The organism is Tepidiphilus thermophilus, assembly GCF_001418245.1.
Lineage (GTDB): Bacteria > Pseudomonadota > Gammaproteobacteria > Burkholderiales > Rhodocyclaceae > Tepidiphilus > Tepidiphilus succinatimandens.
Genome location: NZ_LIPU01000005.1, coordinates 53,031 through 141,198 on the forward strand (window position 1 = coordinate 53,031; position 88,168 = coordinate 141,198).

Annotated in this window: 88 protein-coding genes, 1 tRNA gene and 1 pseudogene (1 of these 90 running past the window's edge); 62 read left to right on the plus strand and 28 right to left on the minus strand. The window is 65.2% G+C overall.

Annotated elements, in window-relative coordinates; all coding sequences use genetic code 11:
• From ccoN to ASC37_RS05815, 7 genes are all read left to right on the plus strand, one after another.
• A protein-coding gene (ccoN, locus tag ASC37_RS05785; protein WP_055423467.1) for a cytochrome-c oxidase, cbb3-type subunit I crosses the window boundary here: on the plus strand, positions 1–921 show its 3' portion. 522 nt of this gene lie to the left of the window's left edge; the window shows 921 of its 1,443 coding nt (coding positions 523–1,443); its start codon lies beyond the left edge, outside the window; it ends in the stop codon at positions 919–921.
• Positions 922–934: 13 nt separating this feature from the next.
• Positions 935–1,576: a cytochrome-c oxidase, cbb3-type subunit II gene (ccoO, locus tag ASC37_RS05790; protein ID WP_055423468.1), complete on the plus strand. Its 642-nt coding sequence runs from the start codon at positions 935–937 to the stop codon at positions 1,574–1,576.
• Positions 1,577–1,592: 16 nt separating this feature from the next.
• Entirely contained in the window at positions 1,593–1,769 is a 177-nt protein-coding gene (locus ASC37_RS05795; RefSeq protein WP_055423469.1) for a cbb3-type cytochrome oxidase subunit 3, read from the plus strand.
• A 1-nt stretch (position 1,770) separates the two neighbouring features.
• Positions 1,771–2,670, plus strand: coding sequence for a cytochrome-c oxidase, cbb3-type subunit III (gene ccoP / locus ASC37_RS05800; RefSeq protein ID WP_055423470.1), 900 nt, complete (start codon positions 1,771–1,773; stop codon positions 2,668–2,670).
• A gap of 120 nt (positions 2,671–2,790) precedes the next feature.
• On the plus strand, positions 2,791–4,230 hold the full coding sequence (ccoG, locus tag ASC37_RS05805; protein ID WP_082438388.1) for a cytochrome c oxidase accessory protein CcoG: 1,440 nt from the start codon (positions 2,791–2,793) through the stop codon (positions 4,228–4,230).
• 16 nt (positions 4,231–4,246) lie between these two features.
• Complete coding sequence (locus tag ASC37_RS05810) at positions 4,247–4,765, plus strand: FixH family protein (RefSeq protein WP_055423471.1); 519 nt, start codon at positions 4,247–4,249, stop codon at positions 4,763–4,765.
• A gap of 15 nt (positions 4,766–4,780) precedes the next feature.
• Positions 4,781–4,963 (plus strand): DUF3149 domain-containing protein, encoded by a 183-nt coding sequence (locus ASC37_RS05815; RefSeq protein WP_055423472.1) that lies wholly within the window; start codon positions 4,781–4,783, stop codon positions 4,961–4,963.
• A gap of 59 nt (positions 4,964–5,022) precedes the next feature.
• On the opposite strand, the gene ASC37_RS05820 is transcribed toward ASC37_RS05815, so the two are convergent.
• Positions 5,023–5,466 carry a universal stress protein gene (locus ASC37_RS05820; protein ID WP_055423473.1) on the minus strand — a complete coding sequence of 148 codons (444 nt, stop codon included), beginning with the start codon at positions 5,464–5,466 and terminating at the stop codon, positions 5,023–5,025.
• A gap of 63 nt (positions 5,467–5,529) precedes the next feature.
• Between ASC37_RS05820 and ASC37_RS05825 the strand changes: the two genes are divergently transcribed.
• Both ASC37_RS05825 and ASC37_RS05830 read left to right on the plus strand, forming a co-directional pair.
• Positions 5,530–7,083, plus strand: a complete 1,554-nt coding sequence (locus ASC37_RS05825) for an MBL fold metallo-hydrolase RNA specificity domain-containing protein (protein ID WP_082438389.1) — start codon at positions 5,530–5,532, stop codon at positions 7,081–7,083.
• Complete coding sequence (locus ASC37_RS05830) at positions 7,070–8,836, plus strand: PHA/PHB synthase family protein (protein WP_198289022.1); 1,767 nt, start codon at positions 7,070–7,072, stop codon at positions 8,834–8,836. The genes ASC37_RS05825 and ASC37_RS05830 overlap by 14 nt, the downstream gene beginning before the upstream one ends.
• A gap of 18 nt (positions 8,837–8,854) precedes the next feature.
• Here ASC37_RS05830 and fnr read toward each other — a convergent pair whose 3' ends face one another.
• On the minus strand, positions 8,855–9,592 hold the full coding sequence (gene fnr / locus ASC37_RS05835) for a fumarate/nitrate reduction transcriptional regulator Fnr (RefSeq protein WP_055423474.1): 738 nt from the start codon (positions 9,590–9,592) through the stop codon (positions 8,855–8,857).
• 97 nt (positions 9,593–9,689) lie between these two features.
• On the opposite strand from fnr, the gene hemN reads away from it, so the two are divergent.
• From hemN to ASC37_RS05860, 5 genes are all read left to right on the plus strand, one after another.
• Positions 9,690–11,093, plus strand: a complete 1,404-nt coding sequence (gene hemN / locus ASC37_RS05840; protein ID WP_198289023.1) for an oxygen-independent coproporphyrinogen III oxidase — start codon at positions 9,690–9,692, stop codon at positions 11,091–11,093.
• 9 nt (positions 11,094–11,102) lie between these two features.
• Positions 11,103–11,804 carry a sulfite exporter TauE/SafE family protein gene (locus tag ASC37_RS05845; RefSeq protein ID WP_055423476.1) on the plus strand — a complete coding sequence of 234 codons (702 nt, stop codon included), beginning with the start codon at positions 11,103–11,105 and terminating at the stop codon, positions 11,802–11,804.
• 87 nt (positions 11,805–11,891) lie between these two features.
• The gene (gene ppa / locus ASC37_RS05850) at positions 11,892–12,425 is read left to right on the plus strand and encodes an inorganic diphosphatase (RefSeq protein WP_055423477.1); all 534 of its coding nucleotides are present in this window, start codon (positions 11,892–11,894) and stop codon (positions 12,423–12,425) included.
• 15 nt (positions 12,426–12,440) lie between these two features.
• Positions 12,441–14,081, plus strand: a complete 1,641-nt coding sequence (locus ASC37_RS05855; RefSeq protein ID WP_055423478.1) for an NAD+ synthase — start codon at positions 12,441–12,443, stop codon at positions 14,079–14,081.
• Positions 14,078–14,416 (plus strand): P-II family nitrogen regulator, encoded by a 339-nt coding sequence (locus tag ASC37_RS05860; protein ID WP_028874947.1) that lies wholly within the window; start codon positions 14,078–14,080, stop codon positions 14,414–14,416. The genes ASC37_RS05855 and ASC37_RS05860 overlap by 4 nt, the downstream gene beginning before the upstream one ends.
• A gap of 6 nt (positions 14,417–14,422) precedes the next feature.
• Here ASC37_RS05860 and ASC37_RS05865 read toward each other — a convergent pair whose 3' ends face one another.
• The gene (locus tag ASC37_RS05865; RefSeq protein WP_055423479.1) at positions 14,423–15,037 is read right to left on the minus strand and encodes a Smr/MutS family protein; all 615 of its coding nucleotides are present in this window, start codon (positions 15,035–15,037) and stop codon (positions 14,423–14,425) included.
• 5 nt (positions 15,038–15,042) lie between these two features.
• Positions 15,043–15,996, minus strand: a complete 954-nt coding sequence (gene trxB / locus ASC37_RS05870; RefSeq protein WP_055423480.1) for a thioredoxin-disulfide reductase — start codon at positions 15,994–15,996, stop codon at positions 15,043–15,045.
• A gap of 154 nt (positions 15,997–16,150) precedes the next feature.
• On the opposite strand from trxB, the gene ASC37_RS05875 reads away from it, so the two are divergent.
• From ASC37_RS05875 to ASC37_RS05885, 3 genes are read left to right on the plus strand one after another with little or no spacing between them, the layout of a single operon-like run.
• Positions 16,151–18,622 carry a DNA translocase FtsK gene (locus ASC37_RS05875; RefSeq protein ID WP_055423481.1) on the plus strand — a complete coding sequence of 824 codons (2,472 nt, stop codon included), beginning with the start codon at positions 16,151–16,153 and terminating at the stop codon, positions 18,620–18,622.
• On the plus strand, positions 18,619–19,275 hold the full coding sequence (gene lolA, locus ASC37_RS05880; protein ID WP_055423482.1) for an outer membrane lipoprotein chaperone LolA: 657 nt from the start codon (positions 18,619–18,621) through the stop codon (positions 19,273–19,275). Before ASC37_RS05875 ends, lolA begins: the two co-directional genes overlap by 4 nt.
• Positions 19,272–20,573, plus strand: a complete 1,302-nt coding sequence (locus tag ASC37_RS05885; protein WP_055423483.1) for a replication-associated recombination protein A — start codon at positions 19,272–19,274, stop codon at positions 20,571–20,573. The genes lolA and ASC37_RS05885 overlap by 4 nt, the downstream gene beginning before the upstream one ends.
• Here the strand turns inward: ASC37_RS05885 and ASC37_RS05890 are convergent.
• Complete coding sequence (locus ASC37_RS05890) at positions 20,568–20,849, minus strand: hypothetical protein (RefSeq protein WP_055423484.1); 282 nt, start codon at positions 20,847–20,849, stop codon at positions 20,568–20,570. The two genes, ASC37_RS05885 and ASC37_RS05890, sit on opposite strands and share 6 nt — an antisense overlap.
• A gap of 266 nt (positions 20,850–21,115) precedes the next feature.
• Here ASC37_RS05890 and ASC37_RS05895 point away from each other — a divergent pair, with 266 nt between their 5' ends.
• The 9 genes from ASC37_RS05895 (at position 21,116) to ASC37_RS05935 (ending at position 29,882) form a co-directional block, all read left to right on the plus strand.
• Positions 21,116–22,270 (plus strand): polyamine ABC transporter substrate-binding protein, encoded by a 1,155-nt coding sequence (locus tag ASC37_RS05895; RefSeq protein ID WP_055423485.1) that lies wholly within the window; start codon positions 21,116–21,118, stop codon positions 22,268–22,270.
• A 93-nt stretch (positions 22,271–22,363) separates the two neighbouring features.
• Complete coding sequence (locus ASC37_RS05900) at positions 22,364–23,485, plus strand: ABC transporter ATP-binding protein (protein ID WP_055423486.1); 1,122 nt, start codon at positions 22,364–22,366, stop codon at positions 23,483–23,485.
• A gap of 23 nt (positions 23,486–23,508) precedes the next feature.
• Positions 23,509–24,411 (plus strand): ABC transporter permease, encoded by a 903-nt coding sequence (locus ASC37_RS05905; protein WP_055423548.1) that lies wholly within the window; start codon positions 23,509–23,511, stop codon positions 24,409–24,411.
• Positions 24,408–25,274, plus strand: coding sequence for an ABC transporter permease (locus ASC37_RS05910; RefSeq protein ID WP_055423487.1), 867 nt, complete (start codon positions 24,408–24,410; stop codon positions 25,272–25,274). Before ASC37_RS05905 ends, ASC37_RS05910 begins: the two co-directional genes overlap by 4 nt.
• Positions 25,275–25,352: 78 nt before the next feature.
• Complete coding sequence (serS, locus tag ASC37_RS05915) at positions 25,353–26,639, plus strand: serine--tRNA ligase (protein WP_055423488.1); 1,287 nt, start codon at positions 25,353–25,355, stop codon at positions 26,637–26,639.
• Between the two features lie 22 nt (positions 26,640–26,661).
• Positions 26,662–27,786 (plus strand): NAD(P) transhydrogenase subunit alpha, encoded by a 1,125-nt coding sequence (locus tag ASC37_RS05920; protein ID WP_055423489.1) that lies wholly within the window; start codon positions 26,662–26,664, stop codon positions 27,784–27,786.
• A 13-nt stretch (positions 27,787–27,799) separates the two neighbouring features.
• Positions 27,800–28,105 (plus strand): NAD(P) transhydrogenase subunit alpha, encoded by a 306-nt coding sequence (locus ASC37_RS05925; protein WP_055423490.1) that lies wholly within the window; start codon positions 27,800–27,802, stop codon positions 28,103–28,105.
• A complete protein-coding gene (locus ASC37_RS05930; RefSeq protein ID WP_055423491.1) occupies positions 28,102–29,478 on the plus strand; it encodes an NAD(P)(+) transhydrogenase (Re/Si-specific) subunit beta in 1,377 nt (458 codons plus the stop codon). The genes ASC37_RS05925 and ASC37_RS05930 overlap by 4 nt, the downstream gene beginning before the upstream one ends.
• A gap of 77 nt (positions 29,479–29,555) precedes the next feature.
• On the plus strand, positions 29,556–29,882 hold the full coding sequence (locus ASC37_RS05935; protein ID WP_055423492.1) for a hypothetical protein: 327 nt from the start codon (positions 29,556–29,558) through the stop codon (positions 29,880–29,882).
• Between the two features lie 7 nt (positions 29,883–29,889).
• Here ASC37_RS05935 and ASC37_RS05940 read toward each other — a convergent pair whose 3' ends face one another.
• A complete protein-coding gene (locus tag ASC37_RS05940) occupies positions 29,890–31,368 on the minus strand; it encodes an EAL domain-containing protein (protein WP_055423493.1) in 1,479 nt (492 codons plus the stop codon).
• Between the two features lie 240 nt (positions 31,369–31,608).
• On the opposite strand from ASC37_RS05940, the gene ASC37_RS05945 reads away from it, so the two are divergent.
• On the plus strand, positions 31,609–32,046 hold the full coding sequence (locus tag ASC37_RS05945) for a MaoC family dehydratase (protein WP_055423494.1): 438 nt from the start codon (positions 31,609–31,611) through the stop codon (positions 32,044–32,046).
• Between the two features lie 61 nt (positions 32,047–32,107).
• Here the strand turns inward: ASC37_RS05945 and folE2 are convergent, their stop codons facing one another.
• From folE2 to tsaE, 11 genes are all read right to left on the minus strand, one after another.
• On the minus strand, positions 32,108–32,914 hold the full coding sequence (folE2, locus tag ASC37_RS05950) for a GTP cyclohydrolase FolE2 (protein ID WP_055423495.1): 807 nt from the start codon (positions 32,912–32,914) through the stop codon (positions 32,108–32,110).
• Positions 32,915–32,975: 61 nt separating this feature from the next.
• Positions 32,976–34,841: a 1-deoxy-D-xylulose-5-phosphate synthase gene (dxs, locus tag ASC37_RS05955; protein WP_055423496.1), complete on the minus strand. Its 1,866-nt coding sequence runs from the start codon at positions 34,839–34,841 to the stop codon at positions 32,976–32,978.
• 5 nt (positions 34,842–34,846) lie between these two features.
• Complete coding sequence (locus tag ASC37_RS05960) at positions 34,847–35,749, minus strand: polyprenyl synthetase family protein (RefSeq protein ID WP_055423497.1); 903 nt, start codon at positions 35,747–35,749, stop codon at positions 34,847–34,849.
• Positions 35,746–35,985 carry an exodeoxyribonuclease VII small subunit gene (gene xseB / locus ASC37_RS05965; RefSeq protein WP_055423498.1) on the minus strand — a complete coding sequence of 80 codons (240 nt, stop codon included), beginning with the start codon at positions 35,983–35,985 and terminating at the stop codon, positions 35,746–35,748. Before xseB ends, ASC37_RS05960 begins: the two co-directional genes overlap by 4 nt.
• Positions 35,982–36,920: a 4-hydroxy-3-methylbut-2-enyl diphosphate reductase gene (ispH, locus tag ASC37_RS05970; protein WP_055423499.1), complete on the minus strand. Its 939-nt coding sequence runs from the start codon at positions 36,918–36,920 to the stop codon at positions 35,982–35,984. Before ispH ends, xseB begins: the two co-directional genes overlap by 4 nt.
• A gap of 5 nt (positions 36,921–36,925) precedes the next feature.
• Positions 36,926–37,354, minus strand: a complete 429-nt coding sequence (locus ASC37_RS05975) for an FKBP-type peptidyl-prolyl cis-trans isomerase (protein WP_055423500.1) — start codon at positions 37,352–37,354, stop codon at positions 36,926–36,928.
• A 5-nt stretch (positions 37,355–37,359) separates the two neighbouring features.
• Entirely contained in the window at positions 37,360–37,857 is a 498-nt protein-coding gene (gene lspA, locus ASC37_RS05980) for a signal peptidase II (protein WP_055423501.1), read from the minus strand.
• Positions 37,854–40,667 (minus strand): isoleucine--tRNA ligase, encoded by a 2,814-nt coding sequence (gene ileS / locus ASC37_RS05985; protein ID WP_055423502.1) that lies wholly within the window; start codon positions 40,665–40,667, stop codon positions 37,854–37,856. The genes lspA and ileS overlap by 4 nt, the downstream gene beginning before the upstream one ends.
• A complete protein-coding gene (locus tag ASC37_RS05990; RefSeq protein WP_055423503.1) occupies positions 40,664–41,617 on the minus strand; it encodes a bifunctional riboflavin kinase/FAD synthetase in 954 nt (317 codons plus the stop codon). The genes ileS and ASC37_RS05990 overlap by 4 nt, the downstream gene beginning before the upstream one ends.
• A gap of 58 nt (positions 41,618–41,675) precedes the next feature.
• Positions 41,676–43,019 (minus strand): N-acetylmuramoyl-L-alanine amidase, encoded by a 1,344-nt coding sequence (locus tag ASC37_RS05995; protein WP_055423504.1) that lies wholly within the window; start codon positions 43,017–43,019, stop codon positions 41,676–41,678.
• Positions 42,989–43,468 (minus strand): tRNA (adenosine(37)-N6)-threonylcarbamoyltransferase complex ATPase subunit type 1 TsaE, encoded by a 480-nt coding sequence (gene tsaE / locus ASC37_RS06000; RefSeq protein ID WP_055423505.1) that lies wholly within the window; start codon positions 43,466–43,468, stop codon positions 42,989–42,991. Before tsaE ends, ASC37_RS05995 begins: the two co-directional genes overlap by 31 nt.
• On the opposite strand from tsaE, the gene queG reads away from it, so the two are divergent.
• Together queG and murI are read left to right on the plus strand one after the other, a co-directional pair.
• Positions 43,457–44,539 carry a tRNA epoxyqueuosine(34) reductase QueG gene (gene queG / locus ASC37_RS06005; RefSeq protein ID WP_082438391.1) on the plus strand — a complete coding sequence of 361 codons (1,083 nt, stop codon included), beginning with the start codon at positions 43,457–43,459 and terminating at the stop codon, positions 44,537–44,539. The genes tsaE and queG overlap by 12 nt on opposite strands.
• A gap of 41 nt (positions 44,540–44,580) precedes the next feature.
• Positions 44,581–45,399, plus strand: coding sequence for a glutamate racemase (gene murI, locus ASC37_RS06010; RefSeq protein ID WP_055423507.1), 819 nt, complete (start codon positions 44,581–44,583; stop codon positions 45,397–45,399).
• 3 nt (positions 45,400–45,402) lie between these two features.
• On the opposite strand, the gene ASC37_RS06015 is transcribed toward murI, so the two are convergent.
• The 4 genes from ASC37_RS06015 to ASC37_RS06030 are packed head-to-tail and all read right to left on the minus strand — an operon-like array spanning position 45,403 to position 48,770.
• Positions 45,403–46,278 carry a sulfurtransferase gene (locus tag ASC37_RS06015; RefSeq protein WP_055423508.1) on the minus strand — a complete coding sequence of 292 codons (876 nt, stop codon included), beginning with the start codon at positions 46,276–46,278 and terminating at the stop codon, positions 45,403–45,405.
• The gene (locus ASC37_RS06020) at positions 46,259–46,627 is read right to left on the minus strand and encodes a SpoIIAA family protein (RefSeq protein WP_055423509.1); all 369 of its coding nucleotides are present in this window, start codon (positions 46,625–46,627) and stop codon (positions 46,259–46,261) included. The genes ASC37_RS06015 and ASC37_RS06020 overlap by 20 nt, the downstream gene beginning before the upstream one ends.
• A gap of 38 nt (positions 46,628–46,665) precedes the next feature.
• Entirely contained in the window at positions 46,666–48,024 is a 1,359-nt protein-coding gene (locus ASC37_RS06025) for a sensor histidine kinase (RefSeq protein WP_176697461.1), read from the minus strand.
• A 17-nt stretch (positions 48,025–48,041) separates the two neighbouring features.
• Positions 48,042–48,770, minus strand: a complete 729-nt coding sequence (locus tag ASC37_RS06030; RefSeq protein ID WP_055423511.1) for a response regulator — start codon at positions 48,768–48,770, stop codon at positions 48,042–48,044.
• 183 nt (positions 48,771–48,953) lie between these two features.
• Between ASC37_RS06030 and ASC37_RS06035 the strand changes: the two genes are divergently transcribed.
• The 24 genes from ASC37_RS06035 (at position 48,954) to ASC37_RS06150 (ending at position 72,047) form a co-directional block, all read left to right on the plus strand.
• On the plus strand, positions 48,954–49,505 hold the full coding sequence (locus tag ASC37_RS06035) for a Spy/CpxP family protein refolding chaperone (RefSeq protein WP_157287450.1): 552 nt from the start codon (positions 48,954–48,956) through the stop codon (positions 49,503–49,505).
• A 150-nt stretch (positions 49,506–49,655) separates the two neighbouring features.
• Positions 49,656–51,578, plus strand: coding sequence for an ATP-dependent zinc metalloprotease FtsH (gene ftsH, locus ASC37_RS06040; RefSeq protein WP_055423513.1), 1,923 nt, complete (start codon positions 49,656–49,658; stop codon positions 51,576–51,578).
• Entirely contained in the window at positions 51,578–52,423 is an 846-nt protein-coding gene (gene folP, locus ASC37_RS06045) for a dihydropteroate synthase (protein WP_055423514.1), read from the plus strand. The genes ftsH and folP overlap by 1 nt, the downstream gene beginning before the upstream one ends.
• Before the next feature lie 56 nt (positions 52,424–52,479).
• Positions 52,480–53,865 carry a phosphoglucosamine mutase gene (gene glmM / locus ASC37_RS06050; protein WP_055423515.1) on the plus strand — a complete coding sequence of 462 codons (1,386 nt, stop codon included), beginning with the start codon at positions 52,480–52,482 and terminating at the stop codon, positions 53,863–53,865.
• On the plus strand, positions 53,862–54,623 hold the full coding sequence (tpiA, locus tag ASC37_RS06055; protein WP_055423516.1) for a triose-phosphate isomerase: 762 nt from the start codon (positions 53,862–53,864) through the stop codon (positions 54,621–54,623). Before glmM ends, tpiA begins: the two co-directional genes overlap by 4 nt.
• A gap of 11 nt (positions 54,624–54,634) precedes the next feature.
• The gene (secG, locus tag ASC37_RS06060) at positions 54,635–54,979 is read left to right on the plus strand and encodes a preprotein translocase subunit SecG (protein WP_055423517.1); all 345 of its coding nucleotides are present in this window, start codon (positions 54,635–54,637) and stop codon (positions 54,977–54,979) included.
• Positions 54,980–55,030: 51 nt separating this feature from the next.
• Positions 55,031–55,115 (plus strand) — tRNA-Leu (locus ASC37_RS06065).
• Between the two features lie 159 nt (positions 55,116–55,274).
• Positions 55,275–55,649, plus strand: coding sequence for an NADH-quinone oxidoreductase subunit A (locus ASC37_RS06070; protein WP_055423518.1), 375 nt, complete (start codon positions 55,275–55,277; stop codon positions 55,647–55,649).
• A 4-nt stretch (positions 55,650–55,653) separates the two neighbouring features.
• Positions 55,654–56,130 (plus strand): NuoB/complex I 20 kDa subunit family protein, encoded by a 477-nt coding sequence (locus ASC37_RS06075; protein ID WP_055423519.1) that lies wholly within the window; start codon positions 55,654–55,656, stop codon positions 56,128–56,130.
• Positions 56,131–56,149: 19 nt separating this feature from the next.
• The gene (locus ASC37_RS06080; protein WP_055423520.1) at positions 56,150–56,752 is read left to right on the plus strand and encodes an NADH-quinone oxidoreductase subunit C; all 603 of its coding nucleotides are present in this window, start codon (positions 56,150–56,152) and stop codon (positions 56,750–56,752) included.
• The gene (locus ASC37_RS06085; RefSeq protein WP_055423521.1) at positions 56,745–57,998 is read left to right on the plus strand and encodes an NADH-quinone oxidoreductase subunit D; all 1,254 of its coding nucleotides are present in this window, start codon (positions 56,745–56,747) and stop codon (positions 57,996–57,998) included. Before ASC37_RS06080 ends, ASC37_RS06085 begins: the two co-directional genes overlap by 8 nt.
• Positions 57,999–58,018: 20 nt before the next feature.
• Positions 58,019–58,498, plus strand: coding sequence for an NADH-quinone oxidoreductase subunit NuoE (gene nuoE / locus ASC37_RS06090; RefSeq protein ID WP_055423522.1), 480 nt, complete (start codon positions 58,019–58,021; stop codon positions 58,496–58,498).
• Positions 58,495–59,814, plus strand: a complete 1,320-nt coding sequence (gene nuoF / locus ASC37_RS06095; protein WP_176697462.1) for an NADH-quinone oxidoreductase subunit NuoF — start codon at positions 58,495–58,497, stop codon at positions 59,812–59,814. Before nuoE ends, nuoF begins: the two co-directional genes overlap by 4 nt.
• Positions 59,808–62,120, plus strand: coding sequence for an NADH-quinone oxidoreductase subunit NuoG (nuoG, locus tag ASC37_RS06100; protein WP_055423523.1), 2,313 nt, complete (start codon positions 59,808–59,810; stop codon positions 62,118–62,120). The genes nuoF and nuoG overlap by 7 nt, the downstream gene beginning before the upstream one ends.
• Positions 62,117–63,169 carry an NADH-quinone oxidoreductase subunit NuoH gene (gene nuoH / locus ASC37_RS06105; protein ID WP_198289026.1) on the plus strand — a complete coding sequence of 351 codons (1,053 nt, stop codon included), beginning with the start codon at positions 62,117–62,119 and terminating at the stop codon, positions 63,167–63,169. The genes nuoG and nuoH overlap by 4 nt, the downstream gene beginning before the upstream one ends.
• A 13-nt stretch (positions 63,170–63,182) precedes the next feature.
• Positions 63,183–63,668 (plus strand): NADH-quinone oxidoreductase subunit NuoI, encoded by a 486-nt coding sequence (gene nuoI, locus ASC37_RS06110; protein WP_028874905.1) that lies wholly within the window; start codon positions 63,183–63,185, stop codon positions 63,666–63,668.
• A 19-nt stretch (positions 63,669–63,687) separates the two neighbouring features.
• Positions 63,688–64,284: an NADH-quinone oxidoreductase subunit J gene (locus ASC37_RS06115; RefSeq protein WP_055423525.1), complete on the plus strand. Its 597-nt coding sequence runs from the start codon at positions 63,688–63,690 to the stop codon at positions 64,282–64,284.
• A 13-nt stretch (positions 64,285–64,297) separates the two neighbouring features.
• On the plus strand, positions 64,298–64,603 hold the full coding sequence (nuoK, locus tag ASC37_RS06120; RefSeq protein ID WP_055423550.1) for an NADH-quinone oxidoreductase subunit NuoK: 306 nt from the start codon (positions 64,298–64,300) through the stop codon (positions 64,601–64,603).
• 13 nt (positions 64,604–64,616) lie between these two features.
• The gene (nuoL, locus tag ASC37_RS06125; RefSeq protein ID WP_055423526.1) at positions 64,617–66,617 is read left to right on the plus strand and encodes an NADH-quinone oxidoreductase subunit L; all 2,001 of its coding nucleotides are present in this window, start codon (positions 64,617–64,619) and stop codon (positions 66,615–66,617) included.
• Positions 66,618–66,675: 58 nt separating this feature from the next.
• Positions 66,676–68,163 carry an NADH-quinone oxidoreductase subunit M gene (locus ASC37_RS06130; protein WP_055423527.1) on the plus strand — a complete coding sequence of 496 codons (1,488 nt, stop codon included), beginning with the start codon at positions 66,676–66,678 and terminating at the stop codon, positions 68,161–68,163.
• Between the two features lie 32 nt (positions 68,164–68,195).
• A complete protein-coding gene (nuoN, locus tag ASC37_RS06135; protein ID WP_055423528.1) occupies positions 68,196–69,668 on the plus strand; it encodes an NADH-quinone oxidoreductase subunit NuoN in 1,473 nt (490 codons plus the stop codon).
• Between the two features lie 15 nt (positions 69,669–69,683).
• Positions 69,684–70,253: an NUDIX domain-containing protein gene (locus ASC37_RS06140; protein ID WP_198289028.1), complete on the plus strand. Its 570-nt coding sequence runs from the start codon at positions 69,684–69,686 to the stop codon at positions 70,251–70,253.
• Positions 70,250–71,497, plus strand: a complete 1,248-nt coding sequence (locus tag ASC37_RS06145; RefSeq protein WP_055423530.1) for a 6-phosphofructokinase — start codon at positions 70,250–70,252, stop codon at positions 71,495–71,497. The genes ASC37_RS06140 and ASC37_RS06145 overlap by 4 nt, the downstream gene beginning before the upstream one ends.
• 52 nt (positions 71,498–71,549) lie before the next feature.
• Positions 71,550–72,047 carry a hypothetical protein gene (locus ASC37_RS06150; RefSeq protein ID WP_055423531.1) on the plus strand — a complete coding sequence of 166 codons (498 nt, stop codon included), beginning with the start codon at positions 71,550–71,552 and terminating at the stop codon, positions 72,045–72,047.
• A 7-nt stretch (positions 72,048–72,054) separates the two neighbouring features.
• On the opposite strand, the gene murJ is transcribed toward ASC37_RS06150, so the two are convergent.
• Positions 72,055–73,605: a murein biosynthesis integral membrane protein MurJ gene (murJ, locus tag ASC37_RS06155; protein ID WP_055423532.1), complete on the minus strand. Its 1,551-nt coding sequence runs from the start codon at positions 73,603–73,605 to the stop codon at positions 72,055–72,057.
• Positions 73,606–73,677: 72 nt separating this feature from the next.
• Between murJ and rpsT the strand changes: the two genes are divergently transcribed.
• Entirely contained in the window at positions 73,678–73,941 is a 264-nt protein-coding gene (gene rpsT / locus ASC37_RS06160) for a 30S ribosomal protein S20 (protein WP_055423533.1), read from the plus strand.
• 44 nt (positions 73,942–73,985) lie between these two features.
• Here the strand turns inward: rpsT and ASC37_RS06165 are convergent, their stop codons facing one another.
• Positions 73,986–74,330, minus strand: coding sequence for a DUF3579 domain-containing protein (locus tag ASC37_RS06165; RefSeq protein WP_055423534.1), 345 nt, complete (start codon positions 74,328–74,330; stop codon positions 73,986–73,988).
• Positions 74,331–74,510: 180 nt separating this feature from the next.
• On the opposite strand from ASC37_RS06165, the gene ASC37_RS06170 reads away from it, so the two are divergent.
• The gene (locus tag ASC37_RS06170; RefSeq protein ID WP_055423535.1) at positions 74,511–76,100 is read left to right on the plus strand and encodes a peptidylprolyl isomerase; all 1,590 of its coding nucleotides are present in this window, start codon (positions 74,511–74,513) and stop codon (positions 76,098–76,100) included.
• 39 nt (positions 76,101–76,139) lie between these two features.
• Here ASC37_RS06170 and ASC37_RS06175 read toward each other — a convergent pair whose 3' ends face one another.
• Together ASC37_RS06175 and smpB are read right to left on the minus strand one after the other, a co-directional pair.
• Positions 76,140–76,931 (minus strand): enoyl-ACP reductase FabI, encoded by a 792-nt coding sequence (locus ASC37_RS06175; protein ID WP_055423536.1) that lies wholly within the window; start codon positions 76,929–76,931, stop codon positions 76,140–76,142.
• A gap of 68 nt (positions 76,932–76,999) precedes the next feature.
• Positions 77,000–77,446 carry an SsrA-binding protein SmpB gene (gene smpB, locus ASC37_RS06180; protein WP_028874893.1) on the minus strand — a complete coding sequence of 149 codons (447 nt, stop codon included), beginning with the start codon at positions 77,444–77,446 and terminating at the stop codon, positions 77,000–77,002.
• 69 nt (positions 77,447–77,515) lie between these two features.
• Between smpB and ASC37_RS06185 the strand changes: the two genes are divergently transcribed.
• The 5 genes from ASC37_RS06185 to ASC37_RS06205 all read left to right on the plus strand — a co-directional run bounded on the left by ASC37_RS06185 (position 77,516) and on the right by ASC37_RS06205 (position 82,915).
• The gene (locus ASC37_RS06185) at positions 77,516–77,959 is read left to right on the plus strand and encodes a type II toxin-antitoxin system RatA family toxin (RefSeq protein WP_055423537.1); all 444 of its coding nucleotides are present in this window, start codon (positions 77,516–77,518) and stop codon (positions 77,957–77,959) included.
• Between the two features lies 1 nt (position 77,960).
• Positions 77,961–78,269 (plus strand): RnfH family protein, encoded by a 309-nt coding sequence (locus ASC37_RS06190; protein ID WP_408646103.1) that lies wholly within the window; start codon positions 77,961–77,963, stop codon positions 78,267–78,269.
• 45 nt (positions 78,270–78,314) lie between these two features.
• Positions 78,315–79,775, plus strand: a complete 1,461-nt coding sequence (gene guaB / locus ASC37_RS06195) for an IMP dehydrogenase (RefSeq protein WP_055423539.1) — start codon at positions 78,315–78,317, stop codon at positions 79,773–79,775.
• Positions 79,776–79,779: 4 nt separating this feature from the next.
• Positions 79,780–81,348 (plus strand): glutamine-hydrolyzing GMP synthase, encoded by a 1,569-nt coding sequence (gene guaA / locus ASC37_RS06200; RefSeq protein WP_055423540.1) that lies wholly within the window; start codon positions 79,780–79,782, stop codon positions 81,346–81,348.
• A 286-nt stretch (positions 81,349–81,634) separates the two neighbouring features.
• Entirely contained in the window at positions 81,635–82,915 is a 1,281-nt protein-coding gene (locus tag ASC37_RS06205) for a tyrosine-type recombinase/integrase (protein ID WP_082438393.1), read from the plus strand.
• Between the two features lie 10 nt (positions 82,916–82,925).
• Here the strand turns inward: ASC37_RS06205 and ASC37_RS11910 are convergent.
• The 3 genes and pseudogenes from ASC37_RS11910 to ASC37_RS06215 form a co-directional block, all read right to left on the minus strand.
• Positions 82,926–83,057: pseudogene (locus tag ASC37_RS11910) on the minus strand (helix-turn-helix transcriptional regulator); the annotation flags it as partial.
• A 217-nt stretch (positions 83,058–83,274) separates the two neighbouring features.
• Positions 83,275–84,981 (minus strand): ATP-dependent helicase, encoded by a 1,707-nt coding sequence (locus tag ASC37_RS06210; protein ID WP_072247939.1) that lies wholly within the window; start codon positions 84,979–84,981, stop codon positions 83,275–83,277.
• A gap of 3 nt (positions 84,982–84,984) precedes the next feature.
• Positions 84,985–85,596: an AcaB family transcriptional regulator gene (locus ASC37_RS06215; RefSeq protein WP_055423542.1), complete on the minus strand. Its 612-nt coding sequence runs from the start codon at positions 85,594–85,596 to the stop codon at positions 84,985–84,987.
• A 345-nt stretch (positions 85,597–85,941) separates the two neighbouring features.
• Here ASC37_RS06215 and ASC37_RS06220 point away from each other — a divergent pair, with 345 nt between their 5' ends.
• The gene (locus ASC37_RS06220) at positions 85,942–86,289 is read left to right on the plus strand and encodes a hypothetical protein (RefSeq protein ID WP_055423543.1); all 348 of its coding nucleotides are present in this window, start codon (positions 85,942–85,944) and stop codon (positions 86,287–86,289) included.
• Positions 86,290–87,952: 1,663 nt separating this feature from the next.
• Positions 87,953–88,168, plus strand: a 216-nt coding sequence (locus ASC37_RS11255; RefSeq protein WP_176697463.1) for a reverse transcriptase N-terminal domain-containing protein, incomplete at its 3' end; no start/stop codon positions are given.

The window sequence follows — 88,168 nt, forward strand, 5'->3', positions numbered from 1 at the left end:
CACGTGGTCAATAGCGCCGAAGTTCCGGTGCTTGCCGCCGGTCTTCTCACGCCGAAGTCCTATTCGGCCTACGCCGGGGCGCAGGATGCCATGGTGCAGTGGTGGTACGGCCACAACGCCGTGGGCTTCTTCCTCACCGCCGGGTTCCTGGGCATGATGTACTACTTCGTGCCCAAGCAGGCCGGTCGTCCGGTGTATTCTTACCGGCTCTCCGTGGTGCACTTCTGGGCCCTCATCTTCACCTACATGTGGGCCGGTCCGCACCACCTGCACTACACTGCGCTGCCCGACTGGACCCAGTCGCTGGGGATGATCTTCTCGCTCATCCTGCTCGCGCCTTCCTGGGGTGGGATGATCAACGGCATCATGACGCTCTCCGGTGCCTGGCACAAGCTGCGTGACGACCCGATCCTCAAGTTCCTCATCGTGTCGCTCTCCTTCTACGGCATGTCGACCTTCGAAGGCCCGATGATGTCGGTGAAGACGGTCAACGCCCTGTCGCACTACACTGACTGGACCGTGGGTCACGTGCACTCCGGGGCGCTCGGCTGGGTGGCGATGGTGACCATCGGTTCGCTCTACTACCTGATCCCGCGGCTCTACGGCAAGGTCGAGATGTACTCGAAGGATCTGGTCACGGCGCACTTCTGGATCGCTACCATCGGCATCGTGCTCTACATCGCCTCGATGTGGATCTCGGGCGTGATGCAGGGTCTGATGTGGCGCGCCACCAACCCCGACGGCACGCTCACCTATGCCTTCGTCGAGGCGGTGAAGGCCTCCTACCCCTTCTGGACCATCCGGGTGCTCGGCGGGCTGTTGTTCCTGACCGGGATGCTGGTGATGGCCTACAACGTGTTCAAGACCGTCGCGGGCGCCAAGCCCGTCGATGCGCCGGTGCTGGCTCCGGCCCATGCGTGAGGGAGAGTGAATCATGGCCAATTCCAAACACGAAATCCTCGAGCGTAGCGTCACGCTGCTCATCATCGCCACCTTGCTGGTGGTGAGCATTGGTGGCCTGGTCGAGATCGTGCCGCTGTTCTTCCAGCATTCGACCACCAAGCCGATCGACCGGCAGGGTAATCCGCTCGATGTCAAACCCTACGACGCGCTGCGCCTCACCGGTCGCGACATCTACATCCGCGAAGGCTGCTACAACTGTCATTCGCAAATGGTGCGTCCCTTCCGGGCCGAGACCGAGCGTTATGGCCACTACTCGGTGGCGGGCGAGTACATCTACGACCGCCCCTTCCAGTGGGGGTCCAAACGTACCGGTCCCGATCTGCACCGTGTGGGCGGCCGCTATTCGGACAACTGGCACATCGCGCACCTGCGCAACCCGCGCGACGTCGTGCCAGAGTCCAACATGCCGGCCTTCCCCTGGCTCGACCGGCCGATCAGCCAGCGCGATATCAACGCCATCCAAGGCAAGATGAAGGCGCTTCGTGCCTTGGGCCACCCCTACACCGACGAGGAGATCGCGCAGGCGCCGTCCATGCTCGAGGGCAAGACGGAGATGGAGGCCCTGGTGGCCTACCTGCAGGGCCTCGGCCGGGCGTTGTCCAATTTCCAGTGAGTGAGAGGAGGGCGTGATGGACATCAACGACCTGCGTTCCTTGGTGACGGTGCTGTCGTTCCTTTGCTTCATCGGTATCTGCGTTTGGGCGTACAGCCGCGCCGCCAAGCCGGCGTTCGAAGAAGCCGCACGCCTGCCGTTCCTCGAGGACGACGACCCGGTGCTCGCCAACGATCACAAGGAAGGGAACTAAAATGGCAGACTTCATCAATGGGTTCTGGAACGCGTACGTGATGGTGCTCGTGGCGCTGAGTATCGCGTTCTGCATCTTCATCATCGCCTCCAACATGCGGGCGAGCGGCAAGGTGGGTGAGCTGCAGCCGCACAAGTGGGACGAGACGCTGCAGGAGTGGAACAACCCGCTGCCGCGCTGGTGGATGTATCTGTACTGGCTCACCATTTTCTTCGGCATCGCTTACCTCATCATCTACCCCGGCTTCGGCTCTTTCCCTGGCATCGCCAAGTGGACCTCGGTGGGGCAGTGGGAGCAGGAGATGAAGAAGGCCGACGAGCAGTATGGTCCGAAGTTCGCCAAATACCGCAACATGGACGTGAAAGCGGTGGCGGCCGATCCCGAGGCGATGGGCATGGGCAAGCGGCTCTTCCAGGCCTACTGCATGCAGTGCCACGGGGCCGACGCGCGCGGGGCCAAGGGCTTCCCCAACCTGACTGACCATGACTGGCTGGGCGGGGACGGCTCGCCCGAGTACATCAAGACCACCATCACCGCGGGGCGCATGGGCGTGATGCCACCCTTCAAGGACATCCTCTCCGAGGATCAGATGAAGGACGTGGCCAATTACGTGCGCTCGCTCTCGGGCCTGTCGCACGACGCGCAGCGCGCGCAGCGGGGCGCCCAGGTCTTTGCCGAGAACTGCGCCGTCTGTCACGGGCCGGACGCCAAGGGGAATCCGCTGCTGGGTGCGCCCAATCTCACCGACGACATCTGGCTGTGGGGCTCGTCGGAGGCCCAGATCATCTCCAACGTGACCAACGGCATCCAGAACCGTATGCCGGCGTTCGGGGAATTCCTGGGCGAGGACAAGGTCCACATTCTCACTGCCTACGTGTGGGGCCTGAGCAACAAGCAGTAAGGTCTGAGGCAGCAAAACCCGCGGCGGGGCGTCTGGGGACGTCTCGCCGCATCTTCCCTTCCCGCCGGAGTGCTTCTGTTCTATAAAGAACGCGGGTTCTGACGAAGAGTCTTCCTCATCATGAACGAACCGCTGAAAACCGCCGAGACGCGCCCTGCCGCGAAGGCCGCTGCTTCCGAAGAGGCGCCTTCCACGCTCTACGCCAAGCGCAAGAAACTCTATGTCCGTTCCACCACGGGGCCTTTCCAGCGGCTGCGGTGGTTCTTCGTCTTTCTCACCCAGGCGATTTTCTACGGTTTTCCGTGGCTCACCTGGAACGACCGTCAGGCGGTGCTCTTCCATCTCGTCGAGCGCAAGTTCTACCTCTTCGGCTGGGTGTTCTGGCCGCAGGACGTCTTCTACCTCTCGCTCATCCTGATCCTGTCGGCCTACGCGCTCTTTTTCTTCAGTGCCGTGGCCGGGCGTGTGTGGTGCGGCTATACCTGTCCGCAGACGGTCTATACCGAGATCTTCCTATGGTTCGAGGAAAAGATCGAGGGCGATCACATCAAGCGGCGCAAGCTCGACGCTTCGCCCTGGACCATGGAGAAAATCCTCAAGCGCGGCGCCAAATACGCCGTATGGATCATCTTTTCCCTCGTCACGGGCTTCACGCTGGTCAGTTATTTCACGCCGCAAAGAGAGCTGTGGCATGAGCTGCTTTCCTGGAGCTTCGGCCCGTGGGAGACTTTCTGGATTTTCTTCTACGCCGGGTTTACCTTCCTCCTCGCCGGGGTGCTGCGCGAGCAGGTATGCAAGTACATGTGCCCTTATGCGCGCTTCCAGGGCGTGATGTTCGACCCGGACACCCTCATCATCACCTACGACGCCGAGCGCGGCGAGCCGCGCGGGCCGCGCAAGAAGGGGGTCGATCCCCGGTCGCTGGGCCTGGGGGATTGCATCGACTGCGGCATCTGCGTGCAGGTCTGTCCCACGGGGATCGACATCCGCAACGGGCTGCAGTATGAATGCATTGCCTGCGCCGCCTGCATCGATGCCTGTAACCAGGTGATGGACAAGATGGGTTACCCTCGTGGGCTCATCCGCTACACCACCGAAAACGCGATGGCGAATCATTGGGACCGCGCCCAGACCATCCGGCGCGCGCTGCGTCCGCGGGTGCTCATCTATGGCCTCATCCTCATCGTGGTGGCTTCGGTGCTCTTCTGGAAGATCGCCACGCGGCCCGACGTGCGCGTCGACGTGATGCGCGACCGGGCCGCGCTCGCGCGCGAGATCCGCGGCGGCTGGATCGAGAACGTCTATACGCTCAACATCATGAACATGGTCGAACGGCCGCGGCGCTTCACGCTCACGGTGGGTGGTTTGCCCAACCTCAAGCTCGAGGGTCCGGCGGAGTTCGACGTGCCGCCCGCGACGACCTTGCCGCTGACGGTGCAGGTGCAGGCGCCGGCAGGAACGGCCCCCGCCGGGACGCACAAGATCTATTTCGAGGTCAAAGTGGTGGGCGAACCCGAAGATGTGACGCGAGAAGTGGCCACCTTCATCATTCCGGAGTAAGGCAATGGAAGCTCGGATGGATGCGCGCAATACGTCCCGGACGATACCCTGGTACCGCCAGAAATGGCCATGGCTGCTGATGCTGCCGCCGGCGGCAGCGGTGGTGGGCGGGTTCATCACCCTGTGGCTGGCGATCAAGACCTGGGATGGCTTGGTGGTCGACGATTATTACAAGGAAGGCTTGGCGATCCGCAAGACGATGGATCGATCGCTGAAGGCCGGCGAGCTCGGCCTGACCGCCTATGTGAGCATCGATGCCGAGCGTCTGCGCCTGCGCTTCGACGAGGAGCGCGCCAAGGCGAGACCGCCTTTTCTCGTCGTGACGCTCACCCATCCCACTCGGGCCGGCATGGATCAGGTGGTGCGCCTGGTGCGCGACGAGGGGCGCTACGTCGCGCCGATTGCGCCGCTCAACGCTGGGCGCTGGCTGGTGCAGATCGAAGATGAGTCCCGCGAGTGGCGACTGAACGGGACCGTGCATGTTCCCACAGAGAGCGAGGTGAAAATCGAACCGTTCGTACCTGCAGCAGACTGAAAGGAGGGACGTGCCATGTCGGATGCACTGCGTGAATTGTTTTCTTCGGGGATTGGCTTGCTGAGCCTCTTCACCATCGCCTTCATCATCGTGATGGCGTTTTACATCTACCGCTACGTCAAGCAGCAGATCCAGGAAGAGGAAAAAAGTGGCAGCACCGCCGCCTCTTCGGGGCAACAGAAGCACCGTTTGTCGTAACGCGAAACGAGAAAAGGCCGCATCGTGCGGCCTTTTTTGAGTACAGCGGGCAAAGGGGCTCAGCGGTAGACGAGCACCGGCAGCTTGCTGTGGGTAAGCACTTTTTGCGTCTCGCTGCCGAGCAGGAGACCCGCCAGACCGCGTCGGCCGTGTGAGGCCATGAAGATGAGGTCGCAGCCGTGGCGCTGGGCGCAGTCGATGATCGCCTCCCACGGCGTGTCGCTCACCACCGTGTCGGTGTCGCACGGCACGTTTTCCTTTTCCGCCATCGCCTTGGCTTCGGCGAGGATCCGGTCGGCTTCTTCCTTGGCCGCGCGGCGGAATTGATCCGGCGTGGTGGGGTCGATCAGGGCGCCTTCGCCGTAGACCGGCAGCGGAAAATCCGGTTGGGCGTAGAAAAAGGTGATTTTCGCGCCAATGCTTTTGGCAAAGGCGACGGCGCGCTCAGAGGCGCTGCGCGACAGATCCGAGCCGTCCGTCGGCACCAGAATGTGTTTGAACATCGTGCTCCCTCCTCGAGTAGGTTAACATCGACCCATTATAACCACGCTCGGCCGAGGTGCAAGATGACGAAGAAAGGGCGACGACCGGGAAATGATGCCGAAAACCATGAAGGACACGGTGCAGGAAAAGGGCGCCGTCGCGAGCCGCCCCATTTTTTGCGCCGGCACCTTCCTCTCTTTCCCGAGGTGCGTTTCCTCGGGGGAGTGCAAGAGGTCACGGGGTCGTGTTACCACGTGGCGGCGCCTGGCGGCGAGTTTCTCGTCGAGTGCGGCATGTTCCAGGGAGGGCGCGAGGCGACGCGCAAGAACCTGGAAGCCTTCGCGTTCGATCCTTGGGCGCTGCAGGCGGTGATCGTCACCCATGCGCATCTGGATCATTCCGGTTTGCTGCCGCGTCTGGTGGCCTTGGGCGCAAGGGCGCCGATCCATGTGACGGAGGCGACCGCCGATTTGTTGCGGGTGATGCTGCTCGACAGCGCCCACATCCAGGAAAAGGAATGGGAGTGGCTCTCGAAACAGTCGCATCGTACCCGCCGCCGTCTGATGGTCTCCGATGCGCCGCTCTACACGGTGGCGCAGGCACAGGAGAGCCTGCGCTGGCTGCAGCGACACGATTATGGGCGCTGGTTTCCCGTGGTGGCGGGTGTTCGGGCCAGGTTTCATGACGCCGGGCACATCCTGGGGTCGGCCATCCTCGAGCTGGAGCTCGAGCGCGGCGACGGGGCGCTGCGCCGCTGGGTGTTCAGCGGGGATCTGGGCATGCCGGGGCGGCCCCTGGTGCGCGATCCAGCGCTGATTCCTGAAGCCGACGTCGTCTGGGTCGAATCGACCTACGGCGATCGGGAACATCGCCCATGGGACGAGTCGGTCGCCGAGCTGGAGACGGTGCTGCGCCAGACGCTGCCGCGGGGCAACGTCGTGATCCCGGCCTTTGCCGTCGGTCGTACCCAAGAGATGATCCTGGTGCTCGCCGATCTGGTACGCCGCGGCCGCTTGAATTCTCTCAACGTGGTGGTCGACTCGCCCATGGCCACCGAGGCGAGCGAGATCTCGGCGCGCCACCTCGATCTGTGGGATGAACCCAGCCGTGAGCTTTTTTCCTGGATGCAGCGTAACCGCGACCGTTTCCGTCTGCGATTCACGTCAAGCGTGGAGGAGTCGATGGCGCTCAACGGCGTGCGCTCGGGGTTGGTGATTGTTTCAGCCAGTGGCATGTGCGAGGCCGGTCGCATCAAATATCACCTAAAATACAATTTGCCCCGACCGGAGTGCGCCATCGTCATCGCTGGTTTCCAGGCGGCGGGTACCTTGGGGCGACGGCTCGTCGATGGGGCGCAACAGGTGACGATCTTCGGGGAACGAATCGCGGTACGGGCCGGTCTCCATACGATAGGAAGCATGTCGGCGCATGCTGACCGGCAAGGTTTGCTCGGCTGGTTGCGCGGTTTTCGGCGCCCGCCGCAGCAGTGTTTCGTCACGCACGGTGAATCGGGGCAATCTCAGGCGTTCGCGGATACGATCCGCAGCGAGCTCGGTTGGTCCAGCGTCGAGATCCCGGCTCGCGGTCAGACGTGGCAGGATTCTTGGCAACGAGGAGGCCGTCATGGCGAGAAGTAGGGCACGCAATCCGCGGCAGGAGCCGCGCGAGGAAGTGGAACGGCGCATCGAAGAGATGCCCGAACAGGTGGCGGAGATCGTGCATCGCGCCATGGAGGGAAGTTTCGATCCCTTGGGCAACATCGCCCCCATTCTGCACGCGCAGGTGCTTTGGGCCTTGCATCCGGTGGCGCTGTGGTCGAAGGAGATCGAGCTCGGCAAGCGCAACGTCGCGCTGATGCGCTATGTCGCGCAGCGCCTCTCGGGTCAGCCGGCCGAGCCGCCTTTCGTTCCCGAGCCTTATGACATCCGTTGGGACCATCCCGTATGGACCGAATCGGTCTGGTGGTCGACCCTGCAGCAGGGCTATCTCGGTTGGGGGCAGTCCCTGGTCGAGATGGTGCGCCAAACCCCCGCGATCGACGAGCGCGAACGGCGCCGCGCCGTTTTCTGGACGGGGGAATTCGTCAATGCGCTTGCACCGACCAATTTCTTTTGGACCAACCCCAAGGCGCGCGAGCTTGCCGCCAAGACGTGGGGGTTGAGCCTCTTCGAAGGGTTCAAGAACTTTTTCGCCGATCTGGCGGCCGGGCAGGTGCGGATGACGCGGCCGGACGACTTCCACGTCGGGGTGAACCTCGCCACGACGCCGGGGGATGTGGTGCACCGCAATGGGCTGGTGGAGATCATCCGCTATGCGCCGACCCGGCCGCAGGTGCATCGCCGTCCGGTGGTGATCGTGCCGCCGTGGATCAACAAGTTCTATGTGCTCGATCTCACTCCCGACAAGAGCCTGGTGAAGTATCTGTGCGACCAAGGGTTCGAAGTCTTTATCATCAGCTGGAAGAACCCCACGCGCGAGATGGCCAACACGACCTTCGACGACTATCTCATGCAGGGGGTGGACGTGCTCGTCGAGACGGCGCGTTCCATTACCGGCGCCGACAAGGTCAATGCGGTGGGCTACTGCATCGGCGGTACGGCCCTGGCGAGCTACCTCGCGGTGATGAACCGTAAGCTGGGAGCGGACGCCTGCCCTGTGGCGGATGCGACCTTCTTCACGACCCTCGTCGATTTCTCCGCCCCGGGCGACATCGAGGTCTTCATCGATCCGGCCACGGTCGATTTTCTCTGCCGCAAGATGCAGCTCGACGGCTATCTGCGCGGCGAGGATATGGCCGAGGCGTTCCGCCTGTTGCGCTCCAACAGCCTCATCTGGCGCTACATCGTACACGGCTGGCTCTATGGCGAGGAGCCAGAGCCCTTCGACGTGCTCTATTGGAACATGGATCCGACGCGCATGCCGGCGAAGATGCACTGCTGGTATCTGCGCGAGTTCTATCTCAACAACCGCCTCATCCAGCCCGATGCGCTGACCTTGGCCGGGGTTCCCGTGGATCTACGCCAGATCGTGCAGCCGGTCTATGCCGTGGGCACCGAGGACGATCACATCGCCCCTTGGCAGCAGACCTTCAAGCTGATGCGGCACGTGCGCGGTCCGCGGCGCTATGTGCTGTCGAGCTCGGGGCATATTCTGGGCATCGTCAATCCGCCAAAGAACCCGCCCAAACGCAAGTATTGGGTGAGCGATCTCACCGATTCGGTGCCGCGGGCCGATTCCTGGCTCAAGTCGGCATCCGAGCATCCCAACAGCTGGTGGGAAGACTGGGTCGCCTGGCTCAGGCCGCAGGCGGGCGAACTGGTGGCACCGAAGGATCCGGCGAGCGTGCCTTCGCTCGGAAAGGCACCGGGAAGCTATGTGCTCGAACGCTGACGGCGAGCCGGTTCGTATTCAGTGCGACAGGGGTGCCTGGATGAGGGCGCGCAGGCGCTCCCGGTCGCGCAGGCGGATGTTTTTGTGCTGCACCTCGATGAGCCCTTCTTCCTGGAAGTGCGACAGGGTGCGGGAGACCGTCTCGAGCTTGAGCCCGAGGTAGGAGCCGATTTCTTCGCGCGTCATCCGCAGCCGGAATTCCGTGCCGGAGAATCCACGGGCGGCGAAGCGTTGGGCGAGGTTGAGCAGGAATGCGGCAAGCCGCTCTTCGGCGCGCATGGTGCCGAGCAGCATCATGACACTTTGTTCGCGCACGATCTCGCGCGAGAGCACCTTGTGAAATTGCGCTTGAAGTCCGTGGATTTCGCGTGCGAGCGCTTCGAGGCGGGCGTATTCGATCACGCACACCTCGCTGTCTTCGAGCGCGATGGCGCTGACGACGTGCAGCCCCGTGCTGATGCCGTCCAGCCCCAGGAGCTCGCCGGTCATCTGGAATCCGGTGACCTGTTCCCGCCCGTCCTCAAGCACGATGGTGGTCTTGAACGAGCCGGCGCGGATGGCGTAGAGTGCTTGGAAGGGGCTGCGCACCTCGTAGAGCGCTTGATGGCGTTTGAGCTTGCGCCGCGTTCCGATGAGTTCCTCGATGCGGGCGACGTCTTCTTCGCTCAGCCCGACTGGCAGGCACAGCTCCATGAGGTTGCACTGGGAGCAGGCCACTCGCAGCTGGCGCAGGGTGGGCGGAAGTTGGAGGTCCATGGCGCTTCTCTGGGGGTAAAGGAAACGTTTTCGTTGATGGCGGTCAACTCATCGTCGGCCGTTTCGTGCCATATTATGGAGGTTGCCGCAGGCGTTCATGAGCACCGCGATGCAGGAAACCCATCGTCTCGTCGTCGACCCGGAGCTGATCCGTCGTTTCGACATCAGCGGGCCGCGTTATACCTCTTACCCCACGGCCGATCGCTTCGTCGAAGCCTTCGGGCCGGCCCAGTATGCCCGCTGGCTTGGCAGCCGCGAGGTGGGGGGGCTCAACCGGCCGCTGTCATTATACGTGCACATCCCCTTCTGCAATACGATCTGTTACTATTGCGCCTGCAACAAGATCATCACCAAGGATCATTCCCGCAGCGCGCGCTACCTCGATTTCCTCGAGCGCGAGATCGAGCTCGTCGATGGGCATCTGGCTGGCGGCCGTGAGGTTACCCAGCTGCACCTGGGCGGCGGCACGCCCACTTTCCTGGCCGAAGACGAGATGCGCCGGTTGATGGCGGCGATCCGGGCGCATTTCCAGCTCGCCGAGCATGGGGAATTCTCCATCGAGGTCGACCCGCGCAAGGTGGATGCGGCGCAGGTGGCCTTGCTCGCCGAGCTCGGATTCAACCGCATGAGCATCGGGGTGCAGGACTTCGACCCGCTGGTGCAGGCCGCGGTCAATCGCATCCAGAGTTTCGACGAGACGGCGGCGGTGCTGGAAGCGGCGCGCGACAATGGCTTCAAGTCGGTGAGCATGGATCTCATCTATGGTTTGCCGCACCAGACGGTGGAGCGGTTCGCCGCTACCCTCGAACGGGTGATCGAACTCTCGCCCGATCGCCTCTCGCTCTACAGCTATGCCCACCTGCCGCGGCTCTTCAAGCCGCAGCGGCGCATCGAGGAGGCGGCCCTGCCCACGGCGGCCGACAAGCTCGGCATCATGAAGTACGCCATCGAGCGTCTGGTCGATGCCGGCTACGTCTATATCGGCATGGATCACTTCGCCAAGCCCGACGACGAGCTGACGATCGCCCAGCAGCAGGGGCGCCTGCACCGCAATTTCCAGGGCTATTCGACCCAGGCCGAGTGCGACATGATCGCTTTCGGCATCTCCTCCATCAGCAAGCTGGGGGCGATCTACGCGCAGAATCACAAGACCGAGGAAGACTACTACGACGCGCTCGAGCGCGGTGAGCTGCCGGTGCTGCGCGGGGTGGAACTGACCGCCGACGACGTGCTGCGCCGTTCCATCATCCAGGCGTTGATGTGCCATTTCGAGCTGTCGATCGAATCGATCGAGATCGCGCATCTCATCGACTTCCGCCGTTATTTCGCGCCGGAGCTGAACGACCTGGCGCGCATGGCCGAGGCGGGGTTGGTGGAGATCGGAGATCGCTGGATCACGGTACTGCCGCCGGGGCGGCTGCTGGTGCGGGCGATCGCCATGGTGTTCGACCGCTACCTGCGCCACGACCGCGAACGCGCCCGCTATTCGCGCGTGATCTGAGGCGGCGACGTGGCCTGGAGCGGTTTCCTCGCGGTCTTCCTCATCGGGCTCCTGGGCGGGGTGCATTGCCTCGGCATGTGCGGCGGCATCGTCGGCGCGCTGTCGCTGCAGACGGCGCAGGGGGCGAAGTGGCCGCTGCATCTGGCCTACAACCTCGGACGCATCACCACCTATACCCTGCTGGGGGCGCTGTTGGGCTGGCTGGGGGCGATCGGCGGGATGCTCGAAGGGGTGCTGCCGGTGCAGCTCACGCTCTACGTGCTCGCCAACCTCATGCTGGTGGCCATGGGGCTCTATTTCCTCGGCCAGACGCGCTGGCTCGCGCCATTCGAGCGCGCCGGCCACCGACTCTGGCAGCGGATCCAGCCGCTCACGCGCCGTTTCCTGCCGGTGCGCTCGGTGGCGCAGGCGTTTCCGCTCGGTCTACTGTGGGGGTTCCTGCCCTGTGGGCTCGTCTATAGCGTGCTTGCGACGGCGCTGCTGGCGGGCGACGGGGTGCGCGGTGCCGGGGTGATGTTCGCCTTCGGCCTTGGGACGCTGCCCAATCTGCTCGCCGCCGGGTTGCTGTTGCGGCGTTTTCGCAACGTGGCGGGACACCCTTGGGTGCGCCGCGCCGCGGGCTTCTTGGTGGTCGCCTTCGGGCTTCTCGGCCTGTGGCGCGCGCCGCAGCTGGGCGGCATGATCTGGCAGGGCGTGGTCTGCCACCCCTGAAGCCGCAGGCTGCCGTTATATAATCCTCCTCGACAGGGCCGGCGCACGCCGCCGGTTGGGGTTTTTTCGTACGAGGGAGGAGTTTTCATGGCTTTCGAACGCGTTTCCGCCGGCAAGGACGTGCCCAACGACATCAACGTCATCATCGAGATCCCGGCACAGTCCGATCCGATCAAGTTCGAGGTAGACAAGGATAGCGGCGCCATTTTCGTCGATCGCTTCATGGGTACGACGATGCGCTATCCGCTCAATTACGGCTATGTGCCGCACACGGTGGCCGGTGACGGCGATCCGGTCGACGTGCTCGTGGTCACGCCGTTTCCGCTGCAACCGGGGGTGGTGATCCGCTGCCGTCCGGTGGGCCTGCTGAAGATGGAAGACGAATCGGGAGTCGATGCCAAGGTGGTGGCGGTTCCGGTGTCCAAGCTCACGCCGCTCTACGACAAGGTGCACTCGCTCGAGGATCTTCCGGAGCTCCTGCTGAAACAGACCGTGCATTTCTTCGAACACTACAAAGATCTGGAGCCGGGCAAGTGGGTCAAGGTGCTCGGCTGGGCGGGCGTCGAGGAGGCCAAGCAGGAGATCCTCGCCGGCGTGAAGAATGCCTCGTCAGCCCAGTAAAACGGCGCAGAGAGGATGAACGCGCTGCGCCTGGGCCTGGCCCAGATCGATCCGGTGGTGGGGGATTTCGCCCACAACGCGGCGCTCATCGCTGGGGTGTTCGCGCGGCTTGCCGCACAGGGCGCGGAGCTCGTCCTCACGCCGGAGCTCGCCCTGAGCGGCTATCCGCCGGAAGACCTGCTCCTGCGCCCCGATTTTTATCGCGCGGCGCGGCGTCATCTGGAATCGCTGGCGGCGCTCACTACCGAGGAGGGTCCGGCGCTTCTCGTGGGCGTGCCTTGGGCCGACGAGGGCGGTCGCTTCAACGCAGCGGCGCTGCTGCGCGGCGGCCGTATCGACGGGATCTATCGCAAGCGTCTGCTGCCGAACTACGCCGTCTTCGACGAGAAACGTTACTTCTGCGCTGGCAATGAGCCCTTCGTCTTCACCCACCGCGGCGTTCGGGTGGGGGTGGTGATCTGCGAGGATGCCTGGTCGGCCGGGCCGGTGGAAGAGACGGCGGTGCAGGGGGCGGAGCTCGTCGTGGCGCTCAACGCGTCGCCCTATCACCAGCAGAAGTGGCGTGAGCGCCAGGCCGTAGTCGCCGAGCGGGTCCGGGCCTCTGGCCGGGCGATGCTCTATGCCAACCTGGTTGGAGGGCAGGACGAGCTCGTCTTCGACGGTGCTTCTTTCGCCGTCGATGCGCAAGGCGCCTTGGCCTGGCAGGGACCGTTCTTCGCCGAGGCAGAGGCGGTGCTCGAGTGGCGCGAGGGGAGTTGGCAGCCGCATGCCCCTTGCTTCGATCCCTTGCCGCCCGAGGAGGAGCTCTATCGGGCGCTGGTGCTGGGGGTGCGCGATTATCTCGGCAAGAACGGTTTCCCCGGCGCGATCATCGGGCTCTCGGGCGGCATCGACTCTGCGCTCACGCTGTGCCTTGCCGTCGACGCGCTTGGGCCCGAGCGCGTGCGCGCCGTGATGCTGCCTTCGCCCTATACGGCGACCATGAGCCTGGAAGATGCCGCGACGCTCGCCGCCCGGCTCGGGGTGCGTTACGACGTCATTCCCATCGAGCCGGCGATGAATACGTTCTCGGCGATGCTGGAGCCTTTCTTCGCCGGCTTGCCGCCGGATACCACCGAAGAGAATCTGCAGTCGCGCATCCGCGGGGTGCTGCTCATGGCGCTTTCCAACAAGACAGGGGCGCTGGTGCTCACCACCGGCAACAAGAGCGAGATGGCCACCGGCTACGCCACGCTCTACGGCGACATGGCAGGCGGCTTTGCCGTGCTCAAGGATGTGTATAAGACTCAAGTGTATCGGCTCGCGCGCTGGCGCAACCGCAATGGTGAGGTGATTCCCGAACGCATCATCACGCGTCCGCCTTCGGCCGAGCTCAAACCCAACCAGTGCGACCAGGATTCCTTGCCGCCCTACGACGTGCTCGATCAGATCATCGAGCGCTACATGGAATGGGAATGCTCGCCACGGGAGATCATCGCCGCTGGGTTCGACGCTGCGGCGGTGCGTCGTGCCGTCACCCTTTTGAAGCGCAGCGAGTACAAACGGCGCCAGGCGCCGATCGGCGTGCGGGTGAGTCGTCGTGCCTTCGGGCGCGATTGGCGCTATCCCATCACGGCGCGCTATGCCGACGAATACGACGAGGAGAGCGGGGCATGAAAAAGATCGAGGCGATCATCAAGCCGTTCAAGCTCGACGAGGTGCGCGAGGCGCTCTCCGAGATCGGCGTGAGCGGCCTGACCGTCACGGAGGTCAAGGGCTTCGGCCGGCAGAAAGGGCACACGGAGCTCTATCGCGGCGCCGAATACGTGGTCGATTTCCTGCCGAAGATCAAGGTGGAGGTGGTCGTCACCGACGATCGCGTCGCCCAGGTGGTCGACGTCATCATGGAGACGGCGCGCACCGGCAAGATCGGCGACGGCAAGATCTTCGTGCTGCCGGTCGAGCAGGTGATCCGCATCCGCACCGGCGAGACCGACGGCAACGCGATCTGAGCCGAGTCATTCGCGGGGCGCGCGCAGCAGCACGATGAGCGCGCCACTGCCGCCGCGCGTGGGCGGGGCTTCGCAGAAGGCGAGGATCTCGTCGCGCTGCGCAAGCCAGCGCCGCGACAGGTGGCGCAGCACGGAGAAACCGCCTGGCGAGCGCAGACCCTTGCCGTGGATGACGCGGATACAGCGCAGCCCCTGGCGCCGGGCGCGGGTGAGGTAGGCCGAGAGCGCCTCGCGCGCCTCGAGCCGCGTGAGGCCATGCAGGTCGACTTCGCCTTGCAGCGCCCAGCGGCTGCGCCGCAGGTCGGTGAGCACGCGCCGCGGCACGCCGGGGCGCAGGAAGTGGGTGCTCTCATCGGCTTCCAGCCAGTCTTCGAGTTCCAGCGGGGCGAGCAGCTCCTCGGCGAGGATGGTGCGTTCGTCGGCGAGCTTTTGTCGCGGCACCGGCGCCGGGCGCGGGCGCTCGGGCTCCACCCGCGGCGGGAATGTGAGAGGACGAACGCCCGCGCGCCAGTCTGCTTCTTCGGCGGGTGCCTGTCGGGGGGCGGCACCGGGCGGGGCGGCCTTCCCTTTTTTGAGCGCAGCCAAGGGGGCCGCCCAGGCCGGCGGGCGAGGGCGGGCCATGGGATTCAGCTTTCCATGCCGTCGAGATAGCGTTCGGCGTCGAGCGCGGCCATGCAGCCGCTGCCGGCGCTGGTGACGGCCTGACGATAGACGGGGTCTTGCACGTCGCCGGCGGCGAACACCCCTTCGATCGAGGTGGCCGTGGCGTTGCCGTGGCGACCGCCGCGCGTGACGAGGTAGCCGTTCTCCATGTCGAGCTGTCCGACGAAAAGCTCGGTATTGGGCTTGTGCCCGATGGCGACGAACACGCCTTTGACGGGGATCTCGCGCGTGCCGCCATCGACCACGTTCTTCACCCGCACCCCGGTCACGCCGGAGTCGTCGCCCAGGATCTCGTCGACCACGCTGTCGAGCACCAGCTCGATCTTGCCCGCGGCGACTTTCTCCATGAGCTTGTCGACCATGATCTTTTCGGCACGGAACTGCCGGCGGCGATGTACCAGGGTGACTTTGCGCGCGATGTTGGCGAGATAGAGCGCCTCTTCGACGGCGGTGTTGCCGCCGCCGATGACGGCGACGTCCTCGCCTTTGTAGAAGAATCCGTCGCAGGTGGCACAGGCCGACACGCCCCGGCCCATGAACTTTTCTTCCGAGGGCAGCCCGAGGTACTTGGCGGTGGCGCCAGTGGCGATGATGAGCGCGTCGCAGGTGTAGCTGCCGGCGTCGCCCGTGAGGCGGAAGGGGCGCTGCGAGAGATCGGCCGTGTGGATGTGGTCGAACACGATTTCGGTGCCGAAGCGCCGGGCGTGTTTCTCGAAACGCTCCATGAGCTCCGGTCCCTGGACGCCTTCGGGCTCGGCGGGCCAGTTGTCTACCTCGGTGGTGGTCATGAGCTGGCCGCCTTGTGCAAGCCCGGTGATGAGGACGGGCTCGAGGTTGGCGCGAGCGGCGTAGATGGCGGCGGTGTAACCGGCGGGACCGGAACCGAGGATGATGAGACGGCTGTGGCGGGGGTTCATGCGAGGACTCCGAAGAAGAAAGCAGGCAGGGCGCGAGGCTGGGCCCATGAATCCAATTATAGAATGCTTACGCTTGCTGCTGCCCTCGCTGTGCCGAGGGGGATGGGCGCTGGCGTATAATTTTCCTTCCTTTCCGTGCGGTACGGCCTTGCCGATGAACTGGATCGCCTCGTTGCGTGCTTCCCGCGGTGCGCGGGAACTCGTCTGGGTGCTGCTCGCCGCGCTCGGTGTGTATTTCGCCTTGATTTTCATTGGGTACTCCCCCTCCGATCCGGGTTGGTCCCGCGATGCGGCGGTGGAGTCCATCGCAAACCCCGGCGGGCGGGTCGGGGCCTGGCTGGCGGATCTCTTCCTGTCGCTGTTCGGGATTTCCGCCTGGTGGATGCTCGCGTTTGCGGTGCGGGGTCTGTGGTCCGCCTGGCGCCTGTGGCACGGCCTCGAAGGCCCGGAACGGGGCTGGAGGGCTTCCTTTGCGGTGGCGGCTGCGGGGCTCCTTCTCTTGCTTTTGTCGAGCAGCGCTCTGGAGGCCTTGCGCTTCCATGCCCACACTTTCTCGTTGCCTCAGGGCTCGGGCCCGGGAGGGGTGATCGGCGTGACCTTGGCCGAGACGGTCGCGCGCGAATTCGGTTTCACCGGAGGAACGCTCCTTCTGCTCGCGCTGTGGATGGCTGCCGTCAGCCTGACCTTCGGGATGTCCTGGCTCGACGTGTGTGAGTGCATCGGTGCCGGGGTCGAGACGGCCGTCGGTGCGCTGCAGCGGCATTGGGAGCGGCAGCGGGCCGCGGCGCCCGGCGGTGGGGGGAGATTCGTTTTTTCTCGCGGCGAAACGGAGGGTCTAGATCTCTCTTGGCGTCGGCGATGGGAACGCTTCCTTTCGGGGGTTGGCGCCCTGCGTGCCCGCTGGCAGGCACGGCGTACCGCCCCCGGGCGCAGTGCTGTGCCGCCGCGCGTCGAGCCGAGTCTGGGGACGGAAGAAAGTCCTGCGGTCGCGCCGCGCCCTTCCGTTCGGGCGGAAGATGCTCAGGCCGCCGCCAGCAGGCCGGAGACGTCTGACGAAGCGGTGCACAGACCGCCGTCGCCGAAGCAGCCGATCGAGCATGGGCGCAGTCGTGCGGGCGCCGCGCACGTTCCGGCAAACGAAGGAACGCTCGAACCGCTGCCGCCCCTGGCACTGCTCGATGCGCCTGCGCCCGCCACGGTGTCGGTGAGCGCCGAGACGATGGCGGCCACCGCCCGGCTCATCGAGAGCAAGCTCGCCGAGTTCGGCGTGCGCGTGCAGGTGGTCGGGACGATTCCCGGCCCGGTGGTGACGCGCTACGAAATCGAGCCGGCCACGGGCGTGAAGGGGGCGCAGATCGTCAACCTGGCCAAGGACCTGGCGCGGGCGCTGTCGCTCGTGTCGATTCGCGTGGTCGAGATCGTGCCGGGGAAATCGTGCATGGCGCTCGAAGTACCCAATCCGAAGCGCCAGATCGTGCGTTTGAGCGAAGTGCTCGACTCGCGTGCCTATCGCGAGATGGCTTCGCCCCTGACGCTGTGCCTGGGCAAGGACATCGCCGGGCAGCCGGTGGTGGCGGATCTGGCCAAGATGCCGCACCTGCTGGTGGCCGGCACCACCGGCTCGGGTAAATCGGTGGGCATCAACGCCATGATCCTGTCGCTCATCTACAAATCGACACCGGAACGGGTGCGCCTCATCATGGTCGACCCCAAGATGCTGGAGCTGTCGATCTACGAGGGGATCCCGCACCTGCTCGCGCCGGTGGTCACCGACATGCGGCTTGCGGCCCAGGCGCTCGACTGGTGCGTGGGCGAGATGGAGCGGCGCTACAAGCTGATGGCAGCGCTGGGGGTGCGCAACATCGCCGGCTACAACGCCTTGCTCGAGCGGGCGCAGCGCGAGGGCGAATATCTCGGCAACCCCTTTTCGCTCACGCCGGATTCGCCCGAGCCGCTGGAGAAGATGCCCTACATCGTCGTCGTGGTCGACGAGCTCGCCGACCTGATGATGGTGGTGGGCAAGCGCATCGAGGAGCTCATCGCGCGGCTCGCGCAGAAGGCGCGCGCGGCTGGCATCCACCTCATCTTGGCGACGCAGCGGCCTTCGGTGGACGTGATCACCGGGCTCATCAAGGCCAACGTCCCCACGCGCATCGCTTTCCAGGTTTCCTCGAAGATCGATTCGCGCACCATTCTCGATCAGATGGGGGCCGAGACCTTGCTCGGCATGGGGGACATGCTCTACCTCGCGCCCGGAACCGGCATGCCGCAGCGGGTGCACGGGGCCTTCGTCGCCGACGACGAAGTGCATCGGGTGGTCGAATACCTCAAGCGGCTGGGGCCGCCGCGCTACGTCGAGGAGGTGCTCGCCGAGCCCGAGGAGGAAGAGGAAGGGCTGGAAAGTCCGGACGGGGGCGAGGAGAACGACCCTTTGTACGATCAGGCGGTGGAAGTGGTGCTGCGCACGCGCCGGCCCTCGATTTCCTTGGTGCAGCGGCATCTGCGCATCGGGTACAACCGGGCGGCGCGGCTCATCGAGGCGATGGAACGCGCGGGACTGGTGTCGCCGCCGGAGCACAATGGCAACCGCCAGGTGCTGGTGCCGGCGCGGGGAGAAGAGGTGTGAAGAAAGGTTTTGCGGGATGGGTGTTGGCGCTGTGGGCAATGCTGTGGGCTGGAGCGGCCATCGCTCAGCAGAGCGTGGCCGAGGAGGCGGTGCGGCGGCTCGAATCCTTCGTGACGCAGACGGGCGCGGCCCAGGGGCGTTTCCGCCAGGAGGTGCTCGACCCGCAGGGGCGGGTGGTGCAACGCTCCGAGGGGCGTTTCGTCTATGAGCGGCCGAGCCGTTTCCGCTGGGAGGTGACGGCACCGGCGCGCCAGCTGGTGGTGAGCGACGGCAAGGCCGTGCAGGTGTGGGACGCGGATCTGGAGCAAGTGGTGGTGACGCCGCTCGCGCAGGCGCTCTCCGGCTCGCCGGTGGCGATCCTGGCCGACGCCCAGGCGCTGCACCGCGAGTTCGCCCCCGAGGGGGGGCAAGTGGAAGGGGATCACTGGGCGGTGCGCCTGCGGGCTCGCTCGGCAGAGGCCGGCATCGTGCGCGTCGTGGTCGAAGGCGAAGGAGAGCGGCTGCTGCGCATGCGCCTCGAAGATCATTTCGGCCAGACGAGCGAGATCACGTTCACCGAGTTTGCGCGGGCCTGGTCGGTGCCGCCGGCCGAGTTCGCCTTTACTGCGCCGCCCGGCACCAAGGTGCTGGAAAACCAACCGGGGCGTCGATGAGCGGGGAGGCGCGCGCGCCGCTCGCCGAGCGCATGCGTCCGCAGCACCTCGACGAGGTGGTGGGGCAGGAGCATCTGCTCGGGCCGGGCAAGCCGCTGCGGGTTGCCTGGGAGCAGGGGCGGCTCTTCTCCATGATCCTGTGGGGTCCGCCCGGTGTGGGAAAGACCACGCTCGCGCGCTTGCTCGCGCAGGCGGTAGGGGCGCGTTTCATCGCGCTGTCGGCCGTCATGGCGGGGGTGAAGGAGATCCGCGCGGCGATCGACGAAGCCCGGGCCGAGCGCGAGCGCGGCGGTACGACGGTGCTCTTCGTCGACGAGGTGCACCGCTTCAACAAGGCGCAGCAGGACGCCTTCCTGCATCAGGTCGAGGAGGGGTTGGTCACTTTCATCGGCGCCACCACCGAGAACCCTTCGTTCGAAGTGAATTCGGCGCTGTTGTCACGCACCACCGTGCTGCGGCTCGAGCCTCTGGATGCAACGGCGCTCACGACGCTGCTCGCTCGCGCCGAGGCGCGTTTTCCCGAGGAGGCGGTACCCTTGGACGATGCGGCGCGCGCCATGCTGGTCGAACTCGCTGACGGGGACGCGCGGCGGCTGTTGAACGACGTGGAATGGCTGTGGCAGGCGGCGCGAGCCCGGGGGCAGGCGGTGATCGACGTGCCGTTCGCGCGTTCGGTGATGGGCGAGCGGCTGCGGCGCTTCGACAAGGGAGGCGACGCCTTCTATGACCAGATCTCGGCCCTGCACAAGGCGGTGCGCGGCTCCGACCCCGACGCCGCGCTCTATTGGTTCGTGCGTATGCTCGACGGTGGCGCCGATCCGCTCTATCTGGGGCGGCGCATCGTACGCATGGCGAGCGAAGACGTGGGCCTTGCCGATCCGCGCTCGCTCACGCTCGCGCTCGATGCCTGCGCCGCCTACGAGCGGCTGGGTTCCCCCGAAGGGGAGCTGGCGCTTGCCGAGGCGGTGGTGTATCTGGCCTGTGCGCCGAAGTCGAACGCCGTCTACCTTGCCTACAACGCCGCGCGCGCTTTCGTGCGTCAGGACGGCTCGCGCCCGGTGCCGGTGCATCTGAGGAATGCCCCCACCCGGCTCATGAAGGAGCTGGGCTTCGGCAAGACCTACCGCTATCCGCACGACGAGCCAGAAGGATACGCTGCCGGCGAGCGCTATTTCCCCGACGGGATGGCGCCGCAGCGCTGGTACCGGCCGGTGGAACGGGGGTTGGAGGCGAAGATCCGCGCCAAACTGGAGCACCTGCGCGAGCTGGATGCGCAGGCGCAACGGCGCCGCTCATGAACCCGCGTTGTCGGGAGCACGCAAGGGGTGATCGGCGAGCAGCCGCTTGCAGGCTTCGTGCGCCTGCTGCGCCTTGGCGGCATTGCCGTCTTCAATGGCGCGCTCGGCGATCTCGAGCAGCCAGTTGGTCAGCACGACGATGCCTTCGTCGGATTGGGAGAGGCTGCAGGCGATGAGGCCGGCGGCTTCGGCGGGGAGGTCATGATGCTCGGCCAGCAGCCCGATTTCTTCTTCGGTGAGGCTGCAATAGTCGAGGCAGTCGCGCAAGGTCAGCATGGCTCTATCCTGCCCAGGTTCAGCAAGTTCAGCATAGGTTCTGCCGAACCTTCTGTCCAATCGAATTTTCTTTTTGTTTTCAGTCTATTTCGTTGTCTGAGCCTATCGGGGAAATTTTTTACAGATCATGTCGTGGATGCCCCGCTTGGGCTCGGGGTTTGCTACACTTCGCGCTTGTCCGCGTTGGCCGCATCCAGGCGCGCGCGAGGCGAGCGCAAGCCACGGGGCACGGTTTTTTTTCCCTTTTCAGCAAAGGAGGCGACGAGATGTTGCAGACCCTTTTCGGACGGTTGCCGTTCGTGAAAACCGCTGCGGTGTCGTGGCGGCGCGTGGCGGCAGCGACTGCGTTGACGTGCTGCGCGGCGGTGGGCGCGGCGCAGGCGGCTTCGGACGACAAGCAGCTCAATATCTACAACTGGTCGGATTACATCGCCCCGACTACCCTCCCCAATTTCGAGAAGGAAACCGGAATCAAGGTGCGCTACGACACCTTCGATTCGAACGAGACGCTGTTTGCCAAGCTCGCCGCGGGCAACACCGGCTACGACATCGTCGTTCCTTCGGCCAACTGGGCGGCGATCGAGATCAAGGCGGGGTTCTTCAAGCCGATCGACAAGTCGAAAATCCCCAATTACAAGAACCTCGATCCCGAGCTCATGAAACTGCTCGCGACGATGGATCCGGGCAACCAATACCTCATTCCCTGGATGTGGGGATATACCACGGTGGGGATCAACGTCGACAAGGTGCAAAAGGCGCTCGACGGCATGCCCATGCCCGAGAACCCCTGGGATCTGCTCTTCAAGCCCGAGTATGCGAGCAAACTGAAGAGTTGCGGCATCTCGCTGCTCGATTCCGGCGGCGACATCATGGAGGCGGCGTTCAATTATCTGAACATTCCCGTGGATAGCCACAATCCGGAGGATTTCCGCCGCGCCTGGGAGATGGTCGACAAGATCCGGCCCTACGTGACGCAGCTCTCTTCGAGTGGCTATATCAATGATTTGGCCGGCGGCAATCTCTGCTTGTCCTTCGGCTGGTCCGGCGACATCGGCATTGCCGCCAACCGGGCCAAGGAAGCGAAGAATGGGGTGAACATCAAGGTGTTCCCGCCCACGCACGGCGGGGTGCTGCTCGTCGATACGGTGGCGATTCCGGCCGACGCGAAGCACGTCGACAATGCCTACAAGTTTCTCGACTATCGGTTGCGGCCGGAGGTGATCGCGGCCGACACCAATACCGTTTTCTATGCCAATCCGGTGCCAGCGTCCTTGCCGTATGTCGACGCCTCGATCAAGAGCAACGACTATGTGTTCCTCAAGCCGGAGCTGATGCGCAAGCTCCGTCCGCCGAAAGTCTATAGCAATGAGGAACGGCGCTTGGTGACGCAGTACTATACGAAATTCCGCACCAATCGCTGAATGAAGTTTGGCATGAAGTGACTCTACGCGCCCCGGTTCCGACCGGGGCGCAAATCTTTCTCCCATCACTTTCTGAGGAGTTTCGGCACCGTCATGAACCAGACCGTCGCTGCTCGCGCCGATGCCGCCGGGGGTGCGCCCGATTTCCTGAAGATCGAGTCCATACGTAAAGAGTATGACGAAGTCGTTGCCGTCAATAATGTGAACCTGACCATCGAGCAGGGCGAGATCTTTGCCCTGCTCGGTTCGTCGGGCTGTGGCAAGACGACGCTGCTGCGGATGCTGGCCGGTTTCGAGGTACCGACGGCCGGACGCATCGTACTCGACGGCCAGGACATCACGGCTCTGCCGCCTTACGAGCGGCCGATCAACATGATGTTCCAGTCCTACGCCCTCTTCCCCCATCTGACGGTGTATGACAACATCGCCTTCGGTCTCAAGCGCGAGGGGATGCCCAAGGCGCAGATCGCCGAGCGCGTCGAGCAGATGCTCGATCTGGTACAGCTCAAGCCTTATGCCAAAAGAAAGCCGCATCAGCTCTCGGGCGGGCAGCAGCAGCGCGTGGCGCTGGCGCGCAGCCTGGCCAAGCGTCCCAAGCTGCTGCTGCTCGACGAGCCGATGGGGGCGTTGGATCGCAAACTGCGCGAGCGCACGCAGATCGAATTGGTCCATATCCTGCGGCAGGTGGGACTGACCTGTGTCATCGTCACCCATGACCAGGAAGAGGCGATGACGATGGCCGATCGCATCGCAGTGATGCGCGAGGGCCGTTTCCTGCAGATCGGCACGCCCAGCGAGGTCTATGAGAATCCGAAGAACCGCTTCGTGGCCGATTTCATCGGCAGCGTCAATCTCTTCGACGGGGAGCTCGTGGTCGATGAGCCGCATTACTGCGAGATCCAGACGCCGGAGTGCCTGTTCCACGTCGGGCACGGCGTGGAGGGGAAACAGGGGATGACGCTTACCGTGGCCCTTCGTCCCGAGAAGATCTCGCTCGAGCCCGGCTGGCAGGATCTTCCCTACAACGCCGTACAGGGGACGGTGGCGGCGCGCAGCTACATGGGCAGCTATACCGCCTATGAGATCGAGTTGCCCTCGGGGCGCCGTTTGCGCGTCACCGTCACCAACGTCGATCGCTATGAGGAGCCCTATGAGCTTGGGGTGCGCGTGACGGCGCATTGGATGCCGTCGGCGCCCGTGGTCATCGTCGAGTGAAACGCCCGCTGCAGGAGATCGCCATGCTGCGTCGCCCCTGGTTGCCGCCGGGTCGCTGGTTCGTGATCGGCGTGCCGGAGTTCTTCCTCTTCGTCTTTCTGCTGCTGCCTTTCCTGATTCTGCTCAAGATCAGTTTTTCCCACGCCGATGCCGTCGGGGTGGGGTTCGAACCTCTGATCTCGTGGCTGGAAGAGGGCACGCTCAGCATCAAGCTGCATTTCGATGCCTATCTGAGCGTGATGCAGGACGACGTCTATCTGCTCACCTATCTCTCGTCGGTGGGCTATGCGCTGCTGACGACCTTGCTGTGCCTCGTCATCGGCTATCCCTTCGCCTATTTCCTGGCCCAGAGTTTCCCGACGCTGCGGCCGGTGATGCTGATGCTCATCATGCTGCCGTTCTGGACGCCGTTCCTCATCCGCATTTATGCGTGGAAGAACATCCTGGACGCCAACGGCCTGCTCAACCAGTTCCTGCTGTGGGCTGGCATCGTGGATGAGCCGCTGCAGTTGATGTTTACCAAGTTTTCCTTCATGGTGGGCATGGTCTATGGCTATATCCCCTTCATGATCCTGCCGCTGTACTCCAACCTCGTCAAGCTCGACCGGCGGCTGCTGGAAGCGGCGGCCGATCTGGGGGCGCGGCCTTGGCAGCGTTTCTGGCTGGTGACCGTGCCCTTGTCGCGCGAGGGGATTCTCGCCGGCTCGCTCCTCGTCTTCATCCCGGCGGTGGGGGAATACGTGATCCCCGAGCTGCTCGGCGGCATCTCGATCCTGAACATCGGCCGCATGATGTGGAACGAATTCTTCATCAACCTCGACTGGCAGCGGGCCGCGGCGGTGACGATGCTGATGGTGCTCATCATCCTCTTCCCGATCTGGCTCTTCAACCGCTACCAGATGCGCCTGATGGAGGCCCGGCGATGAGACGTTTCCCGTGGCTGGCGACGCTGTGGACGGTGCTCGTCTATGGCTTCCTGTACCTGCCGATCGTGGTACTGGTGATCTATTCCTTCAACGATTCGCGCATGGTCACGGTCTGGGGCGGGTGGACCTTGCGCTGGTACGCCGAGGCGGCGGCCGACCAGGTGGTGATCGACGCCTTGGTGCTGTCGCTGGAGATCGCGGTGGCCACCGCCACCGCTTCCGTGGTGCTGGGCACCTGTGCCGCCTACGCCTTGACACGCTATCGGCGCTTCCCCGGCAAGGGGCTTTTCACCTTGCTCCTCAACGTGCCGTTGGTGCTGCCGACCGTGGTGCTGGCGATGGTGTTGCTGCTCTTCTTCGTCAGCCTGGAGCACGTTTTCGGCTTTCCGCAGAAAGGGTTTACGACGCTCTTCATCGGCCATACGGTGATGTGCGTCTCTTACGCCGCGATCACCATCATGTCGCGGTTGCGGGAAGTGGATCCGGCGCTGGAGGAGGCGGCGATGGATCTGGGGGCGCGTCCTTCGCAGGTGTTCTTCCTCGTGACCTTGCCGGCCATTTTTCAGGCGGTGGCCTCGGCCTGGCTGCTGACGCTGTCACTGTCGCTCGACGAGGTGGTGATCTCGGCCTTTCTCTCGGGGCCGGGAACGTCGCCGCTGCCGGTGGTGATCTTCTCGCGGGCCCGTTTGGGACTCAATCCCGAGATCAACGTCATCGGCGCCGTCACCGTCTATCTGGTGCTGGCCGGTCTGCTCCTGGCCAGCGTCTGGATGGCGCGGCGGGCCAAGCAGCGGGCGCGTGAAAATGCGGCCTTGCTGCGCCAGGCCCAGGTGGAGGCCTTGACTTCGTCTTCGGCCTCCTGACGGCCCGCTGGCGTTGCCGGGCGGGCGAGGTTGCTGGTATCGTTGCGTCTTTCTTTTCGTGACGTTCAGGATGGTGTGATGCTCGACGTTCAGTGGTTGCGTTCCCGGCTCGACGAAGTGAAGGCGGCGCTCGCGCGGCGTGGCGCGAAGATCGACTGGTCCCGGTTCGAGGCGCTCGAGTCCGAACGAAAAGATCTACAGACACGCACCCAGGAACTGCAGGCGCAGCGCAACGCCCTTTCGAAGGAAGTGGGACGGCGCAAGGGGCGGGGCGAGGATGCTTCCGACCTGCTCGCCCAGCTCGCGCTGATCACCGCCGAGCTCGACGCGTGCGAAGAGCGGCTCTCGGCCTTGCTCACCGAGTTGGAATCCTTCTTCGCCACCCTACCCAATATCCCTCATCCTTCCGTTCCCGACGGAACGAGCGAGGCCGACAACGTGGAGGTGGCGCGCTGGGGCTCGCCGCGGGTGTTCGATTTTCCGGTGCGCGATCACGTCGACGTGGGTACGCCCCTGGGGCTGGATTTCGAGGCGGCAGCGAAAATCGCCGGGGCGCGCTTTTCCGTGATGCGCGGCGACGTGGCGCGGCTGCATCGGGCGCTGGGGCAGTTCATGCTCGATCTGCACACGCGCGAGCATGGCTACCTCGAAGTCTATGTGCCCTATCTCGTCAATGCGCGCAGCCTCTTCGGCACGGGGCAGCTGCCCAAGTTCGCCGAGGATCTCTTTGCCGTGCCGCGCGATGCGGAGAATTTCTACCTCATTCCCACCGCCGAGGTGCCGGTGACCAACCTGGTGCGCGATGAGATCGTGGAGGAATCGGCATTGCCGCTGAAGTTTGTTGCGCACACGCCATGCTTTCGCTCGGAGGCCGGTGCTTATGGGCGCGACACGCGCGGCATGATCCGCCAGCATCAGTTCGACAAGGTGGAGCTGGTGCGCATCGAGCATCCGGACCGTTCCTGGGAGGCGCTCGAGGAGCTCACCGGGCACGCGGAGACGGTGCTACAGCGCCTGGGCCTGCCCTATCGCAAGGTGGCTTTGTGCGCCGGTGATCTTGGGTTTTCCGCGGCAAAGACCTATGATTTGGAAGTGTGGCTGCCGGGGCAGAATACCTACCGCGAGATTTCTTCGTGCTCGAACTTCGAGTCATTCCAGGCCCGCCGGCTGCAGGCACGGTTTCGGCCGGCCGGTGGCAAGGGCAAGCCCCAGCCGGTGCATACCTTGAATGGTTCGGGGCTGGCGGTGGGACGGACCTTGGTGGCGGTGCTGGAGAACTACCAGCAGCGCGATGGTTCGGTGGTGGTGCCCGAGGCTTTGCGGCCGTGGATGGGGGGGCAGGAGCTGATCGAGCCTCGTCGGTGATCGGGTAGAGAGGAGGAAGAGGATGGGCGTGATCGTGGGGGTGGCGAGCGCGCCGCAGCCGCAAGAGCGGCGGGTGGCGCTGGTGCCGGAGCTGGTGAAGAAATACGAGGCGCTCGGAGCCAAGGTCGTGATGGCCGCGGGCGCGGCCAGGCGGGCGCATTGGGCCGACGAGGCGTTTCCGGGGGTGGAGATCGTGCCCGAGCCGGCGGAGGTGTTCCGCCGCGCGCAGCTCGTGCTGTGCGTGCAGCCGCCGCTTGACGAGGAGCTCGCGCTCATGCCCGAAGGCTCGGTCCTGGTGGGAGCGTTGCAGCCCTGGGCGAGCCGCGAGCGCGTCGAGCTGCTGCTCGAGCGGCGCATCACCGCCTTCGCGCTCGAGCTCTTGCCGCGCATCTCGCGCGCGCAGAGCATGGACATCCTTTCTTCCCAGGCGACGGTGGCCGGCTACGAGGCGGCGCTGATCGCCGCCGATCACAGCCCGAAGTTCTTTCCCATGCTCACCTATGCCGCCGGTACCATCCGTCCGGCCAAGGTACTGGTGATCGGGGCCGGAGTGGCGGGGCTGCAGGCGATCGCCACCGCCCGGCGCCTGGGGGCGGCAGTGGAAGCCTACGATGTGCGCCCGGAGACGCGCGAGCAGGTGGAGTCGCTCGGGGCGAAGTTCCTCGACACGGGGGTGCGGGCGGTGGGCGAGGGCGGCTACGCGCGCGAGCTCACCGAAGAGGAGAAGGCGATCCAGGCGGAGAAGCTCGGCAAGGCGGTGGGCCAGGCCGACGCGCTCATCACCACGGCTTCCATTCCGGGGCGGCCGGCGCCGCGCATCATCACCGCCGAGATGATCGCGCGCATGCGCCCCGGGGCGGTGGTGGTCGATCTGGCCGCCGAGACGGGGGGCAACGTCGAGGGTACGGTGCCGGGCGAGAAGACCTGGGTCGGCGAGGTGCTGCTGATCGGCCCGACCTTCGTGCCCAGCCGCATGCCGGTGCATGCCTCCGAGATGTTCTCCAAGAACGTGTTCAACTTCGTTTCGCTCTTCCTGCGCGAAGGAAGCTTGGCGCTGGCGTGGGACGACGAGGTGCTCGCCGGCACCTGCATGACGCACGCCGGCGAGCTCAAGAGCGAGCGGGTTCGCCAATGGCTGGGTCTGTGAGGAGGGAGCGGTGATGGACGGTATGAGCGCGTTGTTCATTTTCATGTTGGCGGCGTTTACGGGCTACGAGGTGATCGCGCGGGTGCCGGTCATTCTGCACACGCCTTTGATGTCCGGTTCCAATTTCATCCACGGCGTCGTCTTGATCGGGGGGATGATCGTACTAGGGCAGACGCCGCCAGATGATGCGGCCTCGCTCGCCATCGGCTTCATCGCCGTGCTTTTAGGGGCGGCCAACGCGGCGGGGGGCTACGTCGTCACCGAGCGGATGCTGGCGATGTTCAAGTCGAACAAAGGTGCCGGGGAGGGCGGGCGATGAGTACATTCATCCAGTTCGTCTATTTCCTCGTGGCCGTTGCTTTCATCGTTGGCTTGAAGGCGATGAGTTCGCCAGCCACCGCGCGCCGTGGCGTGCAATGGGCGGGTTATGCCATGCTCGCGGCGGTGCTGGTCACGTTCTATCTGCCGGGGATGCACAACTACGGCTTGATGATCACCGCGATCGTCATCGGGGCGGCGATCGCCTGGTATTTGGGCAAGACGGTGAAGATGACCGACATGCCGCAGATGGTGGCCATCTACAACGGCATGGGTGGCGGGGCGGCGGCGGCGATCGCCGCGGTGGAGTTTTTGCGGCAGGACGCCGCGCATCACGCCTCGGTCGGCTTGCTCGCGGCCTTGGGGGCGATCATCGGCGCGGTGGCCTTTTCCGGTAGCTGCGTGGCCTTTGCCAAGCTGCAGGGGCTCTTGAAGAAGACCTACCAGGTGCCGCAGCAGAACAACGTCGTGTTCTTCCTCGCGCTCTTTACCTTCGGCATCGGTTTGACGATCGGTTTTTCCTCGCATCCGGGCGGTTTCGAGCTCACGATCTTCTTCCTGCTCGCGCTCGCTCTGGGGGCGCTGCTCACCCTGCCCATCGGTGGGGCGGACATGCCGGTGGTCATTTCGCTCCTCAACGCCTTCACGGGCCTGGCGGTCGGTTTCGAAGGGTACGTGCTCGCCAATCCCTTGCTGATCGTGGCCGGCACGGTGGTCGGCGCTTCCGGTACGCTGCTCACGCTCCTCATGGCCAAGGCGATGAACCGTTCGATCCGCACCGTGATCTTTGCGCCGATCACCGGCGAGGCGCAGGAGACGCAAGGGGAGGTGAGCGGTTCGCTCAAGGAATATTCGCCCGACGACGCGGCGGCCACCCTGCGCTACGCGCAGAAGGTGATCATCGTGCCGGGCTACGGCATGGCGGTGGCCGGCGCCCAGCACAAGGTGTGGGAGATGGCGCAGCTGCTCGAAGAGGCGGGGGTGGAGGTGAAGTTCGCCATCCACCCGGTGGCGGGGCGCATGCCGGGACACATGAACGTGCTGCTCGCAGAGGCCGGCGTGCCCTACGACAAAATCTTCGACCTCGAGGAGATCAACGCCGAGTTCGCCCAGACCGACGTCGCACTCGTGATCGGCGCGAACGACGTGGTCAACCCCGCGGCGCGCACCAACAAGTCGAGCCCCATCTACGGCATGCCCATCCTCAACGTGGATCAGGCGCGCGAGGTGCTGGTGATCAAGCGCGGCAAGGGTACGGGGTACTCCGGCATCGAGAACGAGCTCTTCTACCGCGACAACTGCCACATGGTCTATGGCAGCGCGCAAGAGGTGGTCGCCCGCATCATCCAGCGCCTGAAGGAGTTGGAAGCCTGAGCGTCTGTGGGCCCGGGCCCGTGCAGGAATCGCCGCGGTCGGGGCAGCAGTTTGATTCATTGGCTTGGAGAGCGGGGATGCGCCGTGTCCTTGCATGGGCCGCGTGGGTGTGCTGCGGCGGCGTCTGGGCGCAAGGCGGGGTGCTGCCTCAGCCGGTGCCGCCGCTTGCCGCGCCTGAAGTGCGCCAGGCCTGGCCCACGTCGCCGCTGCGTGAAGGGCCGGATCCGGGCTTTGCTGGTATCTGGGCGACTTCGATCGACCTGCAGACGCTCGCCCTGATGCTGCAGCTGCGCGACTGGTGCCTGAACCGCAGCATTCCCGACGAAGCGCTGCAACGTCAGCTCGAACGGCTCGGCACGCTCACGGGGCGCGAGGAGAATTGCCGGACGGTGTTGTCGCGCTGAATCGGCTTTATTCCATCCCTCTGACGTGCAGGGGTTCGCCCGACGTGACGGCCGGGCCGAACCACGGTCCTTGTTGCAATCGAACGCCCAAGGCGGCGAGGAAATCGCGTTGTCCCGCCGTGGCCACGCCCTGGGCGCGCACTTCGAGCTGCATCGCCTGCGCGAGCGATACCGTCCCGCCGACGAGCGCTTCGAGCCGTTCGTCCCGGCCGAGTCCTCCGATCCAGGAAGGAGGCAGCATCAGCCCGCTCCAGGGGAGCCGGGCGAGCTGCTCGAGCGGCAAGGCGGCCTCGTCGAGCCCGGCGGCGATCCAGCGGATGCCGCGTTGGGAGAGCGCGAGCAGCGTCGCTGCGGCTTCGGTGTCGAGCGCAGCGCAGGCGGGCAGATCGAGGGCGAATTCGAGCGCCTCGGGGCGGATGCCGGCGGCGAGCGCCATCTCCACCGATTGGGTCAGAGCCGGGTCGCGCAGTGCCTCCGCGGCCAGCGAAAGGGTGATGCGACCGGGCAGGCGGGGGGCGAGCGCAGTCAGTCCGACGAAGGCAGAGCGGGTCAGGCGCGGGATGGTTTGCGCCCGGCGCGCGAGTTCGGTGAGCCGTTCGGGGGCGAGGCCGGCGAAGGCGGGATGGTTCCACACGAGTCGGGCATGGGCGCCGGCAAGCCGACGCTGCTGGAGATCGACGAGCGGTTCCAGCTGTAAGGCGAAGGATTCCAGCGGGCTTTCTCTCAGGGCAACGGCGAGTGGATCGAGCGGCGGGGCCGACGGGGCGGGAGAGATGGTAGCAGGGGCGAATCGCGGCAGGCGTTCGAAGACGAGGACGCGCCATCCTCGTTGGGGCCCGTCGAGCACGCGGGCGCGCACCGGCGCTTCGCCCAGCCCCTCGATCCGGGCGAGCGGTGCTTCGCCCTCCGGCGGCCAGGCGACGGCGGCAAAGCGCGACAGCGGCTGCAGCAGCCATTCCCTCCGTTCGGCAGGGAAGAAGGGTCGAGCGGCATCGTTGAGCGCGGCGATGCGCCCGGCTTCATCCAGCACCACCACCGGCTGGGGCACGGCGGCGGCGAGTCGCGGCCAAAAGGCATCGGTGTGCGCGACGTCGCGGTATACCTCACCGATCAGGTCGGGTGAGAAGAGGATGGCATGCAGACCCGGGCGCAGGCGGGCGGCGGCGATGAAGCGGAAGAGTCGCGAGCGGCCGCCTGGAAGCGCCATGCGGATGCTGCCGCGGCTTTGCCCCTGGATGAACCAACGGGCCCGTGCCTGCAGGAATTCCTTGTCCGAGAGGAAGAGGTTGGCGAGCGGCTGCCGGATCAGGTCGCGGTAGTCGCGCTCGAGCAGGCGGCAGGCGGCGGTGTTCGCCTCCAGGATGGTTTCGTCGCTGGTGAGGATGAGCCCTTCGTCGATGAGCTCGAGGAGGGCGAGGTACAGCCCCGTTTCCGCGCCCTCGGAGAAATCGGGCCGGAAAGGTTCGCTGGGCGGTTGGGTTTCCATGGTGACGGAGGCTCGGCGCACAATGGGCGATAGAAACACGATATCACCGTCGGTCAACGCCCGGTGATGAAATAAGAGCGGGGTAAAGAGCGTTTATCCGTGCTTGGAACGGGCGGCGCGGCTGGATTTTGCTTGTGCGGTCTGGGTCGAGAAGGGGTAAGGGAACCGATTTTTGTTGCAACGCAGCATTGACGTGGTAAACTCACTCTACCCAATAATCTCGAGCAAAGGAGAAGAAGAATGGCAAGGGACTTCAACGCGATCATGGGCTACCGTTTCGAGGAGCTGCACGTCGGGATGACGGCGGAGACGAGCCGTACCGTCACCGACGCCGACATCCTCATGTTCGCCGGCGTTTCGGGCGACATGAACCCGGTGCACATGGACGACGAGTTCGCCGCCACGACCATGTTCAAGGGGCGCATCGCCCACGGCTTTCTCACCGTGAGCTTCGTCTCGTCGGTGCTGGGCACGAAGATGCCGGGCCCGGGGGCGGTCTATGTGTCACAGACGGTGCGCTTCCTCTCGCCGGTGCGCGCCGGCGACACGGTGGTGTCGCGTGCGACCGTCATCGGGCTGCTGCCGGAGAAACGGCGCGTCACGCTGGACACGCGTTGCATCGTGCGCGACAAGGTGGTGCTCGAAGGCGAAGCGGTGGTCTTCATTCCGCCGCGTTGATGCAGCGCAGCATTTCTGGAAAGGAAAGGCGCCGGGGCAGTCCGACCGGCGCCTTCTCGCGTCAACGGGGCTTGGTCTTGTCGCGCTCGATCAGCGCATAGGCCGAGTGGTTGTGGATGGACTCGAAGTTCTCCGATTCGGCGACGTAATGCACGATGCGCGGGTCGGCATCGAGCCGGGCGGCGACGTCGCGCACCATGTCTTCGACGAACTTCGGGTTGTCGTAGGCGTGCTCGGTGACGTATTTCTCGTCGGGGCGCTTCAAGAGCCCATAGAGTTCGCTGGAGGCTTCTTTCTCGGCCAGTTGCACGAGCTCTTCGATCCAGACGTGATCGATCGTGCGCGCGGTGATGGTGACGTGCGAGCGCTGGTTGTGCGCGCCGTAAGCCGAGATCTTCTTCGAGCAGGGGCACAGGCTCGTGACCGGTACCACCACTTTCATGGTGAAGCGGTACTCGCCGCCGGCGAGGATCTCGCCGATGAAGGTGACGTCGTAGTCCATCAGGCTCGCTACGCCGGTGACCGGGGCGCGCTTCTCGATGAAGTAGGGAAAGCTCATCTCGATGTGGCCGGTCTCGGCTTCGAGCCGCTCGACCATCTGCCGCAGCATGGGTTCGAAATTCTCGACCGAGATCTCGCGCTCGTGGGCGTTGAGGATCTCGACGAAGCGCGACATGTGCGTGCCCTTGAAGTTGTGCGGCAGCCCCACGTACATGTTGAAGGTGGCGACGGTGTGCTGCACGCCGCCGCTGCGGTCACTCACGCGGATGGGGTGGCGGATGCTCTTGATGCCGACCTTGTCGATGGCCATGTGGCGGTGATCGGCGAAGGATTGCACGTCGGGGATGGGTTGGATCGCTTGGTCCATGTCGGGTTCTCTCGTCTCGTTCTTGGGGGGTGATCCTATCGTAGACACATGCCGTGACGGGTCAAGCATCGCCGCCATCGAAGCGCGCTATCGCCGCCTGGATGCCGTCGGCGTCGAGCTCTACCAGGCGCAGCAGCAGGGCCGGGTCGCCGTGCTCGATGAAGCGATCGGGCAGTCCCAGGCGCAGCAGCCGGGGTGGGGTGTCCAGCGTCTGGACGATGCGCGCGACTTCGGCTCCGGCCCCGCCGATGACGGCGTTCTCTTCCAGCGTGACGAGCACCTCGTGCGTGGCGGCCACGGCGCGTATCGTGGTCTCGTCGAGCGGTTTGACGAAGCGCAGGTTGACCACCGTGGCGTCGAGCCGCTCGCCGACTTCGCGCGCTGGCGCCACCATCGAACCGAAGGCGAGCAGCGCGATGCGCCGGCCCTGGCGCAGCAGTTCGGCTTTGCCGATCGGCAAAGGCTCTAACCCTGGATCAAGGGGGACGCCGGGGCCATGGCCACGGGGGTAGCGTACCGCCGCTGGGCCGTCGTGCAGGAAAGCGGTGGTGAGCATGCGGCGGCATTCGTTCTCGTCGGCCGGTGCCATCACCACGAGATTGGGCACGCAGGCCAGAAAGCTCAGGTCGAAGGCGCCGTGGTGCGTGGGTCCGTCGGCGCCCACCAGTCCGCCGCGGTCGATGGCCAAGACCACGGGCAGGTTCTGCAGGGCGATGTCGTGGATGAGCTGGTCGTAGGCGCGCTGCAGGAAAGTGGAGTAGATCGCCACCACCGGTTTGAACCCTTCGCAGGCAAGCCCGGCGGCGAGGGTGAGGGCGTGCTGCTCGGCAATGCCGACGTCGAAATAGCGCTCGGGGTATTCCTGGGCGAAGCGCACCAGGCCCGAGCCCTCGCGCATGGCCGGGGTGATGCCGATGAGGCGTGGGTCGCGCGCGGCCATGTCGCAGATCCAGTCGCCGAAGATCTGGGTGTAGGTGGGGCGGCTGGCCTTGGCCGGCTCCAGCCCCTTGGCGTGGTCGAAGCGCGACACGCCGTGATAGAGCACGGGGTCGGCCTCGGCGAGTTTGTAGCCGCGCCCTTTCTTGGTGACGACGTGCACGAAGCGCAGGCCACCGAGCTTGCGCAGGTTGGCAAGCGTCGGAACCAGCACGTCGAGGTCGTGCCCATCGATGGGGCCGTAGTAGTGGAAACCGAATTCCTCGAAGAGCGTGCCCGGCGGCGAGATCATGCCCTTGACGTGTTCTTCGACGCGTCGCGCGAGCGCCTTGATTGGCGGGGCGGCCGAGAGCACCGTCTCACCCACCCGGCGCGCGGTGTTGTAGGGCTCGCCGCTCAGAAGCCGCGCGAAAACCTGGGTGAGCGCCCCCACCGGCGGCGAGATCGACATCTCGTTGTCGTTGAGGATCACCGTGAGGTCGATTCCGTCGAGGTCGCCGGCGTGGTTGAGCGCCTCGAATGCCATGCCGGCCGACATCGCCCCGTCGCCGATCACCGCCACGCATTGGCGCTTTTCGCCGCGGGCACGGGCGGCGAGCGCCATGCCCAGTGCGGCCGAGATGGAGGTGGAGGAGTGTCCCGTGCCGAAGGTGTCGTAGGGGCTCTCCTCGCGCTTGGGAAAGCCGGAGAGCCCGCCATGCTGGCGCAGCGTGGCCATGCGGTCGCGCCGGCCGGTGAGGATCTTGTGACCGTAGGTTTGGTGCCCCACGTCCCAGACGAGGCGATCGTAGGGGGTGTCGTAGACGTAGTGCAGCGCGATGGTGAGCTCGACGGAACCGAGGTTGGAAGCCAGGTGCCCGCCAGTGTGCGCCACCGTCTCGAGGATGAACTGACGCAGCTCGGCGGCGAGCCGCTTGAGTTCGGGCAGCGACAGGCGGCGCAGGTCGGCAGGGTCGTCGATGCGGCTGAGCAGGGGAAAACGTTCAGTCATGGGGGTCAGCGCCGGCGGTTGGCAACGAAACGGGCGAGCTCGCGCAGGCGCTCGGCGCGCGCGCCCACCGGTTCGAGCGCACCGAGGGTTTCTTCCAGGGTGCGCTGGGCCGCCTCGATCGCTCCCTCCAATCCCAGGAGCGTGACGTAGGTGGCCTTGGCGTGGCGCTCGTCCTTGCCGGCCGTCTTGCCCAGGGTGGCGCTGTCGGCGGTGGCGTCCAGGATGTCGTCGGTGATCTGGAAGAGCAACCCCAAGGCGTTGGCGCCGCGTTCGAGCGCGGCATAGGCTCGAGACTCGGGATCGTCGCAGTACGCTCCGGCGAGCACGGCGTAGCGGATGAGCGCCCCGGTCTTGCACCGATGCAGCGTTTGCAGCGCTTCGAGGGGAATCTTGCGGCCGGTGGCAGCGAGGTCGAGTGCCTGGCCACCGGCCATGCCGTGCGAGCCGGCCGCGCGGGCGAGGCCACGCAAGAGGCCGAGCTGGCGATCGGGTGACAGGCCGGGAAGCGGCGTGGCGAGCAGCTGGAAGGCGAGCGTCTGGAGCGCATCCCCCGTGAGCAGGGCCGTGGCTTCGTCGAAGGCCACATGGACGGTGGGACGGCCATGGCGTAGCGCGTCGTCATCCATTGCGGGGAGGTCGTCGTGCACCAGAGAATAGACGTGGATGAGCTCGACCGCCGCAGCGACGGGCAACAGGGTCTCGATGGGGGCATCGAACCCCTCGCCGGAAGCGAAGACGAGCAGCGGCCGGATGCGCTTGCCGCCGCCGAGCACGGCGTAGCGCATCGCTTCGTGCAGGCGCTGGGGTTCGGCCTCGGCGGCGGGCAGGATCTGATCGAGGAAGTGTTCGACGAGGGCGCGGCGGCGCTCGCACCACGTCTCGAACGGTTCGCGCTCAGAGAACGTCATCGTTCGGCGGGCGGGTCGAGGGGCACGAGAGTGCCGTTTTCGATGGCGAGCAGCCGCTGCTCGGCTTCGTCGAGCACCTGACGGCAGCGACGCACCAGCGCCACGCCTTGCTGATAGCGCTGCAGCGCCGTCTCCAGCGGCAGGCGGCCGGTTTCCAGCGCCTGGACGATGCGCTCGAGTTCGGTGAGCGCGGCTTCGAAGTCGAGGTGCTCGGGTGCGGCAGTGGATTCGCTCATGTCGCCTCCGTGAGGGTTTTGGGAAGGGTGAAGCGGACGTTTTCCGCCACGCCCGGCAGCTCGGCGATTTCGGCAGCGCCCAGTTCCCGCAACCGGGCGAGCACGCGCTGTACGAGTGCTTCCGGGGCCGAAGCGCCGGCGGTGAGGCCGATGCGCCGCGCGCCCTCGATCGTTTCGGCGGTGAGCGCCGTTTCGTCCTCGATGAGGTGCGCCGGAACCCCCAACCCCGCGGCCACTTCCCGCAGGCGGTTGGAATTGGAGCTGTTGGGCGAGCCGATCACCAGCACGAGATCGCATTGGGCGGCAAGGCGCTTGACGGCGTCCTGACGGTTTTGCGTGGCGTAGCAGATGTCGTCTTTTTTCGGACCGAGGATGTGCGGATAGCGTGCGGTGAGCCGCTCGATGAGGCGCCGGGCGTCGTCGACCGACAGCGTCGTCTGGGTGACGTAGGCGCAGCGTTCGGGGTCGAGCGTGAGCCGGGCGACGTCCTCCTCGGTCTCGACGAGGTGGATGCGATCGGGCACCTGCCCCATCGTGCCTTCCACCTCGGGATGCCCTCGGTGGCCGATCATCACGATGTCGTAGCCTTGGCGGTGCAGGCGCTGTACTTCGTGGTGCACCTTGGTCACCAGCGGGCAGGTGGCGTCGAGCACGGTGAGGCCGCGCGCGCGGGCGCGCTCATGGACTCCTTGGGCCACGCCGTGGGCGCTGAAGACGACCACGGCTCCGTCGGGTACCTCGTCGAGCTCTTCGACGAAGACGGCGCCGCGCGCGCGCAACGACTCGACCACGTGGCGGTTGTGCACGATCTCGTGGCGCACGTAGATGGGGGCGCCGAAGTGCTCGAGCGCCCGCTCGACGATCTCGATGGCCCGATCGACTCCGGCACAGAAGCCGCGGGGATTGGCGAGCAGGACGGTGGGGGCGGCGTTCATGGGATTCAGCTGATGCCGATGATGTGCACTTCGAGCCGGACGGTCTTGCCGGCGAGCGGATGGTTGAAGTCCACGACGCCGTATTCTTCGGTGAGTTCCCGCACCAGCCCCGCGTAGCGCGAACCGTCGGGGGCGGCGAATTCCAGGAGCGTCATCGCGTCGGTGACTTCCGGGGGGAAATCGGCGCGCGCCACGCGCTCGACGAGCTCGGGGCGATGCGGGCCGAAGGCTTCTTCGGGCGGCAGCGTGAAGACGCGGCGCTCGCCCACGCGCAGGCCCGCCAGGCAGCGCTCGAGCGCCGGCAGCACTTCGCCGGTGCCGAGCTGCAAGGTGGCGGGAGTGGCCTCGAAGGTACTCACCACGGCGGTGCCGTCTTCGAGGAGAAAGCGGTAGTGCAGGGTAACGAGGCTGTCGGGGCGGACGGTGTCGGTCATGTCGCTCATTCCTGGGAAGCGGGGCGAGGGGTATCGTGGGGCCGGCGGTAGTGCCACAGCAGCAGCGCCACACCGACCGTGATGGCGCTGTCGGCAAGATTGAAGGCGGGCCAAGCCCAGCGCCCGGCGTGAAAGAGCAGGAAATCGTAGACGGCGCCGTGCGCCAGCCGATCGATGGCGTTGCCGAGCGCGCCGCCGACGATCAGGCCGTAGGCGAAGCGCTCCATCCGTTCCGCCCCCGGGCTCGCGGCGAGCCACGACAGCCACGCGCTCACGCCGAACGCGAGGGCGAGGAAGAGTCCTCGCTGCCAGCCGCCGGCTTGGGCGAGAAAGCTGAAGGCCGCGCCGGTATTGTATACCGAGACGAGCTGTAGGAAAGGCGCGAGCACCAGGCGTTCGCCCTCGGGAAGCCAGCGCGAGAGGGCGATCTTGCTGCCCTGGTCGAGCGCGATCACCGCCAGGGCGACGGCAAGCGTCGGCCGTAGCCGGGCGAAGGCGCTCATGCCCAGCGGCGCGTCTCGCCCGCGCCGTGCAGATTGTCGATGCAGCGTGCGCACAGGGTGGGGTGCTCGGGGTCGCGGCCCACGTCGGCCTCATAGTGCCAGCAGCGCTCGCATTTGGCGTGCGGGCTCGGTTCGATCTCGATGCCCTCGGCTTCGGGGGTATCGACCTCGACGAGGCGCACTTGGGAGGTGATGAGGGCGAACTTGAGCTCTTCGCCCAAGGCCGCGAGCGCCGTGTAGCGTTCGCCGTGAGCGCGGATCGTGACTTCGGCCTGCAACGAAGGGCCGATGCGGCCCTGCATGCGCACCGCCTCGATCGCCTTGTTGACCGCCTCGCGCGTCTCGAGCACGGTCGCCCAGCGCCGCTCGATCGTCTCGGCCTGTGGGACCGCCGGAATCTTGTGCCAGGTGTGCAGCATCACGCTGTCGTCGTCGCTGCCGGTGAGGTAGGTCCAGATCTCTTCGGCGGTGAAAGCGAGCACCGGCGCCATCAGGCGCACGAAGGCGTGCAGGATGTGGTGGATCGCCGTCTGCGCCGAGCGCCGCGGCAGGCCATTGGCAGGCGTCGTGTAGAGACGATCCTTGAGGACGTCGAGATAGAAGGCGCCCAGTTCCTCGGCGGCGTAGTTCTGCAGCGCCTGCACCACCTTGTGGAATTCGAAACGCTCGTAGTCGGCGCAGACCTGCGCCTGCAGGCGCGCCAGGCGCAGCAGGGCGTAGCGGTCGAGCTCCACCATGTCTTCCACCGGCACCGCATCGCGCGTGTGCTCGAAGTCGGCCACGTTGGCGAGCATGAAGCGCAGGGTGTTGCGCAGCCGCCGGTAGACCTCGACGACGCGATCGAGGATTTCCTTGGAGATGGTGAGCTCGCCGGAATAGTCGGTGGCGGCCACCCACAGGCGCAGGATTTCGGCGCCGAGCGTGTCGGCGACCTGCTGCGGCGCGACGACGTTGCCGCGCGACTTCGACATCTTCAGCCCTTGGCCGTCGACCACGAAGCCGTGCGTGAGCAGCCCCCGGTAGGGCGGATGCCCGTCGATGGCGCAGCCGGTGAGCAGCGACGAGTGGAACCAGCCACGGTGCTGGTCGGAACCCTCTAGGTAGAGGTCGGCCGGGTGTCCCAGCTCGGGGTGCGAGCCGCGCAGCACGTGCACGTGGGTGGTGCCGGAGTCGAACCACACGTCGAGCGTGTCGAGCACTTTCTCGTAGCGATCGGCTTCCTCGCCAAGGAGTTCGCGGGGATCGAGCCGGAACCAGGCGTCGATTCCCTCGCGCTCGACGCGCCGGGCGACTTCCTCGATGAGCTGCGCCGTAGCGGGGTGCGGTTCGCCCGTGGTCTTGTCGACGAAGAAGGCGATCGGCACGCCCCAGTTGCGTTGGCGCGAGATGCACCAGTCGGGGCGATTGGCGATCATGGCATGCAGCCGTGCCTGGCCCCAGGCGGGGTAGAAACGGGTAGCGTCCACGCCGCGCAAGGCTTTGTCGCGCAGGGTCTCGCCGTCGGGCAGGGCGCGGCCGGGAATCGTGTCCATGGCGATGAACCACTGGCCGGTGGCGCGGTAGATCGTCGGACTCTTGTGGCGCCAGCAGTGGGGGTAGCTGTGGCGGATCGGCGCGTGGGCAAAGAGCGATCCGACTTCTTCGAGCTTGGCGACGATCTTCGGGTTCGCGTCCCAGATCGAGAGCCCACCGAAGAAGGGGAGCGCAGGGTCGTAGGTCCCGTCGCCGCGCACCGGCATGAGGATGTCTTCCTGGCGCATGCCGGCCTTGAGGCAGGTGAGGAAGTCGTCGACGCCGTAGGCCGGGGCCGAATGCACCAGCCCCGTGCCGGTGGAGACATCGACGTAATCGGCCGCGATCACCAGGCTGTCGCGGGCGTAGAAAGGGTGGCGGAAACGCAGCCGGTCGAGCGCCGCGCCGTGCGCCGCGCCCAGCACGCGCCCCTCGAGCCCGTAGCGCGCGAGCGCCTGTTCGCGCAGCGCCGCGGCGAGGATGAGGGCGCCGCGGGGCGTGGCTACCAGCTCGTAGACGACTTCGGGGTGCACGTTGATCGCCTGGTTGGCAGGGATCGTCCACGGCGTGGTGGTCCAGATCACGGCGTAGATCGGCCCCTGCGGCGGCTCGCTCAGGCCGAAGGCGTGGGCAAGGCGCGCGCGCTCGGCGGGGTCTTCTAGGGAAAAGCCGACGTCGATCGCCGGCGAGGTGCGCTCGGCGTACTCGATCTCGGCTTCGGCCAGGGCCGAGCCGCAGTCGAAGCACCAGTTGACGGGTTTGAGCCCCTTGTAGAGGTAGCCGCGCTCGTAGATCTTGCCCAGCGCCCGGATCTCGTTCGCCTCGTTGGCAAAGTTCATCGTGAGGTAGGGATTGTCCCAGTCGCCCAGCACGCCCAGGCGAATGAAATCTTTCATCTGGCGCTGGATCTGCTCGGCGGCGTATTCGCGGCAGCGGCGGCGGGCTTCGTCCGGCGGCAGGTGTTTGCCGTAGAGTTTTTCGATCTGGTGTTCGATCGGCAGGCCATGGCAATCCCAGCCCGGAACGTAGGGGGCATCGAACCCGGCCAGCGTCTTCGAGCGCACGATGATGTCCTTGAGGATCTTATTGACCGCGTGCCCGATGTGGATGTCGCCATTGGCGTAGGGCGGGCCGTCGTGCAACACGAATTTGGGGCGGCCGCGGCAGACCTCGCGGATCTTGCGATAGAGCTTTTTCTGCTGCCATTGCGCGATCCAGCCGGGTTCGCGCTTGGCGAGGTTGGCGCGCATGGGGAAGGGGGTATCGGGCAGATTGAGCGTGGCGCGGTAGTCGGTCATGGATGATCCTCGGTCAGGGGGAACGCTGCGCCGTGGTGCCGATGCCATTGGCGGGCATGGACGACGTCTTCGCCGATCTGGGCGCGCAGGGCGTCCAGATCGGCGAATTTGCGTTCCTCGCGCAGTTTGTGGAAAAAGGCGACGCACACGCGGCGACCGTAGCATTCGCCGCTCCAGTCGAGCAGATGGACTTCGAGCCGCGGCGTGAGCCCGCCCACGGTCGGGCGCAGGCCGATGTTGGCCACCGCGGGCAGGGGCGAGGCGGCAAGCCCCACGACGCTGCAGACATAGACGCCCGGCGGTGCGAGCCGGCGCGCAGACAAGGGGATGTTGGCGGTGGGAAAGCCGAGCGCGCGCCCGAGCTTTTCGCCGTGCATCACCCGGCCCTCGATGCTGTAAGGGCGACCGAGCAGCCGAGCGGCCTGTTCGAGCTTTCCCTCGGCCACCAGGGTACGGATGAGGCTGCTGGAGACGCGCAGTCCGTCGATGCGCACTTCCGGCACCGGCTCGACGGTGAAGCCGAATCGCTCGCCGGCTTCGAGCAGTTCGGCGAGCCCGCCGCTGCGCCGGGCGCCGAAACGGAAGTCGTCTCCGATGACGAGGTGCTGGACGTTGAGCCCGCGCACGAGCAGCGTTTCGATGAATTCCTCAGCCCCGAGTCGCGCAAGGCGAGAATCGAATCGCAGCACGTGCAGGCGGTCGAGCGCCGAGTCGGCGAGCGCGAGGAGCTTTTCGCGCAGGGAGCTCAGCCGCGGCGGGGCGGCCTGCGGCGCAAAGAATTCACGCGGGTGGGGCTCGAAGGTGAGGGCGGCGGCTTGGGCGTGCGCTTCGTCGGCGCGCTCCCGCACCAGGCGCAACAAGACCTGGTGTCCGCGATGGACGCCGTCGAAATTGCCGATCGTCAGCACGGTGGGCGGATGAGGTCCGCCGATGCCTCGGATGACGCGCATAGCCGCTATGCCGGAAAAAACTTCGATTATATCGGCTGTGCAGCGAAACGGCGCCGTTTCAGCCTTTGCCGTCTCGGGCTGCCATCAGGAGCCGCGGCGTCGGTGCAGCGGCTTCGAGATAGCGCTGCAGCCCCTTGCTGATCGCCTGCGCCAACCGCTCCTGGTAGGCGGGGTCGTTGAGGCGGCGTTCTTCCTCGGGATTGCTGATGAAGGCGGTTTCGATGAGCACGGCGGGCACGTCGGGGTTGCGCAGCACGGCGAAGTTGGCGTATTCGATGTCGCGTTTGTGCAAGGGGTTGATCTCGCCGAGCGAAGTGAGAAGGTGACGGCCGAGCTTGGCAGAATCCTGCATGGTGGCCGTGAGCGAGAGATCGAGCAGGGTCTTGGCGACGTGCTCGTTTTTTTGCCCCAGGTTGACCCCGCCGATGAGATCGGCTTCGTTTTCCTTGTTGGCGAGCCAGCGGGCGGTGGTGCTCGAGGCTCCGCGGTCGCTCAGCACATAGACGGAGCTGCCGCGCGCATCCGAGCCGACGACGGCATCGGCGTGGATCGACACGAAGAGGTCGGCCTGGGCGGCGCGGGCGCGGCGCACGCGCTCACCCAGGGGAACGAAATAGTCGTCGTTGCGGGTGAGGGCGCAGCGCAGCTTGGGCTGCGCATCCAGGATACGTTTCAGCCGGCGGGCCACGGCCAGGGTCACGTCTTTTTCGCGCGAGCCGAAGCGGCCGATCGCGCCCGGATCCTCGCCGCCGTGGCCAGGGTCGATGACGATCACGTAGGGGGCGCTGGCTGGAGTCCGGCCCTTGGCTGGCGGAGAAAGGGTGGCCGCAGGGGGAAGGTCGGGGGTCTCGCTCAGCTGGGGGGTGCCGGCCGTCGATGAGGCCCCATGCTTGTTGCCGAGTTCGGCAAGCAGCGCTTGGATCGGATCGCGCGGCGTTTTGGGGTAGACGTCGATCACCAGGCGATGGCGGTACTGCGCCACCGGATCCAGGGTGAAGATCTGGGGTTCGGCTTTCTGCTTGAGGTCGATGACTACCCGCACGACGTCGGGACGGAACTGACCCACCCGTACGCCTTGGATGTAGGGGTCCTCGGCCGAGATCTTGCCCGGCAGGCTCTTGAGGACTTCGTCGAGGCTCATGCCCGGCAGGTCGATCACCAGGCGGTCGGGATCGGGGACGAACTGGTATTCGAAATGCAGCGGCTGGTTCGCCTCCAGCGTGATTCGCGTATAGTCTTCGGCCGGCCAGGCGCGCACGGCGACGAAGGCCGCTCCCTGCGCCCAGCCCAAGCGGGGCGTGAGGGTGAAGGCGGCAAGCAGCGCACCCGCCTGGCCGAGAAAGCGCCGCCTGCGGGGCGTGACGGTATCGGTCAGCGCGATGGGGCGAGACGGTCGAGGCATTCGCTGGCCCTCGGGGTCGAAGCGGTGAGTCGGGCTTCGCGGCTGCCGTCGGGACGCGGCGCGAGCGCGAGCGTCAGATCCGGCGCCGGCGTGTGCGGTGCGGCTTTTTCCGGCCATTCGACGAGGCACACGCCCGTGCCGTCGAAGTATTCGTCGAGTCCGGCGCCGAAGAATTCCTCTGGCGTCGCGAAGCGGTAGAAATCGAAATGATACAGGTTCAAACCGGACACGGTGTACGGTTCGACGAGTCCGTAGGTCGGGCTCTTGACGGGGCCGGTGTGCCCCAGGGCGCGCAGCATTGCGCGCACGAAGGTGGTCTTGCCGGCGCCAAGGGGGCCGACGAGATGGATGACCCAGCCGGGAGCGAGGCAGGGGGCGAGACGCTGGGCGAGCGCCGCCGTGGCGGCTTCGTCGGCAAGGGGGAGAAGGAGTTCGCGATGCAAGGACATGAGAGGCCTCGGACGGTGGAACCTATCGACTGGGCGGTGCGCAAACGCGCGATCGCCGAAGCAGCGGCCAGGCTCGGGTTTTCGGCGATGCGGGTGGTCGAGCCCGACCTGTCGGCGTGCGAGGCGGGCCTGCTCGCCTGGCTGGAAGCCGGATTCCACGGTGAGATGGATTATATGCGCCGACACGGGCTTTTGCGCGCGCGTCCCGCCGAACTGGTGCCGGGCACGGTACGGGTGATCTCTTTGCGCTTCCCCTATTGGCCGGCGGATGCGGCACCGGCGCAGGAAGTGCTCGCTGACCCGGGGCTCGGCTACGTGTCGCGCTATGCCCTGGGGCGGGATTACCACAAAGCGGTGCGCGCGCGCTTGGCGCGGCTCGTCGCGTTCATGGAGGCGATGGGGCCGCACCGGGGGCGGGTCTTCGTCGATTCGGCGCCGGTGATGGAAGTGGCCCTTGCCGAGCGCGCGGGGCTCGGCTGGCGCGGCAAGCACACGCTCTTATTGAACCGCGAGGAAGGGTCGTTCTTCTTTCTCGGCGAGATCTTCACCGACTGGCCCCTGCCGGTCGACGCGCCGATCGAAGCCCACTGCGGGCGATGCACCCGCTGCCTCGACCTGTGCCCCACGCGGGCGATCGTGGCGCCGTACCGGCTGGACGCGCGCCGCTGTATCTCTTATTTGACCATCGAGCATCCCGGGCCGATTCCCGAAGTCCTGCGTCCGGCGATCGGCAACCGCATCTATGGCTGCGACGATTGCCAGCTCGTCTGCCCGTGGAACCGCTTCGCGCGGCGCGTCGATCTGCCCGAATTCACGCCGCGCCACGGGCTGGATGCTCCGATGCTCACTTCGCTCTTTGCTTGGAGCGAGGGCGAGTTCCTGGAAAAGTTCGCCGGCAGTCCGATACGGCGCATCGGTTGGGAACGGTGGCTGCGCAACCTGGCCGTGGCCCTGGGCAACGCCCCCACGAGTCCGGAGGTGGTGGCGGCGCTCATGGCACGGCGCGAGCATCCCTCCGCCCTGGTGCGTGAGCATGTCGCCTGGGCGCTCGCGCGGCATGGAGTGTCTTGAAGGGCGGTGCTACACTCGCGCTTTTGCAGGGAAGGCACAGGATGACGAAGGCGGATCGCCCCATCGGGGTGTTCGATTCCGGCGTGGGCGGCCTGACCGTGGTGCGCGCGCTCATGGAGCGGCTACCGTTCGAATCCATCGTCTATTTCGGCGACACGGCGCGCGTGCCCTATGGGATCAAGTCGCCGGACACCATCGCGCGTTACGCGGCCCAGCTCACCCGTTTCCTGCTCGCGCAGGACGTGAAGATGCTGATCGTGGCGTGCAACACCATGGCGGCGGTGGCGCAGGAAGTGGTGCGCACGCTCGCCGGACCGAACGTGCCGGTGCTCGACGTGATCGAGGCTGGCGCCCGGGCGGCGGTGGCGGCCACGCGCAACGCCACGGTGGGCGTGATCGGTACGCCGACCACCATCAACAGCAACACCTATGCGCTTCGCATTCATGCGCTGCGCGGCGATGTGCGGGTGCATTCACAAGCCTGTGCCCTCTTCGTGCCGCTGGTGGAAGAAGGCTGGCTCGACCATCCGGTCACGCGCCTCACCGCCGAGGAGTACCTCAAGCCGGTGCTCGCCGAAGGAGTGGACACCCTCGTGCTCGGCTGCACCCATTATCCCTTGCTCAAGCCGGTGCTCGCCGACATCGCCGGACCGCAGGTGCGCATCGTCGATTCGGCCGTGACCACGGCCGAGCAGGCGGCGCGGGTACTCGATGGTGCGGAGGGTCTGCGCGCCGGTGCCGGCAGCGTGCCGCGGCACCGCTTCTACGTCACGGACGTGCCGCTGCGTTTCCAGACCATCGCCGAACGATTCCTGGGGCGGGCTTTGCCGGAGGTAGTGCGGGTCGACGTGCCGGAGTAGGGCTCAAGGCTCGGGCCCGGTGGCGACGGGTCGGCGCGCATCGGCGCACCACTCGCTCCACGAGCCGGGGTAGAGGCGCGAGCCGCAAAGCCCCGCCGATTCCATGGCCAGCAGGTTGTGGCAGGCGGTGACGCCGGAACCGCACTGATGCACCACTTCCGACGGATCGCGGCCAGCAAGCAAGGCCGCGAACTCGGCGCGCAGCACCTCGGGCGGACGGAATCGGCCGTGCTCGTCGAGGTTGAGGCGATAGAAGCGGTTGACGGCGCCGGGGATGTGCCCCGCGACCGGGTCGAGCGCCTCGTTCTCGCCGCGATAGCGGTCGGGACTGCGGGCATCCACGATGAGAAAGCGACCGCTCCCGAGCTGGGCGAGGAGCTCTTCGGTGGTGACGGTGGGCATGCACGGCTCGGGCGCGGCGGGGTAGATGCACGGCCCCGCTTGCCGAACGCTGCGATCGAACGGCAGGTTGTCGCTGCGCCAGGCGTTCCAGCCGCCGTCGAGCACGGCCACGCGCCGATGCCCGATCCAGCGCAGCATCCACCAGGCGCGCGCCGCGAACATCCCCCCATCGTCATCGTAGACCACGACCTGCGTCTCGGGCGTGAGGCCGCACGCCCCCACGAAACGAACGAAGTCGCCGTACGGCGGCAACGGATGGCGGCCGTTCGTGCCGGTGCGCGGGCTGGAGAGATCTTCGTCCAGATGCCAGAAGATCGCTCCGGGGATATGGGCTTCCATCCAAGCCCGACGCCCGAGCGCCGGATCGCTGAGATCGTGCCGGCAGTCGATCACCCGCCAGGAAGGATCGTCCAGGTGTTCGGCGAGCGTGCGGGTAGAGACGAGATGGGCGAAGGACTCATGGATTACCGCGTTCATTTCGCCCTTCCTTGAGCCAGGAAAGCGCCTCTTCCTCGGAATCGAACACCTTGATCTCCGCTTCGAGGAAAAGGCTCTCGAGCCAGGTGAGCAGGGCGAGCCAATCGTCTTCGGCCACGATGGCGATGCGGCGAAAGTCGCTCGGATGCTGACGGGCGAAGCGGAATTCCTCCCACGCGGCATCGATCGTGAACCCCAGCATGCCGCGCAGGTCGAGCAGCACGTCGACCGGACCGCCGAAACGGTTGCGGTATTCGACCGCATCCTCGAATTCCTTGAAATCCTCGAGCGTGAATTCGCCGAAGACGGCGGCGGAAATGAAGTCGTCGCGTACTTCGATGGTGATCACGGCGGCGGGCTCCCTGCGGGCGGAAAGGTCGTTTCACACTATAGCGGCACAGTGCCGCCGCTGCAAGTCGCATCCGGGCGCAAGGGCAAGCGCAAGACCGCCCTCAACCCGTGCGGTTGCGCTGCCTCCAGGGATAGGCGGCCATGCAGGGCGCGGGCGAGGTTGGCCGCGATCGACAATCCCAGGCCGCTGCCGCCGGTGTCGGGGTTGCGCGAAGGTTCCAGCCGCACGAAAGGTTCGAGCACAGCCTCGCGCGCCTCGGGCGGAATGCCCGGTCCGTCGTCTTCGACGATGAATTCGCAGCATCCGCCGGCAAGGGGCCGTAAGCGCAGCTTGGCCTGCGTCCCGTAGCGCAGGGCATTGTCGAGCAGGTTGGCGAGGATGCGTCCGAGCGCGGTCGGATCGAGGTGCGCCGTCAGCGCCGAGGCGGGCAAGTCGGCCTCGATCTCGGCGCCCCCTTCGTGATAGAGGTCGAGCAGATCGGCGGTGAAGGCGACGAGGTCCACGTCCTGGTATTCGAGGCGGGGAGTGAGGCTGCGGGCATAGTCGAGGCTGAGTTCGATGAGACGCTGCATTTCGCTGAGGTCGCGTTCGATGCCGGCGCGGGTCTCGTCTTCGGGCAGCGATTCCAGGCGCAGGCGGATGCGCGCCAGCGGCGTGCGCAGGTCGTGCGCGATGCCGGCAAGCAGGGCCGTGCGCGCGGCGAGCAGCCGCTCGAGCCGTTCCTGCAAGGCGTTGAGCGTGCGGGCGGTGAGCATTACCTCGTAGGGGCCGTGTTCGGGCAAGACCGCGGCTGGGGACTCGGGCGTAAACGTCTCGAGCGCATGGATGAGCCGCTCCAGTGGCGCAGTGACGCGACGCAAAGCCCACAGGGCAATGAGCCAGGTGCCGAGCCCGGCGAGCGCGAGCGCAGCGACGATGCGCCAGGGGAGTCCGGGCGGCGGTTGGTGCGGCGCCGAGGGCAGCATTGCGCTCAGAGGGGTGCCGTCGGCGAGCACGACCGTGATGCCTGGGCGGGGCCCGGTATCGCTGTCGATCTCCCAGAACGTGAGCTCTTCCAGCGCGAGGAATTCGGCGAACACCTCTTGCCAGGATGGTGGCAGCGGTTGGAATCGGGCTTGGAGCGGCGGCGCGGCCGGTGCGACGATGAGCGGCGCGAACCCCCATGGCTGCGCCGCCTGCAGTCGTTCGCTCAGGGGCAGGGCCTCCATCACCGTCACGGCGCGCGCGAGCGCCTGGGCTGCGTCGCGCTGCAGCCTCGCCTCGGCCGCGGCACGGCCGTGATGCGCGAGCAGGGTCAGCGTGAGGGCGAAGAGGGTGACGACGGCGGCGCTCACCACCCACGCGAGCCGCGTGCTCAGACGCCGGCCGAAGGAAGCCAGCGGCGCTTGGTTCATCAGCGGCGCCTGGTGGTTCATTCGAGCACGTCGACCGGCGCGGCGAGCACGTACCCTTGACCGCGCACCGCGCGGATCGCGCGCGGCGCCTGCGGGTCGGCATCGAGCTTGGCGCGCAGCCGACTCACGGCGATGTCGATGGCGCGGTCGAACACGTCGGCGCTGCGCCCGCGCGTGGCGCGCATGAGGTAGTCGCGCGTGAGCACTTCATTGGGATGCTGCACGAAGAGCGACAAGAGGGCGAACTCGCTGCCGGTGAGCGGCTGCGACGTGCCGTCGGGCAAGAGAAGGGTGCGGGCCACGGTGTCGAATTCGACCGGGCCGATGCGCCAGCGGCGCGGCGCGAGCGAGGGTTGCGCACCGGTGCCGCGCGTGCGGCGCAGGATGGCCTTGATGCGCGCTTCCAGCTCACGCGGCAGGAAGGGTTTGGTCAGGTAGTCGTCGGCGCCGACCTCCAGGCCGAAGACGCGGTCGAAATCGTCGCTGCGCGCGGTGAGCATCAGCACCGGTACCGCCTGGGTGCGGGGGGTGGCCCGCAGCCGGCGCAGTATGCTGGGGCCGTCTTCTCCGGGCAACATCCAGTCGAGCACGATGAGATCGGGCAGCCGTTGCGCCAGCACCCCGTCGAGCGCCGCGGCATCGGCCACCGCATCGACCGAGAATCCTCGCCGCCGCAGATCTTCGGCCAGCAGCCGGCGGAATTCGTGGTCGTCGTCGACCAGAACGAGATGATAAGGGGTTTCCATCGCGACGTCCCACCTCAAGGAAGATGTCGCTTCCATTATGGCGCAGCCCCGGCGAAAGGAAAAATGCGCGATCGTCGGCGAAAACAAACGTTACACGCCGCAACCCTGATGAGGGGAAAACGCCTCGTCGGTGTGCTGTAATGACCTCGTCCGCTATGGGACGGAACGCAAGGAGAGATGACGATGAACGCAACGACGCAATCTGCGACTATAAAGAAAGGGGGTGCCCGCCGCTGGCGTCAAGGGGTGCTCGCGCTGGCACTGGCCGGTGCGGCGGCATCGGGGTTTGCCCAGCCGATGGGCCCCGGGCCCGCGCCGATGGGCCCTGCCGGCCCGGGCGCCGGGCCGGCAGCGCGCCAGCAGATGACGCCGGAGCAATGGCGTGAACGCATGCAGCAGCGCCACGAGGCCGAGGTCAAGCGTCTCGAGGGCTTGCTGAATCTGCGCCCCGAGCAGCGTGCTGCATGGGAAGAATTCGTCGCTGCCTGGGACAAGCACCGCGAGCAGTTCTTCTCCTACCGCTGGGATCAGGAGGACTCGCGCGCCGTGACGGCGCTGGGGCGGCTACAGCAGCGCGAAGAGATGCTCTCGGCGCACCTGGAGGCGGTGCGCAGTCTGCGCGAGGCGGTGCAGAAGTTCTACACCCAGCTCGACGACGCGCAGCGCGACGTGTTCGATCGCGAGTTCCTGCGCTGGGGTAAAGGGCCGAAAGGCGGAGGACCTCGTCCCCGCTGAGCGGCTTTGCCGAAACGATCGCGGCGCGTGATTGCCTGATCCCGTCGTCGCGATCGTTTTTTTCGATCGTGAGTCCTATTGGCGTGCGGAACAAACGGCTCTAGAATGGGCTCTGAAACGATATCGGTAGCATCACCAGGAGTCCGCCCCTTGAACAACGTCGTCAAGAACCTCGCGATCTGGATCGTCATCGGCATGGTGCTGATGACGGTGTTCAACCAGTTCAACGATCAGCGCCCCGTCGCCGCCAACACCATGGAGTACTCCCAGTTCATGGAGGAGGCGAAGTCCGGGCGCATCACCAAGGCGGTCATCGATGGGCGCGTGGTCAAGGCGCTCACCGTCGATGGGCGCCAGATCACCGTCTATACGCCGGGGGTTCAGGATATCTGGATGGTCTCCGACCTCATGAAGGCGGGGGTGCGCATCTCGGCGACCAAGCCGGACGAGGGCCCGTCGCTGCTCACCAACATCCTCGTGTCCTGGTTCCCCATGCTGTTGCTCATCGGCGTGTGGGTCTTCTTCATGCGCCAGATGCAGGGCGGGGGCAAAGGCGGGGCCTTCTCCTTCGGCAAGTCGCGCGCGCGTCTGCTTGACGAGTCGAGCAACACGGTCACTTTTGCCGACGTCGCTGGCTGCGACGAGGCCAAGGAAGAAGTGCAGGAACTCGTCGATTTCCTGCGCGATCCCTCCCGTTTCCAGAATCTGGGCGGGCGCATCCCCAAAGGCGTGCTCATGGTGGGCCCCCCGGGTACGGGCAAGACGCTGCTCGCCAAGGCGATCGCCGGCGAGGCCAAGGTGCCGTTCTTCAGCATCTCGGGTTCGGATTTCGTCGAGATGTTCGTGGGCGTGGGCGCGGCGCGTGTGCGCGACATGTTCGAGCAGGCGAAGAAGCACGCTCCCTGCATCATCTTCATCGACGAGATCGACGCCGTGGGCCGCCAGCGTGGCGCCGGGCTGGGCGGCGGCAACGACGAGCGCGAGCAGACGCTCAACCAGCTGCTCGTCGAGATGGACGGCTTCGAAGGCGCGAGCGGCATCATCGTGATTGCCGCCACCAACCGTCCCGACGTGCTCGACCCGGCGCTGCTGCGCCCGGGGCGCTTCGACCGGCAGGTGGTGGTGTCGCTGCCCGACGTGCGCGGCCGCGAGCAGATCCTCAAGGTGCACATGCGCAAAGTGCCGATCGCGCCCGATGTCGACGTCTCCATCCTTGCGCGCGGCACCCCCGGCTTCTCCGGCGCGGATCTCGCCAACCTCGTCAACGAGGCGGCGCTCTTCGCCGCGCGCAGCAACAAGCGCCTGGTGGATATGGACGACTTCGAACGGGCCAAGGACAAGATCATGATGGGGGCCGAGCGGCGCTCGCTCATCATGTCCGACGAAGAACGGCGCAACACGGCCTATCACGAAGCCGGGCACGTGGTGGTGGCCAAGCTCCTCGACAAGACCGACCCCGTGCATAAAGTCACCATCATCCCGCGCGGTCGCGCCCTGGGCGTGACCATGCAGCTGCCCGAGGGCGACCGCTACAGCCAGGACCGGGAACGGCTGCTGCAGACCATCGCCGTGCTCTTCGGCGGGCGCATCTGCGAAGAGATCTTCATGCACCAAATGACTACCGGCGCCTCCAACGACTTTCAGCGCGCCACCGACATCGCGCGCAAGATGGTCACGCAGTGGGGCATGTCCGACGTGCTCGGCCCGATGGTCTATGGTGAAGAGGAGGGCGAGATCTTCCTGGGCCGCTCGGTGACCACGCACCGCAACGTCTCCGAGGCGACCATGCAGAAGGTCGACGCCGAGATCCGGCGCATCATCGACGCGCAGTACGCGCTGGCGCGGCGCCTCATCGAGGAGAACCGCGACAAGGTCGAGGCGCTCGCCCAGGCCCTGCTCGAATACGAGACGCTGGACGCCGAGCAGATCGACGACATCATGGCCGGTCGCCCGCCCCGTCCGCCCAAGGATCAAGGCAATGGCGGTGCGCCACGCCGCAGTGGCTCTTCGCCAGGGCGGGCGAGCGAGCCCCGGCCCGGAGCGGCGCCCGACTCTCCCGAACCGGCGCTGTGATGCGGTGGCTGCAGGCTGGACGCTTTCGGCTCGATCTCTCCGAGCCGAAAGTGATGGGCATCGTCAACCTCACCGAGGATTCCTTCTCCGGCGACGGGCTCGGGGCGCAGCACGACCGCGCGCTGCGCCAGGCCGAAGCCTTCATCGCGGCGGGAGTCGATCTGCTCGATCTCGGGGCGGAGTCGACACGCCCCGGGGCCGAGCCGGTGCCGGCCGAGCGGGAGCTCGAACGCTTGCTGCCGGTGCTGGAAGCCCTGCGCGGGGCGCCGGTGCCGCTGTCGGTCGATACGATGAAGCCCGAAGTGATGCGTGAAGTGCTGCGCGCCGGGGCCGATCTCATCAACGACGTGGCCGGATTCCGCCTGCCCGGCGCCATCGAGGCGGTGGCCGGCAGCGACTGCGCCCTGTGCGTCATGCACATGAAAGGCGAGCCGCGCACCATGCAGCAGTCTCCTGCCTATGAAGATGTGGTTGCGGAGGTGGAGACATTCCTCGCGCAGCGCACGGCGGCGCTATGTGCGGCGGGCGTTGCGCGCGAGCGCATCCTGTGGGATCCGGGTTTCGGCTTCGGCAAGACGCTCGCGCACAACGCGGCGCTCTTTCGCGCCTTGCCGCGGCTGGCGGCGCACCAGCCGCTCTTGGTGGGCGTGTCGCGCAAAACCATGATCGGGCAGATCACGGGGCGGCCTGTGGGCGAGCGGCTCGCCGGCAGCCTCGCGGCCGCCGTGCTCGCGTGGGCGAACGGCGCCTCCATCGTGCGGGTGCACGACGTGGCGGCTACGGTCGATGCCCGCGAGATCCTGCGCGCCCTGGGGCCGGTCGCCGCAGACGGGGCGCTGGCCTGAACCTTGCCGTCTGATTTCATGCGACAATTCGCACCCTCTGTCATCCGGGGGTAAGGATGGGTCGTTATTTCGGTACGGATGGCATTCGCGGCCGCGTCGGCGAGCCGCTGATGTCGCCGGATTTCATCTTGAAGTTGGGCCATGCCGCCGGGCGGGTGCTCGCGCGGCAATCACGCGGTGCTGCCAAGCGCCCCGCAGTGCTCATCGGCAAGGATACGCGCATCTCCGGCTACATGATCGAGTCGGCACTGGAGGCCGGTTTGTCGGCAGCCGGCGTCGACGTGGTGCTGTGTGGTCCTTTGCCGACGCCGGGGGTGGCCTATCTCACCCGCGCCCTGCGGCTGGAAGCCGGCGTGGTCGTGAGCGCTTCGCACAATCCCTATCCCGACAATGGCATCAAGTTTTTCGGCCCCGACGGCGAGAAACTGCCCGATGCGCTGGAAGCCGAGATCGAGGCGGCGCTCGAGGCACCGCTCGTCTGCCGTGAGGCGCACGAGCTGGGCCGCGCCCGCCGGCTGGACGATGCCGCCGGCCGCTACATCGAGTTCTGCAAGAGCACGTTCCCCGCTTCGATGTCGCTCGAAGGGCTGAGGCTGGTGCTCGATTGTGCCCATGGCGCGGCCTATCAGGTGGCTCCGGCGGTATTCCACGAACTGGGCGCCGAGGTGGTGGCGCTCGCCAACCAGCCCAACGGCTTCAACATCAACGAAGGCGTCGGGGCGACGCATCCCGAATACCTGCAGGCCATGGTCCGCACGCACGAGGCGGATCTGGGCATCGCCCTCGACGGCGACGGAGACCGGGTGATCATGGCCGATGCCGAGGGCCGCCTCTATGACGGCGACGAGCTCCTCTACGTGATCGTGCGCGATCGGGTGCTCTCCGGGGGATCCATCGAAGGCGTGGTCGGTACGCTTATGTCGAATCTGGGGCTGGAGCACGCCTTGCAGCGGCTCGGCGTGAAACTCGTGCGCGCCAAGGTGGGTGATCGCTACGTCGCCGAGGCGCTGCGCGAGCGGGGCTGGAGCTATGGCGGCGAAAATTCGGGGCACCTGCTGTGCCGCGAGGTCCATACCACGGGGGACGGCATCGTGAGCGCCCTGCAGGTGCTCGCCGCCCTGCGGCGCCGGGGCGAGACCTTGGCGCAGGCCTGCGCCGATCTCGTGCGCTATCCCCAGGTCTTGCGCAACGTTCCGGTGCCGCGCGGCTACGATTGGCAGGCACAACCGACGGTGGTGGAGGCCTGCCGCGCCGCCCAGGCCGATCTTGCGCAGGAGGGACGGATTTTATTGCGCCCGTCCGGCACCGAGCCGCTGTTGCGCGTGATGGTGGAAGGGCGCGACGCCGCGCTCGTACGGCGCTGGGCCGAGGACCTCGCCGCCGCGGTCGAAGCCTCGCTCGTCGCGGAAAACGCATCGATGCGCTCGGGGGCGAACCCATGAAGAAGATCGTGCTCGGCAACTGGAAGTCCTTGGGGGATACGGCGAGCAACGCCGTCCTGCTCGCCGCGCTGGCCGCCCATCCGCCGGCGGCCGGCGTCGAGGTCGGCGTCTGTGTCCCCTTTCCTTTTCTTACCCAGGCGAGGGCGGTGCTGGAGGGCACGGCGATCGGCTGGGGGGCGCAGAACGTCAGCCCCTTTGGCGCCGGGGCCTATACCGGAGAAGTGCACGCCGGAATGCTTGCCGAATTCGGCTGTCGCTACGCCCTCGTGGGACATTCGGAGCGGCGTCAGCTTTTTGCCGAGACGGACGAACGGATTGCTGATAAAATCGATCGTTTGTTGGCGGCAAACGTCCGGCCCGTGGTCTGCGTCGGCGAGACGCTCGCCGAGCGCGAGGCAGGCGGATGGCGCGAGACGCTCGGCCGGCAGGTGGCGGCGCTCGCCGCCCGGCTCGGTCCCGAGAAACTTTCCCGCGCCTGGTTTGCCTACGAGCCGGTCTGGGCGATCGGCACGGGACGTGTGGCCGCGCCGGCCGACATCGCCGAGGCGCACGCCTTCTTGCGTGAGCGGCTCATGGCGCTCGGGGTGCCGGCCGAAGAGGTCGTGATCCTCTATGGGGGCAGCGTCAAGGCGGACAACGCCCAAGGGGTTTTCGCCGTGCCGGGGTGCGATGGCGCGCTCGTCGGGGCGGCTTCGCGCGTTGTTGAGGAATTCATTGCCATCGTTGCCGCGGCCGGTTCCGCGGTGGCTCGAGGATAAGGAAACGAATCATGTCTGGACTCTGGTTTTCCGTCGTCTTGACGATCCACGTCATCATCGCCGTCGCACTCATCGTGCTGGTGCTGTTGCAGCGGGGCAAGGGGGCCGATGCGGGCGCGGCCTTTGGCGGAGGCTCTTCGGCGAGTCTCTTCGGCGCAAGCGGCGGAGCGAATTTCCTCAGCCGCACCACGGCGGTGCTCGCCACGCTCTTCTTTCTCACGAGCTTGACGCTCACCTACCTCGCAAGCCATCGCCGCGTCGAAGGGCAGGGGAGCATCATGCAAAGCGCTCCCGCCGAACCGGCGCCGCAGTCGTCGGCCCCTGCGCCTTCTCAGGCGCCGGCCGTGCCGCAGTAAAAGAGCGCTTGCAAAAACGCGGGCTTCCGCTATAATTCGCGAACTACGCAAGCCGACGTGGTGGAATTGGTAGACACGCCATCTTGAGGGGGTGGTGGCGCAAGCCGTGTGAGTTCGAGTCTCACCGTCGGCACCAGGAAAAGCAGCCGAAACCGCTGCTTTTTTTTCGTCGAATCTATGATAAATAAATAACAACGACAACGCCGGGTTTCGTTCGTCTGGGCTCTGAAGAGCGGCAGGTTTTGCGCTATCATGAGGCCGTATTCCCGACGAGCGGAGCAGCCGAGAGGTGATCATGATCGAGAATTACTTTCCGGTGTTCGTGTTTTTCGTGGTCGCGCTGCTCTTTAGCATGGCGCCGGTTTTGCTCGGCTGGTTGCTCGGCCCGCGGCGGCCCGATCCGGAAAAACTCTCGCCCTATGAGTGCGGCTTCGAGCCTTTCGAGGATGCGCGCATCCGCTTCGACGTCCGCTACTACCTGATTGCGATCCTCTTCATCCTGTTCGATCTCGAAATCGCCTTCCTCTTCCCTTGGGCGGTGGTCTTCAAAGAGATGATCGCCGAGGGGACGCACGCGCTCTATGTGTTCGGTACCGTCATGATTTTCTTGGCGGTGCTGGTGATCGGCTACGTCGTCGAGTGGAAGAACGGCGCGCTCGACTGGGAGTGAAACGATGAGCATCGAAGGGGTCATGCGCGAGGGCTTTCTCACCACCTCGCTCGATACGATCATCAACTGGACCCGTACCGGCTCGCTGTGGCCCATGACCTTCGGGCTGGCCTGCTGCGCGGTGGAGATGATCCACGCCGGCTGCGCACGCTACGATCTCGACCGCTTTGGCGTCGTCTTTCGTCCCAGCCCGCGCCAATCCGACGTGATGATCGTCGCCGGCACCCTGTGCAACAAGATGGCTCCGGCCCTGCGCAAGGTCTACGACCAGATGCCCGAGCCGCGCTGGGTGATCTCCATGGGCTCGTGCGCCAACGGCGGCGGCTACTATCATTACTCCTACTCGGTGGTGCGCGGTTGCGACCGCATCGTGCCGGTAGACGTTTATGTGCCTGGCTGCCCGCCTACGGCCGAGGCGCTGCTCTACGGCATCATACAGCTGCAGAACAAGATCAAGCGCACCTCGACCATCGCGCGCTGAAGTCCCGGAGATCCTGCCCATGAGTCGCATCGAACGTTTGGCGCAAACCCTGCAGGAGGTGCTCGGCGAGAAGGCGCTCGAGGTGCTCGTCGATCGCGGCGAGGTCACGCTGCGGGTGAGCGCCGCCGACTATCCCGTGGTGGCCGAGCTGCTGCGCGATCATCCCGATCTGGCTTTCGAGCAGCTCATCGACCTCTCCGGTCTGGATTATTCCGGCTACGGCAATCGCCCGTGGCCTGGCCCGCGCTTCGCCGTGGCCGTGCACCTGCTGTCGTTGCAGCACAACGTGCGCCTGCGCCTCAAGACCTTCGCCGAAGACGACGAATTTCCCATGCTCCCTTCGCTGATCGAGGTCTGGCCCAGCGTCGACTGGTACGAGCGCGAGGCGTTCGACCTCTTCGGCATCCTCTTCGAGGGGCACCCCGACTTGCGGCGCATTCTCACCGATTACGGCTTCGTGGGGCATCCGCTGCGCAAGGATTTTCCGGTGAGCGGTCACGTCGAGATGCGCTACGACCCCCATTTGCGCCGTGTGATCTACCAACCCGTCACGATCGAGCCGCGCGTCAACGCGCCGCGCATCGTGCGCGAAGCCCACTACGGGGACGTCGACCATGGCTGAGATCCGCAACTACACGATCAACTTCGGTCCGCAGCACCCCTCGGCCCACGGCGTGCTGCGGCTCATTCTCGAGCTCGACGGCGAGGTGGTCGAACGCGCCGATCCACACATCGGGCTGCTGCACCGCGGCACCGAGAAACTTGCCGAAACGCGCACCTGGGTGCAATCGGTCCCCTACATGGACCGGCTGGACTACGTCTCGATGATGTGCAACGAGCATGCCTACTGCATGGCCATCGAACGGCTGCTCGGCATCGAGGTGCCGATCCGCGCCCAGTACATCCGGGTGATGTTCGACGAGATCACGCGCATCCTCAACCACCTGCTCAACATCGGCACGCACGCGCTCGACATCGGCGCCATGACCATGGTGCTCTACACCTTCCGCGAGCGCGAAGACCTCATGGATGCGTACGAGGCGGTCTCCGGTGCGCGCATGCACGCGGCCTATTACCGGCCGGGCGGCGTCTATCGCGACCTTCCCGACCAGATGCCGAAGTACCAGGTGAGCAAAGTCAAGGACGAGAAGCGGGTACGCGAGCTCAACCGCAACCGCGAGGGGTCGTTGCTCGACTTCCTCGAAGATTTTACCGAGCGCTTCCCCAAGTACCTCGACGATTACCACGAGCTGCTCACCGACAACCGCATCTGGAAGCAGCGCACCGTCGGCATCGGCGTCGTCTCGCCCGAACAGGCGCTCGCCTGGGGCTTCACCGGACCCATGCTGCGCGGCTCCGGCGTGGCCTGGGACCTGCGCAAGAAGCAGCCCTACGAGGTCTACGACCAGCTCGAATTCGACGTTCCCGTGGGCACCAACGGCGACTGCTACGACCGCTACCTGGTGCGCATGGAAGAGATGCGCCAATCGAACCGCATCATCAAGCAGTGCATCGACTGGCTGCGCAAGAACCCGGGCCCGGTGATCACCGACAACCACAAGGTGGCCCCGCCGCCGCGGGCCAAGATGAAGGAAGGGATGGAAGAGCTCATCCACCACTTCAAGCTGATGACCGAGGGCATCCACGTGCCGCCGGGTGAGGTCTATGCTGCGGTCGAGCATCCCAAAGGCGAATTCGGCGTCTATGCCGTCTCCGACGGTGCCAACAAGCCCTACCGCGTCAAGCTGCGCGCGCCGGGTTTCGCGCATCTGTCGGCGATGGACCGCATGGCGCGGGGCCATCTCGTCGCCGACGTGGTGGCGATCATCGGGACCATGGACATCGTCTTCGGCGAAATCGACCGCTGAGACGGGGAGAACGCACGACCATGCTGAGTCAAGAGTCGCTCGCGAGCATCGATCGCGAAATCGCCAAGTATCCCGAGGGCCAGAAGCGTTCGGCAGTGATGGCGGCACTGCGCATCGCGCAGGAAGAGAAGGGGTGGCTCGCCCCGGAGACGATCGAATTCGTCGCCAACTATCTCGAGATCCCGCCGGTAGCCGCCTATGAGGTCGCGAGCTTCTACAACATGTACGATCTCGAACCGGTGGGCAAGCACAAGATCACCGTGTGCACCAACCTGCCGTGCGCCCTCTCGGGCGGAGTCCATGCCGCCGAATACCTCAAGCAGAAGCTCGGCATCGACTTCGGCGAGACCACGCCCGACGGTCTCTTCACGCTCAAGGAAGGCGAGTGCATGGGGGCCTGCGGCGACGCTCCGGTGATGCTCGTCAACAACCACCACATGTGCAGCTGGATGACGAAGGAAAAGATCGACCAGCTCATCGAGCAGCTGAGGGCCAAATGAGCGCGCAAGGACTGATCCTCAAAGGACTCGACGGCGACCGCACCTGGCGGCTAAAAGACTACGAAGCGCGCGGCGGCTACTCGGCCCTGCGTCGGCTCCTGGCGGAGAACGTGCCGCCGGAGCAGGTGATCCAGGAAGTCAAGGCTTCGGGGTTGCGCGGCCGCGGCGGTGCGGGCTTCCCCACCGGCCTGAAGTGGAGCTTCATGCCGCGGCAATTTCCTGGCGAGAAGTACGTCGTATGCAACTCCGACGAGGGCGAGCCGGGCACTTTCAAGGATCGCGACATCCTGCGCTACAACCCGCACGCCGTCATCGAGGGCATGATCATCGCCGGTTATGCCATGGGGTGCCGGCGCGGCTACAACTACATCCACGGTGAAATCTTCGAAGTCTATCTGCGCTTCGAAGAGGCGCTCGAGGAAGCCCGCGCCGCGGGGTACCTCGGCGAGAATATCCTCGGCAGCGATTTCTCCTTCGACCTCTACGCGCATCATGGCTATGGCGCCTACATCTGCGGCGAGGAAACGGCGCTGCTCGAGTCGATCGAAGGCAAGAAGGGGCAGCCGCGCTTCAAGCCGCCTTTCCCGGCGAGTTTCGGCCTCTACGGCAAGCCCACCACCATCAACAACACCGAGACCTTCGCCTCCGTGCCTTTCATCCTGCAGATGGGCGGCGAAGCCTTCCTCAACCTCGGCAAGCCCAACAACGGCGGCACGAAGATCTTCTCCGTGTCCGGTCACGTCAATCGTCCCGGCAACTACGAGGTGCCTCTGGGCACCCCCTTTGCCGAGCTGCTGGAGATGGCCGGCGGCGTGCGCGGGGGGCGCAAGCTCAAGGCGGTGATTCCCGGCGGCTCTTCGGCCCCGGTGCTGCCGGCCGAGATCATGATGCAATGCACGATGGACTACGATTCCATCGCCAAGGCCGGTTCCATGCTCGGTTCGGGCGCGGTGATCGTGATGGACGAGACCACCTGCATGGTCAAGGCCCTGGAGCGCCTCTCCTACTTCTATTTCGAAGAATCCTGCGGGCAATGCACCCCTTGCCGCGAGGGCACCGGCTGGCTCTACCGCGTCGTGCATCGCATCGAGCACGGGCAGGGACGGCCCGAAGATCTCGCGCTGCTCGAATCGGTCACCGGCAACATCATGGGGCGCACCATCTGCGCCCTGGGCGATGCGGCCTCGATGCCGGTGCAGAGCTTCATCAAGCACTTCCGCAGCGAATTCGAATATCACATCGAGCACAAGCAGTGTCTGGTGCCGCCCGAAGTGCAGCGGGCGGGAAGTGAAATCTACGTGGGGCCGTCATGCTAGAACTCGAAATCGACGGGAAGCCGGTCCAGGTCGACGACGGCAGCACCGTGATGGATGCGGCGAAGAAGCTGGGCATCTACATCCCGCACTTCTGCTATCACAAGAAACTGTCGATCGCCGCCAACTGCCGCATGTGCCTGGTGCAGGTGGAAAAGGCGCCCAAGCCGCTGCCGGCCTGCGCCACGCCCGCCACCAACGGCATGAAGGTATATACGCACTCGCCAGCGGCGGTGAAGGCGCAGAAAGGGGTGATGGAGTTCCTCCTCATCAACCACCCCCTCGACTGCCCGATCTGCGACCAGGGCGGTGAGTGCCAGCTGCAGGATCTGGCCGTCGGTTACGGACAAACCGCCTCCCGTTATCAGGAAGAGAAAAGGGTCGTACACGAGAAGGATCTCGGGCCCCTGGTGCAGACCTTCATGACGCGCTGCATCAACTGCACCCGCTGCGTGCGCTTCCTCGACGAGATCGGCGGCTACCAGGAGATGGGGCAGGCGTTCCGCGGTGAGCGGGCCGAGATCATGCCCTTCCTCGGGCGCACGATCGACTCCGAACTCTCGGGCAACATCATCGACCTCTGCCCGGTCGGTGCGCTGACTTCCAAGCCCTTCCTCTACCGCGCGCGTACCTGGGAACTCACCCGGCGCCGCTCGGTGAGCCCGCACGACGGTTTCGGTTCGAACCTGATCGTGCAGTCGCGCCACGACGTGGTCAAGCGCGTGCTGCCGCTCGAAGTGGAAGCCATCAACGAATGCTGGCTCTCCGATCGCGACCGGTTTGCCTATCCCGGGCTCGAAGCGGCCGACCGGCTCACGACCCCGCTCGTCAAACGTGACGGCCAATGGGTCGAAGTCGATTGGGCGACCGCGCTCGAAGTGGCGGTCAATCGCCTCAAGAGCGTCATCGACGAAGAGGGAGCGCAGCAGGCGGCCTTCCTCGCCCATCCCATGGCTACCGTCGAAGAGCTCCATCTGCTCAAGCGTTTGGGTGAGGCGTTGGGCGTGGGTCTGGTCGATGCGCGTCCCGATCGGCTGGATGCCAGAGCCGACGCCGCCCGCGGGGCCGCCGCCTGGCTCGGCATGGATTATGCCGCTATCGCCGAGCTCGATCGCCTCTTCGTGATCGGCTCGACCCTGCACCAGGAACTACCGCTGCTCGCGCATCGCGTGCGCCAGGCGGCCAAACGCAGGCTCAAGGTGGCTGCGCTCGATTTCGTCGCCGACGACTGGCGCCTGCCGGTCGCGCCACGCCTCGTGGTCAAGCCGAGCGAATTCGTGGCGCGGCTCGCATCTATCGTGCGCGCTGTGGCCGAGGAAAAAGGCGTGACCCTGCCTGCCGTGGCTGAGGCGGCCGCGGCGCCGAACGAGGCCGAACGGGCGCTCGCCCAACAGCTGCTCTCGGGAGAGCGCCGGGCGATTTGGCTCGGAGCGCTCGCTCTGGCGCATCCGGATGCGGCGGCGATCGAATCGCTCGCATCCGGGCTCGCCCAGCTCACGGGGGCGACGCTGGGTTGGCTGCCGGCCGGAGCGAATGCCGTCGGGGCGCAGCTCGTGGGGGCGATCGGGGCCGAGACGGCGCTCGCTTCGCTTGAACAGCCGCGCCGGGCCTACCTGCTGCTGCACCTCGAACCGGAAGATTTCGCCAATCAGGCGGCGGCGCGCAACGCCTTCGAGCGCGCGCGCACCGTGGTGGCGCTCACCCCCTACGCCGGCGAGGCGCTGCGCGCCTGTGCCGACGTGCTGCTGCCGGTGGCGCCTTTCACCGAAACATCCGGCACCTTCGTCAATCTTGCCGGCATGGCGCAGTCCTTCACCGCCGTGGTGCGCCCCAAAGGGGAGACCCGGCCGGGGTGGAAGGTGCTGCGCGCCATCGGTGCGATGCTCGGATTCGCCGGCTTCGTCCAGCAGAGCTCGGAAGAGGTGAAGGCCGAGGCCCTGCCCGAAGGCTGGCAGGCGCGGCTCGCGCACAGCGGCGCTTCCGGCTTCCTGGCCGCGACGCGGCCTGCCGGCGAAGGGCTGGAGCGCATCCCGCTCGCACATCCTTACGCGTGTGATCCGATCGTGCGCCGTTCCCCGCCGCTGCAGCAGACGGCCGAGGCGCGGCGTCTGCGTCTGGCGCGGATTCATCCGGATACGGCGCAGGCGCTGAAGGTAGCCGAGGGGGATCAGATCGCCGTGGGTGCCGGGTGTGTGGCCGAGGCGGCGCTGGACGCGAGCGTGCCGCCGGGCGCCGTACTGCTGGCTCTGGATGGGGTGTTCGCCCAGGCGGGAAGGCCGTGGGCGGTGCTGAGCGTGGAGCGTGCATGATGGAATCGACCTGGCAAACCCTCGCCTCTTGGTTCGGCCCGGCCTGGCCGACGGTCTGGGTGCTCTTGAAGATCGTCGTGCTCCTCATCCCCCTCATGCTGGCCGTGGCCTATCTCACTTTCGCCGAGCGCAAGGTCATCGGCTACATGCAGGTGCGCATCGGACCGAACCGCGTCGGTCCCAAGGGGTGGTTGCAGCCGATCGCCGATGCTCTGAAGCTCCTTTTCAAGGAAGTGATCTTCCCCACGCAGGCGAACAAGGCGCTGTACGTGATCGGGCCGATCATGGCACTCACGCCGGCTCTGCTTGCCTGGGTGGCGATTCCCTATGGCGAAGGGATGTGGATCGCGAACATGGATGCCGGCGTGCTCTTCCTGCTCGCGGTCACCTCGCTCGAGGTCTACGGCATCATCATCGCCGGCTGGGCCTCCAACTCCAAGTACCCCTTCCTCGGGGCGATGCGCGCCTCGGCGCAGATGGTCTCCTACGAGGTGGCGATGGGCTTCGCGCTCATCTGCGTGCTGCTCATCGCCGGCAGTCTCAACTTCCAGGACATCGTCCATTCGCAGGCGCAGGGGCGATTCGCGCAGATGGGTCTGGGATTCCTTTCCTGGAACTGGCTGCCGCTCTTGCCGCTCGCGGTGGTGTACTTCATCTCGGGCGTGGCCGAAACGAACCGCGCCCCCTTCGACGTGGTCGAGGGTGAATCCGAGATCGTCGCCGGGCACATGGTGGAGTATTCGGGGATGGCGTTCGCGCTCTTCTTCCTCGCCGAATACGCCAACATGATCCTGGTTTCTTTCCTCACCTCGATCTTCTTCTTCGGCGGCTGGCTCTCCCCCGTGGGATTCCTGCCCGACGGCCTGCACTGGCTGGTCATCAAGGCGGCGGTCTTCCTCTTCCTTTTCCTGTGGTTCCGCGCCACCTTCCCGCGGTTCCGCTACGACCAGATCATGCGCTTGGGTTGGAAGGTCTTCGTGCCGGTCACCTTGATCTGGCTGTTCGTGGTGACGGTGTGGATGTTGTCGCCGCTGTCGATCTGGCGCTGAGGAGAATCATACGATGGGCGCGCACAACCTGATCGGAACCTTGTTCCTGAAAGAGCTCTTCAAGGGGCTCGCCGTGACCGGGCGGCACTTCTTCGCCCGCAAGATCACGGTGCAATATCCCGAAGAGCGCACGCCGCAAAGCCCCCGTTTCCGGGGATTGCACGCGCTGCGCCGCTATCCCAACGGCGAGGAGCGCTGCATCGCCTGCAAGCTGTGCGAGGCGATCTGCCCGGCCATGGCCATCACCATCGAGGCCGAGCCGCGCGCCGACGGGTCGCGCCGCACCACGCGCTACGACATCGACCTGACCAAGTGCATCTTCTGCGGGTTTTGCGAAGAGGCCTGCCCGGTCGATGCCATCGTCGAGACGCGGGTGTTCGAGTACCACGGCGAGCAGCGCGGCGACCTCTATTACACCAAGCAGATGCTGCTGGCGGTGGGCGACAAGTACGAAGCGCAGATCGCCGCCGACCGGGCGGCCGACGCGAAGTATCGTTGAGACGGGAAAAGGACAGGCCATGGAATTCCAAACCGTCGTGTTCTACCTCTTCGGCGCGATCGCGGTGGCCGCGGCCCTGGGCGTGATCCTGGTGCGCAACCCGGTGCATGCCGCGCTCTTTCTGGTGCTCGCCTTCTTCTCCTCGGCGGCGATCTGGCTCTTGCTCGAGGCGGAATTCCTGGCCATCGCGCTCGTGCTCGTCTATGTGGGCGCCGTGATGGTGCTCTTCCTCTTCGTCGTGATGATGCTCGACATCAACATCGACCGACTGCGCGAGGGTTTCTGGTCCAACCTGCCGCTGGGGTTGCTGGTGGCGGCGGTGCTGGTGGTCGAGATGGTGCTGGTGCTCACGGGCGACTTCTTCCGCCAAGCGCCGGCGCCAGTGCCCCTGCCGGCCGATGCGAGCAACACCGCCGACATTGGACGGGTGCTCTATACCGTCTATGCCTATCCGTTCGAAATCGCGGCCATGGTGCTGCTGGTGGCGATGGTCGCCGCGGTGAGCCTGACGCTGCGCAAGCGCAAGGACGCGCGTTATCTCGATCCGGCCGAGCAGGTGAAGGTGAAGGCGGCCGATCGGCTGCGGGTGATCTCCATGCCCGCGGAAAAAGAGTGAGCGGGGAGACATGATGCTGACCTTGTCCCATTTTCTGGTGTTCGGCGCGATCCTGTTCGCGATCAGCGTGGTGGGGATCTTTCTCAACCGCAAGAACCTGATCGTGCTGCTGATGGCCATCGAGCTGATGCTGCTGGCGGTCAATACGAACTTCGTTGCCTTCTCGCGCTATCTCGGCGATATCCACGGCCAGATCTTTGTCTTCTTCATCCTGACGGTGGCGGCGGCCGAGTCCGCCATCGGGCTGGCGATCCTGGTGGTGCTGTTCCGCAACCGCCGCACCATCCACGTCGATGACCTCGACCAACTGAAGGGTTGATCCGATGAGCGCGATGAACGAAATGAAAACGCTCTATCCCTTGGTGCCGCTCGCGCCGCTGGCAGGTTCCATCGTCGCGGGGCTCTTCGGACGCTGGGTGGGTCGCCGCGGGGCGCACACGGTGACCATCCTCGGGGTGCTCGTGGCCTTCCTCGCCTCGGTGGCGATCTATTTCGACGTCAAGGCCGGCAATACCTTCAACGGGCCGCTCTATGTCTGGGGCACGAGCGACGGGCTCTCCTTCCAGGTGGGCTTTCTCATCGATCCCCTCACGGTGATGATGATGCTCGTGGTCACCTTCGTGTCGCTGATGGTGCACATCTACACCATCGGCTACATGGCGGACGATCCGGGCTATACGCGCTTTTTCAGCTATATCTCGCTCTTTACCTTCTCGATGCTGATGCTGGTGATGGCCAACAACTTCCTGCAGCTCTTCTTCGGCTGGGAAGCGGTGGGTCTGGTGTCGTACCTGCTGATCGGTTTCTGGTATACACGCCCCAGCGCCATCTACGCCAACCTCAAGGCTTTCCTCGTCAACCGCGTCGGCGACTTCGGGTTCCTCCTGGGCATCGGGCTGGTGGCGGCCTACGCTGGCTCGCTCGACTATACCGAGGTGTTCGCCAAGGCCGAACATCTGGCGGGGCTCACCGAGACGGTCACCGGCTGGCCGCTGGTGACCGCCATCTGCATCGCGCTCTTCGTCGGCGCCATGGGCAAATCGGCCCAGGTTCCGCTGCACGTGTGGCTGCCGGATTCGATGGAAGGTCCGACGCCGATCTCGGCGCTCATCCACGCCGCGACCATGGTCACGGCCGGCATCTTTATGGTGGCGCGCATGTCGCCGCTCTTCGAGCTCTCCGACACGGCGCTCTCCTTCGTGCTGATCATCGGCGCCACCACGGCGCTCTTCATGGGTTTTCTCGGGATCGTGCAGAATGACATCAAGCGCGTGGTGGCCTATTCGACTCTGTCGCAGCTCGGCTACATGACGGTGGCGCTGGGGGCATCGGCCTATTCGGCGGCGGTGTTCCACCTCATGACGCACGCTTTCTTCAAGGCGCTCCTCTTCCTCGCCGCCGGTTCGGTCATCATCGGCATGCACCACGACCAGGACATGCGCAACATGGGGGGCTTGCGCAAGTACATGCCCATCACCTGGATCACGGCGCTCATCGGCTCGCTCGCCCTCATCGGCACGCCCTTCTTCTCCGGGTTCTATTCCAAGGACATCATCATCGAGGCGGTGGCCGAGGCGAACGTCTTCGGCGCGGGGTACGCCTATTTCTGCGTGCTCGCCGGCGTCTTCGTCACGGCCTTCTACACCTTCCGCATGTACTTCCTCGTCTTCCACGGCAAAGAGCGCTTCGGCAAGGCGCACCATGGGCACGAAGCGCACGGGCACGACGAACACCACGGGCTCGCGCCGGGCGAGAAGCCGCACGAGTCGCCCCCGGTGGTGACGGTGCCGCTGGTGCTGCTCGCCATCCCTTCGGTGGTGATCGGCTACTTCACGATCGAGCCCATGCTCTACGGCGGCTGGTTCGGCGACGCCATCCGCGTGCTCGCCGAGAGACATCCGGCCATGGAGAAGCTCGCCGAGGAGTTCCACGGGCCGCTGGCGATGGCGCTGCACGGCTTTACGGCCGCGCCTTTCTGGCTCGCGCTCGCCGGCGTGGTGCTCGCCTGGTTCTGCTACCTGGTGCGGCCGCAGGTGCCGGAATTCTTCGCCCGCACGTTCCGCCCGATCTACGTGCTGCTGGAGAACAAGTACTACTTTGACCGCTTCAACGAGGTGGTCTTCGCCGGCGGGGCACGGCTGCTCGGGCGCTTCCTGTGGCAGATCGGCGATCGCACCATCATCGACGGGGCGGTGGTCAACGGCTCGGCGGCGATGGTGGGCGAGATCGCCGGTTCGGCGCGCTCGCTGCAGACGGGGCGGCTCTACCATTACGCCTTCGCGATGATCGTCGGCATGGTGGTGCTGCTCTGGTTCATCTACCGCGGGCATTGAGGCGGGATCGATTCCCGGTTTTCACGATACAACGACGACGCGCACACGGAAGAGCGACATGGCGGGAATTCCTTTACTGAGCTTGGCGATCTGGATTCCGATCCTCGGAGGGCTGCTGGTGCTCGCGGTGGGTGGCAACGACCGCAATGCGCCGCTGGCGCGGGTGACGAGCCTCTTCGCGGCGGCGCTCGGCTTTGCGGTGACGCTGCCGCTGTGGTTCGAGTTCGACGCGGCTACCTCGGCGCTGCAGTTCGTCGAGATCCGTGACTGGATCCCGCGCTACGCGGTGCACTACCACCTCGGCGTGGACGGCATCTCGATGCCCTTCGTGCTGCTCAATTCCTTCATCACGCTCATCGTCGTCATCGCCGGCTGGGAGGTGATCCAGGAGCGCGTGGCGCAGTACATGGCCGCCTTCCTCATCATGTCCGGCATCATCAACGGCATCTTCTCGGCGATGGATGCCGTGCTCTTCTACGTCTTTTTCGAGGCTTCGCTCATTCCGCTGTATCTCATCATCGGCATCTGGGGCGGGCCGAACCGGGTCTACGCGGCGATCAAGTTCTTCCTCTACACGCTCGCCGGGTCGCTCCTGATGCTGGTGGCGCTGCTCTATCTCTTCTACGCCTCCAACGGCAGCTTCGAGATCCTCGACTGGCATCGCCTGCCGCTCGACCTGCGCACGCAGCAGCTGCTCTTCCTCGCTTTCCTCGTGGCCTTCGCCGTCAAGGTACCGATGTGGCCGGTGCACACCTGGCTGCCGGATGCGCACGTCGAGGCGCCCACCGGCGGCTCGGTGGTGCTGGCGGCCATCGCGCTGAAACTGGGAGCCTACGGTTTCCTGCGCTTCTCGCTGCCGATCGCACCGGATGCGTCCATGAGCTTTCAGTGGCTGATCGTGACGCTTTCCTTGATCGCGGTGGTCTATATCGGCTTCGTCGCCCTGGTGCAGGAGGACATGAAAAAGCTCGTGGCCTATTCCTCGATCGCGCACATGGGCTTCGTCACGCTGGGCTTTTTCGTCTTCAACCGGCTCGGCGTGGAAGGGGCGATCGTGCAGATGATCTCGCACGGCTTCGTCTCGGGGGCGATGTTCCTGTGCATCGGCGTGCTCTACGACCGGATGCACTCGCGGCGCATCGCCGACTATGGCGGCGTGGTCAACGTCATGCCCAAGTTCGCCGCCTTCTTCCTGCTCTTCGCCATGGCCAACTCGGGGTTGCCGGCCACCAGCGGCTTCGTCGGGGAATTCATGGTGGCGCTCGCCGCGGTGAAGTCCAACTTCTGGATCGGTTTCGTGGCCGCAACCACCCTCATCCTCGGCGCAGCCTACTCGCTGTGGATGTACAAGCGCGTCGTCTTCGGCCCGGTGGCCAACGAGCGCGTGGCGGCGCTCACGGACATCGGAGCGCGCGAATTCTGGATGCTGGCGGTGCTCGCGTTCTTCGTGCTGCTGCTCGGGGTGTATCCGGCGCCGCTCCTGGACGTGATGCACGCCTCCGTCGATGAACTGCTGCGGCACGTGGCCGCCGGCAAACTGCACTGAGTCAAGCCCTCTACGCTGGGACGGGATAGAACATGGAATTCGAACGACCGGACTTCTCCTTGGCGGCTGCCGAGATCTTCGTGGCGGTGATGGCGCTCGTCGTCATGGTGGCGGGGACGTTCCTGCGCCGCATCAGCCGGGAGCTCGGCTATGCGCTGGCGCAGATCACCGTCATCGGCGCCGCCTTCATCACGGTCTTCTCGGTGACCGAGCCGACGGTGCGCTACACCTTCGGTACGATGTACGTCTCGGATTGGCTCGGCCAGGTGCTCAAGCTCTTCATCTACCTGTCGGTGTTCGCCTCGCTCCTCTACGGACGGCTCTACCTCATCGAGCGGCGGCTGGAGAAAGCGGAGTATTACGTGCTGATGCTGCTGTCGATGCTGGGGGCGATGATTCTGGTGTCGGCGAACAACCTGCTCGTGCTCTACCTCGGCCTGGAGATGATGACGCTCGCGCTCTATGCGCTCGTCGCCTTCGACCGCGACAACGGCCTGCGCTCCGAGGCGGCAATCAAGTACTTTGTGCTGGGGGCGATCTCCTCGGGGCTGCTGCTCTACGGCATGTCCATGATCTATGGCGCCACCGGCTCGCTCGACTTGGGCACGGTGGCCCAGGCGGTCTATCTGGGGGCGGGCGACGAGACGGTGCTCAAGTTCGGCGTGGCCTTCCTCGTGGCGGGTATCGCCTTCAAGTTCGGCGTGGTGCCTTTCCACATGTGGGTGCCCGACGTCTATCACGGTGCCGCCACGCCGGTGACGCTGCTCATCGCCTCGGCGCCCAAGCTCGCCGGCTTCGCGCTCGCTCTGCGGCTGCTCGTCGGCGGATTCTTCGGGCTGGCGGAGACCTGGCAGCCGATGCTGATGCTGCTCGCCGTGGCCTCCATCGTGCTCGGCAACCTCGCCGCGATCGCCCAGAACAACATCAAGCGCATGCTCGCCTACTCGGGTATTTCCCACATGGGCTTCGTGCTCTTGGGCCTGCTCGCCGGCGTTACCGACGGCAGTCACCAGCTTGCCTTCAATGCCTACAGCTCGGCGCTCTTCTATGCCGTTTCTTACGCCCTCATGAGCCTGGCGAGCTTCGGCATGGTGCTGTTGCTCGCGCGCACCGGCTTCGAGGCCGAGCACATCGACGATTTCAAAGGGCTCAACCGCCGTAGCCCCTGGTTCGCGGCGATGATGCTCTTCGTCATGTTCTCCATGGCCGGCATCCCCTTCTTTCTCGGCTTCTTCGCCAAGTTCGCCGTGCTCGAGGCAGTGGTTGCCGCTGGGCACACCTGGCTTGCCGTGCTCGCGGTGATCATGTCGGTGATCGGTGCCTATTACTACCTACGGGTGGTCAAGGTGATGTACTTCGACGAGCCGACGGATCGCACGGCCCTCATCGCCTCCAGCGAGACGCGCGTGCTGCTTTCCGCCAACGCCCTGACCCTGGCGGTGGCCGGCCTCATGCCGCAGGGATTGATGTCGGTCTGCGCCTACGCCATCCTCACTTCCTTCTGAGCGAGGACGCTTTCCGTGTCTGTGGCCGACGACCCTCTGCGCGAAGTAACGCAGGCCTCGGATACGGTATGGGAAGGTGTCTTCCTGCGCGTGCTGCGCGACCGCGTGCGCCTGCCCGATGGGCACGAGACGACGCGCGAATACTTGCGCCATCCCGGCGCCGCGGCGATGATCGCGCTCACCGACGCCGGCGAAGTGGTGCTGGAGCGCCAGTTCCGCTACCCCCTGGGATGCAGCATCGTCGAGCTGCCGGCAGGAAAGCTCGACGCGGGCGAACCGCCACTCGATTGTGCCCGCCGCGAGCTGGAGGAAGAAACCGGCTACACGGCCGAGTACTGGGAAACGATCGGGCATTTTCATCCCTGCGTCGGCTATTCCGACGAGGTGATCCACGTCTTTCTCGCCCGCGGACTGCGTGCCGGTCGCCGTTGTCTCGATCACGGCGAATTCCTCGAGGTGCTGCACTGGCCGCTGCCGCGCCTGTGGCAGGCGATCTTTGCCGGTGAGATCACCGACGGCAAGACGCTCTCGGCCTTGTTGCTCGCACTGCCGCGGCTGCGCGCGCTCGGGCTGCCCACGCCATGAGCACGCTCCTCTACGCCCAATCGGGCGGAATGACGGCGGTGATCAACGCGAGCGCCGTGGGCGTGATGCGCGCCTGCGCCGCATCGGGGGTGCCCTTTCTCGCGGCACGGCATGGCATCCTCGGTGTGCTCGAAGAAGATCTCGTCGCGCCCGGCGCGCTCGATGCTTCTGTGCTCGCGCGCATCTCGCGCACGCCGGGCGGGACTTTCGGCTCCTGCCGTTTCGATCTGCCGCCGTTCGACGAAGCGCCGGCCCTGCACGAGCGGCTTTTCGCCGTGCTCGAGGCGCATGAGGTGCGCTGGCTGCTCTACAACGGGGGCAACGGTTCGATGGATACGGTGCGCCAGTTGCACTTGAGCGCGCAGCGCCTGGGGTACCCCCTCACGGTGGTCGGTATTCCCAAGACCATCGACAACGACCTTCTCGGCACCGATTTTTCTCCCGGCTATCCATCGGCGGCGAAGTATCTCGCCACGAGCTATCTCGAAGCGAGCCTCGACCTGGCTTCCCTTTACGTGCGCAAGCCCCGGCTCTTCGTCATGGAGACCATGGGGCGCAACGTCGGCTGGCTCGCCGCCAGCACCTCGATCGTGCAACGCCTCGCTCCCGACGAAGGGCCGCATCTGGTGCTGCTGCCGGAGACGCCTTTTCGCACCGAGACGGTTTTCCCTCGGGTGGAGGAGACGCTCTCCCGCCTTGGTTTTTGCTCCCTCGTCGTCGCCGAAGGGGTGAAAGACGAAGCGGGGCGGCTGCTGTCGATGCGGGGAGTGGAAGCGGGGCGCTACGTCCAGCTCGGCGGGGCAGGGCTGGCGCTCGCGCAGCGGCTCGCGCAGGAATTCGGCGTGAAGTACCACGTCGCCGTGCCCGATTATCTGCAGCGCGCCGCGGCGCATTGGGCAAGCCCCATCGATTACGAGGTCGCCGACCGCTTGGGCGAATTCGCCGTGGAGACGGCGCTTGCAGGGATCTCGGCGGCGATGGTGGCGGTGGAGCGCCAAGGCGAGGCGCCGTACCGATACCGCTGCGTGACGGTGCCGATCGATACCCCGGCCAACCGCGAGCGCGGCTTTCCGCCGCAGTGGATCGATGCCTCAGGCTGTGGCGTCAATGAGGACTTCCAGCGCTGGCTCGCTCCGCTCATCGAGGGGACTTTGCCCACCCCTTGCCGTGGCGGATTGCCGGACGTGCATCTGCCCGCATGGGAGAGCCTGCCGAAGCGCTGCGCACCGTGGTCCGCGCCCTGATCGCCCCTCCCTTGCCTATAATGCTTTGCAGGCGATGCAACAGGAGAGAGGGATGCGTGCCCGGTTGCTGCAAGCCGTTTTCTTCACCGTGGTGCTCACGCTGAGCGCGTGCGCCACGCCGCTCATCCACTCGCCCGTCTTCGAGACCGAATCCCAGCTCCTCGCCGCGCGCGGTTCGCCCACGCGCGTGTGGGAGAACCCCGACGGCACGCGCACGCTGGAATACGCCACTCAACCTTACGGCTGGACCTGCTGGATGTACACGGTAGATCGCGACGGTCGCATCGTCGAGCAGCACGATGCGCTCGCGCCGGAGAATCTGGCGCGTATCAAGCCGGGCATGACCAAGGCCGAAGTCGACCGTCTGCTCGGAGCGCATCGCCGCGAGCACTTCTACTCCCTCTCCGGCGAGGAGGTGTGGGACTGGAACATCAGAAATGAATGGCGCGGCGTGCTCTTCACCCTCTTCAACGTGCATTTCAAAGGGGATGTGGTCGAGCGCACCAGCGTGAGCTACGTCTACAACTGGCTCGATCCGGATGCGATGTAACGCTTTTTCAGGCGCCGTGGCGACGGAATTCGGCCAGCCTCATTCCCGAAGCGTAGAGGGTGCCGAAATAGGCGAGCGCGCAGGCGGCAAGGAGCAGGGCGAGCCGGCCGCTGCGCTCGAGGGCGGGTAGGTGCAGCCAGTCGCCGAGGCCGCGGGCTCCCCACAAGGCCACGATCCCGAGCGCGAGGGTGGCCGCCGTCACCCGCAGCAGGAATCTTCCCCATCCCGCCAGCGGGCGGTACGTGCCGCGCCGCCACAGGCCATGCAGCAGCAGTCCGGCGTTGAGCCAGGCCGCGAGGCTGATCGACAGCGCCAAGCCCGCGTGCGCGAGGGGCAGCACGAAGACGAAGAGCCCGTTCATCGCCTGGGTGGCCACCAGCGAGACGAGGGCGATTTTCACCGGTGTGCGCACGTTCTGCTGGGCGTAGAAGCCGGGGGCGAGGATCTTCACCGCGATCAAGGCCGTCAGGCCCACGCTGTAGGCGACGAGGGCGCGGCAGGTGGCGAGTGCATCCTGTGCGTCGAAGGCGCCATGGAGGAAGAGCGTGCTCACCAGCGGTTCGGCCAGCAGCGCCATGCCCGCGGCCGCCGGCAGGGTGAGGAGCACCGTCAGGCGCAGTCCCCAGTCGAGCAGAGCCTGGTAGTCTTCGCGGCTCGCGCGCGCGTGCGCCCGCGACAGGCTCGGCAGCAGGATGGTCCCCAGCGCCGCACCCAGTAACCCGGAAGGGAATTCCATCAGCCGGTCGGCGTAGTAGAGCCAGGAGACGCTGCCGCTGGGCAGCAGGGAGGCGAACACGGTATTGATGAGGAGCGAGACTTGGGCTACCGACACGCCCAGCACCGCCGGGGCCATGAGCCGCAGCACGCGGCGCACTCCTTCGTCGCGCGGGGCCCAGTCCCAGCGCGGCCAGGTGCCCAGGCGCCGCAGGGCGGGCACGTGCAGCAGCACCTGCGCGAGCCCACCCACGAGCACGGCCCAGGCGAGCGCCGTGACCGGCGGCTCGAAGACCGGCACGCCGGCGAGTGCGAGCACGGTGAAGGTGATGAAGGAGAGGTTGAGCGCCACGGGCGTGGCTGCCGGCAGGGCGAACCGACCCCAGGTGTTGAGGATGGCCGAGGAGAAAGCCACCAGCGCCATGCACAGGATGTAGGGGAAAGTGATGCGCGTCATCGACACGGCGAGCGCGAAGGTCTCGGGGCGGGCAAGGAAACCGGGAGCCGAGACGGCGATGAGCGCGCCGGCACCGACGATGCCCACCAGCGTCACGGCGCTCACTGCGGCCAGGAGCAGGGTGAAGACGCGGTCGATCAGCCGCTGCGTCGCCTGCGCGCCTTCGCGCTCGCGCGTGTGTCCCAGCACCGGCACGAAGGCTTGGGAGAAGGCTCCTTCGGCGAAGAGCCGCCGTAGCAGGTTCGGTAGCCGAAAGGCGACGAAGAACGCGTCGGTGGCAGGGCCGGCGCCGAAGACGGCGGCGATCAGCAGGTCGCGCACGAAGCCGAGGATGCGGGAAGCGAGCGTGAAACCGCTGACGGTGGCCAGCGCGCGCAGCAGGTTCATCGTGTCGGTTGCATCAAAATGGCGAAAAGGCTAGAATTATAGTTTCTTCCAAGTATTTCGGGGTTGAAGGACATGGCCAACACGGCTCAAGCTCGCAAGCGCGCCCGTCAGGCGCTCAAGCGCCGCGCGCACAATCGCAGTCTGCGCTCGCGCCTGCGCACCGCCATCAAATCGGTGCGTCAAGCGCTCGCTACTGGCGACAAACAGCAGGCCCTTGCCGCTTTCCAGGCGTCGCAGGGTGTGATCGATTCGATGGCCGGAAAGGGCATTATCCACAAGAACGCCGCCGCGCGCTACAAGAGCCGGCTGATGGCGCGGATCAAGGCGCTCGGCTGAAGAATCGCCAAAGATCCTTCTTGCCTTGGCGAAGAAAAGGCAGCTCAGGGGCTGCCTTTTTCTTGCCTTGCGTTCTCCGGCTTGCCTTCGTCATCGGAAGGTGGCGTTTCTTCGTCGGGGAAACGCAGCTGGAGGTCGTTGTCCTTGGCGAAGTTGAGCAAGAAGTGGTAGGCGAGGGGTTCGATGTCGTAGAGCCGGGCGTCGACCCGCACGGTTTTGGCGCCATTCTCGTCGGGGCCGGGCTGGACGTAGGGCGAATAGCGCATTTTATGGTCGGAGCCGAACTGCGACATGATGCCGCACAGGCGCTCGGCCCAGTCGCTGGGACGAAAGCGCTTGCCTTCGGAAGTGAGCCCGACGATGACGAAATTGCGCACGGTGGGTTTCATGGGAGGCCCGTCGAGAGTCGATCCGGCGTCACGCGAAAAGTCCAATTATAGCCCAGCCCGCCGTCCGGCCGATGTCGGTGCGGTCGCGATCCGGACGCTTCGGGGAATTTTGATGCGATAATCCTTCGTTCGTTGCGCGGTCGAATCGTTGCCGTGCCCATCGTGGAGGGAATTCGCCTCATGTTCGAAGTCATCCGTCGCAAGCGACGCATCGCCCAGGGTATTCTGCTGCTGCTGATCCTGCCCTTCGCCTTCTTCGGGATCGAGCGTTATTTCTCCGGCGGTCCCAGCCATCAGGAGGCGGCAAAGGTAGGCGATGCGGTCGTGACCACGGCCGAGCTGCGCCAGGCGGTGGAAGAGCGCACGGCGCAGCTGCGCCAACGGTTCGGTGAGAATTTCGACGCGCGCATCGTCCGCGACCCCGCGTTCGTCGAGAGGGTGCTGCGCGAGCTCATCGAGCGCCGTCTCGTACAGGTCGAGGCGGCTCGGCTGGGAGTGGTGGTAACGCCCGAAGCCTTGCAGCGGGCGATCGCCTCTTTCGAGGTGTTCCAGCAGGACGGACAGTTCTCCTATCCGCGCTACGAGGCGGTGCTGCGGGCTCAGGGGCTCACCCCTAAGGCGTTCGAGGCGATGCTCGCCCAGGATCTGGCAGTGCAGCGCCTGGTGGAACCGATCGCGCAGGGGGCCATCGTGCCGCGCGAGCAGACGCTGCAGCTGGTGGCGCAGCAGCTCGAAGAGCGCGAGGTGAGCGTGGCGGTGCGCGCCGCTGCCGACGAAGCCGACCCCGCCGGGTTGACGGAGGAGGCATTGCGCGCCTACTACGAGGCGAACGCGGCGCGTTACGTCGCACCGGCCAAGGTTCGGCTGCAGTACCTCCTCGTCGATGAAGAAGAGATCGGCCGTGGGCTTACGCCGAGCGAGGCGGATCTGCGTGCACTCTACGAGCAGGCACCGGAGCTCTTTCGCGATCCGGCCAGCCAGCAGGTGCGGCCCTTCGAGGAGGTGCGCGAGGCGCTGGCCGATTCCTGGCGCGTGCGTCAGGCTCGGCAGCGCTACGGGGAAGTGCGCGAAGAACTGGGCAACGCCGTGTTCGAGGCGATCGACCGGCTCGACCCCGTGGCCGAGCGTTTTGGCCTAAGAATCCACGAAACTGAACTCGTGCCGCTGGAGGAAGTCGAGATCGCCGGCGTGAAGAGCGACAAGCTCATCGCTGCGCTCAAGGAGGCGCAGGCCCAGGGAGGGCAGAATCTCGAACCGGTCGAACTCGCCCCCGGCAAGCTCGCCGCGGTGCGCGTGGCTGAATACGTGCCGCCGCGGGCTCTTTCTTTCGACGAAGCGCGGGCGCGGGTGATCCAGGACCTGGCGCGGGAAAGAGGCCGTGAGCGGCTGCGGGAACTGGCGCCGCAATGGCTGGAACGCCTGGAAAAGGGTGAGGCAGTGCCCGAGCTCGCGTGGCAGCCCAAGCGTAGTCTGACCCGGGCTTCCAATGCCTTGCCGCCGGAGCTCGTCGACGAGATCTTCAAGGCCACGCCTCCCTGGCCGCGCTATCTCGGCTGGGAAGCGTCCAATGGGGATCGCTGGTTCGTGCGCATCGAGGGCGTGCGCCGACCGCAGCTGCAGGCGGACGACCCGATGGTACAGTTTGCCGGCGAGCGCATCCGCTCGGTGGTGGGCAACGTGGAGTGGCGCGGCTGGCTGAAGACGCTGGAGACGCGTCACCCCGTCGTGATCCGGCGCGAGGCGCTGCAGGAGCTCACCGCGGCGCCCTGACAAACTTCCGCCGGGGCAAGCAAGCCCGGCGGATTCACGTCATTCTTGTTCAGGGTTTCCGAGCGCGGTGGTATTGAAACCCCCGTCGACGTAGAGAATCTCGCCGGTGATGCCGCTCGCCAGATCCGAACACAGGAACGCCGCGGCGTTGCCCACTTCTTCGATCGTGACGTTGCGCCGCAGTGGGGCGTTGTGCTCGTTGAATCGCAGCAGCTTGCCGAAACTGCCAATGCCCGAGGCGGCCACCGTCTTGATCGGTCCAGCCGAGACGGCATTGACGCGCGTGCCTTCGGGGCCGAGGCAGGCGGCCATGTAGCGCACCGCCGCTTCCAGGCTCGCCTTCGCCAGGCCCATGATGTTGTAGTTGGGCATGGTGCGCACGGCGCCGAGGTAGGTGAGGGTGAGGAGCGAGCCATTCCGGCCCTTCATCATCGGCCGGGCGGCCTTGGCGAGCAGGGGAAAGCTTGCCGCGCTCACTTCCTGCGAGATGCGGAAGGCTTCGCGCGTGAATCCATCGAGGAAGTCGCCGTCGAGTGCTTCGGTAGGGGCGTAGGCGATGGAGTGCACCAGGCCGTCGAGCCCGTCCCAGTGCTGGCGCAGCGCCGTGAATAGCCCTTCGATCTGCGCGTCGTCGGTGACGTCGAGCGGAAAGGCGAGCTCGGAGTCGAATTCCGCCGCCATCTTGCGGATGCGCTCTTCGAAGCGTTCGTTCTGGTAGGTAAAGGCGAGCACGGCGCCTTCGCGGTGCATCGCCTTGGCGATGCCGTAGGCGATCGAGCGGTTGCTCATCATTCCGGTGATGAGGATCTTTTTGCCGGCGAGAAAGCCCATCGGGTGTGCTCCATCGTAGTTTTATGGTGTGGCGGCGATTATACGGCAAGCCCGCGTGGGCTTTCGTATCAGCGCTTCTCGCGCATCAAGCGGGCCTTTTCGCGCAACCAGTCGCGCTCTTTTTCGGCCTCGCGCTTGTCGTGCTGCTTCTTGCCCTTGGCAAGCCCGATCGTGGCCTTGATGCGGCCGCGGGAGAAGTGCAGATCGAGCGGCACGAGCGTGTAGCCGGCGCGTTCCACCTGGCCGATGAGCCGGTCGATCTCGCGCCGGTGCAGCAGCAGCTTGCGCGTGCGCGTGGGGTCGGGATGGACGTGGGTCGAGGCGCTCGCAAGGGGTGTGACGTGCATGCCGAGCAGGAAGAGCTCGCCATCCTTGACGATGACGTAGGCTTCCTTGAGGTTCGCCCGGCCAGCGCGGATCGCTTTCACTTCCCAGCCCTGCAGCTCGATGCCAGCCTCGAAGGTTTCTTCGATGAAGTAATCGTGGCGCGCCTTGCGGTTTTCGACGATGCTCATGGACGGCGTTCCGGTGACGTGCTGGGGTAGAATCGTCGATTATAGGTGAGCAGCCGGCGAAAGCACACGATGGCCGAGGTCCATAAGCGCGTCTTGATCGATTCTCCGGCGGCGGCGATGTTCGAGCTCGTCGACCGCTGCGAAGACTATCCGCAATTCCTGCCCTGGTGCGGCGGCGTGACGCTGCACCGGCGCACCGACACGGTGACCGAGGCGACGCTGCGCGTGGATTTTCATGGTATCAAGACCCATTTCACCACGGTCAACGACAAGGAATTCCCCCACCACATGCGCATCCGCCTCAAGGAAGGGCCTTTTCGTCGGCTCGAAGGCGAGTGGCGCTTCGTGCCGCTGGGCGAGGGGGCGTGCCGTGTGGAGTTCGATCTCTACTATGAATTTGCCTCCCGCTTGCTGGAGAAAGTCCTCGGGCCGGTGTTCAACCGCATCGCGGCGACTTTCATCGATGCCTTCGTGCAGCGGGCGCGGACGCTGAAGGGCGAGGGCGGTGGCTGAGCTGCGCGTCGATCTCGTCTATGCGCCGGCCCCGGGGGTGATCGAGCGCGTCCCCCTCATCCTGCCCGCGGGGGCGACGGTGCGCGACGCGGTGGAGCGATCGGGGATCCTCGAGCGCCATCCGGATTTGCGGCCAAGCTGGGAGCGGGCCTGCAGCCTTTTCGGGCGGCTCGTGCCGCCGGAGACGCCGCTTGCCGACGGCGACCGGGTGGAACTCACCCGGCCACTCATCGCCGATCCGAAAGCGGTGCGCCGGCGCCGTGCCCGAACACCCCGCGACAAAAACCCCGAGGAGCGCACGGCTCCCTGAGGCTCTCTCGCCGGTATAATTCCGTTTTGGTCCAAGGACTGTACCATGCGACTGCTGAAGAAAGCCCTCACCTTCGACGACGTCCTCCTCGTTCCCGCCCATTCCGCCATCCTGCCGCGCGACGCGGACCTCTCCACCCGGCTCACGCGCGAGATTCGCCTGAATCTGCCTCTGGTGTCCGCCGCCATGGATACCGTCACCGAGGCGCGCCTGGCGATCGCGCTCGCCCAGGAAGGCGGCATCGGCATCATCCACAAGAACCTCACGCCCAAGCAGCAGGCGGCGGAAGTCGCCAAGGTCAAGCGCTTCGAATCCGGCATCTTGAAGGATCCGGTGACCATCCCGCCGACGATGACCGTGGGCGAGGTGCTGGCCCTCACCCGTCAGCTCGGCGTTTCGGGTCTGCCGGTGGTCGAGCACGGCAAGGTGGTGGGCATCGTCACCAACCGCGACCTGCGCTTCGAAACGCGCTTCGATGTGCCGGTGGCCACCATCATGACGCCGCGCGAGCGGCTCGTCACCGTGCGCGAGGGGGCGACGCTCGAGGAGGCGAAGGCCCTGATGCAGCGTCACCGCCTCGAACGCGTGTTGATCCTCGACGAGCACGACGTGCTCAAAGGGCTCATCACGGTCAAAGACATCCAGAAATCGAGCGAACATCCCCTCGCCACCAAGGACGAACACGGTCGCCTGCGCGTGGGGGCGGCGATCGGCGTGGGCCCCGGGACCGAGGAGCGCGCCGAGTTGCTGGTGGCCGCCGGCGTGGACGTGCTGGTGGTCGATACGGCGCACGGCCATTCGCAAGGGGTGCTCGATCGCGTGCGCTGGGTCAAGCGCACCTATCCGCAGGTGCAGGTGGTGGGCGGCAACATCGCCACCGCCGAGGCGGCGCGGGCGCTGCTCGATGCCGGCGCCGACGGCGTGAAAGTGGGCATCGGCCCGGGCTCGATCTGCACCACGCGCATCGTCGCCGGAGTGGGCGTGCCGCAGATCACCGCCATCGACGACGTGGCCGCGGCGCTGGCTGGCACCGGCGTGCCGCTCATCGCCGACGGCGGCATCCGCTATTCCGGCGACATCGCCAAGGCGCTCGCGGCCGGCGCCGATGCCGTGATGCTGGGCAGTCTCTTCGCCGGGACGGAAGAGGCGCCGGGCGAGACGGTGCTCTACCAGGGGCGTTCCTACAAGGCCTACCGCGGCATGGGCTCGCTCGGAGCGATGCAGCAAGGCGCGGCCGACCGCTATTTCCAGGACGCGAGCGCCAACGTGGAGAAATTGGTGCCCGAGGGCATCGAAGGCCGGGTGCCCTACAAGGGTCCGGTGAGCGCGGTGATCCACCAGCTGGTGGGCGGCGTGCGCTCGGCCATGGGGTATCTGGGCTGCCACACCATTGCCGAGCTGCAGGAAAAGGCGAGGTTCGTCGAGATCACCGCCGCCGGCGTGCGCGAATCGCACGTGCACGACGTGCAGATCACCAAAGAAGCCCCCAACTACCACGTCGATTGATCCCATGACCCAACACGACAAGATCCTGATCCTGGATTTCGGCTCGCAGCTCACCCAGCTCATCGCGCGGCGCGTACGCGAGGCGCAGGTCTACTGCGAGATCCATCCCTTCGACGTGGGCGAGGACTTCATCCGCGCCTTTGCGCCCAAGGGCATCATCCTCTCGGGCGGGCCCAATTCGGCCTACGCGGCGCTCGACTGGCGCGCGCCCGAGGTCGTCTTCCGCCTGGGGGTGCCGGTGCTGGGCATCTGCTACGGCATGCAGACCATGGCCGAGCAGCTGGGCGGCAAGGTGGCCGCGAGCGGAAAGCGCGAATTCGGCTACGCTGAAGTGCGCGTCACTGCCCCAAACCGCCTTTTCGGCCCTTTGCACGACCGGCGCGACGAAGAAGGGCGCGCGGTGCTAGAAGTGTGGATGAGCCACGGCGACAAGGTAGTCGCGCTGCCACCGGGCTTTGCCGTGATCGGCAGCAGCGACGCCACCCCCATCGCCGCCATGGCCGACGAGGCGCGCGGTTTCTATGGCGTGCAGTTCCACCCCGAGGTGACGCACACGCTCAAGGGCAAGGAAATGCTCGAGCGCTTCGTGCACGAGATCTGCGGCTGCGGGCGCGACTGGACCATGCCGGATTTCATCGGCGAGGCCGTCGCCCGCATCCGCGCGCAGGTCGGCGACGAGGAGGTGATCCTGGGGCTCTCCGGCGGGGTCGATTCGTCGGTCGCTGCCGCCCTCATCCACCGCGCCATCGGCGATCGCCTCACCTGCGTCTTCGTCGACAACGGCCTGCTGCGCCTCGACGAGGCCGAGCAGGTGATGGCGACTTTCGCCCGCAACCTGGGCGTGAAGGTGATCCACGTCGACGCGAGCGAGCGTTTTCTTTCGGCGCTCGCCGGCGTGGCCGATCCGGAGCAGAAGCGGCGCATCATCGGGCGCGTCTTCGTCGAAGTCTTTCAGGAAGAGGCGGCGAAGCTACCGCGGGCGCGTTGGCTCGCCCAGGGAACCATCTACCCCGACGTGATCGAATCGGCCGGCGGCAAGACCAAGAAGGCGGCGAGCATCAAGAGCCACCACAACGTGGGGGGACTGCCCGAGACGCTGAACCTGAAGCTTCTCGAACCGCTGCGCGAGCTCTTCAAGGACGAGGTGCGGGAACTGGGCATCGCCCTGGGGCTGCCGCACGACATGGTCTATCGCCACCCTTTCCCCGGACCAGGGCTGGGAGTGCGCATTCTTGGGGAAGTGAAGCGCGAATACGCCGATATCCTGCGCCGCGCCGACGCCATCTTCATCGACGAGCTGCGCCGCGCCGACTGGTACGACAAGGTGAGCCAGGCGTTTGCCGTATTCCTGCCGGTGCGCAGCGTCGGCGTGATGGGGGACGCCCGCACCTACGAATACGTGATCGCCCTGCGCGCGGTGCAGACGCAGGATTTCATGACGGCGCACTGGGCGGAGCTGCCGCACGCGCTCTTGGCCCAGGTGTCGCACCGCATCATCAACGAGGTGGCCGGCATCAACCGCGTGGTATACGATATTTCCGGCAAGCCACCGGCGACGATCGAGTGGGAGTGAGTAGATGTCTGGAAGCAACCAGAGAGAACAGGCAACAAGTTCTCGGTAAGTCATTGTTAGGGATAAAAAAACAGAAATTTTTCTAGCAAGGTCTAGCAGCGTCAGGCAGGGGTAAGCGGTCGATTTTTGCTGGTATATTTGCTGGCATTCTGCGATCTGGTATCATGGGCTGCGGCGGATGCCATCGACCGAGCGCAGTGCCCGAGATGGTATCGATATCCGATAACTTATTGACGAACAAAGAAAAAATGCCGTATTTCGGCGCTTTTTCGGTGATGGTATCGAGATGCTGTCCGACACCAAGCTTCGCAGCCTCAAACCCAGCGAGAAACCGTACAAAGTCGCCGACCGCGACGGTCTGTATGTGGTCGTCACTCCCGCGGGGACGATCTCCTTCCGTTACAACTACCGACTCAATGGTCGCCAGGAAACGCTGGTGCTCGGCCGTTATGGGGCCGATGGCATCACGCTGGCTGAAGCGCGAGAAAGGCTCCTGGCCGCGAAAAAGTTGGTCAGCGAAGGTAAATCACCGGCGCGACAGAAGTCCAGGGAGATGCGGAAGATCAGAGACGCCGAAACGTTCGGCTCCTGGGCTGAACTGTGGCTCAAGCATTACCCGATGGCTGAGTCCACAAGAGACATGCGCCGGTCGGTCTATGAGCGTGATCTAAAGGAACCGTTTGGTCGACTCAAGATGACGGAGATCGGCCACGAAGATCTTCGGCAACTATGCGACAAAATCGTGGCGCGAGGTGCGCCGGCAACAGCCGTTCATGCGCGTGAAGTCGTCCACATGGTGTATCGGTACGCGCTGGATCGCGGGCATCGTTATGAAAACCCCGCGGAACTCGTGCGGCCCGCATCCATTGCGCGCTTCCAACCAAAAGACCGAGCGCTATCTCCGCAAGAGATCTGGTTGCTTTATCAATACTTGGAGCGCGTATCGACCGCACCGACCATTCGCTTGGCGGTCAAGTTGCTGCTGTTGACGATGGTCAGGAAGTCGGAATTGACCGACGCGACGTGGGACGAAGTCAACTTTACTTTGGCGACCTGGACCATTCCAGCGGAACGGATGAAGAGAAAGCGTCCGCACGTGGTGTACCTGTCCCGCCAAGCATTGGATATTTTTATTGCCCTCAAGACGTGCGCGGGTGGGTCGCGTTACGTCTTGCCGTCCCGCTACGATCCCGACATTCCCATGAGCAAGGCCACACTGAATCAAGTGACGACCCTGGCGTGGAAGGCGGCGCAGGAAGATGGGAAGCCTTTGGGGAAGTTTTGCGTCCACGACTTGCGGCGGACGGCATCCACTCTGCTTCACGAGGCTGGCTACAACACGGATTGGATCGAGAAGTGCCTCGCCCATGAGCAAAAGGGCGTAAGAGCGATCTACAACAAGGCTGAATACGCCGATCAGCGTCGCGTCATGCTTCAGGATTGGGCAGACATGATCGACCTTTGGGTAAAAGGCGACCCGGCGCTTTGGGCTGTTGTGCCGCCGCCTTCCTCTCCGCTATCCATGCTTCGACCTCCCCCAGATCCCATGCCACCGATCGCGGAGTGAGGGCGAATCGTCTCGGGAATTCGCCGCGCTTTTCAAGCTCGTAAATCGTCCGATCCGATAGCGGAACGATCTGTAGAAGCTGCTTGCGGTTGATGAGAACGCGGCCAGGAATCTTGAGTTCGTCTTCTTGGATGATGCGCATATCGGCTGCTCTCAAAAACGTACGCAAAAGTGCGCACTGGTATCACACGTCGCGCGATTGCTCGCGCATGGTCTGGTCAACCGAGCTTGGGGCACAAGCTTCGCCCTTTAGGGCGGGGAGGATTGACGGACTAATTTGCACTTTTTGTAGTTTGCGACCAATTTACCAAATGGCAATGCCGTTCTTCCGGGTCAAAAGCGCACACTTTTGAATCATTTCAAGAAAGCCCCGCCTCATCCAGAAAGCGCGATGCAAGACCTTCCTCGATGGCGCTGCTCAGGATGAGCCGATGTCGGGCTCGGGTCATGCCAACATAGAGAAGGCGTCTTTCATCCTCCTCTGTCGAATCCGTGTGGGGCAGGTTGCCTTCCTCGCAACCCATGATCCAGACATTGTCGAATTCGAGGCCCTTCGAGGCGTGCAATGTCATGATCTGCACGGCGGGCTTGCGGCGATTCTGACTTGACCGTCCCAGGATTAAAAGTCGCTGGGCAAGCGATCCGGGCATCCTGACAAGGGATTCCTCCAGCTTTCTCAGCAGGTTCGCCTGGTTTGGCGTGCAATAATCGGACAAGAAAGCGGCGACGCCATGAATGACGAGCGTCGCCCGCCCCTTCGCCGCTTGTTCGCGCCATGAGGCAAGACCAATGCGCAGGCGCAGGAGCGTCTTCCGACTACCATCGTCGTCTGGAGCTTGTTCGATCGCGGATTCCAGGCGAGCAATGCAACCTCCGAACGAACGACGCGAATGCTCATTGACCCATTCGGCATGGATGCCGCAAAAAGAAAGTGCGTTCGCCAGCCCAGTCCAAGAATCATCCACGACGGAACGCAGCAGGCCGGAAAATACGCTTCCGATCGAATGTTCCCAAACGCTCTTGCCGCCGGTGCGGACGCATGGCCTATCGATGCCGGACAAAGCCAGTTCCGCGGTGTCGAGAATCAGATTGGTTCGGGCAAGGATTGCCCATTCGTCGTCCTGAGCGCCTTTCTCGATGGTTTCGACGATCTGATCGACTTCGGCCCAGCGGTCGGGAGCGCGGATCACCCTGATCTCGCCTACATCTTCGCGGTGGGCGGTGATCTTTTTGGCGGCCCGGTTGCGGTTGTGGGCGATCAGTTTGGCGGCATGAGCAAGGATGTTCGGTGCGCACCGGTAGTTGACCGGCAGGGTGGTCACGGTCGCTGACAGCTCGGTTGAGATCTTCCGCAACCCGGCGTATCCCAACGCGTGGCGAAAAGCGTACAAGCTTTGATCGTCGTCGCCAACCAGCGTGATATCGGCTCCGGCGCGCCCATGCAGCAGAATCCACTCCACCTGCACTTCGTCCATATCCTGCGCCTCGTCCACCAGCAGCCAGCGGATCGGGAGCGGTGGCATGCCGCCGCTTGCCATTCGGTGCACAGAGAGCAGTAACAGATCGGCGAAATCCATGGCCCCATCGGACTCCATGACTTCCTGGTAGCCGTTGAATACGGATTCGAGGGAAGGATCGGAGAACGGAACGGGAGTGAGTCTGGCCTTGCGCGCATCGATAGCTTGTACGACATTTTCGAATGCGATGTTCGGTGCATGCTGTTGCCAGCAACGCCACAAAACGGCCAGGCGCTCGCCTTCAGACAGCAAGCGCGGAGGTTTCCCTCCGCTAAACCGCTTGATCTGCGCAAGCGCCAGAGAGTGAAAGGTGCCAACGGCCAGGCGCCGCGCATGGTCCTGACCGCAGGCAGCAAGAATCCGGGATCGAAGCTCTTCCGCAGCATCGCGGGTAAATGTCACTGCGCAGAGCCGTCCCTTATCGTGATTGGCAAGCAGCCGTGCCGCACGTACCGAAAGAACCCGAGTTTTGCCGGAACCGGGACAGGCGAGAATCGTGCAATGACCAGATGCCGCGACGGCGCGTTCTTGATAGGGGTTGAGTTCCATCAACTATGTGGTGTTCGCGGTCGGCGTCTCGATAGTTTCCGCTTTCGTCGCGACTTCGGCGGTTTCATCGACGGATATGCCTTTCTTGCGTGCAGCCACCATGGCCCGCGCGGAAATCGACCGGGCGGATCCGGCCAGGCGAAGCAGACGGCGCTTCCATCCGAAGATGCTGCGGGAGTAGTCGCCATCAGGGATGACGCCGGATAACCAGAGAGTATCGAACTTGGCTACCATGCCATCGAACTCACGGATGAGACCGACGTAGCGTACGGCACGTGGGGACGAAATCTTCGCTTCGACTTCCTTTGGGTTGGAATATTCGATGCCGTTGAACTCGATCCCGTTCGCTTCCGCAAGCTTCTCGAGGCGGGCGACTTCGCCGCGTATATCCTCGAACATCTTGTTCATCCGCTCATCGACGATGCCCTCTACTTCGCGGGCCTGTTCGTCGGAGCCGACGATTCTCAAGACGACCGACAGGGAGAAGATTGCGTTCGCGTACTGTTCATACCCTTGGTCAAATACCTGTTGCGCATGGAACGAGTGGAGCCTGACCTTCTGGGTGAAGTAAGGATGACTCTTGGATTTGTCTTGCGATGACGTCGGCGCTGCCATAGAACCCCCCGAAGATACCCGCGGCTTCTGTCGCGGAGGACTCGATAAAGGACCACAGACACTCATCCTAGAAAACAGTGTCGCTGAAACCGAGTCGAAAAGCACACCAAAACGTCCTGTTTGGCATCGTGACGGCGCTTGACATTCCCAATTCGGTCGCTAGAATTTATCTAACCATTCGAAGTGCGTGACGCCTTCGAATGTTCACCCTCCTAGCTGGGGAGGCGAAATAAACAGCAATCAGTACGCCGACCGTGCCATGCGCGGCGGCGTGTTTCAACCCCTCGGGGGCATTCACTGCCCTCGCGGGCCGTGGTGCCTCCGCTTCAACCTCAAGGAGGTATCATGGAAGAGTTTTTGCTCGTTATGGCCCTGTTTGGGTCTGCGCAGATCGCGCTTCGCGGCTTGGTCAAAGCGGGGAAGCTGGTATTCGCGCTTGCGATGCCGAAACCCGCGCATCCCGGCACTGTCCGCGCGCCGGATGTGAGGCCGATGGCCGTCCGTAAGGATGGCGAGGAAGATTGGTCGAGGTACGAAATCCCGACGTTCATCCGGCGTGGCATGCCGATGCCACAGTTGGAACCGATCCCGGCGAAAACGACCAAGTCCCGCAAGCGTCGCAGCAAGGCGAAAGCCGAAGTCTCCGTGACGCCAGCAACATCCAATACCGCGGCTTTCGAGGTCGTGGCGTAACTTCCCAGGAATCTGGCAAAGGAAAATCGTTCATGGACGGGGTACCACGGTCAGCAAGCGTTAGCTGTTTGCCATGAACTAAGGTTCGAGCCAGGTTCCACCCATTTCTTAACCCTGCGGGGGTCATCGCGACCCCGCAAGGGGCGTGGTGCCTCCGCGTTTTTTTGGGAGGCATCATGGAACTGGTAATTTTCCTTATGTGCGTGGTTTCCGGCCTGATCATCAGCCGTCCGATCGTTCGGGCGCTGGGACTCCGGTAACGCTCAAGTGCGCCTGTGGGATTCCCCGCAGGCCAGAGGTCTTTCCATGAAGAGACTTCCGGCCTGCGGGGTTGCCGCGGGCGCGTATCAAGCCTGGCAACTCCTGCGGGGTCAAGTCCAATAACCCAGCAAGGAGTAAAGCCATGACACTTGTGATCCTCTCGATGTGCGTCGTCTCAGGAATCGTCATCAGCCGCCCGATCGTCCGGGCGCTGGGGCTCCGGTAAAAAAACAAGCCTGCGGAAACCCCCGCAGGCCGGAAGCTTTTCGTGCAGAGAGACTTCCGGCCTGCAGGGGTTGCCACAGAGCGTATCAAAACAGGCAATACCTGCAGGATGCCAATCCTAGTTTTCAATGCCAATCGATTGCGCGATGATGCTGCGTTAACAAGCAGGGAGAATGCCATATGAATCCTATGTTAACCCACTTGTTCCGTTCGATCCCGTTTCGCATGGCCTGCGAACTCCACCAGCGTCTTCAGTCCGGGTGCACGGCACCGGAAACGCGAAAGATGTTGCGACAGGCATTGCGGATGGCCGGGGGCGTTCGCAAAGTGGCTTAATGTTTCGCCGGGCTTTTTAGTCTGGCGTAGATTGAAGCCCCGCGCTTCGGCGCGGGGCTTTCCCAAATGCATCGTGAGGTGCGTTTCGGAAAGCGGAATTGTTCTCTCTGGCTATGCCAAAGAGACATGAAGGTAGCTGGCCTTCTGAAACAAACAGCATCGTGCGACGTGATGTCGCGTAAGTGATTGTTCTGCAAGGGATAATCACACTTAGAGCCCACACGGGAGGAAGATGCCCGTATGGGCATCCAAACCCAAGGCTTAGGTGAGCCCTGACAGAACCGACCGTTCCTCCGGTCGTAGCCTAGGATGGCGTGCAGACTGGGCAACCGGTCTGTGCGAAGCCTGTCCGACAATGTACCCCACCCTAAAAGGTGAAGCAGAACCCGTGAGGGGGAAGCGGAGCTGCGAGCGCCACGCGGCAGGGGGCTAGGCTTGGGTGCACGGTGAGCAGAAGCAAAGTGGTAATAAGCCTCGTTATTGTTGACAAGCCAAAGGCGCTGACAGGCTTGAGCCAAAAAGGCGAGTGGACAGACCTACTGCTGATGCTTCAGTAGGCGAGGATACAGTTCCACCGGGGTATAACCACCACCTAAACACCTGTTGTCACTTATGCGAAACACGGTAAGCCCGTATCTCCGCCCGTAAGGGCAGGCCGACCGTAAGGAAAGCTGTTGGGGGTGCGGGCATGGGATGCCGGAAAAAGCGAATGACGTCCTGTAATGGGGCGGATAGGGATTGAGGGGCGACCCAACATCATCCCGCCCGAAAGGGAGCAGACTTCCGGCTGGTCTCTCTTCGCAAGAGAGTATGTAGAACCTTCTGAACGGAGGAAAAGCAAATGACGACCATGCAAATGGTTGGTGCAGCCTCCGGCTGGGAGGATGTGAATTGGCACAATATCGATTGGGCCAAAGCACACCAAACAGTTAGGAGGCTGCAAACGCGTATTGCGAAGGCAGTCAGGGAAGGGCGCTGGGGCAAGGTGAAAGCCTTGCAATGGCTCCTGACCCACTCGTTTTATGGGCGAGCAATCGCCGTGAAACGAGTCACTGAA

Bases quoted from the DNA above. Each gene is read 5' to 3' on its own strand.
- folP (WP_055423514.1), top strand. From the start codon at position 51,578: ATGCGGTGGCTGCAGGCTGGACGCTTTCGGCTCGATCTCTCCGAGCCG.
- nuoL (WP_055423526.1), top strand. From the start codon at position 64,617: ATGAACGAAATGAAAACGCTCTATCCCTTGGTGCCGCTCGCGCCGCTG.
- ASC37_RS06115 (WP_055423525.1), top strand. From the start codon at position 63,688: ATGGAATTCCAAACCGTCGTGTTCTACCTCTTCGGCGCGATCGCGGTG.
- ASC37_RS05895 (WP_055423485.1), top strand. From the start codon at position 21,116: ATGTTGCAGACCCTTTTCGGACGGTTGCCGTTCGTGAAAACCGCTGCG.
- ASC37_RS05905 (WP_055423548.1), top strand. From the start codon at position 23,509: ATGCTGCGTCGCCCCTGGTTGCCGCCGGGTCGCTGGTTCGTGATCGGC.
- ASC37_RS05945 (WP_055423494.1), top strand. From the start codon at position 31,609: ATGGCAAGGGACTTCAACGCGATCATGGGCTACCGTTTCGAGGAGCTG.
- ispH (WP_055423499.1), bottom strand. From the start codon at position 36,920: ATGAACGCCGCCCCCACCGTCCTGCTCGCCAATCCCCGCGGCTTCTGT.
- ASC37_RS06080 (WP_055423520.1), top strand. From the start codon at position 56,150: ATGAGTCGCATCGAACGTTTGGCGCAAACCCTGCAGGAGGTGCTCGGC.
- fnr (WP_055423474.1), bottom strand. From the start codon at position 9,592: ATGGACCTCCAACTTCCGCCCACCCTGCGCCAGCTGCGAGTGGCCTGC.
- ASC37_RS05925 (WP_055423490.1), top strand. From the start codon at position 27,800: ATGGACGGTATGAGCGCGTTGTTCATTTTCATGTTGGCGGCGTTTACG.
- ASC37_RS06175 (WP_055423536.1), bottom strand. From the start codon at position 76,931: ATGGGCTTTCTCGCCGGCAAAAAGATCCTCATCACCGGAATGATGAGC.
- tpiA (WP_055423516.1), top strand. From the start codon at position 53,862: ATGAAGAAGATCGTGCTCGGCAACTGGAAGTCCTTGGGGGATACGGCG.
- dxs (WP_055423496.1), bottom strand. From the start codon at position 34,841: ATGACTGAACGTTTTCCCCTGCTCAGCCGCATCGACGACCCTGCCGAC.
- ppa (WP_055423477.1), top strand. From the start codon at position 11,892: ATGGCTTTCGAACGCGTTTCCGCCGGCAAGGACGTGCCCAACGACATC.
- nuoH (WP_198289026.1), top strand. From the start codon at position 62,117: ATGATGGAATCGACCTGGCAAACCCTCGCCTCTTGGTTCGGCCCGGCC.
- murJ (WP_055423532.1), bottom strand. From the start codon at position 73,605: ATGAACCTGCTGCGCGCGCTGGCCACCGTCAGCGGTTTCACGCTCGCT.
- nuoI (WP_028874905.1), top strand. From the start codon at position 63,183: ATGGGCGCGCACAACCTGATCGGAACCTTGTTCCTGAAAGAGCTCTTC.
- ASC37_RS05930 (WP_055423491.1), top strand. From the start codon at position 28,102: ATGAGTACATTCATCCAGTTCGTCTATTTCCTCGTGGCCGTTGCTTTC.
- ASC37_RS05825 (WP_082438389.1), top strand. From the start codon at position 5,530: ATGACGAAGAAAGGGCGACGACCGGGAAATGATGCCGAAAACCATGAA.
- hemN (WP_198289023.1), top strand. From the start codon at position 9,690: ATGAGCACCGCGATGCAGGAAACCCATCGTCTCGTCGTCGACCCGGAG.
- lspA (WP_055423501.1), bottom strand. From the start codon at position 37,857: ATGAGCGCCTTCGCCCGGCTACGGCCGACGCTTGCCGTCGCCCTGGCG.
- ASC37_RS05910 (WP_055423487.1), top strand. From the start codon at position 24,408: ATGAGACGTTTCCCGTGGCTGGCGACGCTGTGGACGGTGCTCGTCTAT.
- ASC37_RS05860 (WP_028874947.1), top strand. From the start codon at position 14,078: ATGAAAAAGATCGAGGCGATCATCAAGCCGTTCAAGCTCGACGAGGTG.
- ASC37_RS05990 (WP_055423503.1), bottom strand. From the start codon at position 41,617: ATGCGCGTCATCCGAGGCATCGGCGGACCTCATCCGCCCACCGTGCTG.
- ASC37_RS05975 (WP_055423500.1), bottom strand. From the start codon at position 37,354: ATGACCGACACCGTCCGCCCCGACAGCCTCGTTACCCTGCACTACCGC.
- folE2 (WP_055423495.1), bottom strand. From the start codon at position 32,914: ATGGACCAAGCGATCCAACCCATCCCCGACGTGCAATCCTTCGCCGAT.
- queG (WP_082438391.1), top strand. From the start codon at position 43,457: ATGCAAGGACATGAGAGGCCTCGGACGGTGGAACCTATCGACTGGGCG.
- nuoN (WP_055423528.1), top strand. From the start codon at position 68,196: ATGGAATTCGAACGACCGGACTTCTCCTTGGCGGCTGCCGAGATCTTC.
- ASC37_RS05855 (WP_055423478.1), top strand. From the start codon at position 12,441: ATGAACGCGCTGCGCCTGGGCCTGGCCCAGATCGATCCGGTGGTGGGG.
- ASC37_RS06030 (WP_055423511.1), bottom strand. From the start codon at position 48,770: ATGGAAACCCCTTATCATCTCGTTCTGGTCGACGACGACCACGAATTC.
- ASC37_RS06130 (WP_055423527.1), top strand. From the start codon at position 66,676: ATGGCGGGAATTCCTTTACTGAGCTTGGCGATCTGGATTCCGATCCTC.
- ASC37_RS05960 (WP_055423497.1), bottom strand. From the start codon at position 35,749: ATGACGTTCTCTGAGCGCGAACCGTTCGAGACGTGGTGCGAGCGCCGC.
- ccoG (WP_082438388.1), top strand. From the start codon at position 2,791: ATGAACGAACCGCTGAAAACCGCCGAGACGCGCCCTGCCGCGAAGGCC.
- ASC37_RS06150 (WP_055423531.1), top strand. From the start codon at position 71,550: ATGCGTGCCCGGTTGCTGCAAGCCGTTTTCTTCACCGTGGTGCTCACG.
- trxB (WP_055423480.1), bottom strand. From the start codon at position 15,996: ATGAACCCCCGCCACAGCCGTCTCATCATCCTCGGTTCCGGTCCCGCC.
- ASC37_RS06070 (WP_055423518.1), top strand. From the start codon at position 55,275: ATGATCGAGAATTACTTTCCGGTGTTCGTGTTTTTCGTGGTCGCGCTG.
- nuoE (WP_055423522.1), top strand. From the start codon at position 58,019: ATGCTGAGTCAAGAGTCGCTCGCGAGCATCGATCGCGAAATCGCCAAG.
- ASC37_RS05810 (WP_055423471.1), top strand. From the start codon at position 4,247: ATGGATGCGCGCAATACGTCCCGGACGATACCCTGGTACCGCCAGAAA.
- ASC37_RS05885 (WP_055423483.1), top strand. From the start codon at position 19,272: ATGAGCGGGGAGGCGCGCGCGCCGCTCGCCGAGCGCATGCGTCCGCAG.
- ASC37_RS06165 (WP_055423534.1), bottom strand. From the start codon at position 74,330: ATGAAACCCACCGTGCGCAATTTCGTCATCGTCGGGCTCACTTCCGAA.
- xseB (WP_055423498.1), bottom strand. From the start codon at position 35,985: ATGAGCGAATCCACTGCCGCACCCGAGCACCTCGACTTCGAAGCCGCG.
- rpsT (WP_055423533.1), top strand. From the start codon at position 73,678: ATGGCCAACACGGCTCAAGCTCGCAAGCGCGCCCGTCAGGCGCTCAAG.
- ASC37_RS06035 (WP_157287450.1), top strand. From the start codon at position 48,954: ATGAACGCAACGACGCAATCTGCGACTATAAAGAAAGGGGGTGCCCGC.
- ASC37_RS06075 (WP_055423519.1), top strand. From the start codon at position 55,654: ATGAGCATCGAAGGGGTCATGCGCGAGGGCTTTCTCACCACCTCGCTC.
- nuoG (WP_055423523.1), top strand. From the start codon at position 59,808: ATGCTAGAACTCGAAATCGACGGGAAGCCGGTCCAGGTCGACGACGGC.
- ASC37_RS06145 (WP_055423530.1), top strand. From the start codon at position 70,250: ATGAGCACGCTCCTCTACGCCCAATCGGGCGGAATGACGGCGGTGATC.
- guaA (WP_055423540.1), top strand. From the start codon at position 79,780: ATGACCCAACACGACAAGATCCTGATCCTGGATTTCGGCTCGCAGCTC.
- ASC37_RS06170 (WP_055423535.1), top strand. From the start codon at position 74,511: ATGTTCGAAGTCATCCGTCGCAAGCGACGCATCGCCCAGGGTATTCTG.
- ccoP (WP_055423470.1), top strand. From the start codon at position 1,771: ATGGCAGACTTCATCAATGGGTTCTGGAACGCGTACGTGATGGTGCTC.
- ASC37_RS05995 (WP_055423504.1), bottom strand. From the start codon at position 43,019: ATGCCTCGACCGTCTCGCCCCATCGCGCTGACCGATACCGTCACGCCC.
- glmM (WP_055423515.1), top strand. From the start codon at position 52,480: ATGGGTCGTTATTTCGGTACGGATGGCATTCGCGGCCGCGTCGGCGAG.
- tsaE (WP_055423505.1), bottom strand. From the start codon at position 43,468: ATGTCCTTGCATCGCGAACTCCTTCTCCCCCTTGCCGACGAAGCCGCC.
- ASC37_RS06185 (WP_055423537.1), top strand. From the start codon at position 77,516: ATGGCCGAGGTCCATAAGCGCGTCTTGATCGATTCTCCGGCGGCGGCG.
- serS (WP_055423488.1), top strand. From the start codon at position 25,353: ATGCTCGACGTTCAGTGGTTGCGTTCCCGGCTCGACGAAGTGAAGGCG.
- ASC37_RS05940 (WP_055423493.1), bottom strand. From the start codon at position 31,368: ATGGAAACCCAACCGCCCAGCGAACCTTTCCGGCCCGATTTCTCCGAG.
- ASC37_RS05920 (WP_055423489.1), top strand. From the start codon at position 26,662: ATGGGCGTGATCGTGGGGGTGGCGAGCGCGCCGCAGCCGCAAGAGCGG.
- ASC37_RS06025 (WP_176697461.1), bottom strand. From the start codon at position 48,024: ATGAACCAAGCGCCGCTGGCTTCCTTCGGCCGGCGTCTGAGCACGCGG.
- smpB (WP_028874893.1), bottom strand. From the start codon at position 77,446: ATGAGCATCGTCGAAAACCGCAAGGCGCGCCACGATTACTTCATCGAA.
- nuoK (WP_055423550.1), top strand. From the start codon at position 64,298: ATGCTGACCTTGTCCCATTTTCTGGTGTTCGGCGCGATCCTGTTCGCG.
- murI (WP_055423507.1), top strand. From the start codon at position 44,581: ATGACGAAGGCGGATCGCCCCATCGGGGTGTTCGATTCCGGCGTGGGC.
- ASC37_RS05935 (WP_055423492.1), top strand. From the start codon at position 29,556: ATGCGCCGTGTCCTTGCATGGGCCGCGTGGGTGTGCTGCGGCGGCGTC.
- ileS (WP_055423502.1), bottom strand. From the start codon at position 40,667: ATGACCGACTACCGCGCCACGCTCAATCTGCCCGATACCCCCTTCCCC.
- ASC37_RS05900 (WP_055423486.1), top strand. From the start codon at position 22,364: ATGAACCAGACCGTCGCTGCTCGCGCCGATGCCGCCGGGGGTGCGCCC.
- ASC37_RS06210 (WP_072247939.1), bottom strand. From the start codon at position 84,981: ATGGAACTCAACCCCTATCAAGAACGCGCCGTCGCGGCATCTGGTCAT.
- nuoF (WP_176697462.1), top strand. From the start codon at position 58,495: ATGAGCGCGCAAGGACTGATCCTCAAAGGACTCGACGGCGACCGCACC.
- ASC37_RS05890 (WP_055423484.1), bottom strand. From the start codon at position 20,849: ATGCTGACCTTGCGCGACTGCCTCGACTATTGCAGCCTCACCGAAGAA.
- ASC37_RS05875 (WP_055423481.1), top strand. From the start codon at position 16,151: ATGAACTGGATCGCCTCGTTGCGTGCTTCCCGCGGTGCGCGGGAACTC.
- ASC37_RS06015 (WP_055423508.1), bottom strand. From the start codon at position 46,278: ATGAACGCGGTAATCCATGAGTCCTTCGCCCATCTCGTCTCTACCCGC.
- ASC37_RS06205 (WP_082438393.1), top strand. From the start codon at position 81,635: ATGCTGTCCGACACCAAGCTTCGCAGCCTCAAACCCAGCGAGAAACCG.
- ASC37_RS05820 (WP_055423473.1), bottom strand. From the start codon at position 5,466: ATGTTCAAACACATTCTGGTGCCGACGGACGGCTCGGATCTGTCGCGC.
- ASC37_RS06220 (WP_055423543.1), top strand. From the start codon at position 85,942: ATGGAAGAGTTTTTGCTCGTTATGGCCCTGTTTGGGTCTGCGCAGATC.
- ccoO (WP_055423468.1), top strand. From the start codon at position 935: ATGGCCAATTCCAAACACGAAATCCTCGAGCGTAGCGTCACGCTGCTC.
- guaB (WP_055423539.1), top strand. From the start codon at position 78,315: ATGCGACTGCTGAAGAAAGCCCTCACCTTCGACGACGTCCTCCTCGTT.
- ASC37_RS05865 (WP_055423479.1), bottom strand. From the start codon at position 15,037: ATGGCCCGCCCTCGCCCGCCGGCCTGGGCGGCCCCCTTGGCTGCGCTC.
- ASC37_RS06215 (WP_055423542.1), bottom strand. From the start codon at position 85,596: ATGGCAGCGCCGACGTCATCGCAAGACAAATCCAAGAGTCATCCTTAC.
- ASC37_RS06085 (WP_055423521.1), top strand. From the start codon at position 56,745: ATGGCTGAGATCCGCAACTACACGATCAACTTCGGTCCGCAGCACCCC.
- ASC37_RS05795 (WP_055423469.1), top strand. From the start codon at position 1,593: ATGGACATCAACGACCTGCGTTCCTTGGTGACGGTGCTGTCGTTCCTT.
- secG (WP_055423517.1), top strand. From the start codon at position 54,635: ATGTCTGGACTCTGGTTTTCCGTCGTCTTGACGATCCACGTCATCATC.
- ASC37_RS05815 (WP_055423472.1), top strand. From the start codon at position 4,781: ATGTCGGATGCACTGCGTGAATTGTTTTCTTCGGGGATTGGCTTGCTG.
- ASC37_RS05830 (WP_198289022.1), top strand. From the start codon at position 7,070: ATGGCGAGAAGTAGGGCACGCAATCCGCGGCAGGAGCCGCGCGAGGAA.